General features: G+C 71.7%; 110 protein-coding genes, 3 tRNA genes and 1 pseudogene (1 of these 114 running past the window's edge). 12 read left to right on the top strand and 102 right to left on the bottom strand.

The annotated features are described in order from the left end of the window. The 4 genes from ACIPSC_RS24485 to ACIPSC_RS24470 all read right to left on the bottom strand — a co-directional run. Positions 1–902, bottom strand: the 5' portion of a protein-coding gene (locus ACIPSC_RS24485; RefSeq protein ID WP_400828200.1) for a GMC oxidoreductase. Its footprint begins 916 nt before the window's first position; 902 of the gene's 1,818 nt are visible here — the first part of the coding sequence; its start codon is at positions 900–902; its stop codon lies beyond the left edge, outside the window. 124 nt (positions 903–1,026) lie between these two features. After that, a complete protein-coding gene (locus ACIPSC_RS24480) occupies positions 1,027–2,670 on the bottom strand; it encodes a succinic semialdehyde dehydrogenase (RefSeq protein ID WP_400828199.1) in 1,644 nt (547 codons plus the stop codon). Between the two features lie 125 nt (positions 2,671–2,795). Beyond that, complete coding sequence (locus tag ACIPSC_RS24475) at positions 2,796–4,574, bottom strand: serine/threonine-protein kinase (protein ID WP_400828198.1); 1,779 nt, start codon at positions 4,572–4,574, stop codon at positions 2,796–2,798. Positions 4,575–4,732: 158 nt separating this feature from the next. Then, the gene (locus ACIPSC_RS24470; RefSeq protein ID WP_400828197.1) at positions 4,733–5,827 is read right to left on the bottom strand and encodes a hypothetical protein; all 1,095 of its coding nucleotides are present in this window, start codon (positions 5,825–5,827) and stop codon (positions 4,733–4,735) included. 59 nt (positions 5,828–5,886) lie between these two features. On the opposite strand from ACIPSC_RS24470, the gene ACIPSC_RS24465 reads away from it, so the two are divergent. Further along, positions 5,887–6,420: an SHOCT domain-containing protein gene (locus tag ACIPSC_RS24465; RefSeq protein ID WP_400828196.1), complete on the top strand. Its 534-nt coding sequence runs from the start codon at positions 5,887–5,889 to the stop codon at positions 6,418–6,420. Between the two features lie 51 nt (positions 6,421–6,471). On the opposite strand, the gene ACIPSC_RS24460 is transcribed toward ACIPSC_RS24465, so the two are convergent. Further along, positions 6,472–8,505: a serine/threonine-protein kinase gene (locus ACIPSC_RS24460; protein WP_400828195.1), complete on the bottom strand. Its 2,034-nt coding sequence runs from the start codon at positions 8,503–8,505 to the stop codon at positions 6,472–6,474. A gap of 250 nt (positions 8,506–8,755) precedes the next feature. On the opposite strand from ACIPSC_RS24460, the gene ACIPSC_RS24455 reads away from it, so the two are divergent. Further along, on the top strand, positions 8,756–9,319 hold the full coding sequence (locus tag ACIPSC_RS24455; RefSeq protein WP_400828194.1) for a hypothetical protein: 564 nt from the start codon (positions 8,756–8,758) through the stop codon (positions 9,317–9,319). A gap of 55 nt (positions 9,320–9,374) precedes the next feature. On the opposite strand, the gene ACIPSC_RS24450 is transcribed toward ACIPSC_RS24455, so the two are convergent. The 4 genes from ACIPSC_RS24450 to ACIPSC_RS24435 form a co-directional block, all read right to left on the bottom strand. Continuing rightward, positions 9,375–10,502, bottom strand: coding sequence for a GuaB3 family IMP dehydrogenase-related protein (locus ACIPSC_RS24450; RefSeq protein WP_400828193.1), 1,128 nt, complete (start codon positions 10,500–10,502; stop codon positions 9,375–9,377). Between the two features lie 333 nt (positions 10,503–10,835). Then, positions 10,836–12,341: an IMP dehydrogenase gene (gene guaB / locus ACIPSC_RS24445; RefSeq protein ID WP_400828192.1), complete on the bottom strand. Its 1,506-nt coding sequence runs from the start codon at positions 12,339–12,341 to the stop codon at positions 10,836–10,838. 345 nt (positions 12,342–12,686) lie between these two features. Continuing rightward, entirely contained in the window at positions 12,687–13,274 is a 588-nt protein-coding gene (shbA, locus tag ACIPSC_RS24440) for an RNA polymerase sigma factor ShbA (protein ID WP_400828306.1), read from the bottom strand. A gap of 521 nt (positions 13,275–13,795) precedes the next feature. Further along, a complete protein-coding gene (locus ACIPSC_RS24435) occupies positions 13,796–14,407 on the bottom strand; it encodes a response regulator transcription factor (protein WP_014136228.1) in 612 nt (203 codons plus the stop codon). A 555-nt stretch (positions 14,408–14,962) separates the two neighbouring features. Here ACIPSC_RS24435 and ACIPSC_RS24430 point away from each other — a divergent pair. Next, positions 14,963–15,289 (top strand): WhiB family transcriptional regulator, encoded by a 327-nt coding sequence (locus ACIPSC_RS24430; protein WP_238862961.1) that lies wholly within the window; start codon positions 14,963–14,965, stop codon positions 15,287–15,289. A 135-nt stretch (positions 15,290–15,424) separates the two neighbouring features. Here the strand turns inward: ACIPSC_RS24430 and ACIPSC_RS24425 are convergent, their stop codons facing one another. The 3 genes from ACIPSC_RS24425 to groES form a co-directional block, all read right to left on the bottom strand. Then, on the bottom strand, positions 15,425–16,438 hold the full coding sequence (locus tag ACIPSC_RS24425; protein WP_400828191.1) for a LysR family transcriptional regulator: 1,014 nt from the start codon (positions 16,436–16,438) through the stop codon (positions 15,425–15,427). A 173-nt stretch (positions 16,439–16,611) separates the two neighbouring features. Next, positions 16,612–18,246, bottom strand: a complete 1,635-nt coding sequence (groL, locus tag ACIPSC_RS24420; RefSeq protein ID WP_400828190.1) for a chaperonin GroEL — start codon at positions 18,244–18,246, stop codon at positions 16,612–16,614. Between the two features lie 116 nt (positions 18,247–18,362). Next, positions 18,363–18,668 (bottom strand): co-chaperone GroES, encoded by a 306-nt coding sequence (gene groES / locus ACIPSC_RS24415; protein WP_014136232.1) that lies wholly within the window; start codon positions 18,666–18,668, stop codon positions 18,363–18,365. A gap of 300 nt (positions 18,669–18,968) precedes the next feature. On the opposite strand from groES, the gene ACIPSC_RS24410 reads away from it, so the two are divergent. Then, positions 18,969–20,168, top strand: a complete 1,200-nt coding sequence (locus tag ACIPSC_RS24410) for a methyltransferase domain-containing protein (protein WP_400828189.1) — start codon at positions 18,969–18,971, stop codon at positions 20,166–20,168. Positions 20,169–20,191: 23 nt separating this feature from the next. On the opposite strand, the gene ACIPSC_RS24405 is transcribed toward ACIPSC_RS24410, so the two are convergent. The 5 genes from ACIPSC_RS24405 to tsaB form a co-directional block, all read right to left on the bottom strand. Further along, positions 20,192–21,109 carry a polysaccharide deacetylase family protein gene (locus ACIPSC_RS24405; RefSeq protein ID WP_400828188.1) on the bottom strand — a complete coding sequence of 306 codons (918 nt, stop codon included), beginning with the start codon at positions 21,107–21,109 and terminating at the stop codon, positions 20,192–20,194. Positions 21,110–21,291: 182 nt separating this feature from the next. Continuing rightward, a complete protein-coding gene (locus ACIPSC_RS24400; RefSeq protein ID WP_400828187.1) occupies positions 21,292–21,558 on the bottom strand; it encodes a hypothetical protein in 267 nt (88 codons plus the stop codon). Beyond that, positions 21,555–22,658 carry a tRNA (adenosine(37)-N6)-threonylcarbamoyltransferase complex transferase subunit TsaD gene (gene tsaD / locus ACIPSC_RS24395; RefSeq protein ID WP_400828186.1) on the bottom strand — a complete coding sequence of 368 codons (1,104 nt, stop codon included), beginning with the start codon at positions 22,656–22,658 and terminating at the stop codon, positions 21,555–21,557. The genes ACIPSC_RS24400 and tsaD overlap by 4 nt, the downstream gene beginning before the upstream one ends. Further along, positions 22,651–23,130, bottom strand: a complete 480-nt coding sequence (gene rimI / locus ACIPSC_RS24390) for a ribosomal protein S18-alanine N-acetyltransferase (protein WP_400828305.1) — start codon at positions 23,128–23,130, stop codon at positions 22,651–22,653. The genes tsaD and rimI overlap by 8 nt, the downstream gene beginning before the upstream one ends. A 113-nt stretch (positions 23,131–23,243) precedes the next feature. Then, positions 23,244–23,897, bottom strand: a complete 654-nt coding sequence (gene tsaB / locus ACIPSC_RS24385; RefSeq protein ID WP_400828185.1) for a tRNA (adenosine(37)-N6)-threonylcarbamoyltransferase complex dimerization subunit type 1 TsaB — start codon at positions 23,895–23,897, stop codon at positions 23,244–23,246. Positions 23,898–24,146: 249 nt separating this feature from the next. Between tsaB and ACIPSC_RS24380 the strand changes: the two genes are divergently transcribed. After that, a complete protein-coding gene (locus tag ACIPSC_RS24380) occupies positions 24,147–24,719 on the top strand; it encodes a hypothetical protein (protein WP_400828304.1) in 573 nt (190 codons plus the stop codon). Between the two features lie 71 nt (positions 24,720–24,790). On the opposite strand, the gene ACIPSC_RS24375 is transcribed toward ACIPSC_RS24380, so the two are convergent. After that, positions 24,791–25,003, bottom strand: a complete 213-nt coding sequence (locus ACIPSC_RS24375) for a hypothetical protein (RefSeq protein ID WP_400828184.1) — start codon at positions 25,001–25,003, stop codon at positions 24,791–24,793. A gap of 170 nt (positions 25,004–25,173) precedes the next feature. Beyond that, positions 25,174–25,671 carry a tRNA (adenosine(37)-N6)-threonylcarbamoyltransferase complex ATPase subunit type 1 TsaE gene (gene tsaE, locus ACIPSC_RS24370; protein WP_400828183.1) on the bottom strand — a complete coding sequence of 166 codons (498 nt, stop codon included), beginning with the start codon at positions 25,669–25,671 and terminating at the stop codon, positions 25,174–25,176. 298 nt (positions 25,672–25,969) lie between these two features. Here tsaE and ACIPSC_RS24365 point away from each other — a divergent pair, with 298 nt between their 5' ends. Beyond that, positions 25,970–27,133, top strand: a complete 1,164-nt coding sequence (locus tag ACIPSC_RS24365) for an LPXTG cell wall anchor domain-containing protein (protein ID WP_400828182.1) — start codon at positions 25,970–25,972, stop codon at positions 27,131–27,133. Positions 27,134–27,281: 148 nt separating this feature from the next. Here the strand turns inward: ACIPSC_RS24365 and ACIPSC_RS24360 are convergent, their stop codons facing one another. From ACIPSC_RS24360 to glmS, 4 genes are all read right to left on the bottom strand, one after another. Continuing rightward, a complete protein-coding gene (locus tag ACIPSC_RS24360; RefSeq protein ID WP_400828181.1) occupies positions 27,282–28,481 on the bottom strand; it encodes an alpha/beta fold hydrolase in 1,200 nt (399 codons plus the stop codon). Next, entirely contained in the window at positions 28,478–29,728 is a 1,251-nt protein-coding gene (alr, locus tag ACIPSC_RS24355) for an alanine racemase (RefSeq protein WP_400828180.1), read from the bottom strand. The genes ACIPSC_RS24360 and alr overlap by 4 nt, the downstream gene beginning before the upstream one ends. A gap of 208 nt (positions 29,729–29,936) precedes the next feature. After that, positions 29,937–31,463, bottom strand: a complete 1,527-nt coding sequence (locus tag ACIPSC_RS24350; protein ID WP_400828179.1) for an NAD(P)H-hydrate dehydratase — start codon at positions 31,461–31,463, stop codon at positions 29,937–29,939. A 191-nt stretch (positions 31,464–31,654) separates the two neighbouring features. Beyond that, positions 31,655–33,511 (bottom strand): glutamine--fructose-6-phosphate transaminase (isomerizing), encoded by a 1,857-nt coding sequence (gene glmS / locus ACIPSC_RS24345; RefSeq protein WP_313764174.1) that lies wholly within the window; start codon positions 33,509–33,511, stop codon positions 31,655–31,657. A gap of 99 nt (positions 33,512–33,610) precedes the next feature. Here glmS and coaA point away from each other — a divergent pair, with 99 nt between their 5' ends. After that, a complete protein-coding gene (gene coaA, locus ACIPSC_RS24340; protein WP_400828178.1) occupies positions 33,611–34,606 on the top strand; it encodes a type I pantothenate kinase in 996 nt (331 codons plus the stop codon). Positions 34,607–34,671: 65 nt separating this feature from the next. Here the strand turns inward: coaA and glmM are convergent, their stop codons facing one another. The 49 genes from glmM to ACIPSC_RS24095 form a co-directional block, all read right to left on the bottom strand. Further along, a complete protein-coding gene (gene glmM / locus ACIPSC_RS24335) occupies positions 34,672–36,036 on the bottom strand; it encodes a phosphoglucosamine mutase (protein WP_400828177.1) in 1,365 nt (454 codons plus the stop codon). 176 nt (positions 36,037–36,212) lie between these two features. Further along, the gene (rpsI, locus tag ACIPSC_RS24330) at positions 36,213–36,713 is read right to left on the bottom strand and encodes a 30S ribosomal protein S9 (RefSeq protein WP_395295795.1); all 501 of its coding nucleotides are present in this window, start codon (positions 36,711–36,713) and stop codon (positions 36,213–36,215) included. 46 nt (positions 36,714–36,759) lie between these two features. Then, positions 36,760–37,203 (bottom strand): 50S ribosomal protein L13, encoded by a 444-nt coding sequence (gene rplM / locus ACIPSC_RS24325; RefSeq protein WP_030263432.1) that lies wholly within the window; start codon positions 37,201–37,203, stop codon positions 36,760–36,762. Positions 37,204–37,486: 283 nt separating this feature from the next. Next, entirely contained in the window at positions 37,487–39,148 is a 1,662-nt protein-coding gene (locus ACIPSC_RS24320; RefSeq protein WP_400828176.1) for an ABC-F family ATP-binding cassette domain-containing protein, read from the bottom strand. Between the two features lie 41 nt (positions 39,149–39,189). After that, positions 39,190–40,107 carry a tRNA pseudouridine(38-40) synthase TruA gene (gene truA, locus ACIPSC_RS24315; protein WP_400828175.1) on the bottom strand — a complete coding sequence of 306 codons (918 nt, stop codon included), beginning with the start codon at positions 40,105–40,107 and terminating at the stop codon, positions 39,190–39,192. Positions 40,108–40,187: 80 nt separating this feature from the next. Beyond that, on the bottom strand, positions 40,188–40,700 hold the full coding sequence (gene rplQ / locus ACIPSC_RS24310) for a 50S ribosomal protein L17 (protein ID WP_400828174.1): 513 nt from the start codon (positions 40,698–40,700) through the stop codon (positions 40,188–40,190). 127 nt (positions 40,701–40,827) lie between these two features. After that, positions 40,828–41,850 carry a DNA-directed RNA polymerase subunit alpha gene (locus ACIPSC_RS24305; RefSeq protein WP_030055844.1) on the bottom strand — a complete coding sequence of 341 codons (1,023 nt, stop codon included), beginning with the start codon at positions 41,848–41,850 and terminating at the stop codon, positions 40,828–40,830. A gap of 129 nt (positions 41,851–41,979) precedes the next feature. Continuing rightward, positions 41,980–42,387, bottom strand: a complete 408-nt coding sequence (rpsK, locus tag ACIPSC_RS24300; protein ID WP_014136257.1) for a 30S ribosomal protein S11 — start codon at positions 42,385–42,387, stop codon at positions 41,980–41,982. A 72-nt stretch (positions 42,388–42,459) separates the two neighbouring features. Then, a complete protein-coding gene (gene rpsM / locus ACIPSC_RS24295) occupies positions 42,460–42,840 on the bottom strand; it encodes a 30S ribosomal protein S13 (protein WP_313764182.1) in 381 nt (126 codons plus the stop codon). A 176-nt stretch (positions 42,841–43,016) separates the two neighbouring features. Continuing rightward, on the bottom strand, positions 43,017–43,130 hold the full coding sequence (gene rpmJ / locus ACIPSC_RS24290; protein WP_003956441.1) for a 50S ribosomal protein L36: 114 nt from the start codon (positions 43,128–43,130) through the stop codon (positions 43,017–43,019). A 54-nt stretch (positions 43,131–43,184) separates the two neighbouring features. Beyond that, on the bottom strand, positions 43,185–43,406 hold the full coding sequence (infA, locus tag ACIPSC_RS24285; protein WP_003956442.1) for a translation initiation factor IF-1: 222 nt from the start codon (positions 43,404–43,406) through the stop codon (positions 43,185–43,187). A gap of 171 nt (positions 43,407–43,577) precedes the next feature. Further along, positions 43,578–44,003 (bottom strand): large conductance mechanosensitive channel protein MscL, encoded by a 426-nt coding sequence (gene mscL / locus ACIPSC_RS24280; RefSeq protein WP_400828173.1) that lies wholly within the window; start codon positions 44,001–44,003, stop codon positions 43,578–43,580. Positions 44,004–44,150: 147 nt separating this feature from the next. After that, a complete protein-coding gene (gene map / locus ACIPSC_RS24275; protein ID WP_400828172.1) occupies positions 44,151–44,990 on the bottom strand; it encodes a type I methionyl aminopeptidase in 840 nt (279 codons plus the stop codon). Between the two features lie 129 nt (positions 44,991–45,119). Then, positions 45,120–45,773 (bottom strand): adenylate kinase, encoded by a 654-nt coding sequence (locus tag ACIPSC_RS24270; protein WP_400828171.1) that lies wholly within the window; start codon positions 45,771–45,773, stop codon positions 45,120–45,122. Continuing rightward, the gene (secY, locus tag ACIPSC_RS24265; RefSeq protein WP_238862985.1) at positions 45,773–47,083 is read right to left on the bottom strand and encodes a preprotein translocase subunit SecY; all 1,311 of its coding nucleotides are present in this window, start codon (positions 47,081–47,083) and stop codon (positions 45,773–45,775) included. The genes ACIPSC_RS24270 and secY overlap by 1 nt, the downstream gene beginning before the upstream one ends. Positions 47,084–47,510: 427 nt before the next feature. After that, positions 47,511–47,963 (bottom strand): 50S ribosomal protein L15, encoded by a 453-nt coding sequence (gene rplO / locus ACIPSC_RS24260; RefSeq protein WP_380234346.1) that lies wholly within the window; start codon positions 47,961–47,963, stop codon positions 47,511–47,513. A gap of 2 nt (positions 47,964–47,965) precedes the next feature. Continuing rightward, a complete protein-coding gene (gene rpmD / locus ACIPSC_RS24255; protein WP_030055835.1) occupies positions 47,966–48,148 on the bottom strand; it encodes a 50S ribosomal protein L30 in 183 nt (60 codons plus the stop codon). Continuing rightward, positions 48,148–48,771 carry a 30S ribosomal protein S5 gene (gene rpsE / locus ACIPSC_RS24250; RefSeq protein WP_400828170.1) on the bottom strand — a complete coding sequence of 208 codons (624 nt, stop codon included), beginning with the start codon at positions 48,769–48,771 and terminating at the stop codon, positions 48,148–48,150. The genes rpmD and rpsE overlap by 1 nt, the downstream gene beginning before the upstream one ends. Before the next feature lie 48 nt (positions 48,772–48,819). Next, on the bottom strand, positions 48,820–49,203 hold the full coding sequence (rplR, locus tag ACIPSC_RS24245; RefSeq protein ID WP_030232494.1) for a 50S ribosomal protein L18: 384 nt from the start codon (positions 49,201–49,203) through the stop codon (positions 48,820–48,822). 3 nt (positions 49,204–49,206) lie between these two features. Beyond that, a complete protein-coding gene (gene rplF / locus ACIPSC_RS24240) occupies positions 49,207–49,746 on the bottom strand; it encodes a 50S ribosomal protein L6 (RefSeq protein ID WP_313764186.1) in 540 nt (179 codons plus the stop codon). A 22-nt stretch (positions 49,747–49,768) separates the two neighbouring features. After that, the gene (gene rpsH / locus ACIPSC_RS24235) at positions 49,769–50,176 is read right to left on the bottom strand and encodes a 30S ribosomal protein S8 (RefSeq protein WP_238862988.1); all 408 of its coding nucleotides are present in this window, start codon (positions 50,174–50,176) and stop codon (positions 49,769–49,771) included. A 276-nt stretch (positions 50,177–50,452) separates the two neighbouring features. Further along, on the bottom strand, positions 50,453–50,638 hold the full coding sequence (locus ACIPSC_RS24230) for a type Z 30S ribosomal protein S14 (protein ID WP_030393303.1): 186 nt from the start codon (positions 50,636–50,638) through the stop codon (positions 50,453–50,455). Positions 50,639–50,642: 4 nt separating this feature from the next. Beyond that, positions 50,643–51,212: a 50S ribosomal protein L5 gene (gene rplE / locus ACIPSC_RS24225; RefSeq protein WP_030300393.1), complete on the bottom strand. Its 570-nt coding sequence runs from the start codon at positions 51,210–51,212 to the stop codon at positions 50,643–50,645. Then, positions 51,212–51,523: a 50S ribosomal protein L24 gene (gene rplX, locus ACIPSC_RS24220; protein ID WP_148644962.1), complete on the bottom strand. Its 312-nt coding sequence runs from the start codon at positions 51,521–51,523 to the stop codon at positions 51,212–51,214. The genes rplE and rplX overlap by 1 nt, the downstream gene beginning before the upstream one ends. Before the next feature lie 15 nt (positions 51,524–51,538). After that, positions 51,539–51,910: a 50S ribosomal protein L14 gene (gene rplN / locus ACIPSC_RS24215; protein WP_030232481.1), complete on the bottom strand. Its 372-nt coding sequence runs from the start codon at positions 51,908–51,910 to the stop codon at positions 51,539–51,541. A gap of 102 nt (positions 51,911–52,012) precedes the next feature. Beyond that, positions 52,013–52,285 (bottom strand): 30S ribosomal protein S17, encoded by a 273-nt coding sequence (gene rpsQ, locus ACIPSC_RS24210; RefSeq protein ID WP_110670527.1) that lies wholly within the window; start codon positions 52,283–52,285, stop codon positions 52,013–52,015. Further along, a complete protein-coding gene (gene rpmC / locus ACIPSC_RS24205; RefSeq protein ID WP_030300387.1) occupies positions 52,285–52,509 on the bottom strand; it encodes a 50S ribosomal protein L29 in 225 nt (74 codons plus the stop codon). The genes rpsQ and rpmC overlap by 1 nt, the downstream gene beginning before the upstream one ends. Further along, the gene (gene rplP / locus ACIPSC_RS24200; protein WP_030300385.1) at positions 52,509–52,928 is read right to left on the bottom strand and encodes a 50S ribosomal protein L16; all 420 of its coding nucleotides are present in this window, start codon (positions 52,926–52,928) and stop codon (positions 52,509–52,511) included. The genes rpmC and rplP overlap by 1 nt, the downstream gene beginning before the upstream one ends. Positions 52,929–52,933: 5 nt before the next feature. Continuing rightward, positions 52,934–53,755 (bottom strand): 30S ribosomal protein S3, encoded by an 822-nt coding sequence (rpsC, locus tag ACIPSC_RS24195; RefSeq protein ID WP_209414069.1) that lies wholly within the window; start codon positions 53,753–53,755, stop codon positions 52,934–52,936. Beyond that, positions 53,755–54,102 (bottom strand): 50S ribosomal protein L22, encoded by a 348-nt coding sequence (gene rplV / locus ACIPSC_RS24190; RefSeq protein ID WP_030232471.1) that lies wholly within the window; start codon positions 54,100–54,102, stop codon positions 53,755–53,757. The genes rpsC and rplV overlap by 1 nt, the downstream gene beginning before the upstream one ends. Positions 54,103–54,159: 57 nt before the next feature. Next, positions 54,160–54,441, bottom strand: coding sequence for a 30S ribosomal protein S19 (gene rpsS / locus ACIPSC_RS24185; RefSeq protein WP_035848164.1), 282 nt, complete (start codon positions 54,439–54,441; stop codon positions 54,160–54,162). An 11-nt stretch (positions 54,442–54,452) separates the two neighbouring features. Continuing rightward, entirely contained in the window at positions 54,453–55,289 is an 837-nt protein-coding gene (gene rplB, locus ACIPSC_RS24180; RefSeq protein WP_400828169.1) for a 50S ribosomal protein L2, read from the bottom strand. A 46-nt stretch (positions 55,290–55,335) separates the two neighbouring features. After that, the gene (rplW, locus tag ACIPSC_RS24175) at positions 55,336–55,653 is read right to left on the bottom strand and encodes a 50S ribosomal protein L23 (protein WP_030280768.1); all 318 of its coding nucleotides are present in this window, start codon (positions 55,651–55,653) and stop codon (positions 55,336–55,338) included. Beyond that, positions 55,653–56,330, bottom strand: a complete 678-nt coding sequence (rplD, locus tag ACIPSC_RS24170) for a 50S ribosomal protein L4 (RefSeq protein WP_400828168.1) — start codon at positions 56,328–56,330, stop codon at positions 55,653–55,655. The genes rplW and rplD overlap by 1 nt, the downstream gene beginning before the upstream one ends. A 4-nt stretch (positions 56,331–56,334) precedes the next feature. Continuing rightward, on the bottom strand, positions 56,335–56,982 hold the full coding sequence (rplC, locus tag ACIPSC_RS24165) for a 50S ribosomal protein L3 (protein ID WP_030263524.1): 648 nt from the start codon (positions 56,980–56,982) through the stop codon (positions 56,335–56,337). A 14-nt stretch (positions 56,983–56,996) separates the two neighbouring features. Then, positions 56,997–57,305, bottom strand: coding sequence for a 30S ribosomal protein S10 (rpsJ, locus tag ACIPSC_RS24160; RefSeq protein WP_012785157.1), 309 nt, complete (start codon positions 57,303–57,305; stop codon positions 56,997–56,999). A gap of 493 nt (positions 57,306–57,798) precedes the next feature. Further along, positions 57,799–59,619 (bottom strand): hypothetical protein, encoded by a 1,821-nt coding sequence (locus ACIPSC_RS24155; protein WP_400828167.1) that lies wholly within the window; start codon positions 59,617–59,619, stop codon positions 57,799–57,801. 115 nt (positions 59,620–59,734) lie between these two features. Beyond that, on the bottom strand, positions 59,735–60,628 hold the full coding sequence (locus tag ACIPSC_RS24150) for a glycosyltransferase family 2 protein (protein ID WP_400828166.1): 894 nt from the start codon (positions 60,626–60,628) through the stop codon (positions 59,735–59,737). A gap of 131 nt (positions 60,629–60,759) precedes the next feature. Beyond that, positions 60,760–61,137, bottom strand: a complete 378-nt coding sequence (locus ACIPSC_RS24145; RefSeq protein ID WP_313764190.1) for a DUF2304 domain-containing protein — start codon at positions 61,135–61,137, stop codon at positions 60,760–60,762. After that, positions 61,134–61,892: a glycosyltransferase family 2 protein gene (locus ACIPSC_RS24140; RefSeq protein ID WP_400828165.1), complete on the bottom strand. Its 759-nt coding sequence runs from the start codon at positions 61,890–61,892 to the stop codon at positions 61,134–61,136. The genes ACIPSC_RS24145 and ACIPSC_RS24140 overlap by 4 nt, the downstream gene beginning before the upstream one ends. Before the next feature lie 36 nt (positions 61,893–61,928). After that, complete coding sequence (locus tag ACIPSC_RS24135) at positions 61,929–63,269, bottom strand: hypothetical protein (protein WP_400828164.1); 1,341 nt, start codon at positions 63,267–63,269, stop codon at positions 61,929–61,931. A 124-nt stretch (positions 63,270–63,393) separates the two neighbouring features. Continuing rightward, complete coding sequence (locus ACIPSC_RS24130) at positions 63,394–65,472, bottom strand: hypothetical protein (RefSeq protein ID WP_400828163.1); 2,079 nt, start codon at positions 65,470–65,472, stop codon at positions 63,394–63,396. 152 nt (positions 65,473–65,624) lie between these two features. Further along, positions 65,625–66,110, bottom strand: coding sequence for a GtrA family protein (locus ACIPSC_RS24125; RefSeq protein ID WP_400828162.1), 486 nt, complete (start codon positions 66,108–66,110; stop codon positions 65,625–65,627). Further along, positions 66,110–67,066: a glycosyltransferase family 2 protein gene (locus ACIPSC_RS24120; protein WP_400828161.1), complete on the bottom strand. Its 957-nt coding sequence runs from the start codon at positions 67,064–67,066 to the stop codon at positions 66,110–66,112. The genes ACIPSC_RS24125 and ACIPSC_RS24120 overlap by 1 nt, the downstream gene beginning before the upstream one ends. Before the next feature lie 172 nt (positions 67,067–67,238). Beyond that, positions 67,239–68,432, bottom strand: a complete 1,194-nt coding sequence (tuf, locus tag ACIPSC_RS24115) for an elongation factor Tu (RefSeq protein WP_313764195.1) — start codon at positions 68,430–68,432, stop codon at positions 67,239–67,241. A 235-nt stretch (positions 68,433–68,667) separates the two neighbouring features. After that, positions 68,668–70,773: an elongation factor G gene (gene fusA / locus ACIPSC_RS24110; protein WP_400828160.1), complete on the bottom strand. Its 2,106-nt coding sequence runs from the start codon at positions 70,771–70,773 to the stop codon at positions 68,668–68,670. A 39-nt stretch (positions 70,774–70,812) separates the two neighbouring features. Next, complete coding sequence (gene rpsG, locus ACIPSC_RS24105) at positions 70,813–71,283, bottom strand: 30S ribosomal protein S7 (RefSeq protein WP_030055803.1); 471 nt, start codon at positions 71,281–71,283, stop codon at positions 70,813–70,815. Between the two features lie 2 nt (positions 71,284–71,285). Next, positions 71,286–71,657 carry a 30S ribosomal protein S12 gene (gene rpsL, locus ACIPSC_RS24100; RefSeq protein WP_014144289.1) on the bottom strand — a complete coding sequence of 124 codons (372 nt, stop codon included), beginning with the start codon at positions 71,655–71,657 and terminating at the stop codon, positions 71,286–71,288. Between the two features lie 414 nt (positions 71,658–72,071). After that, the gene (locus ACIPSC_RS24095) at positions 72,072–72,653 is read right to left on the bottom strand and encodes a DUF1707 and DUF4190 domain-containing protein (RefSeq protein ID WP_400828159.1); all 582 of its coding nucleotides are present in this window, start codon (positions 72,651–72,653) and stop codon (positions 72,072–72,074) included. A 438-nt stretch (positions 72,654–73,091) separates the two neighbouring features. Here ACIPSC_RS24095 and ACIPSC_RS24090 point away from each other — a divergent pair, with 438 nt between their 5' ends. Together ACIPSC_RS24090 and ACIPSC_RS24085 are read left to right on the top strand one after the other, a co-directional pair. Continuing rightward, complete coding sequence (locus ACIPSC_RS24090; RefSeq protein WP_400828158.1) at positions 73,092–74,414, top strand: DUF2786 domain-containing protein; 1,323 nt, start codon at positions 73,092–73,094, stop codon at positions 74,412–74,414. A gap of 99 nt (positions 74,415–74,513) precedes the next feature. Continuing rightward, the gene (locus ACIPSC_RS24085) at positions 74,514–75,614 is read left to right on the top strand and encodes an ADP-ribosylglycohydrolase family protein (protein WP_400828157.1); all 1,101 of its coding nucleotides are present in this window, start codon (positions 74,514–74,516) and stop codon (positions 75,612–75,614) included. Between the two features lie 54 nt (positions 75,615–75,668). On the opposite strand, the gene ACIPSC_RS24080 is transcribed toward ACIPSC_RS24085, so the two are convergent. The 20 genes from ACIPSC_RS24080 to ACIPSC_RS23985 form a co-directional block, all read right to left on the bottom strand. After that, a complete protein-coding gene (locus tag ACIPSC_RS24080) occupies positions 75,669–77,000 on the bottom strand; it encodes a serpin family protein (RefSeq protein WP_400828156.1) in 1,332 nt (443 codons plus the stop codon). A 106-nt stretch (positions 77,001–77,106) separates the two neighbouring features. Continuing rightward, positions 77,107–78,321, bottom strand: a complete 1,215-nt coding sequence (locus ACIPSC_RS24075; protein WP_400828155.1) for a cytochrome P450 — start codon at positions 78,319–78,321, stop codon at positions 77,107–77,109. Positions 78,322–78,439: 118 nt separating this feature from the next. After that, positions 78,440–79,180: an SIR2 family NAD-dependent protein deacylase gene (locus ACIPSC_RS24070; RefSeq protein ID WP_400828154.1), complete on the bottom strand. Its 741-nt coding sequence runs from the start codon at positions 79,178–79,180 to the stop codon at positions 78,440–78,442. Positions 79,181–79,294: 114 nt separating this feature from the next. After that, a complete protein-coding gene (locus ACIPSC_RS24065; protein WP_400828153.1) occupies positions 79,295–79,909 on the bottom strand; it encodes a hypothetical protein in 615 nt (204 codons plus the stop codon). Positions 79,910–80,077: 168 nt separating this feature from the next. Continuing rightward, complete coding sequence (locus tag ACIPSC_RS24060) at positions 80,078–80,776, bottom strand: response regulator (RefSeq protein WP_400828152.1); 699 nt, start codon at positions 80,774–80,776, stop codon at positions 80,078–80,080. Next, positions 80,776–81,960, bottom strand: a complete 1,185-nt coding sequence (locus tag ACIPSC_RS24055) for a sensor histidine kinase (RefSeq protein ID WP_400828151.1) — start codon at positions 81,958–81,960, stop codon at positions 80,776–80,778. Before ACIPSC_RS24055 ends, ACIPSC_RS24060 begins: the two co-directional genes overlap by 1 nt. Before the next feature lie 82 nt (positions 81,961–82,042). Continuing rightward, positions 82,043–82,717, bottom strand: a complete 675-nt coding sequence (locus tag ACIPSC_RS24050; RefSeq protein ID WP_400828150.1) for a hypothetical protein — start codon at positions 82,715–82,717, stop codon at positions 82,043–82,045. A 180-nt stretch (positions 82,718–82,897) separates the two neighbouring features. Next, the gene (locus ACIPSC_RS24045; RefSeq protein WP_400828149.1) at positions 82,898–86,791 is read right to left on the bottom strand and encodes a DNA-directed RNA polymerase subunit beta'; all 3,894 of its coding nucleotides are present in this window, start codon (positions 86,789–86,791) and stop codon (positions 82,898–82,900) included. 101 nt (positions 86,792–86,892) lie between these two features. Next, entirely contained in the window at positions 86,893–90,369 is a 3,477-nt protein-coding gene (gene rpoB, locus ACIPSC_RS24040; RefSeq protein WP_400828148.1) for a DNA-directed RNA polymerase subunit beta, read from the bottom strand. 735 nt (positions 90,370–91,104) lie between these two features. Continuing rightward, positions 91,105–91,488, bottom strand: a complete 384-nt coding sequence (gene rplL / locus ACIPSC_RS24035; RefSeq protein WP_400828147.1) for a 50S ribosomal protein L7/L12 — start codon at positions 91,486–91,488, stop codon at positions 91,105–91,107. Between the two features lie 88 nt (positions 91,489–91,576). After that, positions 91,577–92,140, bottom strand: coding sequence for a 50S ribosomal protein L10 (gene rplJ / locus ACIPSC_RS24030; protein WP_238863793.1), 564 nt, complete (start codon positions 92,138–92,140; stop codon positions 91,577–91,579). A gap of 397 nt (positions 92,141–92,537) precedes the next feature. After that, positions 92,538–93,398 carry a hypothetical protein gene (locus ACIPSC_RS24025; RefSeq protein ID WP_400828146.1) on the bottom strand — a complete coding sequence of 287 codons (861 nt, stop codon included), beginning with the start codon at positions 93,396–93,398 and terminating at the stop codon, positions 92,538–92,540. Between the two features lie 84 nt (positions 93,399–93,482). Beyond that, entirely contained in the window at positions 93,483–94,448 is a 966-nt protein-coding gene (locus tag ACIPSC_RS24020; protein WP_400828145.1) for a hypothetical protein, read from the bottom strand. Positions 94,449–94,550: 102 nt separating this feature from the next. Beyond that, the gene (locus tag ACIPSC_RS24015) at positions 94,551–95,381 is read right to left on the bottom strand and encodes a hypothetical protein (protein WP_400828144.1); all 831 of its coding nucleotides are present in this window, start codon (positions 95,379–95,381) and stop codon (positions 94,551–94,553) included. 95 nt (positions 95,382–95,476) lie between these two features. Continuing rightward, entirely contained in the window at positions 95,477–96,262 is a 786-nt protein-coding gene (locus ACIPSC_RS24010) for a hypothetical protein (protein WP_400828143.1), read from the bottom strand. A gap of 263 nt (positions 96,263–96,525) precedes the next feature. Continuing rightward, complete coding sequence (gene rplA, locus ACIPSC_RS24005) at positions 96,526–97,248, bottom strand: 50S ribosomal protein L1 (RefSeq protein ID WP_238863788.1); 723 nt, start codon at positions 97,246–97,248, stop codon at positions 96,526–96,528. Between the two features lie 100 nt (positions 97,249–97,348). Further along, positions 97,349–97,783 (bottom strand): 50S ribosomal protein L11, encoded by a 435-nt coding sequence (gene rplK, locus ACIPSC_RS24000; protein WP_313764215.1) that lies wholly within the window; start codon positions 97,781–97,783, stop codon positions 97,349–97,351. A 169-nt stretch (positions 97,784–97,952) separates the two neighbouring features. After that, positions 97,953–98,840, bottom strand: a complete 888-nt coding sequence (nusG, locus tag ACIPSC_RS23995; protein WP_400828142.1) for a transcription termination/antitermination protein NusG — start codon at positions 98,838–98,840, stop codon at positions 97,953–97,955. A 210-nt stretch (positions 98,841–99,050) separates the two neighbouring features. Next, entirely contained in the window at positions 99,051–99,383 is a 333-nt protein-coding gene (gene secE / locus ACIPSC_RS23990; protein WP_400828141.1) for a preprotein translocase subunit SecE, read from the bottom strand. Positions 99,384–99,532: 149 nt separating this feature from the next. Beyond that, positions 99,533–99,605: transfer RNA gene (locus ACIPSC_RS23985), tRNA-Trp, on the bottom strand. 321 nt (positions 99,606–99,926) lie between these two features. Between ACIPSC_RS23985 and ACIPSC_RS23980 the strand changes: the two genes are divergently transcribed. Together ACIPSC_RS23980 and ACIPSC_RS23975 are read left to right on the top strand one after the other, a co-directional pair. Further along, positions 99,927–101,174 (top strand): pyridoxal phosphate-dependent aminotransferase, encoded by a 1,248-nt coding sequence (locus tag ACIPSC_RS23980; RefSeq protein ID WP_400828140.1) that lies wholly within the window; start codon positions 99,927–99,929, stop codon positions 101,172–101,174. A 102-nt stretch (positions 101,175–101,276) separates the two neighbouring features. Then, positions 101,277–102,320, top strand: coding sequence for an adenosine deaminase (locus ACIPSC_RS23975; RefSeq protein ID WP_400828139.1), 1,044 nt, complete (start codon positions 101,277–101,279; stop codon positions 102,318–102,320). On the opposite strand, the gene ACIPSC_RS23970 is transcribed toward ACIPSC_RS23975, so the two are convergent. The 6 genes from ACIPSC_RS23970 to ACIPSC_RS23945 all read right to left on the bottom strand — a co-directional run bounded on the left by ACIPSC_RS23970 (position 102,310) and on the right by ACIPSC_RS23945 (position 104,890). Continuing rightward, the gene (locus tag ACIPSC_RS23970) at positions 102,310–103,353 is read right to left on the bottom strand and encodes a UDP-N-acetylmuramate dehydrogenase (RefSeq protein WP_400828303.1); all 1,044 of its coding nucleotides are present in this window, start codon (positions 103,351–103,353) and stop codon (positions 102,310–102,312) included. The genes ACIPSC_RS23975 and ACIPSC_RS23970 overlap by 11 nt on opposite strands. An 84-nt stretch (positions 103,354–103,437) precedes the next feature. After that, positions 103,438–103,860: a MaoC family dehydratase gene (locus tag ACIPSC_RS23965; RefSeq protein ID WP_400828138.1), complete on the bottom strand. Its 423-nt coding sequence runs from the start codon at positions 103,858–103,860 to the stop codon at positions 103,438–103,440. 4 nt (positions 103,861–103,864) lie between these two features. Beyond that, a complete protein-coding gene (locus ACIPSC_RS23960) occupies positions 103,865–104,323 on the bottom strand; it encodes a MaoC family dehydratase N-terminal domain-containing protein (RefSeq protein WP_313764221.1) in 459 nt (152 codons plus the stop codon). Positions 104,324–104,453: 130 nt separating this feature from the next. After that, a complete protein-coding gene (gene rpmG / locus ACIPSC_RS23955) occupies positions 104,454–104,618 on the bottom strand; it encodes a 50S ribosomal protein L33 (RefSeq protein WP_006604855.1) in 165 nt (54 codons plus the stop codon). An 83-nt stretch (positions 104,619–104,701) separates the two neighbouring features. Further along, a tRNA-Met gene (locus tag ACIPSC_RS23950) sits at positions 104,702–104,774 on the bottom strand. Positions 104,775–104,817: 43 nt separating this feature from the next. Further along, a tRNA-Thr gene (locus tag ACIPSC_RS23945) sits at positions 104,818–104,890 on the bottom strand. A 251-nt stretch (positions 104,891–105,141) separates the two neighbouring features. On the opposite strand from ACIPSC_RS23945, the gene ACIPSC_RS23940 reads away from it, so the two are divergent. Then, the gene (locus ACIPSC_RS23940; protein WP_400828137.1) at positions 105,142–106,413 is read left to right on the top strand and encodes a hydrolase; all 1,272 of its coding nucleotides are present in this window, start codon (positions 105,142–105,144) and stop codon (positions 106,411–106,413) included. A 232-nt stretch (positions 106,414–106,645) separates the two neighbouring features. On the opposite strand, the gene ACIPSC_RS23935 is transcribed toward ACIPSC_RS23940, so the two are convergent. The 4 genes and pseudogenes from ACIPSC_RS23935 to ACIPSC_RS23920 all read right to left on the bottom strand — a co-directional run. Then, a complete protein-coding gene (locus tag ACIPSC_RS23935) occupies positions 106,646–107,320 on the bottom strand; it encodes a response regulator (protein WP_400828136.1) in 675 nt (224 codons plus the stop codon). After that, positions 107,313–109,856 (bottom strand): ATP-binding protein, encoded by a 2,544-nt coding sequence (locus ACIPSC_RS23930; RefSeq protein ID WP_400828135.1) that lies wholly within the window; start codon positions 109,854–109,856, stop codon positions 107,313–107,315. Before ACIPSC_RS23930 ends, ACIPSC_RS23935 begins: the two co-directional genes overlap by 8 nt. 116 nt (positions 109,857–109,972) lie before the next feature. Beyond that, positions 109,973–110,605, bottom strand: coding sequence for a K(+)-transporting ATPase subunit C (kdpC, locus tag ACIPSC_RS23925; protein WP_400828134.1), 633 nt, complete (start codon positions 110,603–110,605; stop codon positions 109,973–109,975). A 16-nt stretch (positions 110,606–110,621) separates the two neighbouring features. Further along, positions 110,622–110,930 (bottom strand): annotated as a pseudogene (locus ACIPSC_RS23920) (potassium-transporting ATPase subunit B); the annotation flags it as partial.

The following is a 110,930-nucleotide window of genomic DNA, read 5'->3' as shown; positions in this document are numbered from 1 at the left end:
CGGTGCAGCAGCGACTGGGTGCCGTAGGTGCCGGCCGCGACCACCACCCGGGCGGCGGTGATGGTGCGCGCCCCCGCCTTGACCCGGTCGGTGGTGGAGCGGGCGTCGGTGCGGCGCACGTCCACGGCGAAGCCCTCGTTCCCGTGGGCGTCGCGGTACTCGCGGATCCGGGCCACCGTGGTGAGCGGGTGGATCTCGGCGCCGCCGCGCTCGGCCAGGTGGAGGTAGTTCTCGGTGAGCATGTTCTTGGCGCCGTGCCGGCAGCCGGTCATGCACTCGCCGCACTCCACGCAGGCCTTGCGGGCGGGGCCGGCGCCGCCGAAGTACGGGTCCGCGATCTCGTCGCCGGGGGCCGCCTCGGCCCGGCCGTCGGCGTCCTTGCCGTCGCCGAAGAACACCCCGACCGGCGCCATGTGGAAGGTGTCGCCGACGCCCATCTTCTCGGCGGCCGCCTTCAGGTGGACGTCGGACGGGGTGACGGTCGGGTTGAGCCGGACGCCGAGCATCCGCTGCGCCTGGTCGTAGAACGGCGCCAGCTCCTCCTGCCAGTCGGTGATGTGCCGCCACTGGCGGTCCTCGAAGAAGGCCTTCGGCGGTACGTACAGGGTGTTGGCGTAGTTCAGCGAGCCGCCGCCGACCCCGGCGCCGGCCAGGATCAGCACGTTGGCCAGCAGGTGGATCCGCTGGATGCCGTAGAGGCCGAGCTTCGGCGCCCACAGGTACTTCGCGAGGTCCCAGGAGTTCCGGGGCAGCTCGTCGCGCTCGAAGCGCCGCCCGGCCTCCAGGACGGCGACCCGGTAGCCCTTCTCGGTCAGCCGCAGCGCGGAGACCGAACCACCGAAGCCGGAGCCGACCACGACCACGTCGTAGTCGAACTCCGCCTCATCGCGGGACCCCACCATGTGCCTTGCTCCTTCGGAAACGAAACGCGACGACGAAACGCTGAACGGCCTCGCCCCGGCTCGGGACGGCCGTGTCCCGGGCCGGGCGGGACCCGGCCCGGACCGACCGGCCCGGACGGGACGCCTACTTGAACCGCAGCGCCTTCAGCACCCGCAGCCCGCCGGTGAACACCGCGGCGAACTGCCGGTCGTCCAGGCCGAAGGCGGGCGCGATCGGCATCAGCCGCTGGCTGGCGATGGTCTGCGCCTCGGTGTACCGCAGGATGCCCTCGGCGCCGTGCCGCCGGCCGAGCCCGGACTCGCCCATGCCGCCCATCGGCGACGAGACCGAGCCGTACGCCGCCGCGTAGCCCTCGTTGACGTTGACCGTGCCGGTGCGCAGCCGGGCCGCCAGCTCCCGGCCGCGCCGGAGGTCCTTGGTCCAGACGCTGGAGTTGAGGCCGTACGGGGTGGAGTTGGCGGCGGTGACCGCCTCGTCCTCGGTGTCGAAGCGGTAGACCGACACCACCGGGCCGAAGGTCTCCTCGGCGCAGACCGCCATGTCCGCGGTGACGCCGTCCAGGATGGTCGGCTCGTGGAAGAACGGGCCGAGGTCCGGCCGGGCCCGGCCGCCGGCCACCACGGTGGCGCCGGCCTTGACCGCGTCCTCCACGTGCCGGACGGTGGCGTCCAGCTGCCGGACGGAGACGAGCGAGCCCATGTCCGCGCCGTAGGCGAGGCCGCCGCCGAGGCGCAGCGCGCGGGTGCGCTCGGCGAACCGCGCCAGGAACTCGTCCGCCACCGAGCGGTGCACCAGCAGCCGCTCGATCGAGATGCAGAGCTGGCCGGCCGAGGAGAAGCAGGCGCGCACGGCGCCCTCGGCGGCCCGGTCGAGGTCGGCGTCGGCCAGCACCAGCATGGCGTTCTTGCCGCCGAGTTCGAGCGAGGCGCCGACCAGCCGGGCGGCGGCGCGCTGGGCCACCTCGCGGCCGGTGCGGGTGGAGCCGGTGAAGGAGACGTAGTCGGCGTGCTCGACCACCGCCGGGCCGATCACCGGGCCGTCGCCGATCACGACCTGCCAGAGGTCGGCCGGCAGCCCGGCCTCGATCAGCAGCTCACGGGCCCAGAGCGCGGTCAGGGCGGTCTGCGTGTCCGGCTTGTTGACCACGGCGTTGCCGGCAGCGAAGGCGGGCAGCGCGTCGCCGACGGAGAGCTCCAGCGGGTAGTTCCACGGCGAGATGTGCCCGATCACGCCCTTCGGCCGGCGGGCCTCGACCGCCTGGGTGAGCACCGGCAGCGCACCGCCGTGCCGCTTGTCCCGCAGGTAGGAGTGCGCGGCGCGGCCGTAGTGGCGGGCGGCCATGGCGACGGCCAGCACCTCCTCGAAGGCGTGCAGCCGGGCCTTGCCGGTCTCGGCCTGGATCAGGTCCAGCACCTCGTCCTGCCGCTTGAGCAGCAGGTCGTGGAAGCGCAGCAGGACGGCGGCGCGGCGGCGTACGGGCAGCGCGGCCCAGGCGGGCTGGGCACGACGGGCCAGCTGGAAGGCGACCTCGACGTCGGCCGGGGTGGACTGCGGCAGGCCGGCCAGGCGCTCGCCGGTCAGCGGGGCGACGGTCTCCACCAGGGCCGGCTCGCCGGCCGCGGTGACGCCGGCGGCGAGGCGGGCGACCAGCGACGGCGGGACGGCCGCGGCGACGGTGCGGCCGCCACCGGGGGCGGCGGGGTTTCGGGCCGCGGCGACGGCGCCGGGCTGCTCGATGGCCGTGGCTTCTGCTGTGAGGTCCGTCATACGGCGCAGCCTAGGCGCTCGGCGGCCCGTTCGGTACCCGTCGGTAACAAAAACTGCCGTGGCGGACGGGCGTCGTCCGCCGGTCCCGCACGGCGGGCCCGGCGCGGGAGCGGCGGTCGCCGGCCTCAGCGGGTCGGGGTGAAGTGGTTGAGCACGGTGGTGAACCGGCGCTCGCCCTCCGGCCAGTCCTTCTCCGTGTCCGGGCAGGACAGGTAGACGGCGTAGCCGGTCCCGTCGTCGTCGATGAACTCCGCCTCGATCGCCCGCCGCCGGCCGCCCTCCTTCGCCGCGTAGCTGAACTCCCAGACCGCCGCGTCGTGCCCGTTGACCGCGACGCTGGTCAGCTTGTGCTGGCGGTACTCCTTCAGCTTGGAGACGGTGACCTCCATCTGCCGCATGTGCTCAAGCGGCTTCACGGACTGGCCGACGGTGACGGCGAACTGCAGGTAGTGGGACTTGTTGTCCGGGCTGTAGAAGATCTGGTTGGCGGTGTCCGTGCTGCGCTGCCAGGCCGGCTTGGCCACCGGCAGCGGGAAGCGGAAGCCGGCCGGGTCGTCCACCCACTGGAAGCCGGTGGGCGGCGGGTCGGCGGTGCCGGAGGGCTGCGGCTCGCCCGAGGCGGTCGGCACCGGGTCCACGGCCGGGGGCCCGGAGTGCCGGGTGGCCAGGAAGGTCACCCCGGCGGTCAGGACGGCCACCGCCAGCGCGGCCACGGCGAGCCGAAGCACATTGCGGCGCTTGGCCGGACCACGCGCGGGCGCGACGGGGTGCACCACCGGCGCGATCGGTGAGGTGTGCGCCGCAGCCGCCTCGGGAGCCGCTCCCGCCACCCCGGTGGTCCCGAGCACCCCCGGTACGGCGGGGCTCGCGCCGCCCGTTCCTCCGCCGAGCACGGGTACCGACCCCGTGTCGGCCACGGTGGCCGGCACCGCCGGGCGCGCTGTGGTCGGCGCCTCCGGTTCGGCGGGCGGGTCCGGCTGCTCCGAGCCCTCGGACCGGTCCACCACCGGCACCGACTGGGTCGGCGTCTTCACCGGCGCGACCGGCTTGAAGCCCATGGTGTGCCCGGCCTTCACCTCGGCCAGCATCCGGGCCGCCTCGTCGGCGGTCGGCCGGTCGGCCGGGTCCTTGGCCATCAGCGCCGCCAGCACCGGGCCCAGCGCCCCGGCCCGGCGCGGCTCCGGCAGCGGGTCGCCGACGACGGCGGCGAGCGTGGTCAGCGGCGAGGTCCGGCGGAACGGCGACTCGCCCTCCACCGCCGCGTACAGCGTCGCGCCGAGGCCCCAGAGGTCCGAGGCCGGGCCCGGCCGCTCGCCCTGGGCCCGCTCCGGCGCCAGGTAGTCCGGCGAGCCGACCAGGTCGCCCGGCCGGGTCAGCTCGGTCGAGCCCTCGTACGTCGCGATGCCGAAGTCCAGCAGCACCACCCGCCCGGTGCCGCGCTCCAGCAGGACGTTGGCCGGCTTCACGTCCCGGTGCAGCACGCCCAGCTGGTGGCCCCGGTGCAGGGCCGCCAGCACCTGGCTGCCGACCTCGGCGGCGGCGCGCGGCTGCAGGGTGCCGTCCTGGCTGATCACATCGGCCAGCGAACGGCCGTCGACCAGCTCCATCACGATCCACGGCCGGCCGTCGTGCTCCAGCACGTCGTGCACGGTGATCACGCCGGGGTGCTTGATCCGGGCGGCCGCGCTGGCCTCCCGCTTCATCCGGGCGTGCAGGATCTGGAGCTCCTCCTCCGGGAGGTGGCTGACGGTGAGCTCCTTGACCGCGACCTCGCGGTCCAGCATCCGGTCCCAGGCCCGCCAGACCGTGCCCATCCCGCCGCGGCCCAGGCGGTCGCCCAGCTCGTACCGCCCGGCCAGCAGCCGCTCCGCCTCGGCCGCGTCCGGCCGGTCCTGCACGCCCATCGGCGACCGCTCCCCCTCATCCACCTGCCGTCACCGCGACGGAGGGCCTGGTGCAGACCACAGTTCGAACAAATCCCACGCACACATTAGGCGGCCCGCCCCCGCCCCGGTAATCTCCCCCGGCGCCCGACCCGGCCGCGGGCGCCCGGCGGGCACCGTCAGCCTGCGAACATCACCACGGCGGCCACGCCGAGCACCAGCAGCAGGAAGACCCCGCCGACCAGGACGGGGCCCAGCAGCGCCGGCGGAATCCGCGGCGGCCGCACCGGCGCCGGCCCGGCGTCGGCCGCCACCGGCTCCCGTTCCGCGCCGCCCCGGCCGCGCCGACGCGGGGTCAGCGGCACCAGCGGGCCGTCCGGTCGCACCGCGAGCACCCCGGCCGCCCGCTCTCCGTCGGCCGGCTCCGGCACACCCACCAGCAGCGCCGCCAGCTCCCGGCGGACGGCCGCCGCGCCCGGCCGCAGCACCGGGTCCGGCTGCAGCAGCCGCTCCGCCAGCGGCGCCAGCGGCCCGCACGCCGCCGCGGGCTCCCGCCGGCCGTCCCGCACCGCCGTCACCAGCTCCGGCACGCCCGCCTCGGGGAACGGCGAACGGCCGGTCACCAGCCGCTGCAGCAGCACGCCGAGCGCCCAGCAGTCGCCGGCCGGGCCACCGTCCAGCGGCCACCGCTCGGCGACCGGCCCGACCAGGGCGGCCCGCACGTCGTAGCGGCGGCGCCCGGCCGGTCCGCCCAGCTCCTCGGCCAGCGCCTCCTCGGCCACCCCGGGGAGCAGCCCGCCGAGCATCGCCGCGCCGTCCTCGCAGACCAGCACCGAATCGACGGTCAGATTGCCGTGCGCGAGCCCGGCCTCGTGCAGCGCCCGCAGCGCGCCGGCCAGATCGGCCGTCACCTCGGCCACCCGGTACGGCGGGAGCGGCCCGTCCGCCACCAGCTCGGCGAGCGCGACGCCGGCCGGCGCCTCCTCCACCGTCCAGAGCACGTCGCCGTCGACGAACGCCCCGGCCCCCTGCAGCAGTCGGGGGTGCACCGGGGCCGTGGACCCGGCCGCCGCCACCTTCCGGACGAGCCGTTCGCCCTGCTCGGGCATCGGCTCGTCGGGTTCGTGACCGCCAGTCAGCACGGGCGGCAGCTCCAGGCCGCGCAGCCGGACGGTGCCGCCGGTCCGCTCATCCACGGCGAAGGCACGCAGCGCCTCCGGACGGTCCGTCAGCCGGTAGCGCCCTGCCAGTGTCCGACCCGGGCCCGCTCGCATGCGTGTTCCTCTCGCTCGCGCCCCAGCCTAGTTGGCACCGCCGCATTAGGCTCGATCCCATGGACTGGACCGATCTGATCGACACGGCCTTCGACGTGGCCGGCAACAGCAGCAGTAGCACGCGGGCCGAGGCTCTGCGCACCGTCGAGGCGAGCGTCGCGCCCGACGAGAAGCCGGTCGCGTCGACGGCCGGGCGCCATCCCGACCACTTCCGCAAGGGGGTGCTGGTCCTCACGACGCACCGGCTGCTCTTCCTCAAGGACGGCAAACCGCCCATCCCGGTTCCGCTTTCCGCGGTCACCGACGCGACCGTGACGAAGAGCCGGATCAACGGCGAGGTGCTGCTGGTGGTCGCGCTCACCGGCTCGCACCGGTTCGAGGACGTGGTCAAGGCCGAGGTCTTCGCCGAGCAGGTCCGCGCCGCCGCCCGGCTGTCCCGGGAGGCGGCGCAGAAGCCCCAGGCCGCCCCGGCCGCGGCGCCCTCCTCCGGCACCGACCTGCTGGACCAGCTGGAGCGCCTCGCCGCCCTGCACACCGCCGGGGCGCTCACCGACGAGGAGTTCAGCCGCGCCAAGCAGCGCCTGATCGGCTGACCACCCGGCGCGGCCCCCAGGCCGCCCCCAGCAAGGGTCTGTCTTCAGACCCTAGGGCGCGGGCTGGAAGGTGCTGAACACGACGTCCCGGACGCTCGCCTGCGCACCCCAGTCCGCGTCCGGCACGATCCAGTAGATCGAGTATCCGTACTTGGCGGGCGTGCCGGTGACGAAGCCCCGGTTGAGCGAGTGCATCTTGGGCGTGCCGTTGGTCCACTCCCAGTCCGCCGCGTTGGTCCACTGCCGGTAGGTGATCGCCGCCAGGTTCAGCCGCTGGTAGTTGCTCACCTGACCGCGCACCGAGGGCTCGGACTCCTGCCAGTCGGCGACGGCGCTCGGGCCGGGCGTGTTGGTCCACTCGATCCGCAGCTGGCTGCCGTTGGCGCCCTTGAAGATGCGGCGGTTGGAGTCCGACCCGGCGGGCTGCAGCCAGTCGGGCAGCGCCACCGAGAAGCCGGACGGGTCCTTGTACTCGCGGAAGCCGGCGGGTACCGCCGGGCCGGCCGGGGTCGACGCCGCCGCGGAGGACGGGGCCGCCGGGCCGGCGGACGCGGTGCCGGGGGCCGTGGCGGCCGGGGTGGCACCGCCGGGCGCGGCCGCGGTCGGCGCGGCGGACGCCGGGGGCGCCGCACCGGTGGGCGCGGCGGACGGGGTCGTCCCCGCGGGCGTGCTCGCCGCCGGGGTGCTCGCGGCCGGATCCGAGGACTCCTGCGCCGCCGGCGAGGTGCCGGTGGCGCTCGCGCCGGTGGTGGCCGCCGCCGCGGAGCTGCGGCCGGCGCCCTTGGACGAGCCCTGGCCGGAACCGCCGAAGGCCTGCACCACCGCGACCACGCCGGCGATCAGCAGCAGCACCACGACCGCGGTGGCCACGGCCAGCCGCCGCCGGCCGGTGCGCGGGTCGGCGCCGGCCGCCTGGGTCGCGCCCAGGGTCCACTCGCTGGTCACCGGCCGGATCGGCTCGGCCGGCGGGGTGGCGGCGCGCTCGGCGGCCTCGCCGGCGCCGCGCGGCTCCACGGCCGCCGCACCACCGGCAGCGGCCTCGACCGCCGGCGGCTCCTCGTCCTTGGCCCGGCTGCCGACCCGGACGGTGCCGAGCAGCCCGCCGACCGGCGGCTTCGCGGCCGGCTTCGTCGGCTTCGCCGGCTCCGCCGGGCTCTCGGGCGCCCCCTCGGGCTTCTTGCCGTCGGTGGCGGCACCGGTGCCCGCCGCCTTCACCGGCATCGCGTGCTCGGTGGTCGACTCCGCCCGTGCGGTGGCCTCGGCGACCACCCGCTTGAGCATCGACCGGGTCTGCGAGGCGTCCAGCCGCTCGGCCGGGTCCTTGGCCAGCAGCCCCTCGATCACCGGCCGCAGCGGCCCGGCGTTCAGCGGCGCGCTGAGCTCCTCGGTCATCACCGCCGTCAGGGTGGCCAGCGCCGAACCCCGGTCGTACGGCGGCCGCCCCTCGACCATCGCGTACAGCGTGCCGCCCAGCGACCACAGGTCGGCCGGCGGGCCGGGCTTCTGCCCGCGGGCCCGCTCCGGGGATATGTACGAGGGGGCACCGACCAGCATGCCGGTGGAGGTCACCGAGGCGTCCCCCTCCACACTGGCGATGCCGAAGTCGGTGAGCACCACCCGGCCGTCCTCGCCGATCAGCACGTTGGACGGCTTCACGTCGCGGTGCAGGATGCCCAGCGCGTGTGCCGCGACGAGCACGCCCAGCACGTCCAGCGCGATCTCGGCCGCCCGGCCGGGCTCCAGCGGCCCGTCCTCCTTGATCACGTCGGCCAGCGAGCGGGACTCGACCAGCTCCATCACGATCCAGGGCCGGTCGTCCTCCTCGACCACGTCGAAGACGGTGACCGCCGAGTTGTGCCGGATCCTGGCCGTCGCCTTGGCCTCGCGCAGCGTACGGACGATCAGCCGGTGCTTCTCGTCCTCCTCGACGCTGCCGTTCATCCGCAGTTCCTTGACCGCGACGATCCGGCCGAGCATCTCGTCCTCGGCGCGCCAGACGGTGCCCATGCCGCCGCGCCCGAGCACGGCGTTCAGCCGGTATCGGCCGGCCAGGAGCCGGCCGGTGGAACCCTGCGCCTGGGTCATTCGGAACGTTCCCCCATGTGGTGCTGGCCGGTCGTGACGACGCATCGGCCCGACGCCGGGCCCGAACGCCAAGCCTCCATCATCCCCTGTCCCGCGGGGTCACGACCACCCGCCCCCCGGCCACCCTGGCTCCGCACCCGGCGCGAACCGGCGCTCCGTGCCCGATCTGTGATCGAAAACGCTGTTCGAGCACGCCGGGGCGCTGCTACCGTTCGGCAGCTCACAGTCTTTCCGGGGGGATCCGACGCCCATGACCGCACCCGCAGAAGGCGCTGACGGCCAGTCGGGACGGCCGCGGACGGCCCAGCACTACTCGGTGGCACCGGCGCAGGCCGCCCCCGAGGGCTACGTCGCCCCCGGCATGCCCGGCACCCCGGCCGCCGACCACCGGCCCGACCCCGCCGCCGCACGGGCACGCCCCCGCCGGACCGGCGCGGCGGTCGCCGTCGCCGTCGCCGCGATGCTGGCCGGCGCGGCCGCGTACGGCACCGCCCCGGCCCGGGTCGAGAGCACCATCGGCTGGCTGGCCATCGCCCCGGCCGCCGCCGTCGCCTGGCCGCTCGGCCGGCTCGGCGGCCGCAACCGCCTGCTGCCCCCGCTCGGCGCACTGCTGGCGGCCGGCTCGCTCTTCCTCGGCCAGCTGCTCGGCCAGACGCTGCGCCTGCACGACCTGGCCGGAACCCCGTACGGCGAGCTGCTGCACGGCGCCCTGACGACCTGGCGGGCCGAGCGCCACCCGCTGGACCTCGCCTTCTACGGGATCGCCGTGATCGGCGGATTCCTGCTCACCCGCCGCACGGCCACCCCCAGCTGACGGCAGGGCCCCCGCCGGATCGCGTCCGGCGGGGGCCCTGCTGCGGTCGTCGGGCTCAGCGGTGGTTGAGCGCCGGGTTGACCGTCACCTCGACGCGCTGGAACTCCTTGAGCTCCGTGTAGCCCGTGGTGGCCATCGCCCGACGCAGCGCGCCGAACAGGTTCATGGTGCCGTCGGGGGTGTGCGACGGGCCGGTGAGGATCTCCTCGGTGCTGCCGACGGTGCCGAGGTCCACCCGCTTGCCGCGCGGCAGCTCCTCGTGCACGGCCTCCATGCCCCAGTGGAAGCCCTTGCCGGGCGCGTCGGTGGCGCGGGCCAGCGCGGCACCGATCATCACCGCGTCGGCACCGCAGGCGACCGCCTTGGGGATGTCGCCGCTGTAGCCGACGCCGCCGTCCGCGATCACGTGCACGTAGCGGCCGCCGGACTCGTCCATGTAGTCGCGGCGGGCGGCCGCGACGTCGGCGACGGCGGTGGCCATCGGCACCTGGATGCCGAGGACGTTGCGGGTGGTGTGGGCGGCGCCGCCGCCGAAGCCGACCAGCACGCCGGCCGCACCGGTGCGCATCAGGTGCAGCGCGGCGGTGTAGGTGGCGCAGCCGCCGACGATGACCGGGACGTCCAGCTCGTAGATGAACTGCTTGAGGTTGAGCGGCTCGGCGGCGCCGGAGACGTGCTCGGCCGAGACGGTGGTGCCGCGGATGACGAAGACGTCGACGCCGGCGTCCACGACGGCCTTGGAGAACTCGGCGGTGCGCTGCGGCGAGAGCGCGGCGGCGGTGACCACGCCGGAGTCGCGGACCTCCTGGATCCGCTGCTTGATCAGCTCGGCCTGGATCGGGGCGGAGTAGATCTCCTGGAGGCGGCGGGTGGCGGCGGCCTCGTCCGGGATCGAGGCGATCTCGTCCAGGAGCGGCTGCGGGTCCTCGTAGCGGGTCCAGAGGCCTTCCAGGTTGAGCACGCCCAGGCCGCCGAGACGGCCGATGGCGATGGCCTGCTGCGGGGAGACCACGCTGTCCATCGGGGCGGCCAGGAACGGCAGCTCGAAGCGGTAGGCGTCGATCTGCCAGGCGATCGAGACCTCCTTCGGGTCACGCGTACGGCGGCTGGGGACGACGGCGATGTCGTCGAAGGAGTACGCCCGGCGGCCGCGCTTGCCTCGCCCGATCTCGATCTCAGTCACTTCGAGCCCTTCTGGTTTGTTGCTCATGCCCGCCGGGTCACCCCGGCCGCCCCCAGTATCCCGCACGGGCCACTGCTCGCGCGCTCGCCTCCGGGGCGCTCCGGCCCGGCACCGACGGTCGTCGCTCCAAGGCCCTTCGTACCTCAGGGCCTTCTCGCTCCATCCCTTTCGGCACCGGCGCACCCCTTCGGCTCGGCGCGGGGGGGCTCGCGCGCTCGTGTCCATGCGGCTCGGCGCGGGGGGCTCGCGCGCTCGTGTCCACAGCGCGCAGCACGCGCGAGGGGCCCGCCACCTGGTGGTGGCGGGCCCCTCGGATGCGTGCGGTGCGTGCGATCAGCCGCGGCTGTTGTAGTTCGGCGCCTCGACCGTCATCTGGATGTCGTGCGGGTGGCTCTCCTTGAGGCCCGCCGAGGTGATCCGGACGAACCGGCCCTTGCTCTCCATCTCGGCGACGGTGGCCGCGCCCACGTAGCCCATGGTCTGGCGCAGGCCGCCGACGAGCTGGAAGAGCACGGCCGACAGCGGGCCGCGGTACGGGACCTGGCCCTCGATGCCCTCGGCGATCAGCTTCTCGTCGGAGGTGACCTCGCCCTGGAAGTAGCGGTCCTTGGAGAAGGACTTCGCCTGCCCGCGGGACTGCATGGCGCCCAGCGAGCCCATGCCGCGGTAGGACTTGAACTGCTTGCCGTTGATGAACAGCAGCTCGCCCGGGGACTCCTCGCAGCCGGCCAGCAGCGAGCCCAGCATCACGGTGTCGGCACCGGCGGCGAGCGCCTTGCCGATGTCGCCGGAGTACTGCAGGCCGCCGTCGCCGATGACCGGGACGCCGGCCGCCCGGCAGGCCAGTGCGGCCTCGTAGATCGCGGTGACCTGCGGGACGCCGATGCCGGCGACCACGCGGGTGGTGCAGATGGAGCCGGGGCCGACGCCGACCTTGACGCCGTCCACGCCGGCGTCGATCAGCGCCTGGGCGCCGTCCCGGGTGGCCACGTTGCCGCCGACCACGTCGACGCCGACGGCCGACTTGATCTTGGCGATCCAGGCCAGCGCGTTGTGGCTGTGGCCGTGCGAGGTGTCCACGACCAGGAAGTCCACGCCCGCCTCGACCAGGGCCTGGGCCCGGTCGAACGCCTCGGCGCTGGCGCCCACGGCGGCACCGACCAGCAGCCGGCCCTCGGCGTCCTTGGCGGCGTTCGGGTACTTCTCGGCCTTGACGAAGTCCTTGACCGTGATCAGGCCCTTGATCCGGCCCTCGTCGTCGACCAGCGGCAGCTTCTCGATCTTGTGGCGGCGGAGCAGCGCCATGGCGTCCTCGCCGGAGATGCCGACCTTGCCGGTGATCAGCGGCATCGGGGTCATGATCTCGCGGACCTGGCGGCTGCGGTCCGACTCGAAGGCCATGTCGCGGTTGGTGACGATGCCGAGCAGCTTGCCGGCCCCGTCCGCGATCGGCACACCGCTGATCCGGAACTTGGCGCAGAGCGCGTCGGCCTCGGCCAGGGTGGTCTCCGGGCCGACCGTGATCGGGTCGGTGACCATGCCGGACTCGGAGCGCTTCACCAGGTCGACCTGGTTGACCTGGTCCTCGACGGACAGGTTCCGGTGCAGCACGCCGACGCCGCCCTGGCGGGCCATGGCGATCGCCATCCGGGACTCGGTGACCTTGTCCATCGCGGCGGAGAGCAACGGGATGTTGACGCGCACGTTCCGGGAGACCCGCGAGGAGGTGTCGACCTGGTTCGGCAGCACCTCGGAGGCCCCGGGCAGCAGCAGCACGTCGTCGTACGTCAGCCCGAGCATCGCGAACTTCTCGGGTACGCCTGCGGCGTTGTAAGACATTTCGGGGGTACCTTCCGTGGCCGGCCTAATCCGCTCGCGCCCTGAGGGTGGGGGCGCTCTCATCGCTCACTCGCTCAGGCCGCCGAAAGCTCAGTGCCTTTGGAGGAACCTCCAGGGAATCCCCGCGCGCACCCACGGAACTTTGGCGACCCGCCCAGGCGCCGATACCCCATGGTACTGGCACCGGGAATGTGTCCTCGTGTGCCCTTGACAACACCCGGCACCCGTGAGCCATTCCGCTCGCACCCGAACCCGCCCGCGCCGGTCCCGCTGGGGACCGGGCCGGGGCCGGGGCCGGGAGCACCATCGCCCGGCGCCCGGCGCCGACCGAACGGCTCCGCTGCGTCAGGAGGACTCCTCCGCGAGCGCCCGCAGCCGGCTGAGCGCGCGGTGCTGGGCGACCCGGACGGCGCCGGGCGACATCCCGAGCACCTCGCCGGTCTCCTCCGCGGAGAGCCCGGCGGCCACCCGCAGCAGAACCAGCTCGCGCTGACGGGCCGGCAGGTTGGAGAGCAGCTCCTTGGCCCAGGCGGCGTCACTGCTCAGCAGCGCGCGCTCCTCCGGGCCGAGCGCCTCGTCCGGAACCTCCGGCAGGTCGTCCGGCGGGATCACCGTCGACCCGGGGCCGCGCATCGCGGCGCGCTGCAGGTCGGCGATCTTGTGGGCGGCGATGCCGTAGACGAAGGCCTCGAACGGGCGCCCCTGGTCCTTGTACCGGGGCAGTGCGCAGAGCACCGCGACGCAGACCTCCTGCGCGATGTCGTCCACGTGGTGCCGGGCGCCGCCGGGCAGCCGGACCAGGCGGCCGCGGCAGTAGCGCAGCGCCAGCGGGTGGACGTAGGCGAGCAGCGCATCGATCGCCGGGCCCTCGCCGCGGACGGCGGCCGCGACCAGCTCGCCGACCAGCGGGGAGGAGCCGCCGGAGCCGAGCACCGGCGCCCGCTCGATCCCGCTTCCGGCGCCCGCCCGCCCGGCGGAGCCGTCGCCCGGCACGTCGCCGGCGGGGCCGCCGTGGTCACCGGGACCGCCCTGATCCGCGTACGACGGATCGCGACCCGGGCCGGAGGGCTCGACCGCCTCCACCGGGTCCGCCTCGCCGGCCGCACCGGCAACGTCGTCACGCATCGGTCCATGGTGCCTGGTCGAACGGGAAAACGCGGCACCGCGTCCGGAGTTGTGCACCGGAACGTTATGCGGTAGGCCACCCGGCCCGTGACCGCCGCGCACCACCGGCCCCTCCTGCACCGCGCCGCCTCCCGCCCCGCAGCCTCCGGTGGTCCCGTCCGCCGCGCCGTCCGCCGAGTGTCCTGCGGCTGTGTGGTTCGCCGCAGTGCCTGTCCGCTGGTCCCCGAGGTGCTCCACTACTCCATGGTGCAACCTCGGGACCGTAACGTCACACGCCCCGACGGAAGGAACCTTGAGCAGCCCGCCGCGACCGGCGGGGCCGCCGGCGGTCAGCGGACCAGGCCCCAGCGGAAGCCCAGGGCCACCGCGTGCGCACGGTCCGAGGCGCCGAGCTTCTTGAACAGCCGCCGGGCGTGGGTCTTGACGGTGTCCTCGGAGAGGAAGAGCTCGCGGCCGATCTCGGCGTTGCTGCGGCCGTGGCTCATGCCCTCCAGCACCTGGATCTCACGCGCCGTCAGCGTGGGCGCCGCCCCCATGTCGGGGCTGCGCAGCCGCCGCGGGGCGAGCCGCCAGGTCGGGTCGGCGAGCGCCTGGGTGACGGTGGCCCGCAGCTCGGCGCGCGAGGCGTCCTTGTGCAGGTAGCCACGGGCACCGGCGGCCACCGCGAGGGCGACGCCGTCGAGGTCCTCGGCGACGGTGAGCATGATGATGCGGGCGCCCGGGTCGGCGGACAGCAGCCGCCGCACCGTCTCGACCCCGCCGAGGCCGGGCATCCGGACGTCCATCAGGACGAGATCGGAGCGGTCGGCCACCCAGCGGCGGAGGACCTCCTCCCCGTTCGTCGCGGTGGTGACCCGGTCGACGCCGGGTACGGTCGCGACCGCGCGGCGAAGCGCCTCGCGGGCGAGCGGGGAATCGTCGCAAACGAGAACGGAAGTCATGACCGTCGTCCTCCGCAGCTGATCCGCGTCACGTTGAGCCTCCTGGCTGGTACGAATCTCTCCGACACGGCCGATTGGCGACGGACTCGGTGCCGATCGCCTGAACTTCCCCGCGATCGTTCCCGACCTCCGGCGCCCGCTAACCGCCTCCGCACTTCCAACGACCGTCACTCGAATGAGTTACGGCCTTCAGGGCCATCTCCACCACTGTACGTGGCCAACCCGTTACCGATCAGCCGCATCGCGGTGCACACGCCGCACTTTTGTGCAGCTCGCGCGCGGTCGGCGCACCACCCGCACACCGGTGCGGGATGTCGCGCGCCCGTCGGCCACCCGATTGCCATGCCCGGATCCGCCGGAGCCCATGCCCACTTTGCCCGGTTTTATAGCTTTTGTATGGTCATTGACTGTTGTGCCACTCTGTGGGTGACTTGTCCATGGAGTTGCCGTAAGTCATATTTCCAGGTGTCCACACCAGCGCATCGAAGCCTCGCCGCACCGCACAGCCCGCCGGCGGTCGGCCCGCGGTCGACGAGCCTCTGAAGGGAATGAGCCATGGCAGATTTCTCCCGCCTCCCCGGCCCCAACGCGGACCTATGGGACTGGCAGCTCTCCGCGGCCTGCCGCGGCGTGGACAGCTCGCTCTTCTTCCACCCGGAGGGCGAACGCGGCGCCGCCCGCAGCTCGCGCGAGGCGAGCGCCAAGGAGGTCTGCATGCGCTGCCCGGTACGCACCGAGTGCGCCGCGCACGCGCTGGCGGTCCGGGAGCCCTACGGCGTCTGGGGAGGGCTGACCGAGGACGAGCGCGAGGAGATGATGGGCCGCTCGCGCAACCGCCTGGTGGAGGTGCCGCTGGCGGCGCCGACGGGGCTGCAGCACTGACCCGACCCCTTGTCCGCACCGGGAAGAAACGTTTCTTCTCGGCGCACCCTGCCGCCTGCGCCCGGAGCGGGGCGGGAGCCGCCCGGGCCTCGACGTCCGTCCGGGCCGTTCGACCGCCCGGCCCCTGAAGTCCGGTCAGCGCCCGGCGGCCGCACCCGCCAACCGCTCCAGCATCAGCGCCACGGCCGGCACCTCGGCGAGGTCCGGCAGGGTCAGGGCGACCACCTGCCGCACCGCCGGCACCCCCGAGGCGGTCCGCACCGGCACCGCCGACACGCCGTCAGGGCGCACCGACTCCAGCGCCAGGCCGGGCAGCACCGCCACCCCGAGCCCGGCCGCCACCAGGCCGACCACCGCCGGGTAGTCGTCGGTCGCGAAGTCGATCCGGGGTTCGAAGCCCGCCCCCGCACAGAGCTCGACCAGGTGGCCCCGGCACTGCGGGCAGCCCGCGATCCACTGCTCCCCGGCCAGCTCGGACAGCTTCACCGGCCCGTTCCCGCCGCCGCGCCCCGCCAGCGGGTGGGCGGCGGGCAGCAGGCCCACCAGCGGGTCGTCCAGCAGCGGGGTGACCACCAGGTCGGACCAGTCGGCGCCGGCGCTGAGCTGCTGCGCCTCCAGGTTGGCCTCGGCCCGCGCCTCGCGCGGGGTGCCGTGCGCCGGGGCCGGGGCGGGGGACGGGGCGCCGTCGGGCGACTGCGGGTACCGGAAGGCCAGCGCCACCTCGCACTCGCCGCCGCGCAGCATCGCCAGCGACTCCGGCGGCTCCGCCTCGACCAGCGACACGCGGACCCCCGGATGGCTGTCCCGCAGCCGGGCGACAGCCGGCGGCACGAGGGTGGAACTCGCGGTCGGGAAGGACACCAGGCGCACCCGTCCGGCCCGCAGGCCGGCGATCGCCGCCACCTCCTCCTCGGCGGCGGAGAGCCCGGCCAGGATCCCGGTGGCATGCTTGAGCAGGACCCGCCCGGCCTCGCTGAGCTGCATCCCGCGGCCCGAACGGACCACCAGCGGGGTGTCGACGGACTTCTCCAGGGCCTTCATCTGCTGGCTGATGGCAGGCTGGGTGCAGCCCAGCTCGCGAGCGGCGGCGGAGAAGGAGCCGGTGCGGGCGACGGCACGCAGGACGCGCAGGTGGCGGGCCTCGATCATGCCTCAGTTGTAAGGCAGGCTTTGCCATCTGCAAAATTCTACTGATAGTTGAACGCTGAAGCACGCGCCGGACGGGCCGGACCGCACGCCGAGACACGGTCAACGCCGGAGGCCCGGTCCGCACCCCCGAGGGGGGCGGACCGGGCCTCCGGTCACCGTTCACCGGTCAGGTGTCAGTGGGAGTGGCCGTGCCCGCCGTGCGAGTGGCCGTGACCGTTGTCGGCCTCCTCCTCCTTCTTCTCCACCACGAGGGTCTCGGTGGTGAGGAGCAGGGAGGCGATCGAGGCGGCGTTCTCCAGCGCGGAGCGGGTCACCTTCACCGGGTCGATGACGCCGGCCTTGACCAGGTCGCCGTACTCGCCGGTGGCGGCGTTGTAGCCCTGGCCCTGCTCCAGCTCGGAGACCTTGGAGGTGATGACGTAGCCCTCCAGGCCGGCGTTCTGGGCGATCCAGCGCAGCGGCTCGTGCAGCGCCTTGCGGACGACCGCGACACCGGTCGCCTCGTCGCCCGACAGGCCCAGGCCGCCGTCCAGCACCTTGGCGGCGTGGACGAGGGAGGCGCCACCACCGGCGACGATGCCCTCCTCGACCGCGGCACGGGTCGCCGAGATGGCGTCCTCCAGGCGGTGCTTGCGCTCCTTCAGCTCCACCTCGGTGGCGGCGCCGACCTTGATGACGCAGACGCCGCCGGCCAGCTTGGCCAGGCGCTCCTGCAGCTTCTCGCGGTCCCAGTCCGAGTCGGTGCCCGCGATCTCGCCCTTGATCTGGGCGACGCGGCCGGCCACGGCCTCGGTGTCACCGGCACCGTCGACGATCGTGGTGTCGTCCTTGGTGATGGTCACGCGGCGGGCGGTGCCCAGCACGTCCAGACCGGCCTGGTCGAGCTTGAGGCCGACCTCCTCGGAGATGACGGTGGCACCGGTCAGGGTGGCCAGGTCGCCGAGGATCGCCTTGCGGCGGTCGCCGAAGCCCGGGGCCTTGACGGCGACGGCGTTGAAGGTGCCGCGGATCTTGTTCACCACGAGGGTGGACAGCGCCTCGCCGTCGACGTCCTCGGCGATGATCAGCAGCGGCTTCGTGGCACCGCCCTGGAGGATCTTCTCCAGCAGCGGCAGCAGCTCCTGGATGGAGGAGATCTTGCCCTGGTTGATCAGGATGTACGGGTCCTCCAGGACCGCCTCCTGCCGCTCCGCGTCGGTGACGAAGTACGGCGACAGGTAGCCCTTGTCGAACTGCATGCCCTCGGTGAAGTCCAGCTCCACGCCGAAGGTGTTCGACTCCTCGACGGTGATGACACCGTCCTTGCCGACCTTGTCGATCGCCTCGGCGATCAGCTCGCCGACCTGGGTGTCCTGCGCGGAGAGGGAGGCGACGGCGGCGACGTCGTCCTTGCCCTCGATCTCGCGGGCGACCGAGAGCAGGTGCTCGGAGACGGCGGCGACGGCCTTGTCGATGCCCTTCTTCAGGGCGGCCGGGCCGGCACCGGCGGCGACGTTGCGCAGACCCTCGTTGACCAGGGCCTGGGCCAGCACGGTGGCGGTGGTGGTGCCGTCACCCGCGACGTCGTTGGTCTTGGTGGCGACCTCCTTGACGAGCTGCGCGCCAAGGTTCTCGTACGGGTCGTCCAGCTCGACCTCACGGGCGATGGTGACACCGTCGTTGGTGATGGTCGGGGCGCCGAACTTCTTGTCGATGACGACGTTGCGGCCCTTGGGGCCGATGGTCACCTTGACGGTGTCGGCCAGCTTGTTGACACCGCGCTCCAGCGAGCGGCGGGCGTCCTCGTCGAACTGCAGGATCTTCGCCATGTTCCCTATTCCCTCGGGGCGACGGCCGGCACTGCGGCCGCCGGACTACGTGAACCAACAACCACGCCCCGGGCCCCTGTCACTTGGGACACGGATCCGGGGCGGGCTGGAACGTCTTACTTCTCGATGATGGCGAGAACGTCGCGAGCCGAGAGGACCAGGTACTCCTCGCCCTGGTACTTCACCTCGGTGCCGCCGTACTTCGAGTACAGGACGATGTCACCGACGGCGACGTCGAGCGGCAGACGCTGGCCGTCCTCGAAGCGGCCCGGGCCGACGGCCAGGACGACGCCCTCCTGGGGCTTCTCCTTGGCGGTGTCCGGGATAACCAGGCCGGAGGCCGTGGTGGTCTCGGCGTCGAGCGGCTGGACCACGATGCGGTCCTCGAGCGGCTTGATGGCAACCTTGCTGCTGGTGGTCACGTCCGAGCTCCCCTTCGGAGATTACGGGGTTTTCTAACGGGTAGGTGGCGAACCTGCGGGCCTGCCGTCGCGGGGGTCAGACACGCGTCATCGCGTTAGCACTCCCCATGGGGAGAGTGCCAAGGACGACCATAGGCCGCTGTTAGCACTCAGTCAACCAGAGTGCCAACGACGCGCCCGCCGATTCCGCGGAGCGGGACGCGTGGCCGCACGCGCGTGCGGTCCCGGACCCCCGTCGCACACTCGGCGCCCCGGCCGCTGCGGGACACCCCGGGCCGTGACACCGGCGAGAATGGCCCCGTGGAGACCGAGAACCTGCAGCCCCTGCTGACGCCCGAGGGCCAGGCCCTGCTCGCCGAGCTGCGCGAGTTCGCCCCCGAGGAGGAGCTCGCGCTGGCCACCCGGCTGCGCCGCGAGCACCCGGCGGAGCTGGTGTCGGCGGCGTTCGGCCAGGCCAGGCTGCGGCAGCGGGCCCGGGCCAAGTTCGGCGCCGACGCCGACCTGATGTACTTCACGCCCAACGGCGTCGAGCAGTCCACCCGGCGCGACGTCGCCGAGTGGCGGGCCCGACGCTTCGCCGAGCTGGGCGTGAAGAGGCTGGCCGACCTCTGCTGCGGGATCGGCGGGGACGCGCTCGCCCTGGCCCGGATCGGCATCGAGGTGCTCGCGGTCGACCGGGACCCGGCGGCCTGCGCGGCCACGGCCGCCAACGCCGCCGCGCTGGGCCTGTCCGACCTGGTCGAGGTGCGCTGCGCGGACGTCGCCGAGGTCGACGTGGCCGGCTACGACGCCGTCTTCACCGACCCCGCCCGCCGCACCTCCCGCGGCCGGGTCTTCGACCCCGAGGCGTACGCGCCGCCGCTGTCCTGGGCGATCGAGGCCGGCCGGCGCACCCCGGTCGGGGCGCTCAAGGTGGCCCCGGGCATCCCGCACGAGGCCGTCCCGGCGGACGCCGAGGCCGAGTGGGTCTCCGACCACGGCGACGTCAAGGAGGCGGTGCTCTGGTTCGGCACCCGGGCGGAGCGGCCGCACCGCGCCACGCTGCTGCCGCAGGGCGCCACGCTCACCGGCGGCGACCTGCCCGACCCGCCGGCCGGACCGGTCGGCCGCTACCTCTACGAGCCGGACGGCGCGGTGATCCGCGCCCACCTGGTGGCCGAGGTGGCCGGGCAGGTCGGCGGCCGGCTGATCGACCCGAAGATCGCCTACGTCACCTCGGACGAGCTGGTCGCCACCCCGTACGCGCACGCCTTCGAGCTCACCGACGTGCTGCCGTTCCACATCAAGAAGCTGAAGGCGCTGCTGCGCGAGCGGGCCGTCGGCACCGTGGTGATCAAGAAGCGCGGGATGGCGATCACCCCCGAGGAGCTGCGCCGCCAGCTGAAGCCGAGCGGCCCGAACGCCGTCACGGTGATCCTCAGCCGCACCGACCACGGCCCGCTGATGATGCTCGGCCGGCCCGTCCGGGCCGACGACCGGCCGGTCCCGGGCGCTCCCTAGGCGACAGGGCCTAGCGACAGGGCCTAGGAGGCCGGCGCCTGGATGTAGTCCTCCAGGCGGGCCACCGCGAAGCCCTGCTCCTGGATCCGGGCGAGCATCTCCCCGAACATCTGCGTCATCGTCTCGCCCTTGAGGTCCTTCGGGCCGCGGAAGTGGGCGAGCACGATGTCCCCGGGCCGGAGCTTCTTGTCGGCCGCCTGGTACTGCATGTCGTGGATCTGCATCGACTCGCGCCAGAGCACGACGGCCCGCGGACCGCACTGCTGCACCGCGGTGTTCAGCGCCGGGGTGTTGGCGCCGTCCCCGTACGGCGGGCGGAACAGCAGCGGCGCGGTGCCGTACTGCTGGGTGAGCGCTGACTGCGCGTCGCAGATCTCCGACTTCTGCTTCTCCGGCGCGACCTTGCTCATGATCGCGTGGTCCACGGTGTGGTTGTGGATGTGGTTGCCGAGCGCCTGGAGCGGCTTGAAGTAGCCGTAGTTGTCCTTGACGATGTCGCGGGTCAGGAACATCGAGACCGGCACCTTGAGGTCGGTCAGCATCTCGACGAACTTCGGGTCCTTCTCGGCGCCGTCGTCGATGGTGATGAAGACGACCTTGTCGGTGGTCTTCACGTCGCTGAAGACCGGGACGGGGCCGGTCCGCTGGAGCTTGACCGGCTTGTCGGCGGGCGCCGCCGGGGCCGGCGGCAGCGGCTTGAGGTTCCACTTGGCCCAGACGGCCGCGTCCCCGGCGGCGGGCACGGCGGCCGGCGTGGTGCCGGCCGGGGCCGGGGTCGGCCGGCCGGCGGTGGTTCCGGCGGACGGCGCGGCCGCCGCCGACGTTCCGGCGGCCGCGGCCGGCCCGGTGGCGCCGCCGCTGCCGCAGCCGGTGGCGGCGGCCAGCAGCGCCAGTGCCCCCACCGCGTACGTCCCCGCCCTGCCCCGCCCGTACTTCTTCACCGCGCCGCGCTCCCCGGTCCCGTTCAGCGATCTCTCAGCTATGCACGGTAGCGGTCGGTCGTTCGGTTCCCGGACAGGCCTGCGCACGGCTGCTCCGCCCCGGCGAACGGGTCGTGCCTGTCGTGCGGGTCGTGCCTGTCGTGCGGGTCGGGTCGGTCGTGCGGGTCGGGTCGGGTCGGGTCCTACTCCACGTGCTCGCTGGTGAAGGACCAACGGTGCACCGGGCGGCCGAGCAGCTCAGCGGGCGGATCGGCGACCGGCACCGGCCGCTCCCCCGCCCACCAGGTGATCAGCAGCACGCGGTCCCCCGGGGCGCCGAACAGCTCGGTCCGGACCAGTCCGGCCGAGCCGCGCAGCGCCGGCAGCGCCGTCCCGTGCACCCAGGCGGCCAGGTCGGCCCCGCGCCCGTCGGCGGCCCGGGCCTCCCACATGGCGGCGGTGGTGGTCACCGGCCGCCGCCCAGTGCGTCGTACGCCTGGCCGTGGACGTCGCCGTGCCCGGTCGACTCGGCCGGCACGTGCACGTCGGTGACGGGCAGCGAGGAGTCCGCCGAGAGGTCGAAGGAGGACGGCGCGCGGTCGCGCCAGACCATCTCGGCGCCGAGCGCGGCGACCATGGCGCCGTTGTCGGTGCACAGGCCCGGACGCGGCACCCGCAGCCGGATGCCGGCCCGGTCGCAGCGCTGCTGGGCCATCTCGCGCAGCCGCGAGTTGGCCGCCACCCCGCCGCCGATCATCAGGTGGTCGACGCCGTTGTCCTTGCAGGCCTTGACCGCCTTGCGGGTGAGCACGTCGGTGACCGCCTCCTGGAAGGAGGCCGCCACGTCGGCGATCGGCACGTCCTCGCCGGCCCGGCGCTTGGCCTCGACCCAGCGGGCGACGGCGGTCTTCAGGCCGGAGAAGGAGAAGTCGTACTCCGGGTCCTTCGGACCGGTCAGGCCGCGCGGGAAGGCGATCGCCTTCCGGTCGCCCTCGCGGGCGGTGCGGTCGACCACCGGGCCGCCCGGGAAGCCCAGGCCGAGCACCCGGGCCACCTTGTCGAAGGCCTCGCCGGCCGCGTCGTCGATGGTCGCGCCCAGCGGGCGGACGTCACTGGTGATGTCCTCACTGAGCAGCAGCGAGGAGTGCCCGCCGGAGACCAGCAGGGCCATCGTCGGCGACGGCAGCCGGCCGTGCTCCAGCTGGTCCACGCAGATGTGCGAGGCGAGGTGGTTGACCCCGTACAGCGGCTTGTCCAGCGCCCACGCGTACGCCTTGGCGGCACTGACGCCGACCAGCAGCGCGCCCGCCAGGCCAGGCCCGGCGGTGACGGCGATGCCGTCCAGGTCGCTCGCCTTGACGCCGGCGGTGTCCAGGGCGCGCTGGATGGTCGGGACCATCGCCTCCAGGTGCGCGCGGCTGGCGATCTCCGGCACCACGCCGCCAAACCGGGCGTGGTCGTTGACGCTGGAGGCCACCGCGTCGGCGAGCAGGGTGGTGCCGCGCACGATCCCGACGCCGGTCTCGTCGCAGGAGGTCTCGATGCCGAGGACGAGCGGTTCGTCAGCCATGGCGGGTTTCCTTCAGGTCCTTCGGTTCGATGCTTGGGTGGTCGAGGCGCATCACCAGCGCGTCGACGTTGGCCGGCTGGTAGTAGCCGCGCCGGATGCCGACCGGTTCGAAGCCGAACCGCTCGTAGAGCCGCTGGGCGCGCGGGTTGTCCACCCGCACCTCCAGCAGCAGCTCGGCGCAGCCGCGCCGGGCGGCCTCCCGGATCAGGTCGGCGAGCAGTGCCGCGCCGAGGCCGGAGCCCTGGTGGCGCACGTCGACGGCGATGGTCTGCACGTCGCCCTCGCCGGCCACGGCCATCAGGCCGGCGTAGCCGACGACCGCGCCGTCCGGGGCGGTGGCGACGGTGAAGTGCCGGGTGCCGCCGGGGTGGGTCTCGGCCAGCTCGGACCAGAACATCCCGGCGGACCAGGCGTCCTCCGGGAAGAGCTCCAGCTCCAGCTCCATCACCGGGGCGATGTCCCACCAGCGCATCGGCCGGAGGGTCGCCGCCCCGGCGGTGCGGGTCTCGGCCGCGGTCACCGTGCCGGCGGCGGGCCCGGCGGGCCCGGGGGTGCCGGCTCCGGGCGCGCTCACGCCTGGGGCGCTCACGCCGGGAGCACCGCCTTGTAGCCGGCGGGCACCTGGGCGTCCGGGCGGCGCAGGTACAGCGGCGCGTTGGGCAGCAGCTCCCGCCCGGCGGCCAGCTCGGCGGCGGCGAAGGCCGCCAGCGCCCCGGCCGAGACGTGCTCGGGTCCGTGCGCACCGGGGAACGTCTCCGGGTAGAGCAGCGCGCCCGCGCCGACCGCGCGCGGGTGCGGCGACAGCTCGGCCGGGCGGTCCACACCCGGGCCCTCGGTACGGCGGCCGTCGGCGTCGTACGAGGCCCAGTAGACCTCCTTGCGGCGCGCGTCGGTGGCCACCGTGAACGGGCCGGTGAGCCCCTCGGTGCGGGCCTGGTGCGCGATCGCGTCCAGGGTGCAGACGCCGTGCACGGGCAGGTCGAGCGCGTGGCCGAGCGCGGCGGCGGTGACCAGGCCGACCCGGAGGCCGGTGTAGGGGCCCGGGCCGACGCCGACGGCGATGCCGGTCAGCCGGTGCTTGTCGACACCGGCCGCCCGCAGCACCCGGTCGATGGCGGGCAGGAGCAGTTCGCCGTGGCGTCTGGCGTCGACCTGGTCGGTCTCGGCGAGGACGGTCGTCCCGTCGTGGACGGCCGCGGTGACGGCGGGGGTAGCGGTGTCGAACGCGAGCAGCAGCACGGGTCAAGGTTAGACCGGTCGGCGCGGCGGGCGGTTGCCGGTCCTCGGCCGCCCCGGCGGGCGGCCCCCGGCCGGCGATCCGTCGCAGGAGCGCCGCAGGTCAGCGCCGCAGGCCACCGCCGGCCCGCCGGATCGGCCGGGCGTACGGCTCCGGAACACACGTCCTACGTGGTGCGGGTCCGAGCACGCGGACCTGGCACGATAAGGCCGACGGGTTTTGGGACGGCGGTGGGAGCACACGTGGCGAAGATGGGTCCTGGAGTGGTGGTCACGGGGCTGACCCTGGGGGCCCTGGTGGTGGTGAGCCTGCTGGCCTTCCAGGCCAACGGCGCCCAGGAACGCGCGGGTGGCAGCCAGCCGACGGCGAGCGTCACCGCCTCGACGAGCGGACCGGCGGCCACGGCCACCCCGACCGCCTCGGCCACCCCGACCGTCCCGGCGCTGCCCGCCACCTCGGGCACCGGGCTGCGGGTCGTCTACTCGGTCGGCAGCCACCACGTCTGGCTGGTCGACCCGAAGAAGAACCCGCAGGTGGTCGCCGCCTTCTCGGTCACCCCGGGCTCGGTGGAGCCGAACCCGGGCAGCTACCCGGTCTACAGCCGCACCCCGATCACCACGGGCACCGACGGCCGGCAGATCGAGCACGTGGTGCGGTTCGCCCAGCAGAACGGTGTGGTGTTCGGCTTCAGCGCGGCCGTGGACGGAGCCACGCCGACCGCCGATCCGAAGGCCAAGACCGGCGGCATCCGCAGCGGCCGGACGGACGGCCAGCTGATCTGGGACTTCGCCCCGAACGGCACCAAGGTGGTCGTGATCGCCTGAGCGGGCGCGGCAGGGCCCGGGTGAGGACCCGCCCGTCACCGTCCGGGACGAGCGTCGGACTTCCCCCGGCTTCAGGCAGCGTGCCTGGTCTCCGCCGCCGGGGCTTCGGCGCCAGCCTCGGACCGCTCCGCGCCCTCCCGGCGCTCCGGCGGGGTGGAGACCGCCTCCGCGGCCGCGCACGCGGCCAGCAGGGCTCGCATCGACCCGCCCGGAACGCTGCGGGCGGGCTCTCCGGCCCCGGCACCGCGCGGCGCGCGCTCCGGGGCGGGGGTGGTGCTCGACATGGCGCCTCCCTAGTTAGGCAGACCTAACCGCAGCACCCATCCCATCACGCCCGGTCCCCCGCCCGCAACACTTTGCCGACAGCTTGTCGGCAAGAGCCCGCCACGGCCGGCCGGCCGATCCGAACGGGAGAGGCCGGCCGACCGGCCCCACCGGCGGGCGGGCGGCCCGCTCAGGCCAGCGCGTCCAGTTCGACCCCGTCCCAGCGCGACCCGAGCCCGGTCAGCACCACCCGGCGCGGGTCGTGGTCGTCCCCGTTCGCCGTGTCACCGAGGGCCCGCTCGATCCGGACCTCCAGCCGGTCCTCGGACAGCCGCTCGACCTTGCCCTCGCCCCACTCGACCACCACCACCGACTCCGGCAGCGAGACGTCCAGGTCGAGGTCCTCCATCTCGTCCAGGTTGCCGCCGAGTCGGTACGCGTCCACGTGGACCAGCGCCGGGCCGCCGACCAGCGACGGGTGCACCCGGGCGATCACGAAGGTCGGCGAGGTGACGGCGCCGCGCACCTGCAGCCCCTCCCCCAGCCCGCGGGTCAGCGTCGTCTTCCCCGCTCCCAGCTCGCCGGAGAGCAGCACGAGGTCCCCCGGCCGCAGCAGCGCGGCCAGCTCCCGGCCGAGCCGGCCCATCCGCTCGGGGGTGGCGACGGTGAGAGTGGCGTGCGAGCCCATGCGCGAATCAAGCCCTTCGGTCCGGACGGCGGCGCACCGACCACCGGGCGCCCCCGCTACGGTGCCACATCCCCGCCCGACCGCGCTCCGCACCCGGTCCGTCCCGGAGTGCCCCGATTTGACACCCGCTCCTCATGATCGACATCCCACCCTGCTCCCAGGTGATTCCCAGGTTGCCTATAGCGTCCTGCTTCTGTTCCCCGTTCCGGACCGGCGCGAGGCCTTGCTTCGTACCGGTCCGAACTCCTGCACCCGGGCCTCCCGACGGCCCGGCCGACCCGATGAGGTCACGCTCTCCATGAAGCTCCGTCGCGGTCTCGCGATTTCCGCGGTCGCCGCCCTGGCGTCCGCCTCCGTCATCGCCGCCGCCCCCGCCGCGCTCGCCGCCCCGCAGAGCACCGGCGTCGCCGCCTCCGCCGCCGACGCCAAGGACGGCGTCCACCCGCGCCTCGCGGTCAAGAACCTCCCCGCCCAGATCGTCGCCGGCGGCGCCGCCGCGACCTTCACGGTCGAGGTCGAGAACACCGTCGGCCGCGACCTCGTCCTGCTGCCGTTCATCAGCACCGGCGCGGACCACTCGCCGCTGACCGCCAAGCGCCAGAAGCTCCAGTACCAGGACGTGGACACCAAGGTCTGGCGCGACGCCTCCTACGTCACGCCGGAGGACCAGCCCTACCCGTTCGCCCTGCTCGGCCCGATGCAGGACGGCGTCGAGGCGGACGAGGCCTACCTCTTCCTGCCCGCCGGCGAGACCCTGGACATCCAGGTCCGGTTCTCCCTGACCGGCGAGGCCGTCCCGGACACCGCGGGCCTGCAGTTCGTCACCACCTCCTTCGACCTGGAGTCGGCCGAGCCGCTGCCGGTCACCACCGCGAGCGAGCCGGTCTGGTTCACCATCACCTCGCCCAACGGCGGGACGGCCTCGCCGTCCGCGACGGCCAAGCCCACCGCGACGGCCACGGCGTCTCCGTCGGCCTCCGCGTCGGCTTCCGCTTCCGCAACTGCCACCGCTTCGGCGTCGGCTTCCGCAACGGCCACCGCTTCCGCAACGGCCACCGCTTCCGCGACGGCGACGGCTTCCGCCTCTGCGTCGGCCTCGGCCTCGGCCTCGGCGAGCCCGAGCGCCTCCGCCACCGCGGGCGCCACCACCGGCTCCGCCAAGCCCGCGCCCGCCACCTCCGCGGCGACCGCCGCCACGCCGGCGGCGACCGCCTCCGGCAGCAAGGTCGTCCCGGCCGCGCACATCGCCCCGGCCGTGGCCAAGGCGCCGAAGCCGTCCGCCGACACGGTGGCCAAGGCGAAGGCGAAGGCCGCCAAGCGCCCGTCCGGCGGCGCCAACCTGGCGACCACCGGTGGCGGCGACGACACCACCGCCATCGCGCTGGCCGGCGGCGCCGTCCTGACCGCCGGCGCCGGCACGCTGTTCGTGCTGCGCCGTCGCAAGGGCAACGCGAGCGCCTGACGCCTCGCCGTCGCCCGGCACGGCCGCCCGCCGCGCCGCACAGCGCCCGCACAGCAGAGACCGGTGGCCCGGGCCCTCATGACGAGGGCCCGGGCCACCGGGCGTCGAGTCACGTGTTCGGGCCGGTCGCGTCCGGACCGGCGCGCGCTCAGGCCAGTTCGGACACCGAGGGCGGCAGCGGGGCCGTCCGGCCGTGGTCGACCGCCTGCTTGAGCAGTGCGGCCAGGCGCCGGTCGACGATGTCGGGCCGCTCCAGCATCACCAGGTGCCCGGCCTCCTCGATCAGCAGCAGCTCGGCGCCGGGCAGGTGCCGGGCCATCGTCTCGCTGTGGCCGGGCGGGGTCAGCAGGTCCTTGGTGCCGGCCAGCACCAGGGTGGGGATGCCGCGCAGGGCGGCCAGCGCCTCGGTCTTCTCGTGCGCCCCGAAGACCGGGTAGAACTCGGCCACCACGTCGATCGGGGTGGCGTCGAGCAGCTGCTCGGCGAACCTGACGACGCCCGGGTCGACGTCCTTCCCCCCGAACGAGAACTTCCGGTAGAAGACGGCGCTCACGTCCGCCCCCAGCCGCCGCGTCGCCTCCACCAGCTCGACCTGCCGGCCGAGCAGCTTCACCACACCGGGCGCGACCTTCTTGAACAGCTTGGCGCCGGCCGACGGCAGACCGAGGGTGACGGCCTCCCAGTTCCCGGCCATGGTGCCGACCAGCGCGACCCCGGCAACCCGCTCCCGGAACAGCTCCGGGTGCTGGTCGGCGAGGGCCATCACCGTCATGCCGCCCATCGAGTGGCCGACCAGGACGAGCGGCCCGGTCGGCGCGACCGCGTCGATCACGGCCTTGAGGTCCCCGCCCAGCTGGTCGATGCTCGCGGGCTCGCCGGCCAGGTACGAGCGGGAGCGCTCGGAGCGGCCGTGGCTGCGCTGGTCCCAGAAGACCAGCCGCATGCCCTCGCGCAGGGCGGCCCGCTGGAAGTGCCAGCTGTCCTGGTTGAGGCAGTAGCCGTGGCAGAAGACGACGGTGAGCGGCGGCCGGTCGCCGTCGACGGGCTCGTCCCGGCCGGTGCCGTCCAGCTCGACGTAGAGCTCGGTGCCGTCGGCGGCGGTCACCGTCTGCGGGCTGCCGCGCAGCGAGCCGTACGGGGCGTTGGCGTCCAGCTCGGCGCGGGCCCGGCGCCTCGTCGCCCGGTGGACCGTCAGCCGCTCGATCGCCACGCCGGCGGCCGCGCCGGCCGCGACCACGCCGACCGATATGCCGATCAGGCCCGCCCGGCTCACCCCGGACGCCCCGCCCACGGCCTTGGCCACCGACGTCACCGGACCCACCGGGCCGGAGCCGGGCTCCTCGCTCATGCGAGCAGGCCCTGGACGGCGGCACCCTCCACCAGGAAGTCGGCCGCACTGGCCGCGGTGGGCTCCTCGGCGATCCCGCCGACGTAGCGGCGCGGCACCCGGGCGCCGATCCGGGTCACGATCTCGTACGCGATCGTGCCGCAGGCGCGGCCCCAGTCCTCGGCGGTCGGCTCGCCCTGCGCGCCGTTGCCGAAGAGCAGCACCTCCTCGCCGATCGCCGGGGTGTCCCCGCCGAGGTCGACGACGAACTGGTCCATCGCCACCCGGCCGGCCACCGTGCGCCACTTGCCGCCGATCTGCACCGGGCCGGTGTTGCTGGCGTGCCGCGGGATGCCGTCGCCGTAGCCGACCGGGACGAGGCCGAGAGTGGTCGGGCCCGGCGTCGTGTAGTGGTGGCCGTAGCTCACGCCGTGCCCGCCGGGGACGCTCTTCACCAGCGCGAGGCGGGCGGTCAGCGCCATCACCGGGCGCAGGCCGAAGTCGGCCGGCGAGCCGACCTCCGGGACGGGCGAGAGCCCGTACATCGCCAGGCCGGTGCGGACCAGGTCGTAGTGCGAGTGCGGGAGCAGCAGGGTGGCCGGCGAGTTGGCCAGGTGCCGGACCTCGGGGCGCAGCCCGGCGGCCTCGGCGTGGGCGAGCGCGTCGCGGTAGGCGTCCAGCTGGGCCTGGATGGACGGGTGGCCGGGCTCGTCGGCGGCGGCGAAGTGCGACCAGATGCCGACCACCGTGAGCAGGCCCTCGGCCTCGGCCCGGCGCGCGGCGGCGACCAGCTCGGGCCAGTCGTGCGGCTGGCAGCCGTTGCGGCCGAGGCCGGTGTCGGCCTTCAGGTGCACCCGGGCCGGGATGCCGGTCGCGCGGACGGCGGCCAGCAGCTCGTCCAGCGCCCACCGGCCGCTGACCGAGATGTCGATGTCGGCGAGCAGCGCCTCGCGCCAGGGGCCGCCGGGCGTCCAGAGCCAGCAGAGGATGCGGGCCTGGTCGGGGCGGATGCCGGCGGCGCGCAGGGCGAGCGCCTCCTGCGGAAGCGCCGTGCCGAGCCAGCCGATGCCTGCGGCGACCGCCTCGCGGGCACACCTGACCGCGCCGTGGCCATAGGCGTCAGCCTTGACTGTGGCCATCACCGTGGCGCTGCCGACGCGCTCGCGCAGTGCGTCGAGGTTGCCGCGCAGGGCGGCCAGATCGATGGTCGCCTCGGCCCGTTCGCCGTCGGTGAGGGTGGCCGTGCCGGTCGTCTTCGCAGTTGTCATCAGGGTCAGTCTCCCAGACGTGCCAGAGTCCTCGCCGAACGACCCTTCGGCGCGGCGTCCCCCACACCCCTCCCCGCCCTACCGGACGCCCACGAAGCAGACCCGGTTCCACCCGCTCCGGCGCGCGGGAAGTCGGCCCTTCCGACTTCCCGCGCAGCAGCGGCGAAAGCCCGCCCCCGACCCGCGGGAGCCGCTGGACCGGTCGGGTCTATTCGTCCACGGACTCTGCGGACTCCATCGACTCCGCGGTCACCGCGGTCGCCGGGGCGCGCACCTGGCGCCAGACGGCCGGCAGGGCGGCGGCCACCTGGAGGGCCGTGATCGGGGCGCCCGGGGTGCCGGCGGCGTGCCGGCCCGCGAGGCCGTGGAGGTAGGCGGCCACCGACGCGGCGTCCAGGACGGGGAGGCCGGCCGCGAGCAGGGAGCCGGCCAGGCCTGCCAGCACGTCCCCGCTGCCGGCCGTGGCCAGCCACGAGGTGCCGGACGGGTTGACCCGGGCCGCGCCGCCCGGGTCGGCGACCACCGTCGTGGACCCCTTCAGCAGCACCGTCGCCCGGTACGCGGCCGCGAGCCGCCGCGCGGTGGCCAGCCGGGCCGCGGCCAGTTCGTCGGCGGGCGGCGGCGCCCCGCCGTCCGCCCCGGCCAGCAGCCGGGCCGCCTCGCCGGTGTGCGGGGTGAGCAGGGTGGGCGCCGTCCGCCCGGCGAGCGCGCCCGGGCCGAGCCGCCCCAGCTCGGTCAGACCGTCCGCGTCCACCAGCACCGGCACGTCGCTCGCCAGCGCCTCGGCGAGCGCCTGCCGGGCCCCTTCGCCGCCACCCGGGCCGACCACCCAGGCCTGGACCCGCCCGGCGCCGGCCGGCCCGCCCTCGGTGACCAGCGTCTCCGGGAACCGCCGCACCACCTCCTCGGCCGCGGTCCCGACGTACCGGACCGCGCCCGCGCCGCCGTGCAGCGCCCCCGCGACCGCGAGCAGCGCCGCCCCCGGGTACGTCGCCGAGCCGGCCGCCACCCCGACGACGCCGCGCCGGTACTTGTCGCTCTCCGCCCCGGGTTCCGGCAGCAGCTCCGCCGCCGAGGGGTGCTGCAGCGCCGACACGTCGGCCGGCGGCAGGTCCAGCCCGATCCCCACCAGTTGCACCGCGCCCGCGTACGCGGCACCCGGGTCGATCAGCAGCCCCGGCTTGTACGTCCCGAAGCAGACGGTGACGTCCGCCCGCAGCGCCACGCCGGCGACCTCGCCGGTGTCCGCGTCCACGCCGCTCGGCACGTCGACGGCCACCACCGGCCCGCGCCGCGCCGCCCGCGCGTACGGGGCGGCCCCGGCCCGCAGCCCGCCCCGGCCGCCGATGCCGACGATGCCGTCCAGCACCAGGTCCGCGCGCGAGAAGTCGGCCAGGCCGACTTCCTGGTCCAGGACCACGCGCCCGTGGGCCGCCCGCAGGGCCGCGAGGCCCCCGGTGTGGGCCCGCTCCGGTGCGAGCAGCACCGCCGACACCCGGGCCCCGCGCCGGGCCAGCGCCGCGCCGGCGTACAGCGCGTCGCCCCCGTTGTCCCCGCTGCCGGCGAGCACCACCACCCGGCTGCCGTACACCCGGCCGCGACGGCGGGTCAGCAGCCGCGCGCAGGTCGCGGCGAGGCCGGCGGCCGCCCGCTGCATCAGCACCCCCTCCGGCAGCCGGGCCATCAGTTCGGCCTCGGCGGCCCGGACCTGTTCGACACGGTGAGCGTTGCGCATGCGGAAGCCCTAACCCCTCGGCGACGACTACCGCCGACGCTACGCCCGCAGCGCGGCCGCGCGACACGTGGCACGGCCCGCCGCCCGGCCCGACCGCGGCCGTTCCGCCCGCCCGCCCGCCCCCGGACAGCACGGTGCCCCCGCGGTAGGACGCAGCCACCGCGGGGGCACCGGGGAACGAGCGGGGTCGGCTACTCGACGGTGACCGACTTCGCCAGGTTGCGCGGCTGGTCGACCTCGTGGCCCTTGGCCGTGGCCAGCTCGCAGGCGAAGACCTGCAGCGGCACGGTGGAGACCAGCGGCTGCAGCAGGGTCGGCGTCGCCGGGATGCGGATCAGGTGGTCCGCGTACGGGACGACCGCCTCGTCGCCCTCCTCCGCGATGACGATCGTGCGGGCGCCACGGGCCCGGATCTCCTGGATGTTGGAGACGATCTTGTCGTGCAGGATCGACCGCCCGCGCGGCGAGGGCACGACCACCACGACCGGCAGCCCCTCCTCGATCAGCGCGATCGGCCCGTGCTTCAGCTCGCCCGCCGCGAAGCCCTCGGCGTGCATGTACGCCAGCTCCTTCAGCTTGAGCGCACCCTCCAGCGCCACCGGGAAGCCGACGTGGCGGCCCAGGAACAGCACCGAGCGGGCGTCCGCCAGGGAGCGGGCCAGCTCGCGCACCGGCTCCATGGTCTCCAGCACCTGCTCCACCTGCTTCGGCGCGTCGCCGAGCTCGCGGATGATGGTGAAGATCTCGTCGCCCCACTTGGTGCCGCGCACCTGGCCCAGGTACAGCGCGACCAGGTAGCAGGCAACCAGCTGGGTCAGGAACGCCTTGGTCGAGGCGACGGCGACCTCGGGGCCGGCGTGCGTGTACAGCACGGCGTCCGACTCGCGCGGGATGGTGGAGCCGTTGGTGTTGCAGATCGCCAGCACCTTGGCACCCTGCTCGCGCGCGTGGCGCAGCGCCATCAGGGTGTCCATGGTCTCGCCGGACTGCGAGATCGCGATGACCAGCGTGCCCGGGCCCATGATCGGGTCGCGGTAGCGGAACTCCGAGGCCACCTCGACCTCGCAGGGGATGCGGGTCCAGTGCTCGATCGCGTACTTGGCGATCATGCCCGCGTGGAAGGCGGTGCCGCAGGCGACGATGACGACCTTGTCGACCGAGCGCAGGTCGGCGTCGGAGATCCGCAGCTCGTCCAGGGTCAGCCGGCCGTCGGTGCCGATCCGGCCGAGGAGGGTGTCGGCAACGGCCTTCGGCTGCTCGGCGATCTCCTTGAGCATGAAGTAGTCGTAGCCGCCCTTCTCGGCGGCCGAGGCGTCCCAGTCGACGTGGTACTCGCGCACGTCGGCCGGGGTGCCGTCGAAGTTGGTCACCGTGACGCCGTCCCGGCGCAGCTCGACGACCTGGTCCTGGCCCAGCTCGATCGCCTCACGGGTGTGGGCGATGAACGCGGCCACGTCCGAGGCGAGGAAGTTCTCGCCCTCGCCGCGCCCGACGACCAGCGGCGAGTTGCGGCGGGCGCCGACCACCACGTCCGGGGCGTCGGCGTGCACGGCGACCAGGGTGAAGGCGCCGTCCAGGCGGCGGCAGACCGTCCGCATGGCCTCGGCCAGGTCGCCCTCGTACACCTCGCCCAGCAGGTGCGCGACGACCTCGGTGTCGGTCTCGGAGCGCAGCGTGTGGCCGCGCTCGGCCAGCTCCGCCCGCAGCTGGGCGAAGTTCTCGATGATGCCGTTGTGGACCACCGCGACGCGGGCGGCGTCGTCCAGGTGGGGGTGGGCGTTCGCGTCGGTCGGACCGCCGTGGGTGGCCCAGCGGGTGTGGCCGATACCGGTGGTGCCGCCGGGAAGAGGGGTCTCGGCGAGCGACTTCTCCAGGTTGGCGAGCTTTCCGGCCCGCTTGTCGGTGGCCAGGCTCCACTGCCCGTCGGAGCCCTGCACCTGCACCGCGACACCGGCCGAGTCGTAGCCCCGGTACTCAAGGCGCTGCAGGCCGGCGATTACTACATCAAGGGCGGGCTGCGCGCCCACGTATCCAACAATTCCGCACATGCGTGCCAGCATAAGGGCGCTCAGGATGCCCGTTTCTCACCGTTCGCCCACAGCGCGTGACCGACACCACAGCCACCGTGAACGCCGCTACGGCCCACAATGGAGCATGTGCTGACCGAACTCTGTACGCGGGGCGCCGCCACGCCCGGCCCGTCGCCGTCCCCCTACGTGGACCTCAGCCGGGCCGAGTGGAGCGCACTGCGCGAGCGTACGCCGCTGCCGCTCACCGCGGAGGAGGTGGAACGGCTGCGCGGCCTGGGCACCGCCCTCGACCTGGACGAGGTCCGGGACGTCTACCTGCCGCTGTCCCGGCTGCTCAACCTCTACATCCATGCCACGCACGAACTGCGCGGCGCGCTGGGCACGTTCCTGGACACCCCGGACACCGAGCGGACCCGCACGCCGTTCATCATCGGCGTGGCCGGCTCCGTCGCCGTCGGAAAGTCCACCACCGCACGCCTGCTGCAGGCGCTGCTCGCCCGCTGGCCCGAGCACCCCCGGGTCGAGCTGGTCACCACCGACGGGTTCCTGCTGCCCAACGCCGAGCTGCGCCGGCGCGGCCTGATGGCCCGCAAGGGCTTCCCCGAGTCGTACGACCGGCGCGCGCTGATGCGCTTCGTCGCCGACGTGAAGGCCGGGAAGGAGAAGGTCACCGCCCCGGTCTACTCCCACCTGGTGTACGACATCGTGCCGGACGAGAAGCTCACCGTGGAGCGCCCGGACATCCTGATCGTCGAGGGGCTGAACGTGCTCCAGCCGGCCCTGCCGGGCACCGACGGCCGGACCCGCCTCGCGGTCGCCGACTACTTCGACTTCTCGATCTACGTCGACGCCCGTACCGACGACATCGAGAACTGGTACCTGGACCGGTTCCGCAAGCTGCGGCAGACCGCCTTCCAGGACCCGAACTCCTACTTCCGCCGCTTCACCGAGGTGCCGGAGGAGGAGGCGATGGAGTACGGCCGCCAGGTCTGGCGCACCATCAACAAGCCCAACCTGCTGGAGAACGTGCTGCCCACCCGCGGCCGCGCCACGCTGATCCTGCAGAAGGGCCAGGACCACAAGGTCCGTCGCGCACTGCTGCGCAAGCTCTGACGCCGCAGGCCCCCGCCGTTGCGTACGGCGGGGGCCTGCTGACGAACAGTCCGGATGAGGCCAGGTCAGCCCAGGTGGGTCCGGACCGCCTCGGCCAGCCGGTCGGCGACGGCCTTGGCCTGCACCTCGTCGGCGGCCTCGACCATCACCCGGACCAGCGGCTCGGTGCCGGAGGGGCGCAGCAGCACCCGGCCGGTGGCGCCCAGCTCGGCCTCCGCCGCGGCGACCGCGGCGGCCAGCTCGGTGCTGGTCTTCACCCGGCTCTTGTCGACGCCCTTGACGTTGATCAGCACCTGCGGCAGCCGGGTCATCACGGCGGCCAGGTCGGCCAGCGGCTGCTTGGTGGCGGCCAGCCGCGCGCCCAGCATCAGGCCGGTGAGGGTGCCGTCGCCGGTGGTGGCGTGGTCCAGCAGGATCACGTGGCCGGACTGCTCGCCGCCCAGCGCGAAGCCGTGCTCCTTCATCGCCTCCAGCACGTAGCGGTCGCCGACCGCGGTCTCCACCAGGTCGATGCCCTCGCGCTCCATGGCCAGCTTGAAGCCCAGGTTGGACATCACGGTGGCGACGGCGGTGTTGCGTCGCAGGGTGCCGGCCTCCTTCATCGCGACGGCCAGGATCGCGATGATCTGGTCGCCGTCGACCTCGTTGCCGTCCGCGTCGGCGGCCAGGCAGCGGTCGGCGTCGCCGTCGAGCGCGATGCCGAGGTCGGCCCGGTACTCCTTCATCGCGGTGCGCAGCCGGTCGAGGTGGGTGGAGCCGACGCCGTCGTTGATGTTGAGGCCGGTGGGCTCCGCCCCCAGGGTGTGGACGACCTCGGCGCCGGCCCGGGCGAAGGCCTCGGGGGCGACGTAGGCGGCCGCGCCGTGGGCGCCGTCGATGACGACCCGGATGCCGTCCAGGCGGTTGGGCAGCACGCCGATCAGGTGGGCGACGTACTTGTCGAAGCCCTCGGTGTACTCGCGCACCCGGCCGACGGCGGCGCCGGTCGGGCGCTTCCACTCGTCGCTGCCGACGGAGTACGTCCGGTAGTGCGCCTCGATGGCGTCCTCGATCCGGTCGTCCAGCTTGTGGCCGCCGCGGGCGAGGAACTTGATGCCGTTGTCCGGCATCGCGTTGTGGCTGGCGGAGAGCATCACGCCGAAGTCGGCGCCGAGGGCGCCGGTCAGGTAGGCCACCGCCGGGGTGGGCAGCACGCCGACCCGCAGTACGTCCACGCCCGCGCTGGCCAGGCCCGCGATGACCGCGGCCTCCAGGAACTCGCCCGAGGCCCGGGGGTCGCGGCCGACGACCGCGACCGGCCGGTGGCCGTCGAAGGCCCCCGCCTCGCCGAGGACGTGCGCCGCCGCGACCGACAGTCCGAGCGCCAGCTCGGCCGTCAGCCCCACGTTGGCCACACCGCGTACGCCGTCCGTACCGAAGAGTCGTCCCACTGTCCCGTCCTCCATCGCCGCTGCTGGCAGTCGTCCAGCTTCAAATCCGATCGAATCCCCGGCCACCGCACAATGGCCGGGGAGCACGACGCCCCGGAGTACACGGGGTACTCCGGGGCGTGAGAGCGCAACCGGGGGTGTGCACCACCAGGGCGGTACACACCCCTCGGGCGCGACTAGCGCTTGCTGTACTGCGGCGCCTTGCGGGCCTTCTTCAGACCGGCCTTCTTGCGCTCGACGGCGCGGGAGTCACGGGTCAGGAAGCCGGCCTTCTTGAGGGCGCCGCGGTTGTTGTCCACGTCGGCCTCGTTCAGGGCACGGGCGACGCCGAGGCGCAGCGCGTAGGCCTGGCCGGACACGCCGCCACCCGAGATGCGGGCGACGACGTCGTAGCGACCGTCGAGCTCCAGCAGCTTGAAGGGCTCGTTGACGGTCTGCTGGTGCACCTTGTTGGGGAAGTAGCTCTCCAGGGTGCGACCGTTGATCTTCCACTGGCCGGTGCCGGGGACGATGCGCACGCGGGCGATCGCCTCCTTGCGACGGCCGAGGCCGGCGCCCGGGGTGGCCTCGCCGAAGCGGCCGGCCAGCGACTCGGAGGTGTAGCTCTCCTCGGAGGTGTACTCGCCCTCGACGTTCTCGTCGAAGTCGACCTCAAGGGTTTCAGTGGTCTCGGCCACGGTGTTCCTCAGCTCTTTTCAGTGATGGGGGGCTTGGTGGCCGGAATTACTGCGCGACCTGGGTGATCTCGAACGGCACCGGCTGCTGGGCAGCGTGCGGGTGCTGGTCGCCCGAGTAGACCTTCAGCTTGGAGAGCATCTGGCGGCCCAGGCTGTTCTTGGGGATCATGCCCTTGATGGCCTTCTCGACGGCCTTCTCCGGGTTCTTGTCCAGGAGGTCGTCGTAGCGGACCGAGCGGAGACCGCCCGGGAAGCCGCTGTGGCGGTAGGCCATCTTCTGGGTCTTCTTGTTACCCGACAGGTGCACCTTGTCCGCGTTGATGATGATGACGAAGTCACCAGTGTCAACGTGCGGCGCGTAGATCGCCTTGTGCTTGCCCCGGAGGAGGTTGGCGGCCTGGGAGGCCAGGCGGCCGAGCACGACGTCGGTCGCGTCGATGACGTGCCACTGACGCTGGACGTCGCCGGGCTTGGGGCTGTACGTACGCACGGTCGTAGCCTTCGCTTTTCAGTGAGTGAGTCCTGACAGGAGCACCTGGTCGAGGGCATCAGCCTGGCCGCCTTGGACGCAATTCAAGGGGGGCCGCTGGGTAGTCGACCTGGTATCTCCGGCGTACCGACCTCTCACGTGAGATAGAGCGAGCCAATACGCACAACAAGCACCCAGATTACCGGGCGCGCCGGGGTGGGTCAAAATCCCCCGGCTCCGACCCGCCCGACCGCCGCCGTGAGCAGGGCCAACGGCGGCGCCGGGAGCGGGAGTCCGGGCCCCGTCAGCGCTCGCGCTCGACCCGGGTGACGTCCCAGACCGGCTCGGGCGACTCGTAGACCCGGCCGTCCGCGCCGAAGACCAGGAAGCGGTCGAAGGTCTTGGCGAACCAGCGGTCGTGCGTGACGCAGAGCACCGTGCCCTCGAAGGCCTCCAGACCGGCCTGCAGCGCCTCGGCGCTCTCCAGGTCCAGGTTGTCGGTCGGCTCGTCCAGCAACAGGGCCGTCACACCGGAGAGTTCGAGCTTGAGGATCATCAGCCGGGCCTGCTGTCCGCCGGACAGCGACTCGAACTTCTGCTCCTCCTGGCGGTCCAGCTCGTACCGGCGCAGCACGCCCATCGCGGCGCCGCGGCTGAGCGCGTGCTCCTCCTCGACGATCGAGCGGACCGTCCGGCCGAACAGCTCCGGGTGGGCGTGGGTCTGCCGGAAGTGACCGGGCACCACCCGGGCGCCGAGCTTCCAGCTGCCGGTGTGCGCGACCGTCCCGTCGCCGGCGAGCAGCCGCAGGAAGTGCGACTTGCCGGAGCCGTTGGAGCCCAGCACGGCGACCCGCTCGCCGTAGAAGACCTCCAGGTCGAACGGCTTCATCAGACCGGTGAGCTCCAGCTGCTCCATGGTGAAGGCGCGCACGCCGGTCCGGCCGCCCTTGAGGCGCATGGTGATGGTCTGCTCGCGCGGGGGCTCCTCCGGGCGGCCGGCCTCCTCGAACTTCTTCAGCCTGGTCTGGGCGGCCGCGTAGCGGGTGGCGAGCGCATGGCTGACCGAGGCGGCCTGGCGCAGCGTGACGACCAGCTTCTTGAGCTTGGCGTGCTCCTCGTCCCAGCGCCGGCCGAGCTCCTCGAAGCGGGCGAAGCGGTCCTTGCGGGCGTCGTGGAAGGAGTCGAAGCCGCCGCCGTGCACCCAGACGGTGGAGCCGGCCGCACCGGCCTCCACGCTGATGATCTTCTCGGCGGTCCGGGAGAGCAGCTCGCGGTCGTGCGAGATGTACAGCACCGTCTTCGAGGTGGACCGGATCGCCTCCTCCAGCCAGCGCTTGCCCGGCACGTCGAGGTAGTTGTCCGGCTCGTCCAGCAGCAGCACCTCTTCGGGGCCGCGCAGCAGCGCCTCCAGCACCAGCCGCTTCTGCTCACCGCCGGAGAGGGTGTTCAGCCCGCGCCACTGAGCCTTCTCGAAGGGCATCCCGAGGGCCGCCATGGTGCAGACGTCCCAGTCGGTCTCGTAGTCGTAGCCGCCGACGTCGGCCCAGTCGGAGAGCGCCTGGGCGTACGCCATCTGCGTCTTCTCGTCGTCGTCCTGGGCGATCATCGCCAGCTCGGCGGCGTCGACCGCGCGGGCCGCGACGGCGATCCGCTCGGGGGCGACCGAAACCAGCAGGTCGCGGACGGAGGCGTCGGCGGGCAGCGCGCCCGGCGTCTCCTTCTGGTCCTCGCGGCCGGTGGTGCCGACGAACTGGCGCATCACACCGAGCCCGCCGCTGATCGTCACCGAGCCGCCGTGCGGCTGGAGGTCGCCCGCGATCATGCGCAGCAGCGTGGTCTTGCCGGCGCCGTTGGCGCCCACCAGGGCGACCGCGGCGCCCTCGCCGACCCGGAAGGACGCGTCGTCGAACAGCACCCGCCCGTCCGGCAGGTAGTACTCCAGGTGCGAAATCTCGACGTGTCCCATGCGGACGATTGTCCCCATCGTCCGCCCAGGACCAAAACGGATTACCCGGCGGCCGGCGCCGGCTGCCCCGGCAGCGTGCGGATCCGGCGGGCGAGCCGGCTGCGCTCGGCGAGCTGGTCGTCGGCCGGGTAGCCGACCTCCTCCAGCGTCAGCCCGTACGGCCGGATCACGTTGACCGCGGAGTTGCGCACCCCGCCGGCCAGCACCTCGCCGGGGAACTCCACCGGCCGGTGCCCGTCGCCGACCAGGAGCATCGCGCCGACCAGGGCGCGGACCATGTTGTGGCAGAAGGCGTCGGCGCGCACGGTGGCGACCGCCAGCGAGCCCTCCTGCGCGGCGTAGCTGTCCACCGGGACGCGCTCCCAGTGCAGCTCCAGCAGGGTGCGGATGGTCGTCGCCCCCTCGCGCTTCTTGCAGTACGCGGCGAAGTCGTGCTCGCCGACGAGCAGCGCCGCCGCGGCGTTCATCCGGTCGAGGTCCAGCGGCCGGTCGTGCCAGAGCACGTGACCGCGCAGCAGCGGGTCCACGCCGCCGGGGTGGTCGGCGACCCGGTAGGCGTAGCGGCGCCAGATCGCGGAGAACCGGGCGTCGAAGCCGGCCGGCGCCTCGGCGAGCCGGTAGATCCGGACGTCCCCGGGCAGCCGCCCGGCCAGCCGGCGCAGCAGCTTCTCCCGGTGCGCGTCCCAGAGGTCGGCGGGCAGGTCCACGTGCGCGACCTGGCCGCGGGCGTGCACCCCGGCGTCGGTGCGGCCGGCCACGGTGAGCGGGAAGAGCTCGGAGCTGCGGGTGACGATCTGCAGCGCGGTCTCGATCTCCTCCTGCACCGTCCGGCGGCCGCCGCGCTGGCGGGCCCAGCCGGAGAACTCGGCGCCGTGGTAGGCGAGGTCCAGCCGGACCCGGACGTACCCGTCCGCCGGACCGTCCTTCACCGGCGGCTGCTCGGCGCAATCGTTGACCACGTGCTCTTCACTCCCGGGGACGAGGAACGGGCCCGCTCCCCCACGGATGGGAGAGCGGGCCCGCAACACACCTACTGGTGTCAGGCCTGCTCGGCGGCCTCGGTCTCGGCGGCCTCGGGGGCCTCCTCGACCTTGCTGGCCTCGTCAGCCTTGGGGGCCTCCGCCTTGGCGTCGGCCTCCTTGACGGCACGCTTGGTGGCGGCCTCGGCCTCGCCGACGGCGGTCTGCGCGACGGTCAGCGCCTCGACCAGCTCGATCACGGCCATCGGGGCGTTGTCGCCACGACGGGGACCGATCTTGGTGATACGGGTGTAGCCACCCGGGCGGTTCTCGTAGCGCGGCGCGATCTCGGTGAAGAGGGTGTGCAGCACCGAGATGTCGGTGATGGTCTTGCGCACCAGGCGACGGTTGTGGATGTCGCCCTTCTTCGCCTTGGTGATCAGCTTCTCCGCCAGCGGGCGCATCCGACGGGCCTTGGCCTCGGTCGTGGTGATGCGGCCGTACTGGAACAGCTCCCGGCACAGACCGGCGAGCAGCAGCGGCTCGTGGTGCGGGCCGCCGCCGAGGCGGGCACCCTTGGTGGGACGCGGCATGGAATTACTCCTCGAATCTCCGACTGCGGCCGTACCAGGTACCGCAGCGGGCGTACGGGCACTGTGCCCGCACGACTTTCACGACGACGGGGGCGGTTCCGGGGAACCGCCCCCGCGGTCAAGTCTTTCAGTACTGCTCGGTCTCCGCGTAACCCGCGTCGTCCAGGTCGTCGGCGCCGAAGGCGTCGGCGGCGGCGGTCGGGTCGAACCCGGGCGGGCTGTCCTTGAGGGCCAGGCCCATGCCGGCCAGCTTCGCCTTGACCTCGTCGATCGACTTCGCACCGAAGTTGCGGATGTCGAGCAGGTCGGCCTCGGAGCGGGCGACGAGCTCACCCACGGTGTGGATGCCCTCGCGCTTGAGGCAGTTGTAGGACCGAACGGTGAGCTCCAGCTCCTCGATCGGCAGCGCCAGGTCGGCGGCCAGGGCGGCGTCCGTGGGGGACGGGCCCATGTCGATGCCCTCGGCGTCGATGTTCAGCTCGCGGGCGAGGCCGAACAGCTCGACCAGGGTCTTGCCGGCCGAGGCCATGGCGTCGCGCGGACGCATGGCGGGCTTGGTCTCGACGTCGACGATCAGCTTGTCGAAGTCGGTCCGCTGCTCGACACGGGTGGCCTCGACCTTGTAGGTGACCTTCAGCACGGGGCTGTAGATCGAGTCGACCGGGATGCGGCCGATCTCCTGGCCGGAAGCCTTGTTCTGCACGGCGGAGACGTAGCCGCGACCGCGCTCGACGGTCAGCTCCATCTCCAGCTTGCCCTTGCCGTTCAGCGTGGCGAGGACGAGCTCGGGGTTGTGCACCTCGACACCGGCCGGCGGCGCGATGTCGGCGGCGGTGACCACACCCGGGCCCTGCTTGCGCAGGTACATCACGACCGGCTCGTCGTGCTCCGAGGAGACGACCAGCTGCTTGATGTTGAGGATGAGGTCGGTCACGTCCTCCTTGACGCCCGGCACGGTGGTGAACTCGTGCAGGACACCGTCGATGCGGATGCTGGTGACAGCGGCACCCGGGATCGAGGAGAGCAGCGTGCGGCGCAGGGAGTTGCCGAGGGTGTAGCCGAAGCCCGGCTCCAGCGGCTCGATCACGAACCGCGAGCGGAACTCGTCGACGACCTCTTCGGTCAGCGAGGGGCGCTGAGCGATCAGCATGTTTCAGATCCTCCAGTGATCTTCGGCACCCACTATTTGATGCCGAACAGAACCAGCGTACGGGGTCCCGCACGAAACGGGACCCCGTACGAGGTTTAAAGCAGAGACTGCGTGCCCGAAGGCGCTGCGTCAGACGCGGCGGCGCTTCGGCGGACGGCAGCCGTTGTGCGGGGTGGGGGTGACGTCCTGGATCGAGCCGACCTCCAGGCCGGTGGCCTGGAGCGAACGGATCGCGGTCTCGCGGCCGGAGCCCGGACCCTTCACGAAGACGTCAACCTTGCGCATGCCGTGCTCCTGCGCGCGACGGGCAGCGGCCTCGGCGGCCATCTGCGCGGCGAACGGGGTGGACTTGCGCGAGCCCTTGAAGCCGACGTGGCCGGCGGAGGCCCAGGAGATCACGTTGCCCGACGGGTCGGTGATCGAAACGATGGTGTTGTTGAACGTGCTCTTGATGTGCGCGTGGCCGTGAGCGACGTTCTTCTTTTCCTTGCGGCGGATCTTCTTCGCGCCGGCAGCCTGACGACCCTTGGGGGGCATAAGTCTGTTCTCCTACTGAGGTGGTCGGTCCGCTGACCCGCGGGCCGGAGGGATGTCCGGTTACGGGACGGACTACTTCTTGCCCGGCTTCTTCTTACCGGCGATCGCGCGACGCGGGCCCTTGCGGGTACGCGCGTTGGTGTGGGTGCGCTGGCCGCGGACCGGCAGGCCACGGCGGTGACGCAGACCCTCGTAGCAGCCGATCTCGACCTTGCGGCGGATGTCGGCGGCCACCTCGCGGCGGAGGTCACCCTCGACCGTGAAGTTGGCGTCGATGTACTGGCTCAGCTTGACGAGGTCGTCCTCGGAGATGTCGCGAACGCGGACATCCGGGTTGACGCCGGTCTCGGCCAGGGTCTGCTGGGCGCGGGTACGGCCGATGCCGTACACGTAGGTGAGGGCGATCTCGATCCGCTTCTCACGGGGGAGATCAACGCCGGCGAGGCGTGCCATTCAAGGCTCCTGTGGTTCTTCAGAGGTCTTGCGTGCTACCTACTCCGACACCTCACGGTGAGGGAGCCCCGGCCTCTGACCGGGGGCGGCAGTCCGCCCTGCGAGAGGGGGATCGGGCAGCCCGCTTATGACGTTTTCGCGTCGCGCGAAGTACTACGAGAAATGCTGGGGAGAGATCAGCCCTGGCGCTGCTTGTGGCGCAGGTTGTCGCAGATCACCATGACCCGGCCGTGACGGCGGATCACCTTGCACTTGTCGCAGATCTTCTTGACGCTCGGCTTGACCTTCATGTCTCAGGTTCTCCGGGTCTAGATCTGACGCCACCGCCGTCAGGCGGTGGTTCTTTACTTGTAGCGGTAGACGATCCGGCCGCGCGTGAGGTCGTAGGGGCTGAGCTCCACCACGACCCGGTCGTCCGGCAGGATGCGGATGTAGTGCATGCGCATCTTGCCACTGATGTGCGCGAGGACCTTGTGACCGTTCTGCAGCTCGACCTTGAACATCGCGTTCGGAAGAGACTCGATCACGGTGCCCTCGATCTCAATGGCGCCTTGCTTCTTAGCCATGAACTGCGAGATCCACCTTCCGGGACCGGCTACCGTATGCGGAACGCTCGTGCGAACCTGGGTCCACCCCGCCCCCCGGAGGGGAAGAGGGCGTGCTGAAGCACGCTACGAGTGAGCCGACGGTCCATCCTACGCCAGTGCGCGGGATGGACCAAAACCGGGGCACCCGAATCAGCGCTGGGCCACCACGATCAGCGGCTCGACGTGGGCGGTGCAGGCCGAGCAGCGGCGGGCCGCCTCCGGGATCTCCGTCAGGCACTCGGGGCAGGGGCGCTTCGGGGTCTTCGGCTTCTTCGGCATGTACCGGGCGGTGGCCTTGGTGACCGGCAGCACGACGCAGAAGTACAGCACCGCGGCGGTCATGAAGAAGGCGATCAGCACGTTCAGGAACTGCCCGTAGGGGAACGTGACCCCGGCCACGGTGGCCTTGTAGGAGCTGAAGTCGCCGGCCGCGCCGACCACCACGCCGACCAGCGGGGTGAGGAAGGCGGAGACGAAGCCGGTCACCACCCCGGTGAAGGCGGCACCGATCACCACACCGACCGCCATGTCGACGACGTTGCCGCGCATCATGAAGTCGCGGAATCCCTTGAGCACTGCTCTCTCCTGCTCGCTCGAAGCCAGTCCAACGGCAACAGCCACTGCCAGCCGATAAAAGTAGGACAAAAGCCCTGGAGGTCCAAACCTCCAGGGCTCCGGTCCGTTCTCAGCGGCCGTCGGCCGCGCCTGCGCTCACACCCGCGGTCAGGCCAGCGGGTCCGGGGCGGCGGTGACGCCCAGCTTCGCGAGCTCGGCCTTCCCGCCGTCGAAGGCGGTCAGCACCAGCGGCCCCTGCTCGGTCACCGCGACCGAGTGCTCCCAGTGCGAGGCCCAGGTGCCGTCGTTGGTCACGACGGTCCAGTCGTCCTCCAGCACCGTGGTGTGCGGCGTGCCGAGCGAGACCATCGGCTCGATCGCCAGCACGGTGCCGGGGACCAGCTTGGGGCCCTTGCCGCGGCCGCGCTCGACGTAGTTCAGCACGTGGGGCTCCATGTGCATCGCGGTGCCGATGCCGTGGCCGCCGTAGCCCTCGGTGATCCCCCACTTGCCCTTGGGCGGCAGCGGCTGGCGCCGGATGAAGCCCTCGATCGCCTTGGAGACGTCGACCAGGCGGTTGTTCTTCTTCATCTGGGCGATGCCGGCCCACATCGAGCCCTCGGTGACCCGGCTCAGCATCTCGACCTCGGGGCGGACCTCGCCGACCGCGACGGTGATCGCCGCGTCGCCGTGCCAGCCGTCCAGGATGGCGCCGCAGTCGATCGAGATGACGTCCCCCTCCTGCAGCACCCGCTCGCCGGGGATGCCGTGGACGACCTCGTTGTTCACCGAGGCGCAGATCACGCCCGGGAACCAGAGGCCGCCGTGGTGGGCGCGGAAGTTCGAGGTGGCGCCGTGCTCGGTGATGACCTTGTCCGCGACGTCGTTGAGCTCCTGGGTGGTCACCCCCGGAGCGACCGCCTCGCGGCAGGCCTTCAGCGCCTCGGCGACGACCAGCCCGGCCGCTCGCATCTTCGCGATCTGCTCGGGGGTCTTGATCTCCACCATCTGGTCACGCCTTCCTTGGGTTCCCGCCCGGTCCTTGCCGGGCGGCCGTGCACTCGTTCCACCGTACGACGCCGTACGGCCGCGCCGCCCCGGAGCGGGCGTGCGCGGCCGTACGAACGTCGATAAGACTCAGCTGTCCTGCTTCAGCGCCTCGATCGCGCGCTGGGTGACCTCGTCCACCTTGCCGAGGGCCGGGATGACCTCCACCAGGCCCTGCTGACGGTAGTAGTCGATGATCGGCTCGGTCTCCGTGTGGTAGACCTCCAGGCGCGTGCGCACCTTCTCCTCGGTGTCGTCCGAGCGCTGGTACAGCTCGCCGCCGCACTCGTCGCAGACGCCCTCGGCCTTCGACGGGTTGTAGTCGACGTGGAAGACGTGACCACCGTCGTTGCGGCAGAGCCGCCGGCCGGCGATGCGCTTGACGACCTCGTCCTCGGGGACCTCCAGGTCCAGCACGCCGTCGAGCTTGATGCCCTGCTCCACGAGGAACTCGTCCAGCGCCTTGGCCTGGCCGAGGTTGCGCGGGAAGCCGTCGAGCAGGAAGCCGTTGGCGGCGTCCGCCTGGAGCATGCGGTCCTTGGCCATCCCGATGGTGACCTCGTCCGGCACCAGGCGACCCGCGTCCATGTAGCTCTTGGCCTCAAGCCCCAGCGGGGTGCCCTGACCGATGTTGGCGCGGAACAGGTCACCGGTGGAGATGTGGGGGATGGACAGGGTCTTGGCGAGCAGGTGCGCCTGAGTACCCTTCCCGGCCCCGGGAGGCCCGACGAGGACGATACGCATCAGCGGAGGAACCCTTCGTAATTGCGCTGCTGGAGCTGGCTCTCGATCTGCTTCACAGTTTCGAGTCCGACGCCGACGACGATGAGCACGCTGGTGCCGCCGAACGGGAAGTTGGTCTGCTGTCCGAAGGCGACCAGGGCGATCATCGGGATCAACGCGATCAGGCCCAGGTAGAGCGAACCCGGCCACGTGATGCGGGTGAGCACGTAGTTCAGGTACTCGGCCGTCGGCCGGCCGGCCCGGATGCCCGGGATGAACCCACCATACTTCTTCATATTGTCGGCAACTTCTTCGGGGTTGAAGGAGATCGCGACGTAGAAGAAGGCGAAGAAGACGATCAGCAGGAAGTAGGTGGCCATGTAGATCGGGTGGTCACCCTTGACGAAGTTCGTCCGGATCCACACCGCCCAGCCGGCCTGGCTGTTGGTCAGCTGCACCACCAGCGCGGGGATGTACAGCAGCGACGAGGCGAAGATGACCGGGATGACACCCGCCTGGTTCACCTTGAGCGGGATGTAGGTCGAGGTGCCGCCGAAGGCGCGGCGGCCGATCATCCGCTTCGCGTACTGGACCGGGATCCGGCGCTGGGCCTGCTCCACGAAGATGACCAGCATCACAACGATGATGCCGACCGCGACCACGGAGAGGAACTCGACCCAGCCGTCGCCGATGGTGCCGGACTGCTTGATCGCCCACATCGAGGACGGGAACTGCGCCGCGATCGAGGTGAAGATCAGCAGCGACATGCCGTTGCCGATGCCGCGGTCGGTGATCAGCTCGCCGAGCCACATGATCACGGTGGTGCCGGCGGTCATGGTGAGCACCATGACGGCGATCCGGAACACGCCGGTGTCCGGCACGATCTGGTTCGCGTACGGGCAGCCCGAGAACAGCGCGCCGCTGGAGGCCGTCGCCACGATGCCGGTGCCCTGGAGCACGGCGAGCGCGATGGTCAGGTAGCGGGTGTACTGGGTGATCTTGGCGGTCCCGGCCTGGCCCTCCTTCTTCAGCGCCTCAAGTCGCGGGATCACGACGGTCAGGAGCTGGAGGATGATGCTGGCCGTGATGTACGGCATGATGCCGAGCGCGAAAATCGTCAGCTGGAGGAGCGCGCCACCGCTGAACAGGTTGACGAGCCCGAACAGACCGCTGTTCTTGGTCTCCTTCACACAGGCGTTGACGGCCTGGAAATCCACCCCGGGTACCGGGATGTGCGATCCCAGCCGGAACAGCACCATGATGCCCAGCGTGAACAGCAGCTTCTTGCGCAGGTCGGGCGTCTGGAACGCCCGCGCGAACGCACTGAGCACGGTGCCTCCTGCGCCTCCCGCGCGTCGTCGGCGGGAGGGTCGGTCCTGAATTGGGGAGTTTGCGGTTCGGGCCCCCGTACAGACGGCACAGGCGAGCCTACGCGCAGCCTACAAGGGAACTCCACGGACTCTAACAGTGCGCGGCCACTCGAAAGAAGCGCGTACGGCCCCTCCCCCACTCACGGGGTACGGGATGCCCGGGTTTGCCACACAAAAGAACGAGGGCCCCGGCCGCCCGGGAACGCGGCCCGGCCGGCGCGCCGCCGCGACCGGGGAAAGGCGCGCGAAGACACGGGAGGAGTCGCGGGAACGCGTCGCGTCGCGGACGGACGGTTGGCGTGCGGAACGCGGCGGCCCCGGCCCGGAAAGGCGCGAGCCCCGCACCGCCCGGAAAGGGCGGTGCGGGGCTCGCGGAAGGTCAGCGGGCTCAGACGAGCTCGGTGACGGTACCGCCGGCGGCGGTGATCTTCTCGGCGGCGGAGCCGGAGACGGCGTCGACCGTCACCTGCAGCGCAACCGAGATCTCGCCGGTGCCGAGCACCTTGACGAGGGAGTTCTTGCGAACCGCGCCCTTGGCGACCAGGTCCTCGACGGTGACCTCGCCACCCTGCGGGTAGAGCTCGGCCAGCTTGTCGAGGTTGACAACCTGGAACGTGATCTTGAACGGGTTCTTGAAGCCCTTCAGCTTCGGCAGACGCATGTGGAGCGGCATCTGGCCACCCTCGAAGCGCTGCGGAACCTGGTAGCGGGCCTTGGTGCCCTTGGTACCACGACCGGCGGTCTTACCCTTGGAGCCTTCACCACGACCCACACGGATCTTCTCGGTCTTGGCACCCGGAGCGGGCCGCAGGTTGTGGATCTTGATCGGGTTGTCGCCCATGATCAGTCCACCTCCTCAACCGTCACCAGGTGACGGACCGTGTGGGCCATCCCGCGGATCTCGGGACGGTCCTCCTTCACCACGACGTCGTGCATGCGCTTGAGACCAAGCGAACGCAGGGTGTCACGGTGGTTCTGCTTGCTGCCGATGTACGACTTGGTCTGCGTGATCTTCAGGCGAGCCATCAGGCGCTCACCCCAGCAGCACGCGCCCGCAGCAGAGCAGCGGGAGCCACGTCCTCCAGCGGCAGGCCACGACGGGCGGCGATCTCCTCGGGGCGCACGAGGCCCTTCAGAGCAGCCACGGTGGCGTGCACGATGTTGATCGCGTTGTCCGAGCCGAGCGACTTCGACAGGATGTCGTGGATGCCGGCGCACTCCAGGACGGCGCGCACCGGACCACCGGCGATAACACCGGTACCGGGGGCGGCCGGCTTCAGCAGCACGACGCCGGCGGCCTTCTCGCCCTGAACGGGGTGCGGGACGGTGCCCTGGATACGGGGAACCTTGAAGAAGTTCTTCTTGGCCTCCTCAACACCCTTGGCGATGGCGGCCGGAACCTCCTTCGCCTTCCCGTAACCGACACCAACGGTGCCGTCACCGTCGCCCACCACGACCAGCGCGGTGAAGCTGAAACGACGACCACCCTTGACAACCTTGGCGACACGGTTGATCGCGACGACGCGCTCGACGTAAGCGGTCTTCTCGACAGCGGGGGCGTTACCCCGGTCGTCACGCTTACGGTCGCGCCGCTCGCCACCGCCGGTGCCGCCGCCGGCGCCGCTACCGCGGCGCTGGGGTCCAGCCATTGGAATTACCTCTCTCGATTACGTCCGTCGACTGAGCCGACGAGCGGCTTAGAAGTCGAGCCCGGCCTCGCGGGCAGCATCGGCCAGAGCGGCGATGCGGCCGGCGTACCGGTTGCCCGCGCGGTCGAAGACGACCGCCTCGATGCCGGCGGCCTTGGCGCGCTCGGCGACCAGGCTCCCGACCTTCTTGGCCAGCTCGGTCTTGTCGCCCTCGGCGCCCTTGATGGACACGTCGAGGGTGGACGCCGACGCCAGGGTGTGACCCTTGGCGTCGTCGATGACCTGGGCGACCATGTGACGGTTCGAACGCGTCACAACGAGGCGCGGACGCACCTCGGTGCCGACGACGCGCTTGCGAACGCGGATCGCGCGGCGCTTGCGAGCGGCGCTCTTGTAGGCGTTGCCCTTGCCGATCTTGACAGAGACGCTCATCGCTTACTTACCACTCTTTCCGACCTTGCGGCGGATGACCTCGCCCGCGTACTTGACGCCCTTGGCCTTGTACGGGTCGGGCTTGCGCAGCTTGCGGATCTTCGCGGCGACCTCGCCGACCTTCTGCTTGTCGATGCCGTCCACGTGGAACTTGGTGGGCGACTCGACCACGAAGGAGATGCCCTCCGGGGCCTCGACCAGGATCGGGTGGCTGTAGCCGAGCTGGAACTCCATCGAGGAGCCCTTCGCAGCGACTCGGTAACCAACACCGCTGATCTCCAGCGACTTGCGGTAGCCCGCGGTCACGCCGGTGATCATGTTCGCCACCAGCGTGCGGGTCAGGCCGTGCAGGGCCTTCGACTGACGCTCGTCGTTGGGGCGGGTGACAGCCAGAGTGCCGTCCTCGCCCTTGCCGATCTCGATCGGCGCGGCGACAACGTGGGTGAGGGAGCCCTTGGGGCCCTTCACCGAGACCGCCTGGCCATCGATGGTGACGTCCACGCCGGCGGGAACCGGGATGGGCAGCCGTCCAATGCGCGACATTGCTGTACCTCCGTTTCCCGAATTACCAGACGTAGGCGAGAACTTCTCCGCCTACGCCCTTCTTGGCAGCCTGCTTGTCCGTGAGGAGACCGGAGGACGTGGAGATGATCGCCACGCCCAGGCCGCCGAGGACCTTCGGCAGGTTGGTGGACTTTGCGTAGACCCGCAGGCCCGGCTTGCTGATCCGCTTGATGCCAGCGATCGAGCGCTCACGGTTGGGGCCGAACTTGAGCTCGATGGTCAGCTTCTTGCCGACCTCGCCCTCAGCGGGCTCCTCAACCTTGTAGGAGGAGATGTACCCCTCCTGCTGCAGGATCTCGGCGACGTGCGCCTTGATCTTGCTGGCCGGCATCGCCACGGAGTCGTGGTACGCCGAGTTAGCGTTACGCAGACGCGTGAGCATGTCTGCGATGGGGTCGGTCATGGTCATGATGGCCTCAGGCCTCTCTCGCCGTGGTTTCTCCGCGCAAGGTCCCCCGCACTCCTGCGGAGTACGGGGCACAGACGCAGGGGACCTACGACGTAGTAAGACTGGGTGCGAGCCCTCCGAAGAGGATCACCTGCCGCCATGGGACGGCCGTGACAGGGGGCCCGACCCCACTACCTTACGGGATTCCGTACGGGAGCCCAAACCTGCTCAAATGAACAGCGTGGGCGATGTGGGGTCGGGCGCCTCTGCTTCGCTAACTGACTAGAACTGCCTGGACTACCAGGAGCTCTTGGTCACGCCCGGCAGCTCGCCGCGGTGCGCCATCTCACGGAGGCAGACACGGCAGAGGCCGAACTTGCGGTACACCGAGTGCGGACGGCCGCAGCGCTGGCACCGGGTGTAGGCCCGGACGCCGAACTTCGGCTTCCGCTCGGCCTTCGCGATGAGGGACTTCTTCGCCATTGGCTCACGCCTCCTTGAACGGGAAGCCCAGGGCGCGCAGGAGCGCCCGGCCCTCGTCGTCGGTCTGAGCGGTGGTCACGACGGTGATGTCCATACCGCGCTGACGGTCGACCTTGTCCTGGTCGATCTCGTGGAACATAACCTGCTCGGTCAGACCGAAGGTGTAGTTGCCACGGCCGTCGAACTGCTTCGGGGAGAGACCACGGAAGTCACGGATACGCGGCAGGGCCAGCGACACCAGACGGTCCAGGAACTCCCACATGCGGTCACCACGGAGGGTGACGTGGGTGCCGATCGGCTGGCCCTCGCGCAGCTTGAACTGCGCGATGGACTTGCGAGCCTTGGTCACGGCCGGCTTCTGACCGGTGATCGCGGTCAGGTCGCGGATCGCGCCCTCGATCAGCTTGCTGTCACGGGCGGCCTCGCCGACACCCATGTTGACGACGACCTTGACCAGGCCGGGCGTCAGCATGACGTTCTCGTACGAGAACTGCTCCTGCAGCTGACCCTTGATCTCGGAGTTGTAACGCTCCTTGAGACGGGGGGTCACCTTCTCAACAGACGTCTCAGACATCAGATGTCCTCACCGGTTCGCTTGGCAACGCGGATCTTGTTGCCCTCGTCGTCGAAGCGGTAGCCAACGCGGGTGACGACCTTCTTGCCGTCCTTCTCCACGACCAGCTGGACGTTGGAGACGTGCACCGGGGCCTCGACGGTGACAATGCCACCCTGGGTGCCCGGGCCCGGCTTGGTGTGCTTCTTGACCCGGTTGACACCCTCGACCAGGACCTTGTTCTCGGCGGGGAGGGCCTGGATGACCTTGCCCTGCTTGCCGCGGTCCTTGCCGGTGATGACCTGGACCAGGTCACCCTTCTTGATCTTCATGCTGTTCGCCATGAGTTAGAGCACCTCCGGCGCAAGCGAGATGATCTTCATGAACTTCTTGTCGCGCAGCTCACGGCCGACCGGGCCGAAGATGCGGGTGCCACGCGGGTCACCCTCGGTGTTCTTCAGAACGACCGCAGCGTTCTCGTCGAAGCGGATGTACGAGCCATCCGGACGACGACGCTCCTTGACGGTGCGGACGACGACGCACTTGACGACGTCACCCTTCTTCACCGAACCACCGGGGATCGCGTCCTTGACGGTCGCGACAATGACGTCCCCGATACCGGCGTAGCGGCGACCGGAGCCACCGAGAACACGGATGCAAAGGATCTCCTTGGCACCAGTGTTGTCGGCGACGCGCAGTCGCGACTCCTGCTGGATCACAGCTTTCTCCTGATCGTCAACGAGAGTCGACGGGCCGGCCGCTGCTCACACCGGCGTCCACGGGGGACCCGGTGCACATACGGCCGTACCTCATCGGCTTCGTTACTTGGCCTTCTCGAGGATCTCGACGACGCGCCAGCGCTTCGTCGCGGACAGCGGGCGGGTCTCCGCGAGGAGGACCCGGTCACCGATGCCGCACGCGTTCTGCTCGTCGTGCGCCTTCAGCTTGTTCGTACGGCGGATGACCTTGCCGTACAGAGCGTGCTTGACGCGGTCCTCGACGGCGACGACGACGGTCTTGTCCATCTTGTCGCTGACGACGAGACCCTCACGGGTCTTGCGGAAACCGCGCGTCTCGTTGGTGTTCTCAGTCATCAGGCGTTCTCCACCGTCTCGATGCCCAGCTCGCGCTCGCGCATCAGGGTGTAGATCCGCGCGATGTCCTTACGGACGAGCTTGAGCCGTCCGTGGTTGTCGAGCTGCCCGGTCGCCGCCTGGAAGCGGAGGTTGAACAGCTCCTCCTTGGCCTCACGCAGCTTGGCAACGAGACCCTCGTTGTCCAGCTGGCGGAGGTCAGCAGCCTTGGTAGCGGCCGACATCAGCTCTCACCGTCCTCGCGCCGGACGATCCGGCACTTCATCGGCAGCTTGTGCGCGGCGCGGGTGAGCGCCTCGCGAGCCACCTTCTCGTTCGGGTACGACAGCTCGAACATGACCCGACCCGGGTGCACGTTCGCGATCCACCACTCCGGCGAACCCTTACCGGAACCCATGCGGGTCTCGGCCGGCTTCTTGGTCAGCGGGCGGTCCGGGTAGATGTTGATCCAGACCTTGCCGCCACGACGGATGTGACGGGTGATCGCGATACGAGCGGACTCGATCTGACGGTTCGTCACGTAGGCCGGGGTCACGGCCTGGATGCCGAACTGGCCGAACGCCAGCTCGGTGCCACCCTTCGAAGCGCCGCGGCGCTTCGGGTGGTGCTGCTTGCGGTGCTTGACCCGACGGGGGATCAGCATTGGGGTCAGGCCTCCGTTCCGGTGTTCTCAGCAGCCGGAGCCTCGGTCACCGGGGCCGCGGGGGCCTCGGCGGCGGGACGACGGCCACGGCCACCGCGCTCGCCACCACGGCGCTCGCCACCGCGGGCGGGACGACCACCCTCGGGACGGGCCGGGCGGTTGCCCGAGCGGGCAGCGGCGTTCTCAGCGCGGACCTCGGCGATGTTCTTGACGTCGCCCTTGTAGATCCAGACCTTCACGCCGATGCGGCCGAAGGTGGTCTTGGCCTCGAAGAAGCCGTAGTCGACGTTCGCGCGCAGGGTGTGCAGCGGCACACGGCCCTCGCGGTAGAACTCCGAACGGCTCATCTCGGCGCCGCCGAGACGACCGGAGCACTGGACCTTGATGCCCTTGGCGCCGGACTTCATGGTGCCCTGCATCGACTTGCGCATGGCACGACGGAAGGAGACGCGGGAGGACAGCTGCTCCGCGACGCCCTGAGCCACGAGCTGGGCGTCCAGCTCGGGGTTCTTGACCTCGAGGATGTTCAGCTGGACCTGCTTGCCGGTCAGCTTCTCGAGGTCGCCGCGGATGCGGTCGGCCTCGGTGCCACGGCGGCCGATGACGATGCCGGGGCGAGCGGTGTGGATGTCAACGCGGACGCGGTCGCGGGTGCGCTCGATCTCGACCTTGGAGATGCCGGCGCGCTCCATGCCCTTCGTCATCATGCGACGAATGGCGACGTCTTCCTTGACGTAGTCCTTGTACAGCTTGTCGGCGTACCAGCGGGACTTGAAGTCCGTGCTGATGCCGAGGCGGAACCCGTGCGGGTTAACCTTCTGGCCCATTACCGGGTCCCTTCCTTGCTGCTGACGACCACGGTGATGTGGCTGGTCCGCTTGCGGATCCGGTAGGCACGGCCCTGGGCGCGCGGACGGAACCGCTTCAGGGTCGGGCCCTCGTCAACGTACGCCTCAGAGATGTAGAGGTCGTCCACGTTGGAGTGGTTGTAGTTGTGCGCGGCGTTGGCAATGGCGCTGTCGAGCACCTTGCCGACCGGCACGGTGGCGGCCTGCGGAGCGAAACGCAGGACGGCCTGGGCCTCCGTGGCGTTCAGGCCACGGATGAGGTCCACCACGCGGCGGGCCTTCATGGGCGTGACGCGGATGTACCGCGCCTGGGCCCTGGCTTCCATGGTTGTCCCCTTAATGGAGTAAGTCATTGAGTCGTTCTGGCGGTGAAGCTCAGGCGACTAGCGACGCTTCGACTTGCGGTCGTCCTTGACGTGGCCGCGGAAGGTGCGGGTCGGAGCGAACTCGCCCAGCTTGTGGCCGACCATCGACTCGGTGACGAACACCGGGACGTGCTTGCGACCATCGTGAACCGCGATCGTGTGGCCGAGCATGCTCGGGGAGATCACGGAGCGACGGGACCAGGTCTTGATGACGTTCTGGGTACCCGCCTCGTTCTGCGCGTCCACCTTCTTGATGAGGTGGCCGTCGATGAAGGGGCCCTTCTTAAGACTGCGCGGCATCTGACCTGCTCCTAGCGCTTCTTGTTGGTCTTGCGGCGGCGCACGATGAGCTTGTCCGACGCCTTGTTCGGGCGACGGGTACGGCCCTCGGGCTTACCCCACGGCGAGACCGGGTGGCGACCACCGGAGGTCTTACCCTCACCACCACCGTGCGGGTGGTCGATCGGGTTCATGGCGACACCACGCACGGTCGGGCGGACGCCCTTCCAGCGCATACGGCCGGCCTTGCCCCAGTTGATGTTCGACTGCTCGGCGTTGCCGACCTCGCCGACGGTGGCGCGGCAGCGCGCGTCGACCAGGCGGATCTCACCGGAGGGCATGCGCAGGTGCGCCATCTTGCCCTCACGCGCCAGCAGCTGGATGCCGGAGCCGGCCGAGCGGGCCAGCTTGGCACCGCCGCCGGGACGCAGCTCCACCGCGTGGATGGTGGTACCGACCGGGATGTTGCGCAGCGGCAGGTTGTTGCCCGGCTTGATGTCGGCCGTGGGGCCGTTCTCGATCCGGTCACCCTGCGTGATACCGCGCGGAGCGATGATGTAGCGCTTCTCGCCGTCCGCGTAGTGCAGGAGCGCGATGCGCGCGGTGCGGTTCGGGTCGTACTCGATGTGCGCGACCTTGGCCGGCACGCCGTCCTTGTCGTGACGACGGAAGTCGATCACGCGGTAGGCGCGCTTGTGACCGCCACCCTGGTGGCGAGCGGTGACACGACCGGCGTTGTTACGGCCGCCCTTGCTGTGCAGGGGGCGAACCAGCGACTTCTCCGGCGTGGACCGCGTGATTTCTACGAAGTCGGCCACGCTGGAGCCACGACGGCCCGGCGTAGTCGGCTTGTACTTGCGGATGCCCATTTGGCTCTCTCGTCCTCGTCCTAATCGACGATCACGATCTCCCTATTCAGGAGACCGGACCACCGAAGATGTCGATGCGGTTGCCCTCGGCCAGCGTCACGATGGCGCGCTTGGTGTCCTTGCGCTTGCCAAAGCCCGTCTTGGAGCGCTTGCGCTTGCCCTGACGGTTGATCGTGTTGACAGCCTCGACCTTGACCGAGAAGACCGCCTCGACGGCCTGCTTGATCTGGGTCTTGTTGGCGCCCGGCGACACGATGAACGTGTACTTGTTCTCGTCGAGAAGGCTGTAGCTCTTCTCGGAGATGACCGGCTTCACCAGGACGTCACGGGGGTCCGTGAACGTCTTGCTCGTAACGTCGCTCATCAGGCGGCGCTCCCTTCGAGCTCGCCCTCAGCGGCAACGGCCTTGGCGGACGCGGCCGGACCGGCCACGAAACGCTCGAAGGCGGCCTGGGTGAAGACCACATCGTCGGAGACGAGCACGTCGTAGGTGTTCAGCTGACCGGCGTCCAGGATGTGCACGTGCGGCAGGTTGCGAGCGGACTTGAGGCCCAGCTCGTCCGAGCGCTCGACGACCAGGAGGACGTTCTTGCGCTCGGTGATCTTGCCGAACAGGCTCTTGGCGGCCTTGGTCGACGGCGCCTCGGTCGCGGTCACGCCGGTGACGACGTGGATGCGGTTGTGGCGGGCCCGGTCGGTGAGCGCACCGCGCAGGGCGGCGGCGATCATCTTCTTCGGGGTCCGCTGCGAGTAGTCGCGCGGCACGGGACCGTGCACGACGCCACCGCCGGCGAACTGCGGCGCACGGGTCGAGCCCTGACGGGCGCGGCCGGTGCCCTTCTGGCGGTACGGCTTCTTGCCGCCGCCACGGACCTCGCCACGAGTCTTGGTCTTGTGGGTGCCCTGACGGGCCGCAGCGAGCTGCGCCACGACGACCTGGTGCATCAGCGGAACGCTGACCTTCGCGTCGAAGATCTCGGCCGGCAGCTCGATGCTGCCGGTCTTGTCGCCAGCCGGCGACAGGATGTCAATGGTGCTCATTTCCTCACAGCCCCTTCGCCGCGGTGCGGACGAGGACGAGGCCGCCGTTCGGGCCCGGGACGGCGCCCTTGATGAGCAGCAGGCCCTTCTCCGCGTCGACCGCGTGCACGGTCAGGTTCTGGGTGGTCACACGCTCGTGACCCATCCGACCGGCCATGCGCAGGCCCTTGAACACGCGGCCCGGGGTGGCGCAGCCACCGATGGAACCGGGCGAACGGTGCTTGCGCTGGGTGCCGTGGCCGGCGCCGAGACCCTTGAAGTTGTGACGCTTCATGACACCGGCGAAGCCCTTGCCCTTGGAGGTGCCGGTCACGTCGACCTTGACACCCGCCTCGAACAGCTCGGCGGTGATCTCCTGGCCCAGGGTGTACTCGGACGCGTCCGAGGTACGCAGCTCGACCAGGTGGCGGCGCGGGGTGACACCGGCCTTGGCGAAGTGGCCCGCGAGGGGCTTGTTCACCTTGCGGGGGTCGATCTCGCCGAAGCCGATCTGGACGGCGTCGTAGCCGGCCGGGCTGTCGGCGGTGTGGACCTGGGTCACGACATTCGGCCCAGCCTTGACGACGGTCACCGGAACGATCCGGTTGTTCTCGTCCCAGACCTGGGTCATGCCGAGCTTCTCGCCCAGGATGCCCTTAATCTGCTTAGCCATCTTCGGTGCGCCTCTCAGAGCTTGATCTCGATGTCGACACCAGCCGGCAGGTCGAGACGCATGAGCGAGTCAACCGTCTTCGGCGTGGGGTCGAGGATGTCGATCAGACGCTTGTGAGTACGCATCTCGAAGTGCTCGCGCGAGTCCTTGTACTTGTGCGGCGAGCGGATGACGCAGTACACGTTCTTCTCAGTGGGCAGCGGCACCGGGCCCGCGACCTGCGCACCAGTGCGAATGACGGTCTCGACGATCTTCTTCGCCGAGGAGTCAATCACCTCGTGGTCGTAGGCCTTGAGCCGGATGCGGATCTTCTGTCCCGCCATGGCTACTCAGTAGTCCTTTGTGTCGTCTGCTGCTTCTGCGGCCGAATTCGTCCGGGTGGACTGTGTCCGGTGGCACCCCTGGGTGGTTACCTCCGACCCACGCGGTCGGGCGTGTCGCACTCCCGCTTGCAAAAAACCGGAAGAGTGTGTCCTCTTCTCGGTGTTCTCGCTGTGAGTCGGTGAGGTCTTGCACCCACCAGGCGCCGGGTCGAGGCCCCGCCCACGCTTCCCGGAAGATTCCCGTACGTCCGCCCCGCAGCTGCCGCGGTGTCGACTTCACACCACTGCGTCCACACACTTCACGTGAACACATGAACGGCCATCACGGGAACGACGAGTACTTGGGACTCGCTTCCGGTCCTCCCGGCGGGAGGCGCGCAGCATCGGCACTCAACCGAGCAACTTGGACATACTGCCACATGGAGCAGCCCGGATGCCAATCGGCCCCGGCGTGGTCTGCACCACGCCGGGGCCGCTCAGCCGGTCCGCTCCGCTACCAGGGGCGCTTGGAGCCGCAGACCAGGGCCCACTCCTCGGACTTCACGTTGGCGCACCACAGCTGCCCCTTGTCGGGCTCGTTGTTGTACTCCTTGAGCTTGTAGTTCACCGGCGCGCAGTCCGTCGGACCGGCCGGGTCGTACTTGGGGCACTTGCCGTTGCGGTTCACCAGGATGTGCGCGCGCCAGGCGTCGGCGCCCATGTCGATGATCTCCGACTTGCCGTCCGGGATGGCCTTCGGATCGGTGGTCGGCATGTAGCGGTCGGCCGACCAGGAGGCGCCCATGGTGGCGAACAGCGCGAGCGCACAGACCGCACCCGCGACCATCCGGCCGGTGACCGCAGGACGGATCGCCCCCGCCACCGGCTTGCCGTCCTCGACCCGCTGCAGCGTGCGGGCCCAGCTCGTCCCGCGCTGCACGGCGAACATCAGGCCGAGCACGGCGAGGATCATCAGGGCGTACAGGATGATCCAGGTGGTGCGCGGGTAGAGCTGGATCGCCTTGTCCTGGGCAAGGTGCGAGGCGAACCAGAAGCGCAGCAGCCAGGCGCCGATCAGGGTCGCCGCGACCGTCCGCACCGCGATGCTGCGCAGGCCCAGGCCCAGTGCCAGCGCAGCGCCGGCCAGCAGCAGCAGGGTGTAGGCGCTCTGGCCGGCGAGCTCGCCGCGCCACGGCCAGTCGTGGTAGGTGAGGCGGCCGGAACGGTCCGAGGCCCAGCCCATGATGTACGCCGGGTCGATGTAGACCGGCAGGTAGGCGTACCGGTCCTTGGCCTGCGCGCCCAGCTTGACCAGCTGGTACAGCAGCGGCGAGGCGACGACGCCGGCGGTCAGCACCGTCACCCCGAGGAACAGCAGGGCCCGCTTGAGCCGCGCGGCGCCCCGGCGCCACGGCACGACGAACATGGTCAGGACGAAGACCCCGGGGGCCGCCCAGACGAACCAGCCGTTGTACCAGAGGAACATCACGCCGAACGAGCCGCCGAAGCCCAGGGCGCGGAGCACCACCGAGCGGGTCGACAGCTCGTGGGCGCGGCGCAGCTCGCGCAGGGCGCCCGCCAGCATCGGCACCATCACGATCATGGTGACGTGGCTGTACGGGCGGATCGGGTCGAGGAAGAGGATCGCCGAGGGGACGGCGATCAGCAGGGCCCAGAACGGCCGCAGCAGCAGCCGCCAGGACAGGTAGGCCATCGGGCCGACCAGCGCGCTGCAGATCAGCTGGAGGTCCTTGAGCGCGTAGCCACCGCCGCCGACCCCGCCGTAGAAGAGCTTCGACCAGATCGCCAGCGCCCCCGGGAACCCGGGCGGGTAGACGCCGGGCACACCCTGGCCGCGCAGCATGTCGTTGGCCATGCCGATGAGGTTGCCCGGGTCGCCCTCCTGGCCGCCGAGCCCCCACTGGGTGCCGTTCAGCGCCACCGCGATGCCGCCGGCCACCACACCGGTGGACAGGCCCGCGACGGCGGCGCAGACCAGCCGCTGGGCGAGCTGGGCGCGCGCCACGCTGCCCTTGTAGGCGGTGTAGAGCAGCACGGCCAGGACCGGCAGGCCCACCAGCGCCGCGTACTTCTGGATCATGGCCAGGCCGCTGACCTGGCCGACCCGGCTGAGCGGGTTGACGTCGATGCGGGTGCAGAGCAGGGCGAAGGCGAAGGCCGCCACGACCGACACCACCGCCTCCGCCGTGCGGACCGCCCAGGGCCGGGCCAGCAGGCCCGGGGCCCGCGAGCCGGCCGGGTCCGTCGTCACACCGTCCGGCCGGCGCGGCTCCGTGGTGGAGCCGCCGACCGGGCCGGCTGCCAGATCAGTCATGTCAGTCGCTTTCGTGGAGTGGCGCGGATGTGGCGACGGTCAAACGGACATCGTGGGGGCGCCGCCCAGTCCCCCGGCCTCCGCCGAATGCCTGCTTCGGCGCTGCCCGGGACGGTCAGCCGGTGCGGACGGCCCGTCCCACCATGGCCCCGGCGTGCGCGAAGTCACCGGCACCGAGCCGACCGGCCGCCACCATCAGCGCGTGCAGGCGCGAGGACAGGTGCAGGTCGGCGGAGCGGGCGGCGGCGTTCCAGCCCTTGGCGCGCAGCTCCTTGGCGATCAGGCCGTAGTAGTGCAGCTCCTCGTCGAAGCGCTTGCCGTCCTTGACCCGGGTCGAGGAGTCGCTTGCCTGGTGGCGGCGGTAGCGGAACACCTCGCGGTCGTCGACCAGGAGGTTGCCGCCCTCCATCAGCATGTCGACCATGAACGCCAGGTCGTGGATGGCGTCGATGTCCGCCCGGTAGGGGATCTTCGACAGGGCGGACTGGCGGTAGGTGAGCGAGGGCGTGTACAGCCAGTTGCCGGAGAGCAGGCTCTTCACCGCCTCCTCGCCGCTGATCATGCCGGCCTTGCGGGCCGGGGCGCTGATCTTGCGCTTGACCTTGTCGCCGATGCCGACCGAGGTGAGGATCGTGCCCTCGCTGTCCATCACCCGCACGCCGGGCTGGACCGCGATCGCCTTCGGGTCCGCCCGCAGGCGCTCCAGGACGACGTCGAGGTAGTCCGGCTCCAGCAGGTCGTCGGCGCCCATCATCGAGACGAACTCGCGCTCGGCCAGGGTCGAGGCCTTGTAGGTGTTCCCGTTGGGGCCCAGCCGCTCCTCGTTGCGGATGTAGCGGATCCGCTCGTCGCCCAGGCTCTCGATGTACTCCAGCGCCCGGAAGCCCGGGTACTGGTCGTCCACGATCGTCAGCCGCCAGTCCTCCTGGTGCTGCGCCCGGATGCTGTCGATGGTGGCGAACAGGTACTCCGGGTCGCCGTAGTACGGAATGACGAAATCGACGCTCATGGCGGCGCCGCACCTCCTGGTCTTGATCGCGCTTCGGTGCACCGGCGCGCCTGCCCGGTGACGCGAAGAGGAACGGTACCCCGCACGGGGGTCCCGTTCTCTCGTCGGTGTCCTCGCCCGGCGGGCCCGGGTCAGCGCTCGGAGCTGACCGGGACGTCGAGGCGGTCGTTGTTGTGGCGGATGCCCTCGGTGATGGCCACCGTGCGCGCCAGGTCGGTGATCTTCTTCTCCAGCGAGCGGAAGCGCAGGTAGGTGTTGAGCGTCAGGAAGCCCATGCCGATCACCATCAGGTACAGCACCAGGTCGGTGCCGCGGCCCACGCCCAGGGCGGTGGCCAGCTTGGTCACGCCGGTCGGCCACAGGATCGCGACGATGTTCGCGATCACGAAGAGCGAGAAGGCGATGCGCTTCCACGCCCTGGTGTTCGCGGCGTCCCAGCGCCGGACGAACAGGAGGGCCATGGCCACGGCGGCCACGACGAGGATCAGCTGAATCCAGAGGTGATTCATCGGCGGTTACGCTCCCGCAGCGAGATGTCGAAGAGGATGTTGACGCCGTTGATCAGGGACTGACCCTTGGCGCGTGAGTAGTCGGTGTACAGGATGTCCACCGGCACCTCGGCGACCCGCAGATCCGAGCCGGCGAGGAAGGAGACGATCTCCGAAGCGTGGGCCATGCCGTTCATGGTGATCCGGATGCGGCCGGCGGCCTCGCGGTTCATGACGCGCAGACCGTTGTGCGCGTCGGTGAGCTTCAGCTTGCGGGCGGTGGGGCTGACCGCGGCGGCCGTCCGCAGCACCACGCGCTTGATCCACGGCACCTGGCCGGTCTGCTCGATGAAGCGGGAGCCGAGCACGATGTCGGCCTCGCCCTGGCGCAGCAGCGCCACCATCTTCTCGACGTCGCCGGTCTGGTGCTGGCCGTCCGCGTCGAAGGTCGCGAAGTACTCCGCGCCCTGCTGCTCCAGCGCGTACTTCAGACCGGTCTGCAGCGCAGCGCCCTGGCCGAGGTTCACCGGGTGGCGGACGAGGTGCGCACCGGTCGTCATGACGTGCTGCGCCGTGTCGTCGGTGCAGCCGTCGTCCACCACGACGATGTTGGGGAAGGTCTTGCGTGCCCCTTCCACGACCTCGGCGATCACCTGGCCTTCGTTGTAGGCCGGGATCACCAGCCAGACGTTGTCGTACTCGGACACAGGGGCTCCATGCTTGGCGATCGGCACGCCGGTGCGTGCCTGGGTCGGTCTGTCGTCGGTGCTGCTCATGGGCGTCGTCGGCCAGTCACAGTCGGGTCCTCACCGTCACGGGGTGCGCAGCGGCTCGGTCGCCCGGTCCCCGTCCGGGCGCGGGCGGGCGTCGCCGGACGGGCGGGGACGGGAGGGCATGGCGCGGTACAGGGCCCACAGCATCAGCACGGCGCTGACCGCCGCACCGGCCAGGTAGGCGAGCTCGGCACGCAGGCCGACCGCGCCGGGGGCGCACGCGACGGCCACCAATGCTACGGAACCCGCGGCCCAGCCCACCAACTGGAGGCGGTGCTGCGAGCGCGACATCAGGGCCTGGCCGAAGACGGTGGCCAGGACGTAGCAGAGCGTCCCGAGGACCAGCCAGGTGAAGTCGAGCGGGCCGAGCAGGTCCTTGGCGTTGAAGAGCAGCGGGTTGAGCCAGGCGCCGAGCGCGATGACCGGCAGACCGCCGCCGATGCACATCGCCGCGACCACCGCGGTGGTCCGGGTCAGCACCTTGCGGAACTCGCTGTGGTCCCCCGCCGCGGCCGCGCCGGAGAGCGCCGAGACCATCGAGGCCTGGAGCGCGCTGTAGGCGAAGAGCGGCACCCGGGCCATCACCACGGCCTGGCCGAGCGCGAACACCAGCGCGTCGGAGGCCTCGGAGTGCTTGGGGGCGAGCAGGCGGACGCAGACCACGGTGGCGTTGACCACCAGCTGCGAGAGCATCACCGAGGCGATCAGCAGGCCCAGACCGCCGGTGAGCTCCTTCCAGGCCACCTCGGGGCCGGGTGCCCGGTCGGCCAGGATTCCGCGCAGTCCGATCAGGGCCGCCACGACCGGGGCCACCACCAGGATCAGACCGAAGGCCAGGGCGGAGTGCAGCCCGGCCACGGCGGTCAGCGCGGCCAGGCCGATCCGCAGGGCGCCGTCGACGGCCAGCTGGGTGCCGTAGGGGCCGAACAGGCCGAGGCCGGCCAGGGCGCCGCGGGAGACCGAGCTCACCGCGAGGCCGGCCAGGCCGCCGGCGAGCGCCAGCACGAGCGAGGTGTCGCCGCCGAAGAGCAGGTCGGCGATCGGGCGCGCGGCGGCGGCCAGGACGCCACAGGCGCCTGCCAGGATCGCCAGCGCGAGCAGCAGCATCCGCCGGACGGCGGGCAGTGCGCCGGCTCCGGCCACCTTACGGGCGGCCACCAGTCTGGTCAGTTCCAGCTCGACCGGCTGGAACAGCCCCCAGCCGACCGACATGACGACGGTCCAGAGCATCGTCACCCGGGCGGCCCCGGCGGTGCCGAGGCTGTAGCCGACGAGCGCCATGTAGACGTACGCCGAGGCTCCGAGCACAACCGTGCCACCGACCACGAGCCGGGCCCCCGGGGGGAGAATCCCGAGCAGCTTGGCGATCGGGTTCTTCATCACATGATCACCGAGTTCACCGGCCGACCTGGGCTCCCGTCTCCGCACGCGGTCGGCCCCCTCCGTGCGATTGCTGTGAATAGTAGCGGGTCACCGTGAATGCTCGGTGACCCTCCCGGGGCCGTCAGCCACCGGGGAAGGTGCGCTTCCACGGTTCGGTCCAGAGGTTCTGAGGATCGCTCAGCACCGTCACCTTGACCCCCTGGGCGGCCAGGTCGTGCTTGATCCGATCGCCCACCGAGCGGTCGGCGGTCACGATCGTCGGCGCGGCGGGCAGCTTGGCGATGAACTCCTTCAGCTTGCCGACCGACTTGCGGTAGTCCTCCTCCTTGGGGGAGGGACCGCCGATGCCGATGTGCGGGTGCATGTCGTACAGCGCGGCCATGTCGCCGCCGCGCCGGTTGAGCAGCGCGGCGAGCCAGGTCGCCTTGAGGTTCTTGTAGTCGTCGTTCGCCACCAGGAAGACGACCGGGCCGGTCACACCGGGGAGCTGCAGCGCCTCGGCGCCCTTGGGGCCCATGTCGCTGCGCCACTCGCCGCGGCCCCAGGCCACCAGCGGATTGGCGTACCAGTCGGCGCGCTTGTCCTCGGTGCTGAGGAAGCCCCACTGGACGCCCGCGAAGAGGCTGAGCGCGGTGGCGACGGTCAGGACGGAGACGACCAGCTCGCCGGCCCGCCGCGGCAGCGTCCGGGCGCTCCCCCGGTACTGGCCCTGCAGCACGACGCCGACCGCGCCGAGCGAGACCAGGCTCACCACGACGCCGACGGCGGTCATCTTGTGGAAGTAGTACGAGTACCGCTGGATGGTGTGCAGCTGGTACAGCGCGAAGGCGCTCAGCAGCGCGCCCGTGCCGAGCAGCACCGCCAGGTGCGCCTGGCCGGTGGCCGTGCGGCGGTTGCGCGGCATCACCGCGGCCAGCAGGCCCAGCAGCCCGCCGCCGATCAGCACCGAGTTGTCGGCGCTGACGGACGGGCCGTTCATGTTGGAGGCGCTGGCCACGTCCAGGTCGCCCGTCAGCGACAGGGCGCTCGGCAGCGCGGCGACACCGAGCGTCACCACCAGTGCGGCGAGCACCCAGACCCAGCGGCCGGCGAACTTGCGGCGGTGCACGACGAGCGCGCCGAACAGCGCGACGCCGGCGAACGCGCCGTAGATGTTGTACGCGTAGGTGACCGTGACCATGCCGGCGGCGCCGGCCAGCAGGAACTCGCCCACCCCCATGGCCGGGCGGACGGCGACCGCCAGCGTCAGGGTCACGAAGAAGAGCCCGATGAAGGTCGAGTCGAAGCCGTGGGCGAGCAGGTCCAGGTAGTTGGTCGCCAGCATGATGGCGCCGACGGTCGCGCACACCGCGGTGCACCGCCAGCCGCGCAGCCGCGGCCCGCCGATCCAGCGGGCGGCCCAGACCAGCCCGCCGCAGAACAGCGCGTAGCAGACCAGCAGGTACAGGAAGTAGCGGTTGACCGTGTAGACCATCGCGCCGGGGTCGGCGGAGGAGTGGACCAGCGCGTCCACCCAGGCCAGCAGGAAGTGCGAGCCCTGCGGGTAGGTCACCTCGGACGGCGGGATCAGGTAGGCCTTGGCCGCCTCCTGGTGGAGGAAGTTGAAGCCGCCGACGCCCTGGATGCCGGAGAAGAAGGAGAAGTGGGCGAGCCGGTCCTCGGAGGTGGCAAACAGCGCCACCCGCTCGGCCGCCGTCTCCCCCATCAGCGGGTGGACGAGGTAGCGCCCCACCACCGCGACGGTGCCCAGGACCAGGAGGTCCGAGCCGCGGAAGCGCAGCGGCAGTCGCGGGCGCCGACGCGCGAGCCAGCCGCCGACCGAGATCAGGGAGAACATCACCCCGGTGGTCGGCACCGGGGCGAGGCCCCACGGCCAGAGCGAGTACACCAGGCCGAGGGTGAGCACCGAGCCGGCGACGATCAGGCCGGCGATCACCAGGCGGTCCAGCAGCACGCCGCCGGTGCGGATCACGACGGCGACCGCCAGCACGAGCAGCGGCAGGAGCAGGACGCCGAGGTGCACCGCCACCAGCCCGGCCGGTACCAGCCAGGACAGCAGCAGGGCCAGGGCCAGGTGGAGCGGGTTGCGCCGGGGCTGCCGGGCCCCGGACCGGATTCTCGGCCCGACGGGTCCGGCGGGCTCGGCCGGCTGCGGCCGGCTCCGAGCTCCTCTGGTCAGCTCGGGCTGTGCGGTCGACACGCGGAGTGCCCCTTCGGTCGGATCTCCGCCATCGCCCCCCTCTGGGCCGGGCGGGCCTCCCGTCCACCGAAACGACACAACAGCGCACGGGTAGGCTACAAAGGGCAATCATATAGACAGCCTGCGTCCCCGAACGATCGCGGGGCGCGCCGTCAACTGTCGGACAACCCGGACGGCTTGCTCCGGAAGACCCAGACCTTCAACAACAGGAACCGCGCCACCGTGGCGAGCCCGTTCGCGGCCACCAGGCCGGCGACCTCCACCACCCGGGACGCGTCCGGGACGGCGAGGTCGAGCAGGGCGAGCGCCCCGGCGCTGAGGCCGAGACCGATCACGAAGGCCACCGCGCCCTGGAGCTGATGACGAATCATCCCCTCCGACCCGGTGACCCCGAAGGTGAAACGCCGGTTGGCGGCCGTGTTGGCGACCGCGCTGACGGCGAGTGCGATCAGGTTGGCGGCCTGCGGGCCGGTGAACCAGCGCGCGACGACGAACAGCAGCAGGTAGAAGAGCGTGCTGAGGACGCCGATGACCAGGAACGACGGGAGCTGACGCCGGGTCGACCCGCTCGCCGGCGACGCGGCGGGCGCGGGCGCGGTCGGCGAGTGGGGCGGCGTCGGGCCGCCGGCGGACGCCATCAGGCCCGCCCCTCCGACTCGTCGTCGGCGGAGTCGTAACCGACGAAGTAGGCCGGCCGGGCCTGGACGGCCGAGTAGATCCGGCCGACGTACTCCCCGAGCAGGCCGACGCAGACCAGCTGGACCGCGCCGATGAAGAGCATCCCTATGAACAGCGACGACCAGCCCGGCACCGTCGACCCGAGCGCGTACTCGACGGTGGTGTAGACCGCCAGGCCGATGCAGACCAGGAAGCTCAGCAGGCCCAGCCAGGTGGCCAGCCGCAGCGGGCTGGCGGAGAAGCTGGTGATGCTGTCGAGGGCGAGCCGGACCATCTTGGACAGCGGGTAGTGGGTGCTGCCGGCCACCCGCTCCTCGCGCACGTAGACGACCTCACCGCTCGGGAAGCCCAGCCACGGCACGAGCATCCGGTAGACCGGCTGCTGCTCGGGCAGCGCCTTCAGCGCGTCGACCGCGGCGCGGCTGAGCAGCCGGAAGTCGCCGGCCTGGTTGGGCATCCGCTTGCCGACCAGCTTGCGCATCAGCCAGTAGTACGCGCCGGCCGTGTGGCGCTTGAAGAAGGTGTCGGTGCCGCGGTCCCCGCGCACGCCGTAGACGATGTCGAGGCTCTGCTCGCGGGCGAGCGAGAGCATCTCGGGGATCTTCTCGGGCGGGTCCTGCAGGTCGGCGTCGATGGAGACCACGTAGTCGCCGAAGGCCCGGTGGATGCCGGCGGCCAGCGCCGCCTGGTGCCCCGAGTTCCGGGCGAAGCGCACGATGCGGAACTCGGGCCAGTCTTGCCGGATCTTCTGCATCAGCACCGGGGTCGCGTCGGTGCTGCCGTCGTCGACGCCGACGACCTCATAGGTGACGTCGAGCCCGTCCAGGATCGGTCGCAGTCGCTCGACCGTCAGCGGCAGCGCTTCCTGCTCGTTGTAGATCGGCATCACGATCGACAACTGGGGAGCCGTGGGCATGAGCTGGTCCCGCTTTCCACTGCTTGGGCTTGGTTTCGGCAAAGATAGCAGCCGCCTCTGAGCGGTCCGTGAAGGCTGATGAGGCGCTGGTGAGAAGGCCGAAGGGCCCCGCACACCGGGGTGTGCGGGGCCCTTCGGATGCCTGTGGAGCAGGCAGGTCTAGACCGTCAAATTACTTGAGGATCTTGGTGACCTGGCCGGCGCCGACGGTGCGGCCACCCTCACGGATGGCGAACTTCAGGCCCTCCTCCATGGCGATCGGCTGGATCAGCACGACGGTCATGGCGGTGTTGTCGCCCGGCATGACCATCTCGGTGCCCTCGGGGAGGGTCACGACGCCGGTCACGTCCGTGGTACGGAAGTAGAACTGCGGGCGGTAGTTGTTGAAGAACGGGGTGTGGCGGCCACCCTCGTCCTTCGACAGGATGTAGGACTGGGCCTCGAACTCGGTGTGCGGGGTGACCGAGCCCGGCTTGATGATGACCTGGCCGCGCTCGACGTCCTCGCGCTTGATGCCACGGAGCAGCAGACCGACGTTCTCACCGGCCTGGCCCTCGTCGAGCAGCTTGCGGAACATCTCGATGCCGGTGACCGTGGTGGTGGTCTTGGTCTCCTTGATGCCGATGATGTCGACAGTCTCGTTGACCTTCAGGATGCCACGCTCGATACGACCGGTGACGACGGTGCCACGACCGGTGATCGTGAAGACGTCCTCGATCGGCATCAGGAACGGCTGGTCCACGGCGCGGGCCGGGGTCGGGATGCTCTCGTCGACCGCGTGCATGAGGCCGAGGAGCTTCTCGCCCCACTCCTTGTCGCCCTCCAGCGCCTTCAGCGCGGAGACGCGGACGACCGGCAGGTCGTCGCCCGGGAACTCGTACTCGGAGAGGAGCTCACGGACCTCGAGCTCGACGAGCTCCAGGATCTCCTCGTCGTCCACCATGTCGGCCTTGTTCAGGGCGACGACGATGTAGGGGACGCCGACCTGGCGGGCCAGGAGGACGTGCTCCTTGGTCTGCGGCATCGGGCCGTCGGTGGCGGCGACGACGAGGATCGCACCGTCCATCTGGGCCGCACCGGTGATCATGTTCTTGATGTAGTCCGCGTGACCCGGGCAGTCAACGTGGGCGTAGTGACGCGCCTCGGTCTGGTACTCGACGTGCGCGATCGAGATGGTGATACCGCGCTGCCGCTCCTCCGGCGCCTTGTCGATCTGGTCGAACGGCGTGAAGGGGTTGATCTCCGGGTACGCGTCGTGCAGCACCTTGGTGATGGCCGCGGTAAGGGTCGTCTTACCGTGGTCGATGTGACCGATGGTGCCGATGTTGACGTGGGGCTTCGTCCGCTCGAACTTCGCCTTCGCCACTGCAGTCCTCCTGAGGACAGTTCTGTACGCCGTGCTGACGTCAGTTGGTCTTTGATCGGGTTTGGGTACGGGGTGCCGGAGCACCCCATGCCGTCCCGCGGGTGGGGGCCGGAGGCCCCCGGGAGAATCCGGCTGGATCCTCCCGGGTTGCCTCCTAATAGCCTAAGGGTTCGCAATCGTCCCGAATGTCGGGACGTACTGCGGCCTCGGATAAGGGGCCGGCTGGCGCCGGTCCTTACTCGCCCTTGGCCTTGGCGATGATGTCGTCCGCCACGTTCCGCGGAACCTCGGCGTACGAGTCGAACTGCATCGAGTAGCTCGCGCGACCGGAGGTCTTGCTGCGCAGGTCACCGACGTAGCCGAACATCTCGGAGAGGGGCACCAGCGCCGTGACGACGCGGGCACCGTGACGCTCGTCCATGGACCGGATCTGGCCACGGCGAGAGTTGATGTCGCCGATCACGTCGCCCATGTAGTCCTCGGGCGTGGTGACCTCGACGGCCATCATCGGCTCAAGAAGGACCGGCTTGGCCTTCTTGGCGCCTTCCTTGAAGGCCATCGAACCGGCGATCTTGAACGCGAGCTCGGAGGAGTCGACGTCGTGCGCCGCACCGTCGAGCAGCTTCACGCGAACGCCCTGGAGCGGGTAGCCGGCGAGGATACCGAACTCCATGGCCTCCTGGCAGCCGGCGTCGACCGACGGGATGTACTCCCGCGGCACGCGACCACCGGTGACCAGGTTGACGAACTCGTAGCCCTCGGCCTGCTCGAGCGGCTCGATCGCGATCTGCACCTTGGCGAACTGACCGGAACCACCGGTCTGCTTCTTGTGGGTGTAGTCGATGCGCTCGACGGCCTGGCGGATCGTCTCGCGGTACGCGACCTGCGGCTTGCCGACGTTGGCCTCGACCTTGAACTCACGGCGCATACGGTCGACGAGCACCTCGAGGTGCAGCTCGCCCATACCCGCGATGATGGTCTGGCCGGTCTCCTCGTCCGTGTTGACCTGGAAGGACGGGTCCTCCTCGGCGAGACGCTGGATGGCGACACCCAGCTTCTCCTGGTCACCCTTGGACTTGGGCTCGATCGCGACGCGGATGACCGGGGCCGGGAAGTCCATGGACTCCAGGATGACCGGGTTCTTCTCGTCGGACAGCGTCTCACCGGTGGTGGTCTGCTTCAGGCCCATGACGGCGATGATGTCGCCGGCGCCCACCGAGTCGATCTCCTCACGCTTGTTCGCGTGCATGCGGTAGATCTTGCCGATGCGCTCCTTCTTGCCCTTGACGGCGTTCAGCACCGAGGTGCCGGACTCCAGGCGGCCCGAGTAAACCCGGACGAAGGTGAGCTTGCCGAGGTGCGGGTCCGACATGATCTTGAACGCGAGCGCGGAGAGCGGCTCGTCGTCCGAGGCCTTGCGGGAGATCTTGACGGTGTCGTCGCCCGGCTTGGTGCCCTCGATGGACTCGATGTCCAGCGGGGACGGCAGGTACTTGACGACCGCGTCGAGCAGGGGCTGAACGCCCTTGTTCTTGAACGCGGTACCGCAGAAGATCGGGGTGAAGTCCGAGTTCAGCGTGCCCTTGCGGATCGCGTCCTGCAGCAGCTCGACCGGGATCTCCTCGCCCTCCAGGGCGAGCTCCATGATCTCGTCGCTGACGTTGGACACGGTGTCGATCAGCTGCTCGCGGTACTCCTCGGCCTGCTCCTGCAGGTCGGCCGGGATGTCGACGATGTCGTACATCTCGCCCTTGGCGGCCTCGGCGGACCAGACCAGGGCCTTCATGCGGACCAGGTCGACAACGCCCTGGAAGTCCGACTCGGCACCGATCGGCAGCTGCATGACCAGCGGGGTCGCGCCGAGGCGGTCCACGATGGTCTTGACGCAGAAGAAGAAGTTCGCGCCCGTGCGGTCCAGCTTGTTGATGAAGCAGATGCGCGGGACGCCGTAGCGGTCAGCCTGCCGCCACACGGTCTCGGACTGGGGCTCGACACCCGCAACACCGTCGAACACCGTCACGGCACCGTCGAGCACGCGCAGCGAACGCTCCACCTCGACGGTGAAGTCGACGTGGCCCGGGGTGTCGATGATGTTGATGGTGTTGTCGACGTCGTCGACCGTCCAGTGACAGGTCGTCGCGGCCGACGTGATCGTGATGCCGCGCTCCTGCTCCTGCTCCATCCAGTCCATGGTGGCAGCGCCATCGTGGACCTCACCGATCTTGTACGAGACACCGGTGTAGAACAGGATCCGCTCGGTGGTGGTGGTCTTGCCCGCGTCGATGTGGGCCATGATCCCAATGTTGCGGACCCTGGCCAGGTCAAGGGAGGTTGCAGCCATGGTGGCTCGTTCTCTCTCTGTCTAGTGACGGGGTACGGACTACCAGCGGTAGTGCGCGAAGGCCTTGTTGGACTCGGCCATCTTGTGGGTGTCCTCGCGACGCTTCACGGAAGCGCCCAGGCCGTTGCTGGCGTCGAGGATCTCGTTCATGAGGCGCTCGGTCATGGTCTTCTCGCGACGGGCGCGGGAGTAACCGACCATCCAGCGCAGCGCCAGGGTGCTGGCGCGGCCCGGGCGGACCTCGACCGGAACCTGGTAGGTCGCGCCACCGACACGGCGGGACTTGACCTCGAGGGCCGGCTTGACGTTCTCCAGCGCGCGCTTCAGCGTCACGACGGGGTCGGAGCCGGTCTTCTCACGAACGCCCTCAAGGGCGCCGTAGACGATCCGCTCGGCGGTGGAGCGCTTGCCGTGCAGCAGGATCTTGTTGACCAGCTGGGTGACGACCGGGGAGCCGTAAACCGGGTCGATGATGACCGGGCGCTTCGGGGCGGGGCCCTTACGAGGCATTCTTACTTCTCCTTCTTGGCGCCGTAGCGGCTGCGGGCCTGCTTGCGGTTCTTGACACCCTGGGTGTCGAGCGAACCGCGGATGATCTTGTAGCGGACACCAGGAAGGTCCTTCACACGACCACCGCGCACCAGCACGATGGAGTGCTCCTGCAGGTTGTGGCCCTCGCCCGGGATGTAAGCGGTGACCTCGATCCCGCTGGTGAGGCGCACACGGGCGACCTTACGGAGAGCCGAGTTCGGCTTCTTCGGGGTGGTCGTGTACACACGCGTGCAGACCCCACGGCGCTGCGGGGAGCCCTTCAGCGCGGGAGTCTTGTTCTTCTCGACCTTGTCCTGCCGGCCCTTTCGGACCAGCTGCTGGATCGTAGGCACCGTTTCTCCGTTTTCTGTGTGCCAAGGCTTGGTGGAACTAACCTGCGGTGTTCCCGTCGCACACGGCCCCGTGGTCGACCCACGCGGTCGGGTGTGTTGGGTTTATTCCGGCACGGAATCCCATGGGCTGCTGTACAGCGACGGCGCTCACGCGCGGCGCGCCGAAAAGGCGCTCCGGCTTGGCGCGGCGACCGGTGTGCATGCACGCACAAGGACCCGGGGACACCCCAGGCACAAGGTCAGAGCGTACCTAGCGCATCGGGCGCGGTCAAAACAAATGGAACGCCGCAGGTCGCGGCCGTCGGCCGGGTGTCGCGCGGGTGTCCCGCGCGCGGCCGCCCGGTGTCGGGCCGCTCCTCATGCCGCTCTATCACACCTCGGCGGCGCCCGCCACCGGAGGCGCGCCGGCGGGGCTCAGCCGACCGAGAGCACCACCAGCATGAAGAGGCTCCACATCACGCACTCCAGGTAGCCGAGGACCAGCCCGACGGTGGCCATCGCGTCGCCGTCCTCGTTGCGCTCGCGGATCTGGCCCTTGGCGATGTGGCCGGCGATCACCGCCGGCAGCCCCAGCCCGACCAGGCTGAGCACCAGCGAGGCGATCGCGGCGCCGTTGGTCGGCCGCGCCGGCGGCGGCGGGGGCGGCAGGAAGGTCTGCGGCACCGGCGCGCCCGCCATCGTCATCGGCGTGACCATCGGGCCGGACGGCAGGTCGGCGACCAGCCGGGCGAGCTCGCCGTAGGTCTGCGCCGAGCTCGCGGCCTCGAAGCGCTGACCGTACTCGTCGGCGGAGAGCCGCCCCTCGGCGTACGCGGCCTTCAGCACGTCCACCGTGCGGTCCCGGTCCGTGTGCGCGGCCCGCATGGCCGCCTGCGGCATCTGGGGCGCCTGCGCGGGCTGCGCGGGCGGCCACGGCTGGGCATACGGCTTGACCGGCACGTGCGGCGGAGGCGCCCCGTACCCGGAGCCCTGCTCGCCCCACGGCTGAACGGCCATCCGACACCTCCGACGCCCCGGCGCGCTCCGCGCGCTCACTGCCCTTCATAGTGCAGGACGAACCCGGGCCCTGAGTAGTTGCCACTTTGCGCAGCGGACTCCGAGCCGGTCCCGCGGCCCACCCGTCCGGACGGGCTCCGGCCCGCCGTCCGGCGTCCTGTCCGGCCTCGCGGCACCGCCGCGTGGCCCACCGCCTGCGCAATCCTCCCCGAGACCTTCACCGAGGCCGAGCCGGGGGTCGGGTTACCTGTGGTCGGGCGGCGGTGATTCGGACGGCGGTGATTCGGACGGCGGTGGTCGGGCGCCCGTGGTCGGGCGTCGGGCCCCGGCTGCCTGTGCGGGGCGCCCGCTCCCGGCCGCCGGGCCGGGCGCTCCGGCATCATGGGCGGGAGGCTGTCCTGACCGCAGGGCGGGACGAGCGACGAGGGCAGGAACACCGTGGGCAGGCGCAGGCAGCAGGGGCAGGCCGGGGCGGACGGGGGCGCGGCGCCGCTGCTGGACCAGGCGGTCCGGGCGGTGCTGACCGCGCCCGAGGACGGGCTGGACCTCGCCCTGGACACCGGCGCGTCGCTGCTGGCCGCGGCCCCGGCCCAGTGGCCGGCGGTGAGCCGGGCGCTGCTCGGGTACGCGGACACCGCGGTCGGGCGCTGCTGGTCGGCGGGCTGGCGGCCGGCCGACCTGGCCCGGGTGGTCCGGCGGGAGCTGAAGCCGGTGCACCTGGCGCTGGCCGTGGACCTGATCGCGGCGGAGAGCCGTCGCCACCCGGCGGCCGCACTGGACCGGCGCTGGCAGGAGCAGCTGCGCGAGCTGGAGGCCGAGGTCTGGTGGCAGGGCGACGAGGAATACCTGGCCGCCTTCGCCCACCGGCACCGGCTGGACCGCTTCGCGCTGGCGACGGCGGCGCTGGAGCTGCTGCGGACGTGGGGCCGGCTGCCCCCGATCGCGCCGGTCGGCCCGGCACCGGGGGCCGGCGGACGGGCCGGGGGCTCGCCCCGGGTGGAGCAGCGCGCGCAGGGGCCGGTGCCGGGCGAGCCGCGGATGCTCTCCCGGATCCGGGCGTTGCTGGCGAAGGCCGAGTCCACCGAGTACCCGGAGGAGGCCGAGGCGCTGACCGCCAAGGCCCAGCAGCTGATGGCGCAGCACAGCATCGACGAGGCGCTGCTGGCGGCCGGCGGCACCGACCGGAACGCCCCGGGGGCGCTGCGGATCGGCGTGGACAACCCGTACGAGGGCCCGAAGACGATGCTGCTGGACGCGGTGGCGGCGGCCAACCGGTGCCGGGTGGTCTGGGCGAAGGAGTTCGGCTTCTGCACGGTCGTCGGCTTCGACGGCGACCTGGACGGCGTCGAGCTGCTCTACACCTCGCTGCTGGTGCAGATGACGCACGCGATGCAGAAGGCGGGCTCCCGCCAGCACCTGGACGGCGCCTCACGCACCAAGGCGTTCCGGCAGTCCTTCCTGGTGGCGTACGCGGCGCGGATCCGCGAGCGGCTGACCGCCGCGACCGAGCGGGCCACCGAGGACGCGGCGGCCGGTCGGCACCTGCGCGAGGACGGCACCGAGGAGCACCTGGTGCCGGACGAGCGGCTGCTGCCGGCGCTGGCGGCCCGCACCGAGGCGGTGGACCAGGAGGTGGGGCGGATGTTCCCGAAGCTGGTCTCGCAGCGCGTCCGGGTGAGCGACGGCGAGGGCTGGGTGGCGGGCCGTGCGGCGGCCGACCGGGCCGCCCTGCACGGCCGGGCCGGGGAGATCCGCCGGTAGGGCCTGTCCCGCGGCCGCCGGGCCGTCCCGGCCGGGACGGCCCGGCGGCCGCGGCCCGCCTGATAGAACGGACTCCGGGACGAACGAGGGGGAGCGACGGTGACCGAGCCCAAATACCCGGACCGGGTGCGCGGTGCGCTGCTCGGCGGCGCGGTCGGCGACGCCCTGGGCTGGCCGGTGGAGTTCCAGCAGCTGTACCAGATCCGGGAGCAGTACGGCCGGGCCGGCGTGGCCGGGCTGCCGTCCGGCGGCCGGATCGCCGAGGTCACCGACGACACCCAGATGACGCTGTTCACCGCCGAGGGCCTGATCCGCGGCTTCGTCCGCGGGTGGTCGGGCGGCGGCGGCTCGGTGCCGGAAGCCGTGCACGGCGCCTACCGGCGCTGGCTGCTGACGCAGAACCAGGGCGCACCGGACCGCCACCCGCTCCCCCGCCCGTACGACGGCTGGCTGCTGCGGCAGCCGTTCCTGTACGCGCGGCGGGCGCCGGGCAACGCCTGCCTGACCGGGGTGTCCTACCACCCGGAGTTCGAGGCGCCGGCCCCGTTCGGGCAGCCCGGGCCGATCAACGCGCACTCCAAGGGGTGTGGCACGGTGATGCGTTCGGCGCCGTTCGGGCTGGCCCGGCTGGGCGCCGAGCAGTCCTTCGGGCTGGCGGCGCAGTGCGCGCAGCTGACCCACGGGCACCCGACCGGCTACCTGGCGGCGGGCGCGTTCGCGTCGCTGGTGGAGCGGCTGGCGGACGGGGTGGAGCCGTGGACGGCGGTCGGGCTGACCGTCGAACAGACGCGGGACTGGCCGGCCTCCAAGGAGACCGTCCAGGCGCTGGCGAGGGCCGTCCGGGTGGCCGAGGAGGCCGAGCCGTCGGCGGAGGCGGTGGAGCGGGTCGGGCTCGGCTGGATCGCCGAGGAGTGCCTGGCCATCGCGGTGTACTGCCTGCTGGCCACCGCCTCGGGACCGGACCCGGCCAGGAGCGCGCTGCTGCTGTCGGTGAACCACTCCGGGGACAGCGACTCCACCGGTGCGGTCTGCGGCAACCTGGTCGGCGCCGCGTACGGCGCGGCGGCGCTGCCGGCGGCCTGGACCGACGCGGTGGAGGGCAACGAGACGCTGCTGCGGGTCGCGGACGACCTGCTGGTGCTGTTCGGCAGCCGGGAGCCGGCCCACCCGGCGCTCGGCGACCGCTACCCGGCCTGGTAGCGGCCCCGGGCTGCCCCGGCCGGCCCCTGGCGCGCCGTGCCGAGGCGCCCGGGCTCAGTGCGCCTGGGGGTCGGTGACCTGCCCGAGGAAGAGCGGCCGCCCGTTGGCGGTGTCCCGGACCACGAAGAGGAACGGCCGGTCGACGTGCAGCACGGCGGGCTGCTTGGGGGCCTGCGCGGCCGTCGCCTCCAGGCCGGCGCCGCTGCCGGCGGCGGCCACCGTACCCTCCTCGTCCACCTGGACGGTCGCCTTCTGCACGACCGTGCCGATCACCAGCCGTTCGTCGGTGCCGGGGCCGGGGATGCCGCCGAGGTCGGCCGGGCCGAAGGCTGCCTGCACGCCGAGCGCGCGCAGGGCGGGGGTGAGTTCGTCGGCGGTGTCGAAATGGAAGCGCGGCAGCGCCAGGTCGACCTGGCGCTCGGCGAGCGAGTCCAGGATCAGGGCCAGCTGCGTCTGGTCCAGGCCCTTGCGGAAGGCCTCGAACCCGCCCTGCGCGGGCACCACCACGTCCATCGCGAGCCGGCCGCCGGCGTAGGGCAGCTCCACGGCCTGCCACGGCTCGCCGAGGATGCCGCCGGAGCCCTCGGCGTAGCGCAGGGTCGCGGTCTGGCTCATCGTGCTGACCGCCGGGGTGGAGCCGTCGAGGCGGTGGAACGGCCGGTCCGCGGTGTTCGCGGCCTTGAACGGGGAGGCCCACTTCGCCTTGAGGTAGAGCGCGTCGGTGAGGGCCAGCCGGGTGTCCCGGTTGAGCCCGTCCGGGCCGAAGAGGTCCTTGATCCGGCCCTCGGTCGCCTTCTCGACCGCCGCGTTGACGGTCTTGCGGGCGTCGTCCGGGTGCTTCAGGAAGTCGACCGGGTGCACGCCGGTGTCGAAGGCGGCGGCCAGCGTGGCCAGGTAGTCCTGGCCGAGCGGGAAGCCCTGCTGGACCCAGAGGTCGTCGGCCTGCCGGAGGGTCAGCCCGTCGGCGGGCGGGACGCCGCGGCCGAGGGCGCCCATGGCGACGGCGTACTGCTGCGGGGTGAGGTCGGTGTGCAGGGCCCTGGCGAGTTCGTCGGCGGTGGTGCCGCGGGCGCCGGGCAGCACCATGGCGAGCACGGTCGCCAGGCCGGACGGGGAGAGCACCAGGTTCCGGCCGGCCCGGTCGGGCGTCGCGGTCAGGGTGTGCAGCAGGTCGAGGCCGAAGGCGTTGGCGGCGGCCGCGGTCGCGGCGAGCTGGGCCGGGTCGGCGGGCGGCAGGGAGGCGGGTGCGGAGGCCCGGACGACGATCGGCGCGCCGGCGGCGCCGCTGCCGCACCCGGCGAGCAGCGGCGCGGCGAGCGCGGCGGTGAGGAGCAGGACCGCCGGGCGGCGGGCGGGGAACCGGGTTCCGTGGGTGCGGCTCGTCATGGCGATTCGACGTGGCCGCCGCCCGACCGGTTCCCCGGCCCGATCCGGGCCGGCGGCCCCGTTCGCCTCCGCCCGCTCCGCCCGGCCGGGCGCGCCCCCGGCCGGCTCAGACCTCGACCAGCAGCTCCTGCAGCCCGCGGATGACGTAGCCCGGGCGCCACTCGGGCTCGCGGACCAGCCGCAGGCCCGGCGCCCGGCGCAGCAGCGCGCCGTACGACTCGCTCAGCTCCAGCCTGGCGAGCGGGGCGCCGAGGCAGAAGTGGATGCCCGCGCCGAAGGTGATGTGCGGGTTGTCGGTGCGGCCGAGGTCGAGCCGGTCGGGGTCGGCGAAACGGGCCGGGTCACGGTTGGCGGAGCCGAAGAGCAGGGCGATCTCGGCGCCGCGCGGGACGGTGGCGCCGCGCACCTCGATGTCCTCCAGCACCCAGCGCTCGAACATCTGCAGCGGGGTGTCCCAGCGCATCAGCTCCTCGACGGCGGTCGGCAGCAGCCCGTCCACGTCGGCGCGGAGCCGGGCCAGCTCGCCGGGGTTGCGGAACAGCGCCCACCAGCCGTTGCCGGTGGTGTTGACGGTCGCCTCGTGGCCGGCGTTGAGCAGCAGCACGCAGGTGGAGACCATCTCCTGCTCGCTGAGCGCGTCCGAGCCCTCCTGGGCCTGGATCAGCGCGCTGATCAGGTCGTCGCCGGGGGCGGCCCGGCGCTCGCGGATCAGCGCCCGCAGGTAGTCGGAGAACTCGGTGCTCGCGGTGACGGCCCGGCGGGCGGCCTCCTCGGTGGGGTTGAGCTCGAACATGCCGGTGATGTCGGCGGACCAGGGCCGCAGCAGGTGCCGGTCCGCCTCCGGGACGCCGAGCATCTCGGCGATCACCGCGACCGGCAGCGGCTCGGCGACGGCGGCGATCAGGTCGCCGCCGCCGGCCGCGAGCAGCCCGTCTACCAGTTCTCCGGCGAGCCGCTGCACGGTCGGCCGCAGGCCCTCGACCATCCGCGGGGTGAACGCCTTGGAGACCAGCCGGCGGATCCGGGTGTGGTCCGGGCCCTCCAGGTCGAGCAGCCCGTGGTCGTTGAGCGTGTGGAACGGCTCGTGCGCCGGGTCGGGCGCGGGCCGGCCGAACTCCTCGTGGGTGAAGCGGTGGGTGTACGTGCGCCCGAGCCGCCGGTCCCGCAGCAGCGCGCTGACGTCCTCGTACCGGGACACCAGCCACTGGCCGGTCGGTTCGAAGTACGTCACCGGCGCGTGCTCGCGCAGCTCGGCGTACGCGTCGTACGGGTGGGCCACGAACGCCGCCGACCAGGGGTCGAACTTCGCCGTCGTCGTCATCGATCGATCACTCCTGGCCGTGAGGGGGAGAGCCGGGATGATCATCGTACGCACGCGGCCTGTCCGGTCCAGGGCCTTCGGGGGTCCGGTTCTCACCGGCCCTCCAGGCCCCGGCGGGCTACCCGTACTGCTCCACCAGGCGGCGGACCAGCGCCGGGAGCGCCGTGGAGATGGGCTCGCGGACCACCTCGGCCGCCGCCTCGTCCAAGGGGGTCGGCTCGCCGTTCACGATGACCAGCCGGGCGCCGCTCCGCACCGCCTCCAACGGCAGCCCCGCCACCGGGAAGACCTGGAGGCTGGTGCCGACCGCGACGAAGAGGTCGCACGACCTGGCGATGGTGTCGGCCTGCTGGAGCACCGTCCGGTCCAGCGCCTCGCCGAACATCACCGTGCGGGGCCTGAGGATGCCGCCGCAGTCCCGGCAGGCCGGGTCCGGCTCGCCGGCCGCCACCCGCTCCAGCGCCTCGGCCATGGTGCCGGGCGTCCGGCAGTCCACGCACTGCACCTCCCGTGCGGTGCCGTGCAGTTCGAGCACCTTGCGGGGCGTCAGTCCGGCCCGCTGCTGCAGGCCGTCGACGTTCTGGGTGAGCACCCGCATCGGCAGCCCGCTGCGTTCCAGCTCGACCAGGGCCCGGTGGCCGGCGTTCGGCTCGGCGGCCAAGGCGCCGGCGTCCCGGCGCAGCAGCCAGGCCCGGCGGCGGACGTCCGGGTCGGCCAGGTACGGGCCGATGGTGACCAGGTCCTGGGCGCTCGGGTCGCGCTGCCAGAGCCCGTTCGGGCCGCGGTAGTCGGGGATGCCGGAGTCGGTGGAGATGCCCGCTCCGGTGAGCACGGCGATCAGCGGACGCTTCGCGTTCATGCCCCGGACGGTACGGTCCGGCCGTCGGGGGGCGCCAGCGAATTCCGCCGACGCCCCGTCACCGCCCGGACCTCCCAGCGCCGCTCAGGCCCGCTCAGGCCCGCTCAGGCCCGCTCAGGCCCGGGCGGCCAGCGGGCGGCGCAGCCCGGTGAAGCCCGCCAGCGGAGCCAGGGCCACCAGGTAGAGCACCGCGGCCACCGGGATCAGCGCCAGGTCGGCCGCCGTCATCGCGGTGCCGACCAGCACCAGCACCGGGCTCCACCAGCGCAGCGTGCGCGTCCGGCCCGCCGCGGCGGCCACCAGCAGCGCCAGCAGGCCGACGTAGAACAGCATCGGACCGACCGAGTAGAAGGCCGGCAGCACCCCCGGCCGGCTCTGGACGGCGTCGAACAGCCGGTGCTGGTCCGCCTTGTCGACGGCCACCGCCCCGACGTACAGGTCGATGCCGATCTGCCCCAGCGAGGCCGCCAGGCCCGCGAAGGCCGTCCCCGCCGCCGCGTTCGCGGCGAGCCGGCCCACTGCCCCGCGCGGCCGCAGCCCCCGGCGCAGCGCCGCCAGCACCACGCCGAACAGCAGCAGTCCGACGAACATCAGGCCGTGGCCGACCAGCCAGCCGGGGCCCGGGTCGCGGGAGCCCTCCAGCAGCCGGATGCCGCCGTACAGGCCCATCAGGGCGGGGGCGCCGGCGACGGCGAGCGGGGTGAGGCGGGCGAGCTTCGAGGTGTCCATGGTGCGCTCCGAATCCGTGGGTCCGTTCCGACACCACCGATGCTGTCCGCCACGGCCCTCGTCGCGGATCGCCCGTACCGGCGAAGTGGCCGCCTCCCCCGCACGGGTGAGTCGTCCTCACCCCCGCGCCGCGCTCACCCCTGCGCCGCGCTCAGCCCCGCGCCGCGCTCAGCCCTGTCCGGCGACGACCGCCCCGGCCTCGTACGCGAACACCACCGCATGCACCCGGTCCCGCAGCCCGAGCTTGGCCAGCACATTGCTGACGTGCGTCTTCACCGTGTGCTCGCTCACCACCAGCTCGGCCGCGATCTCCGCGTTGGAGAGCCCGCGGGCCAGCAGCCGCAACGTCTCCTGCTCCCGTACGGTCAGCTGCTCCAGCAGCCGGGACGGCGCCCGGACGCCCTGCACCCCCTGGGCCGCGGCGCCCGGCCCGCCCGGCCGGCGGGCGGCGAACTCGCCGATCAGCCGGCGCGTCACCGACGGCGCCAGCAGCGCCTCGCCGGAGGCCACCATCCGCACGCCGTGCGCCAGGTCGTCCCGGCGGACGTCCTTCAGCAGGAAGCCGCTGGCCCCGGCGTACAGCGCGTCGAAGACGTAGTCGTCGATGTCGAAGGTGGTCAGCATGATCACCTTGGTGGCCGGGAACTCCGCGCAGACCCGCCGGGCCGCCTCCAACCCGTCCATCACCGGCATCCGGACGTCCAGCAGCAGCACGTCGGGCTCGTGCACCCGTACCGCCTCGATCGCCTCCGCCCCGTCGCAGGCCTCGCCGACCACCTCGATGTCCGGCTGCGCGTCCAGGATCATCCCGAACCCGGCCCGCACCAGCTCCTGGTCGTCCGCGACGACCACCCGTATCGGCTGCATCAGCCCACCCTCTCCGCCAGGCCCGCTGCGCCCAGGGGCAGCCGGGCGCTCACCAGGAAACCCCTGCCGCCCGGGCCCGGCCCGGCCTCGGCCCGGCCGCCGCAGGCCGCCGCCCGCTCCCGGATGCCGACCAGGCCGCGCCCGCCGGACCAGCCGCTCGCCACGTGCTCCGACGACAGCCGCAGCCCGTGCCCGTCGTCGGCCACCGTGACCGACAGCTCCTCCCCCGCGCGGACCACCCGTACCGACACCCGCGAGGCCTCGGCGTGTTTCACGGCGTTGGTCAGCGCCTCCTGCACGATCCGGTAGGCCGCCGCCTCCACCTCGGCCGGCAACGGCCCGGCCGAGGGGTCCACCTCCAGCTCGACCGCCGGGCCGGTGCCGCTCACCCGCTCCGCCAGCGCCGGGAGTTCGTACAGCCGAGGCTGCGGCGCCAGCTCGGGCGCCGCACCGTCCTCCTTCAACACCCCTAGCACCCGCCGTAGTTGGACCATCGCGTCGCGGCCCGCACCGGCGATGTCGTCGAAGGCGCGGATCGCCCGGTCCGGGTTGTCGCGCACCACCAGCGGACCCGCCTCGGCCTGAATGACCATCAACGAGACGGCGTGCGCCAGGATGTCGTGCATCTCCCGGGCGATCCGGGCCCGCTCCTCGGCCACCGCACGGGCCGCGTCGCTGGCCGCCCGCCGCCCGGCCTCCAGCGCCCGGTCCGCCTCCACCCGGGCCAGCCGGCGCAGCTCGCGCACCAGCGAGCCGAAGACGAAGGTGCCGATGGTCAGCAGCAGGCTGAAGAACGCGCCGTTGACCGAGTGCGTGCCCAGGATGTTGGAGACCACCAGGATCCCCAGCAGCAGCCCGCGCTGCCAGTCCCGGGCCCGGTCCGCCACCGTGTAGATGGTGACCACCGCGTACACCGGGATCTGCGGCATCACCGAGTGGGCCACCACCGACACCGGGATCGACGCCAGACCGCTGAGCGCGGCCACCGCCAGCGGCGCCCGGCGCCGCCACGGCAGCGGCAGGGCGGTGCCGGCCGTCATCGCGTAGACCCACCAGGGCCAGTGCGTGTCGTCGTTCCAGACCGACCAGAGCGAGACCGCGAACGAGAACAACGCCAGCGGGACGTCCAGCAGATACGGGTTCCCCCCGGCCAGCCGGGCCCACCACTGTGCCACTCGTCCCACCGCGACCCCTCCCCCGAGCCCGGGGACACCGCCCCCGCGGAGAAGATCATGCCCCACCGGCAGGGCTCCCGGCACGCGGGTCTCAGTCATGCCCGACCGTCACGCCGCCCGTCTCGGCCCGGGCGAGGATGCCGCGCGGCGCCCCCGGCTGCCGGGGCACCGCCACGTCCACCTGGCCCGTCCCGGCGCTCGCGTCCACCGCGTAGGCGTCTCCGGCCGGCATCCGCAGCCGGACGCCACCCGTCCCGGTCCGCGCCTCGACCTTCGCCGGCGCGGCGGCGAAGGACGCCTCGATCCCGCCGGTGCCGGACCGCAGCAGCGCCGTCGGGGAGGTCAGCCCGCTCGCCTCCACCCCGCCGGTGGAGACCGTGGCCTCCACCTCACCGGCCAGCCCGCTCAGCCGCACGCCGCCGGTCTCCGCCGTCACCCGCACCGCCGTCCCGGCCGGCACGTCCACCTCGTAGCCGAGCCCGCAGTCCTCGCAGTCGTAGGTCAGCGTGAGCGTCCCGTCCTTCAGCTCGTGGCTGCTCCGGGGCGCCTCCCCCCGGTAGTTCTGGTGCTCGGTGACCCGCACCCCGCTGCCGCCGCCACCGCGCACGACCACCCCGCCGACGCGGCCCTGGACGACCAGCACCCGGACCGGCTCGGCCACCGCGTAGCTGACGTCCCGCCGCTCGTCGTCGTCCCCGACGAAGCACCCGGACATCCCGGCCAGCACCGCCCCCGTGATCGCCACCGCACCCAGCACCCGCTTCATCCCCGACTCCTCCCGCATCCGTCTTCCGATGCTCCGAGGCTCCCCCGGGCCGCCCCGCCGGCGCCTCGCCCGCAGGAGCGGTTTCACCGCCTCCCCCGCGCGACGGATCCGGCCGCGGGAACGCCGCAGGGCGGCCACCCGAATGGGGTGACCGCCCTGCGGCGTTCAGTGACCGTGGACTCAGCCGGTGTACGGGCCGTAGTCGTAGTCGTCCAGCGGGACCGCCTGGCCGGAGCCGGCGCCGAAGGGCGACAGGTCGTAGTCGTCGTAGCCGACGGCCGAGTACATGGCGGCCTTGGCCTCCTCGGTCGGCTCGACCCGGATGTTGCGGTAGCGGGGCAGACCCGTACCGGCCGGGATGAGCTTACCGAGGATGACGTTCTCCTTGAGGCCCAGCAGCGGGTCCGACTTGGCGTGGATCGCCGCGTCGGTGAGGACCCGGGTCGTCTCCTGGAAGGAGGCGGCCGACAGCCAGGACTCGGTGGCCAGCGAGGCCTTGGTGATACCCATCAGCTGCGGACGGCCGGAGGCGGGGTGACCGCCCTCGGAGACCACGCGACGGTTCTCCTGCTCGAAGCGGCCGCGCTCGACGAGCTCGCCCGGGAGCAGCTCGGCGTCGCCCGACTCGATGATCGTCACGCGGCGGAGCATCTGCCGGATGATGATCTCGATGTGCTTGTCGTGGATCGACACACCCTGCGAGTTGTAGACCTTCTGGACCTCGGCGACCAGGTGGACCTGGACGGCACGCTGGCCCATGATGCGCAGGACGTCGTGCGGGTTGGTGGCACCCATGGTCAGCTTCTGGCCGACCTCGACCGCCTCGCCCTCGCTGACGAGCAGCTTCACACGCTTCGAGACCGGGTAGGCGATCTCGTCGGTGCCGTCGTCCGGCGTGATGACCAGCTTGCGGGTCTTCTCGGTGTCCTCGATGCGGACCCGGCCCTGCGCCTCCGAGATCGGGGCCACACCCTTGGGGGTACGGGCCTCGAAGAGCTCGACGACACGCGGCAGACCCTGGGTGATGTCGTCACCGGCCACACCACCGGTGTGGAAGGTACGCATGGTCAGCTGGGTACCGGGCTCACCGATGGACTGGGCGGCGATGATGCCGACCGCCTCACCGATGTCGACCAGCTTGCCGGTGGCCAGCGAGCGCCCATAGCACATGGCACAGGTGCCGACGGCCGACTCACAGGTCAGGATCGAGCGGGTCTTGACCTCGCTGATGCCGTGGCGGATCAGCTCGTCGATCAGCACGTCACCGAGGTCGGTGTTGGCGGTGGCAAGGAGCTTGCCGTCCACCGTGATGTCCTCGGCGAGCATGCGGGCGTAGACGCTGGTCTCGACGTCGTCGGCCTTGCGCAGCACGCCGTCGGCACCGACGGAACCGATCGCCAGCTTCAGGCCGCGCTCGGTGCCGCAGTCCTCCTCGCGAATGATGACGTCCTGGGAGACGTCGACCAGACGACGGGTGAGGTAACCGGAGTCGGCGGTACGGAGGGCGGTGTCCGCGAGACCCTTACGGGCACCGTGGGTGGAGATGAAGTACTCCAGCACCGAGAGGCCCTCACGGAACGACGCCTTGATGGGGCGGGCGATCGTCTCGTTCTTCGCGTTGGACACCAGACCACGCATACCGGCGATCTGACGCATCTGCATCATGTTTCCACGAGCACCGGAGTCGACCATCATGAAGATGGGGTTCGTCTTCGGGAAGTTCTCGTTCATGGCCTCGGCGACCTCGTTGGTCGCCCGGGTCCAGATGCCGATGAGCTCCTGCTTGCGCTCGTCGTTGGTGATCAGACCGCGCTCGTACTGCTTCTGGATCTTCTCGGCCTGCGCCTCGTAGCCCTCAAGGATCTGGCCCTTGGTCGGCGGGACGACGACGTCGGAGATCGAGACGGTGACACCGGAACGGGTCGACCAGTGGAAACCGGCCGCCTTCAGGTTGTCCAGGGTCGCCGCGACGACGACCTTGGGGTAGCGCTCCGCCAGGTCGTTGACGATCGCGGAGAGCTGCTTCTTGCCCACCTCGTAGTCGACGAACGGGTAGTCCTCGGGCAGCAGCTCGTTGAAGAGCGCACGGCCCAGGGTGGTGTTCAGGCGGAAGGACTCGCCCTCGAACCAGGTCGGGCGGCCCTCCTCGTCCACCGGCGGGGTCCAGCTGCGGGGCGGGACGGTGCCGATGGGCAGGCGCAGCTCGATCGGGGCCTGGACGCCCAGCTCGCGGGCGTCGAAGGCCATGATCGCCTCGGCGGTCGACGAGAAGGAGCGGCCGGCGCCCTTCACGTTCTCGCGGTCCGAGGTGAGGAAGAACAGACCGAGCACCATGTCCTGGGTCGGCATGGTGACGGGGCGACCGTCGGCCGGCTTCAGGATGTTGTTCGAGGACAGCATCAGGATGCGGGCCTCGGCCTGCGCCTCCGCGGAGAGCGGCAGGTGGACGGCCATCTGGTCACCGTCGAAGTCCGCGTTGAACGCGGTGCAGACGAGCGGGTGGATCTGGATGGCCTTGCCCTCGACCAGCTGCGGCTCGAAGGCCTGGATGCCGAGGCGGTGCAGGGTGGGTGCACGGTTCAGCAGGACCGGGTGCTCGGCGATGACCTCTTCGAGCACGTCCCACACGACCGGGCGGGCACGCTCGACCATGCGCTTGGCCGACTTGATGTTCTGCGCGTGGTTCAGGTCGACCAGGCGCTTCATCACGAACGGCTTGAAGAGCTCCAGCGCCATGGCCTTCGGCAGACCGCACTGGTGCAGCTTGAGCTGCGGGCCGACGACGATGACCGAACGGGCCGAGTAGTCGACTCGCTTGCCGAGCAGGTTCTGGCGGAAACGACCCTGCTTGCCCTTCAGCATGTCGCTGAGGGACTTCAGCGGGCGGTTGCCCGGGCCGGTGACCGGACGGCCGCGGCGGCCGTTGTCGAACAGCGCGTCGACGGCCTCCTGGAGCATGCGCTTCTCGTTGTTCACGATGATCTCGGGCGCGCCGAGGTCGAGAAGCCGCTTCAGGCGGTTGTTGCGGTTGATGACGCGGCGGTACAGGTCGTTCAGGTCGGAGGTCGCGAAGCGGCCACCGTCCAGCTGCACCATCGGACGCAGGTCCGGCGGGATGACCGGGACGCAGTCCAGCACCATGCCGTTGGGCTTGTTGGTGGTCTGCAGGAACGCGGAGACGACCTTGAGGCGCTTGAGCGCACGGGTCTTCTTCTGGCCCTTGCCGGTGCGGATGATCTCGCGCAGGCGCTCGGACTCCTCGGCCAGGTCGAAGGTCTCGAGGCGGTCCTTGAGGGCCGCCGCGCCCATCGAGCCGGAGAAGTAGGTGCCGAAGCGGTCGCGCAGCTCGCGGTAGAGCAGCTCGTCGCCCTCGAGGTCCTGGACCTTGAGGTTCTTGAAGCGGGCCCACACCTCGTCGAGACGGTCGAGCTCGCGCTGCGCGCGGTCGCGCAGCTGCTTCATCTCGCGCTCGGCGCCCTCGCGCACCTTGCGGCGCACGTCGGCCTTGGCGCCCTCGGCCTCCAGCTCGGCCAGGTCGGTCTCGGCCTTCTTGGCGCGGGCCTCGAGGTCGGAGTCGCGGCGGTTCTCGATCTGCTGACGCTCGACCGAGACGTGCGCCTCCAGGGACGGCAGGTCGCGCTGGCGGCGCTCGTCGTCGACCCAGGTGATCATGTAGGCGGCGAAGTAGATGACCTTCTCGAGGTCCTTCGGCGCCAGGTCCAGCAGGTAGCCCAGGCGGGACGGGACACCCTTGAAGTACCAGATGTGGGTGACCGGGGCGGCCAGCTCGATGTGACCCATCCGCTCACGGCGCACCTTGGCGCGGGTCACCTCGACGCCGCAGCGCTCACAGATGATGCCCTTGAAGCGGACGCGCTTGTACTTGCCGCAGTAGCACTCCCAGTCCCGGGTGGGGCCGAAGATCTTCTCGCAGAAGAGCCCGTCCTTTTCCGGCTTCAGGGTGCGGTAGTTGATGGTCTCCGGCTTCTTGACCTCGCCGTGCGACCACTGGCGGATGTCGTCGGCGGTGGCCAGGCCGATGCGGAGCTCGTCGAAGAAGTTGACGTCAAGCACTGGTCGTCAAGCCCTCTTTCGTAAGTCGAGAGTCGTTCGTGTGGTCTGAGGGGGGCCTGGGGGCGGGCCGGCTGCTCAGTGGGCAGCCGGCCCTACCTCCGTCAGACCTCTTCGACGCTGCTCGGCTCGCGCCGGGACAGGTCGATGCCGAGCTCCTCGGCGGCGCGGAACACGTCCTCGTCGGAGTCCCGCATCTCGATGGACTGGCCGTCCGAGGACAGCACCTCCACGTTGAGGCAGAGCGACTGCATTTCCTTGATGAGGACCTTGAAGGACTCGGGAATGCCGGGCTCGGGGATGTTCTCGCCCTTGACGATGGCCTCGTAGACCTTCACACGGCCGAGAACGTCGTCGGACTTGATGGTGAGCAGCTCCTGCAGCGCGTACGCGGCGCCGTATGCCTCAAGGGCCCACACCTCCATCTCACCGAAGCGCTGACCACCGAACTGCGCCTTACCACCGAGCGGCTGCTGGGTGATCATCGAGTACGGGCCGGTCGAGCGGGCGTGCAGCTTGTCGTCGACCAGGTGGTGCAGCTTGAGGATGTACATGTAGCCGACCGAGACCGGCATCGGGAACGGCTCGCCGGAGCGGCCGTCGAACAGCCGGGCCTTGCCGGTGGAGTTCACCAGGCGCTCACCGTCACGGGTGAGGGTGGTGTTGTCCAGCAGGCCGGTGATCTCGTCCTCGCGGGCGCCGTCGAAGACCGGGGTGGCGAGGTTGGTGCCGCCCTGGACGGTGTCGGCGCCGATCGCCTGCAGGCGCTGGGCCCACTCGTCGGCGAGGCCGGAGACGTCCCAGCCCTGCTTGGCGAGCCACCCGAGGTGAATCTCCAGGACCTGCCCGGGGTTCATTCGGGACGGGACACCCAGCGGGTTGAGGATGATGTCGACCGGGGTGCCGTCCTCCAGGAACGGCATGTCCTCGACCGGGAGGATCTTGGAGATGACACCCTTGTTGCCGTGGCGGCCGGCGAGCTTGTCACCGTTGGTGATCTTGCGCTTCTGGGCCACGTAGACGCGGACCAGCTGGTTCACGCCCGGGGGAAGCTCGTCGCCCTCCTCGCGGTCGAAGACGCGAACGCCGATGACCTTGCCGGACTCACCGTGCGGCACCTTCAGCGAGGTGTCGCGGACCTCGCGCGCCTTCTCACCGAAGATCGCGCGGAGCAGGCGCTCCTCCGGGGTCAGCTCGGTCTCACCCTTGGGCGTGACCTTGCCGACCAGGATGTCACCGGTGACGACGTCGGCGCCGATCCGGATGATGCCGCGCTCGTCGAGGTCGGCGAGGACCTCCTCGGAGACGTTCGGGATGTCCCGGGTGATCTCCTCGGGGCCGAGCTTGGTGTCACGGGCGTCGACCTCGTGCTCCTCGATGTGGATCGAGGAGAGGACGTCGTCCTGCACGAGGCGCTGCGACAGGATGATCGCGTCCTCGTAGTTGTGGCCCTCCCACGACATGAACGCCACGAGGAGGTTCTTGCCGAGCGCCATCTCGCCCTCGTCGGTGCACGGGCCGTCGGCCAGCACCTGGCCGGCCTCGACCCGGGCGCCCTCGTCCACGAGCACCTTCTGGTTGAAGGCGGTGCCCTGGTTCGAGCGGGTGAACTTGGCGGCGCGGTACGTGGTGTACGTGCCGTCGTCGTTGGCCACGGTGACGTAGTCGGCCGAGACCTCCTGGACGACACCGGCCTTCTCGGCGGTGATGACGTCCGCGGCGTCGACGGCGCAGCGGTACTCCATGCCGGTACCGACCAGCGGAGCCTCGCTCTTCAGCAGCGGCACCGCCTGGCGCATCATGTTCGAGCCCATGAGCGCGCGGTTGGCGTCGTCGTGCTCGAGGAACGGGATCATGGCGGTCGCGACCGACACCATCTGGCGCGGCGAGACGTCCATGTAGTCGATCTCGGTGCCCGGGATGTAGTCGATCTCGCCACCACGGCGGCGGACCAGGACGCGCGGCTCGGCGAAGTGCAGGTCCGCGGTCAGCGGCGCGTTCGCCTGGGCGATGACGTAGCGGTCCTCCTCGTCGGCGGTCAGGTAGTCCACCTTCTCGGTGACCACACCGTCGACGACCTTGCGGTACGGGGTCTCGATGAAGCCGAAGGCGTTGACCCGGCCGTACGAGGCCAGCGACCCGATCAGACCGATGTTCGGGCCTTCCGGGGTCTCGATCGGACACATGCGGCCGTAGTGCGAGGGGTGCACGTCACGGACCTCGAAGCCGGCGCGCTCACGGGAGAGACCGCCGGGGCCGAGGGCGGACAGACGGCGCTTGTGGGTCAGGCCCGACAGCGGGTTCGTCTGGTCCATGAACTGCGACAGCTGGCTGGTGCCGAAGAACTCCTTGATGGAGGCGACGACCGGCCGGATGTTGATCAGGGTCTGCGGCGTGATCGCCTCGACGTCCTGGGTGGTCATGCGCTCGCGCACGACGCGCTCCATGCGGGCGAGACCCGTACGGACCTGGTTCTGGATGAGCTCGCCGACGTTGCGCAGGCGGCGGTTGCCGAAGTGGTCGATGTCGTCGACCTCGACCACGATGTCGCGGCCGCTCTCGTCGTTCCACTCGGTCTCACCGGCGTGCAGCTTCACCAGGTACTTGATCGCACCGATGATGTCGGGCTCGGTGAGCACGCCGGAGTCCAGCGACTCGGCGTTGCCCAGCTTGCGGTTGACCTTGTAGCGGCCGACCTTCGCGAGGTCGTAGCGCTTCGGGTTGAAGTAGAGGTTCTCGAGCAGCGTCTGCGCGGCCTCACGCGTCGGCGGCTCGCCGGGGCGCAGCTTGCGGTAGATGTCCAGCAGCGCGTCGTCCTGGCCCTGGGTGTGGTCCTTCTCCAGGGTGGCGCGCATCGACTCGTACTCACCGAACTCCTCGAGAATCATCTCGTTGGTCCAGCCGAGCGCCTTGAGCAGCACGGTGACGGACTGCTTGCGCTTGCGGTCGATGCGGACGCCGACCATGTCGCGCTTGTCGATCTCCATCTCCAGCCAGGCACCACGCGAGGGGATGACCTTGCAGGAGTAGATGTCCTTGTCGGACACCTTGTCCAGGGTGGAGTCGAAGTACACACCCGGGGAGCGGACCAGCTGCGACACGACGACACGCTCGGTGCCGTTGATCACGAACGTGCCCTTGTGGGTCATGAGCGGGAAGTCGCCCATGAAGACCGTCTGAGACTTGATCTCACCGGTCTCGTTGTTGGTGAACTCGGCCGTGACGAAGAGCGGAGCCGCGTACGTGAAGTCGCGGTCCTTGCACTCGTCAATGGAGTTCTTCGGCGGCTCGAAACGGTGGTCGCGGAAGGTCAGGGACATCGACCCGCTGAAGTCCTCGATCGGCGAGATCTCCTCGAAGATCTCCTCCAGACCGGACTTGGTGGGGACGTCCTGACCGTTCTCCAGCGCCCGCTCGACCCGGGACTTCCAGGCCGCGTTGCCGAGCAGCCAGTCAAAGCTCTCGGTCTGCAGGGCCAGGAGGTTAGGGACCTCGAGGGGCTCCTTGATCTTCGCGAAGGAGACGCGGAGCGGGGCGGTGGATGCGGCGGAATTGTTCGAGGCGTTGCGCGGCGCGGCCAAGAGGGGGGTCCTTCCGAGGGCTCGGAGCTCACTACGCGCATACCAGCCGGGCCTTCACGGGCTTGGATCCGCCTCCGTCGCCGTCGGCCTCCGCCGGGGGAAAACCCAGGTCAGAGCCGCTTTGCGGAGGCGATGCCAGACCCCTTCAGGGCAACGCCGACTCCGGGCGACGAGTCACGGAGCAGCTAACAGGCAGCGCAAAGGGACAGTGTAGCCAAACGGCACACTGCTGTCCAGCTCTGATTCGGAAACCGAATCGGAGACTCCTCCCGGTTGCCGGCGGACGCGGACGCCCTCCGGGTACTGCACGGCCCGGGCACTCCCGGACCTCCACCACTCACGTGGAGTCACTTCCCGCCGGAGCCACTGGTTATGCATCCAGCGGTGGACCAACCGGGGCGGACTCGCGCCTTGAGAATCGCGCGCCGCGCCTGGTTCGTCAAGGGCCCGCCTCCGGCGCGGGCCTCGACACGTCTATCGCTGCGGACCTGCCCGGCGTTACAGAAGCCGTGGTCGGGGCCACTGCCGACGACAGCGATCACCATACCCGCCCGCACCGACAGTGCCGAGTGCACTGTCGGCCAGACCGGTGGTTCGGCCGCCCGGCCCGCCCCCGGGCCGGGAGCGCGAAAAGGCCGGGCCGACCACCCGCAAGGGTGATCGGCCCGGCCTCGGAGCTCCGGCCCCCTCAGAGGGGGCGTGGGGCACCTCCCGGCCGCTGGGGCCGGGGGAGAGTCACTTGACGGTGACCTTGGCGCCGGCACCCTCGAGGGCGGCCTTGGCCTTCTCGGCAACGTCCTTGGCAACCTTCTCCAGGACCTTGGCACCAGCGGTGTCAACGAGGTCCTTGGCCTCCTTCAGGCCGAGGGAGGTCAGGGTGCGCACCTCCTTGATGACCTGGATCTTCTTGTCGCCGGCGGACTCGAGGATGACGTCGAACTCGTCCTGCTCCTCAGCGGCCTCGGCCGGGGCGGCCGGGCCACCGACGGCGGCGACGGCGACCGGGGCGGCGGCGGTGACGTCGAACTTCTCCTCGAAGGCCTTCACGAAGGCGGCGAGCTCGATGAGGGTGAGCTCCTCGAACTGCGCGAGCAGCTCGTCCTGGGACAGCTTCGCCATGATGGCGTCCTTCCACTAAATCGGCAGGTGGTGCCGTATGTACGGGTTGGGCGGGCACGGGCCCGCAGCGAGGCGTGAGCCTGCGGAATTACTCCGCGGCCTCGTCCTCGGCGGCGGGAGCCGGCGTACCGGCACCGCCCTGCTCGACCTTGTCGCGCAGCGCGTCCACAGTGCGGACGAGCTTCGACGGCAGGGCCTGGAAGAGCGCGGCAGCCTGGGACTGCTTGGCCTTCAGGGCACCCGCCAGCTTGGCGAGCAGCACCTCGCGGGACTCAAGGTCCGCGAGCTTCTTGATGTCATCGGCGGACAGTGCCTTGCCATCAAGAACACCGCCCTTGATGACGAGAGCGGGGTTCTCCTTGGCGAAGTCACGCAGAGCCTTCGCCGACTCCACCGGGTCACCGGTGACGAAGGCAACAGCCGTCGGACCGGCGAACAGGTCGTCGAGCTCCGTGATCCCGACCTCGTTGGCCGCGATCTTGGTCAGCGTGTTCTTCACCACGGCGTACTGGGCGTTGTCACCCAGCGAGCGACGCAGGGTCTTGACCTGCTTCACCGTCAGACCGCGGTACTCGGTCAGTACGGCCGCGTTCGAGCCACGGAACATCTCCGTGATCTCGGCGACGGCAGCAGCCTTGTCGGGCCTAGCCATAGGCTTACGCCTCCTTCCGTGATGTCGAAGTCCGGCCGACCGCGAGAGTCGACCATTCGCGCCGCGGACCACCGGACGGAAGGAAAGCCCCTGCGGAAAAGCAGATGAGCCCCGGTGCGCAGGCGCACGGGGCTCAGCACGACCTCGACAGGTCCCGTGTGCGGACACACACGACCCGGAAGTCCAAGCTCCAAACAGTCCTGCGCGGGCTGACTGCGACTAATCGCAGATCCTTCGGCCGCGAACGTCCTTGCGGACGGACGGCGACAACCAGCGGTCTTTGGCTTCGGCAACAGTAGCCGGACTCCGCCGTCCGGGGCAAATCGCCCGTCGCGGGGCCGCCGGAGGGGCGCCGCGGGGCCGCCTCGGAGACCCTGCCGCCGGTCGGCGGGCAGGGTCAGCGGGCCAGCGGGGAGACGCTGCGGGTGCCGGCGTCCACGGTGTCCCCCTCGGCCGGGGCCTGCACCGAGAGGGGGCCGGCGAACTCCGTGTAGACCACCGTGTCGTCCGCCCGGCCGATCTCCCCGGTGCCGGTGCGCTGCAGCTTCACCAGCTGGTCCTTGTCGTTCAGCCAGAGGTCCAGGGTCAGCGAGACCGAGCCGCCCGGGGTCAGCGCGGCGCGCAGCCCGTCCCGCCGGGCCGGGCTCAGCTGGGTCTGCGCCGCCGCGTACCGCTCGGCGTCGGTGGTGACCCGGTAGTGCGCGACGGTCGCGTCCTCGGACTTCTCCTCGCCGACGAACTGCGCCTCCACCCCGTCCGCGGTGGCGGCGGCCAGCGCCTCGGCCGGGTTGAGCAGGTCGATCAGCCCGGCGTACGGGATCTCCTTGTGGCCGTCCGGCCCCGGCGGGACGGAGAACCGCTCCCAGTGCCGCCCGCCGAGCCGGGCCGTGGCGGCCGCGTCGCCGCCCTGGTAGGCCACGGTGTCGACGACGATCAGCTGCTCGGCCTCGGCCGGGGTGGTGCGCTTGACCTGGAGCGCCGTCTTCGGCAGCCAGAACAGCGGGCCGGTGCCGGCGTCCGACCCCAGCCGGTAGTTGACCTTGGCCCGGCGGGCGGTCTGGGCGTTGAGCTGGGCCGACAGCAGGACGCCGTGCGGGGAGCGGTCGGTCGGCTTGGCCGGGCCGGTCGGGGAGGCGCTGGTCGGCGTCGGTGTGCGCGAGGGCGTCGGCGCGGCCGCACCGCCGCTCCCGCACGCCGTCAGGCCGCCCGCCAGCAGCACCGCGGCCGTCCCGGCCGCCAGCCGCCGCCGCACCGCCATGCCCGTCTCCCGTTCCGTTCCGTCACCGACCGGCCGTCCCGCGCGGTCGCGTCCCTGCGAGCCACCATGCCACCAGCGGGCCGGTCAGCTCGCGGTGCCCCCCTTGGCCGCCCCGGCGATGTCCGCCAACTCGGCGACGTCGGACGGGTCCGGCGCCGTGGTGGCGACCTTGGTGCCGTAGTCCGAGTAGGTGACGGTGACCTTGAACGGGCCGGCCTTGGTGTCGGCCGCCTCGGACCGCTTCACCACCAGGTTGTCCGCGTCGACCCAGACGTCGACCGTCTCGCTGGTGACCCCGGCGGCATTGAGGTTCTTCTTCACCTGGGCGAGCTGCTCGTCGGTCAGCCCGCTGCCGCCCGCGGCGGCGGCCAGGTCGGCGACGGTCAGCTCGCCGGTGTAGTGGGTGGTCTGCTTGCCGCCGACGGTCTCCTTGCCGGCCTCGCTGACCTTGCCCGAGGCGATCAGGGTCCGCACGCCCTCGACCGGGTCCGCGCTCTTCAACTGGTTGGCGCCGACCCCGCCCTGGGCCTTGCCGAGGTCCTCGTAGCTGTAGTGCAGCCAGTGCTTGCCGCCGAGCTCCTGGACGGCCTGGCCGCCCACCCGCATGTACATCCCGTCCTTGAGGTACCGGGCGGTGAGGGTCGAGCCGCCGGTGAGCCCGGAGAGCTGCTTGCCGGCCGGCGTCGCCGACATGTCCATCTGCAGCTCGCCCTGGAGGCCGGCGGCCCAGGAGACGGCCCCGGTGGCCGTGATCCTGCCACCGCCGACGCTGATCTCCTCGGTGATCTTCGCGGAGGTCTGCGCGCCGGTCTTCTCGGTGACGAGCTTCAGGTAGGCCGCCGGGGTCAGCTTGACCGGGGCCTCCTTGGTCGGCTCGGCGGTCGGGGTGGGCGCGGCCGGGGTGGCCGTGGTCGGCTGCGCGGCGGCCGAGGTCGGCGCGGCGGGCGCGGCGTTGCCGCTCTTGTCGTCGCCGTTGCAGGCGGTCGCGGTCAGGGCCAGTGCGGCCAGCACGACGGCCACGGCGGTGTTGCGGGTGGTGGTTGCAGCCATGATTCCCCCTCCGAGGAGCTCCCGGGCGCACGGTGTGCCCGGAGCGGAAGCCGGTGAAAGACGAGCCCCGTGGGCTCAGTTGAAGAGGTCGGCCCGGTGGGCTCAGTTGAAGAGCTTGGCGAGGTCGGCCGTCTTGCCCACGTCGCTCGCGGCGGGTGCCTCGATCTTGGGAGCGGCGCCCAGGCCGGAGTACTTGACCGTGACGGTCGACTTCTCGCCGCCCTTGTCGCCGTACTCCTTGAGCTGCACGAGCTCCTGCTTGGCGTTGATCCAGAGGTCGACGGTCAGCGTCTTGCCGTCCTCGTCGAGCGACTTCTGCACGGCGGCGCGCTGGTCGGCGCTGAGCGCACCCAGGCCCTCGACGAGCTTTGCGGTGTCCTCGACCGCGTGGAAGTGCGTGGTCTGGACCCCGTCGACGGTCTCCGGTCCGACCTTGGCCGGCTTGCCGGCCTGGGCCGCCACGGTCAGCTGCAGGACCGGGTTGACCATCTGCGCCGTGGTCAGGAGAACCCCGGCCGTCGGTCCGAGGAGCGGGTCCTTGGGGTCGGCCTTGGCCCAGTGCCGGCCGCCCAGGGCGGCCGTCGCGGGGCCGCCGCCGAGGTAGAGGTCCTCGCCGATGACGCGGGCCTTGGTGCCGCCGCTCCCCTGGCCGGCCAGGTCGACCGCGAGCTTCTGGCGCCAGTCTGCGGCGCCGGTGGCGGTGTCCTCGGGCGTGACCACGGTGATGCTGCCGTTGCCGGCCTTCTGCATCACCAGGGCCGAGGCGGCCAGCGCCGCCTTGGGGTCGAGGTCGGCCACCTGGCCCGCGATCGCGTCGGCCGCGGACTTCGGGTCCGTCTTGGCGTCCGACTTGGCGCTGCTGCCGCAGGCCGCCAGGGTGGCGACCAGGGCGGCGGACGTGAAGACGACGGCACCGAGCCGCAGAGCGCGCATGAGCAGATCCCCCCGTTGCGACCCGGTCCCGGGTCGTTCCCAGCAGACTCTAACCAATCGCCGAGTCCGCTCCCCACCGGATATCCCCGGCCGGATCACCCCGCCGCGGCCGGGCCCTCCGGGGCTGTCCCCGTCTCCGAGACGTCCGTCGTGGTGACCACGGTTCCCGCACTGCCCTGGGCGCTGGCCCGGAGCCTGAGCAGGTGGTCGCCGGGCGCGACCCAGAAGTCGTAGCCGATGGTGGTGACCCCGCGCTCGCGGTAGTACACCAGCACCGCGGCGAGCCGCGCCTCGCCGATCCCCTCGTCGGCGGCGAAGAACTCGGCGACCGAGGCCGAGCCCCGGTAGTGCGCCACGGTGGTGCCGGCCAGCTGCTCGCCACCGAGCGAGGTGAGCTTGCCGGCCAGTGCCATGGCGTGGGCGCGGCCGCCCGGGTTGGTGACCAGCCCGGTGAACCAGCCGCCCGCGTACCCGCCGCCGTTGCCGCGCGGGTCGAGCGACTCGGCCGCGGCCCGCTCCGCGCGCCGGGCCGGGGCACCGTCGTACCCGAGGTCGAGGGTGCCGTCCTGGACCCGCAGCCGGCCGCTGCCCCGCTCGTCGGTGAGGGCCAGCTCGGCGTCGTCCCGGGCTCCCCAGGACACCGTGCCGGAGGCGGTGCGGCGCCCGTCCGGACCCTCCTCCACCGCCTCGATCCGCGCGCCGCCCACGTCGTCCAGGGCCTGCGCGGCCGAGAGCAGCACCTGCTTGGGCGGCCGGACGGTCGCGGCGCCGCCGTCCGGGGTGCGGTCCCCCGAGACGGCCATCAGACTGCAGGCGGTCAGGGCGCCGGCGAGCAGCAGCAGGGCGGCCCCCTGGGCGGCGGGGCGAAGGGCGGGCGGCACTGCACACTCCGGCGGTCGGCTCGCGGGCGAAGGTCCGGTCATATCGTCGGACCGGCCGAGCGTACGACGCGCGGCGCACCGCTCGACCCCCGCGCCGGTCTCGATCCGGACACAACCCACCCGCGGCACCCGCCTCCGCCACCGCCACCGGCGGACCGCCCCCGGACACGACAGCGGGCCCGCACCCCCGAAGAAGGGGGTACGGGCCCGCCGTACGGTCTACTGCTGCGCCCAGGACGCGGCTACCGGTCGGAGCGCACGGCTCAGACGGCGGCCGGGTCCTCCTCGACCAGGAGGTTGCGGGTGCGGTTCGGGTCCACCGGGATGCCGGGGCCGATGGTGGTGGAGACCGCGGTCTTCTTGATGTAGCGGCCCTTGGCGGCGGACGGCTTGGCGCGGAGCACCTCGTCCAGCGCGGCGGCGTAGTTCTCGACCAGCTGCTCGTCGGTGAAGGAGACCTTACCGATGATGAAGTGCAGGTTCGAGTGCTTGTCGACGCGGAACTCGATCTTGCCGCCCTTGATGTCGTTGACAGCCTTGGCGACATCGGGGGTGACGGTGCCGGTCTTCGGGTTCGGCATCAGACCACGGGGACCGAGCACGCGGCCGAGGCGGCCGACCTTGCCCATGAGGTCCGGGGTGGCGACGACGGCGTCGAAGTCCAGCTTGCCCTTGGCGACCTCGTCGATGAGCTCGTCGGCACCGACGATGTCGGCACCCGCAGCACGCGCGGCCTCGGCACGCTCGCCGGTCGCGAAGACCAGGACCCGAGCGGTCTTACCGGTGCCGTGCGGGAGGATCACGGTGCTGCGGACCATCTGGTCGGCCTTGCGCGGGTCGACGCCCAGACGCATGGCGACCTCGACGGTGCCGTCGAACTTGGTGGTGCTGGTCGCCTTGGCGAGGCGGATGGCCTCGAGGGGGGCGTAAAGGCGCTGGCGGTCGACCTGAGCGTCCGCGGCCTTCAGAGCCTTGCTGCGCTTCACTGCTGCTCCTGAATGGTGATGGGAGTTGTGGTGCCTCGGGCCTGCGCAGGCCCTACCACGGGGGGCGGGACTGAGCCGTCAGTCCCTGGCGGGACGGGACTCAGCCCTCGACGGTGATGCCCATCGACCGGGCGGTGCCGGCGATGATCTTCGCCGCCGCGTCCAGGTCGTTGGCGTTCAGGTCGGGCATCTTGGTGGTGGCGATCTCGCGGACCTGGGCGCTGGTGAGCTTCGCGACCTTGGTCTTGTGCGGCTCGCTGGAGCCCTTGTCGATGCCCGCGGCCTTCAGGATGAGGCGCGCGGCCGGCGGCGTCTTCGTGATGAAGGTGAAGGTGCGGTCCTCGTAGACCGTGATCTCCACCGGCACGATCATGCCGCGCTGCGACTCGGTCGCAGCGTTGTAGGCCTTGCAGAACTCCATGATGTTGACGCCGTGCTGACCCAGCGCGGGGCCGACCGGCGGCGCCGGGTTGGCCGCACCGGCGTTGATCTGGAGCTTGATAAGCCCCGTGACCTTCTTCTTCTTGGGAGGCATGTCTCTCCGGGTCCTTCCGAGAGGTGATTGCTGGTGTGTGCCGAACCGGGGCGACACCCGGTCGCCAGCACACACATCGGACCAGGCTAACGCGGATGCGCCGCTGGACCAAAACGGCTTTCGGGGCGGGGGCCGCAGCCCCCGCCCCGAAAGCCGGAGAACGTGACGACTAGTTCTTCTGGATCTGGTCGAAGGAGAGCTCGACCGGGGTCTCCCGGCCGAAGATCTCGACCAGGCCCTTGACCTTCTTCGAGTCGGGGTTGATCTCGTTGATGGTCGCCTGCAGGGTGGCGAAGGGGCCGTCGGTGACGGTGACCGAGTCGCCGACCTCGAAGTCGAGCACCTGGACCTCGACCGGGCGCACCGGCGAGGCCTTGCCGGCCTCCTTGGCCGCCTGGCGCTCGACGTCCGGGGCGAGCATCTTGACGACCTCGTCCAGGGTCAGCGGGTACGGGTCGTACGCGTTGCCGACGAAGCCGGTGACACCGGGGGTGTTGCGCACGACGCCCCAGGACTCCGGGGTGAGGTCCATGCGCACCAGGACGTAGCCGGGGAGCTTGTTCTGGCGGATGGTCTTGCGGTCGCCGTTCTTGATCTGGACGACCTCCTCCTGGGGCACCTCGGCCTGGAAGATGTACTCCTCCACGTTGAGGGAGACCGCGCGCTGCTCCAGGTTCTGCTTCACCCGGTTCTCGTAGCCGGCGTAGGTGTGGATCACGTACCACTCGCCGGGCATGAAGCGCAGGTCCTCGCGGAACTTGGCGACCGGGTCGACCTCGACGGCCTCCTCGACGGCCTCGGCCTCGGGCTCCTCGACGACCTCGGCCTCGGGCTCCTCGACGGCCTCCTCGGACTCCACGTGCAGCGCGGCCTCCTCGGCGGGCTCGCCGGCCTCGGCCTCGTCGTACGCCTCGGCCTCGTCCTCGTCGCTGTCCGCGGCGTCGACGATCTGCTCGGCGGACTCGGCGTCGTCAGCCAGCTCGGCCGCGTCCAGCTCGGCGGCGACATCCGCCTCGCGGACGGTCTCGTCGGCGTCGTACAGGGGGGACTCAGACACGGTGGCTGCTTCTTTCCTGGAGATGGTGAAGGTGGCGCGCTCCGGGACCGCTCCGGCGCCGCTCGCTCACGCGGGCGCCGACGGATGCCTCGGAGACTTCAACAGTACCGAGTCAACGGTAGCGGCCTCGTACGTCCGGCGCCGACAGCTCGACCCGGGCCGAAGAATCGGCCCGGGTCGGGAGGCTGTGGTGGAGGTGGTGCGGCTCGGTCAGCCGAAGATCCAGAGGCTGAGCTTCGAGAAGCCGTAGTCGAGGCCGGCCACGAAGGCCATCACGACGACGACGAAGACGACCACGACGGTGGTGTAGTTGACCAGCTCGTTCCGGCTGGGCCAGACGACCTTGCGCAGCTCGGCGATGATCTGGCGGTAGAAGAGGGCGAGGCGGGCGAACACGCCCTTCTTGGCACGCTTGCCGGACTTCTTCTCGCCCCGCTTGCGGTCGCGGCGCGACTCGCCGCCAGGCGTGGTCTCGGCAGCGCCGTCGGCACCCTCGGGGTTGCCGCTCTCAGGCGTTGCGGTGGAGCCCGTGGTCTCCGTCACTCGTCCTCACCTGAATCCGGGTCCTGCCGATCATCACCTGCGTACCCGATCGGGCACGAGCGGCCGGCTTAAGCGGTGCTGTTCGGTGCCCTCTCCGCATCAAGCCCGCTCGCTCTGTGGAGCGAACGGGCTGAATGCGGATCAAGCAGCAGGGCAAGAGGGACTCGAACCCCCAACCGCCGGTTTTGGAGACCGGTGCTCTACCAATTGAGCTATTGCCCTACGGTGCCTCGCGGCTCCAGTAGCGGCCACCAACGTACCGCATCTTCCGCCGCTGTATGCACAGGTGGTGGAAGCTGTGGCTTCTCGGTGGCCGTCGAGGAGTGAGTGTACGTGGTCGAGGGGTGTTTGGTCGAACCTCTTCCGTTTCCCGGCCGGTCCCGGGCGGTTTCCCCCCGTTCCTCCCCCGCCGGTCCGGACCGCGGCACGGGCCGGACCGCGGCCCCGGACTAGCGGGTCGAATTCCGGCCGCGATACGGACGGGCCCGTACATATGGTGAAACCACCACGCCCGGTCCGTCCCGGTTCTGCGACCATGCAGGCATGAGCGCTTCCACCCCGCAGCCCGACAGTTCCGTCCGCCCCGCCGACCGGCGCGTCTCCGCCCGGATCGGTGCGATCGCCGAGTCCGCGACCCTCGCCGTGGACGCCAAGGCCAAGGCCCTCAAGGCGGCCGGCAGGCCGGTGATCGGCTTCGGCGCCGGCGAGCCGGACTTCCCGACCCCGGACTACATCGTCGAGGCCGCCGTCGAGGCCTGCCGCGACCCCAAGAACCACCGGTACACCCCCGCCGGCGGCCTGCCCGAGCTGAAGGCCGCCATCGCCGCCAAGACGCTGCGCGACTCGGGCTACGAGGTGGACCCCGCCCAGATCCTGGTGACCAACGGCGGCAAGCAGGCGATCTACGAGGCCTTCGCCGCGATCCTCGACCCGGGCGACGAGGTCATCGTCCCGGCGCCGTACTGGACCACCTACCCGGAGTCGATCCAGCTGGCCGGCGGCGTGCCGGTGGAGGTCGTGTCGGACGAGACCACCGGCTACAAGGTCTCGGTCGAGCAGCTGGAGGCCGCCCGCACCGAGAACACCAAGGTCGTCCTCTTCGTCTCGCCGTCCAACCCGACCGGCGCGGTGTACACCCGGGAGGAGGCCGAGGAGATCGGCCGCTGGGCGCTGGAGCACGGCCTCTGGGTGCTGACCGACGAGATCTACGAGCACCTGGTCTACGGCGACGCGTCCTTCACCTCGCTGCCCGCCCTGCTGCCCGAGCTCGCCGACAAGTGCATCGTGGTCAACGGCGTCGCCAAGACCTACGCGATGACCGGCTGGCGGGTGGGCTGGGTGATCGGCCCCAAGGACGTCGTCAAGGCCGCGACCAACCTGCAGTCGCACGCCACCTCGAACGTCTCCAACGTCGCGCAGCGCGCCGCGATCGCCGCCGTCACCGGCGACCTCTCCGCCGTGCACGAGATGCGCACCGCGTTCGACCGCCGCCGCCGGACCGTCGTGAAGATGCTCAACGAGATCGAGGGCGTCGTCTGCCCCGAGCCCGAGGGCGCCTTCTACGTCTACCCGTCGGTCAAGGCCCTGCTCGGCAAGGAGATCCGCGGCAAGCGCCCGCAGACCTCCGGCGAGCTGGCCGCGCTGATCCTGGACGAGGCCGAGGTCGCGGTCGTCCCGGGCGAGGCCTTCGGCACCCCGGGCTACCTGCGCCTGTCGTACGCGCTGGGCGACGCCGACCTGGTGGAGGGCGTCAGCCGGATGCAGAAGCTGCTCGGCGAGGCCACTGCCTGACCGCCCTCCGGGCGACACCCGGCGGCCGCCCCCTTTTCACCCCTTCGGGGGATGGGAAGGGGGCGGTTCCCGTATCGGGGCCGGATACGGCAGGATCGGCGAATGGAACGCCTGTTGAACCCGCGAGACGTCAGGGACCTCCCCAAGGCCCACCTGCACCTGCACTTCACCGGCTCGATGCGCCCGGCCACCCTGCTGGAACTGGCCGACAAGCACGGCGTCCGGCTGCCCGAAGCGCTCAGCTCCGGCGAGCCGCCCAAGCTGCGGGCGACCGACGAGCGCGGCTGGTTCCGGTTCCAGCGCCTCTACGACACCGCCCGCTCGGTGCTGCGGGACGAGGCCGACATCCGCCGGCTGGTGCTGGAGACCGCCGAGGACGAGCGCCGGGAGGGCTCGCGCTGGCTGGAGATCCAGGTCGACCCGACCTCGTACGCCCCGCGGCTGGGCGGTCTGATCCCCGCCCTTGAGCTGATCCTGGACGCGGTGGAGCACGCCTCCGCGGCCACCGGCGTCGGGATCCGGGTGCTGGTCGCGGCCAACCGGATGAAGTCCCCGATGGACGCCCGGACGCTGGCCCGGCTGGCCGTCCGCTACGCCGACCACGGCGTGGTGGGCTTCGGCCTCTCCAACGACGAGCGCCGCGGCCTCGCCCGGGACTTCGACCGGGCCTTCGAGATCGCCCGCAAGGGCGGCCTGCTGGCCGCCCCGCACGGCGGCGAGCTGGCCGGCCCGGAGTCCGTCCGGGACTGCCTGGACGACCTCGGCGCGGGCCGGATCGGCCACGGCGTGCGGGCCGCGGAGGACCCGCGGCTGATGCAGCGGCTGGCCGACCGTCAGGTGACCTGCGAGGTCTGCCCGTCCTCCAACGTCTCGCTGGGCGTCTACGAGCACGCCGAGGAGGTGCCGCTGCGGCGGCTGTTCGACGCGGGCGTGCCGCTGGCGCTGGGCGCCGACGACCCGCTGCTCTTCGGCAGCCGGCTGGCCGACCAGTACGAGCTCGCCCGCGACGTGCTCGGCTTCGGCGAGGCCGAACTGGCCGAGCTGGCCCGCCAGTCGGTCCGCGGCTCGTGCGCGCCGGAGAGCGTGCGCAAGGAACTGCTGGCGGACATCGACGCCTGGCTGGTGGACGGCGCCGCTACAGCGTGACGCCGACCATCACCGGCTCGTTCACCAGCTCCACGCCGAAGGCCGCCCGTACCCCGTCCCGGATCTCCCGGGCGAGTGCGAGCAGGTCCTCGGCGGTGGCCGCGCCGCGGTTGGTGAGGGCCAGGGTGTGCTTGGTGGAGAGGGTGGCCGGGCCGCTGCCGTAGCCCTTGCCGAAGCCCGCCCGGTCGATCAGCCAGGCGGCCGAGGTCTTGGTGCAGCCGTCCGGCGCCGGGTAGGCGGGGGCGGTGAGCTCGCGCCCGGCGGTCAGGGCCAGGAAGGCGGCGTACTGCTCGGCGCTGAGCACCGGGTTGGTGAAGAAGGAGCCGGCGGACCAGGTGTCGTGGTCGGCCGGGTCCAGCACCATGCCCTTGCCCGAGCGCAACCGCAGGACGGCGCCGTGGGCGTCGGCCAGCTTGACCGGCTCGCCCTGCTCGACGCCCAGGTGACGGGCGGTCTCGGCGTACCGGACGGGGGTGGAGAGCCCGGCGTTGTCCTCCAGCGCGAAGCGGACCCGCAGGACGACGTAGCGGTCCGGGTCGGCCTTGAAGCGGCTGTGCCGGTAGGAGAAGGCGCACTCGGCGTTGGAGAGGGTGACCACCCGGTCGTCCCGGCGGTCGTAGGCGACCACCTCGGTGATCGACTGGGCCACGTCCTGGCCGTACGCGCCGACGTTCTGCACCGGGGTGGCGCCGGCCGAGCCCGGGATGCCGGCCAGGAACTCGATGCCGGCCAGGCCGTGCTCCACCGTGCGGGTGACCGCGTCGGCCCAGACCTCGCCGGCGGCCAGCTCCAGGACGGTGCCGTCCAGGGCGAAGCCCTCGGTGGCGATCCGCAGCACGGTGCCGGGGAAGCCGGCGTCGCCGATCACCAGGTTGGAGCCGCCGCCGAGGACGAGCAGCGGCTCGCCGGCCGCGTCGGCCTCGCGGACGGCGGCGACCACCTCGTCGTCGGTGGTCGCGGTCACCAGGCGGCGGGCCGGGCCGCCGAGCCGGAGGGTGGTCAGCGGGGCGAGGGGGGCGTCGAGTTCTACCAGCACGCCCCCAGCGTACGGGGAGGGGCCGGGCGGCCCCTCCCCCACCGGCGCGCCAGGGGTTGTCCGGGCGCTCAGGGCCTGTCTTCAGACCAGGCGGACGACGGCGCGGGACATGCCCAGCACCTTCTGGCCGCCGTAGGTCGCCACCAGGTCGACCTGGACCTTGCGGTCCTCCAGCAGCTTGGCCACCTTGCCGGTGACCTCGATCACGGAGCCGACACCGTCGTTGGGCACCGGCACCGGGCGGGTGAACCGCACGCCGTACTCCACCACCGCGCCCGGGTCGCCGACCCAGTCGGTGACCACCCGGACGGCCTCGGCCATGGTGAACATGCCGTGGGCGATGACGTCCGGCAGGCCGACCTCCTTGGCGAACTTCTCGTTCCAGTGGATCGGGTTGAAGTCGCCGGAGGCGCCCGCGTACTGCACCAGCGTGGCGCGGGTCACCGGGAAGGACTGCGCGGGCAGCTCGGTGCCGACCGCGGTCTCGTCGTAGCGGATCGCCATGGCGTTACTCCCCTGCCTCGTCGGCGGCCCGGGCCACCAGGGTCATGACCGACGTCACCACGTGCTCGCCGCTCGCGTCGGTCACCTCGCCGCGCACGGTCAGCACGTCGTTGCCGGCGAGCGACTTGATGTTGTCGATGGTCACCTCGACCGAGAGCCGGTCGCCGGCCCGCACCGGGCGGGTGTAGCTGAACTTCTGGTCACCGTGCACCACGCGGGTGTAGTCCAGGCCCAGCTGCGGGTCCTCGACCACCTGGCCGGCCGCCCGGTACGTGATGACGAACGGGAAGGTCGGCGGGGCGATGACGTCGGAGTGGCCCAGCGCCTTGGCGGCCTCCGGGTCGGTGTACGCCGGGTTGGCGTCGCCCACGGCGACCGCGAACTCGCGGATCTTCTCCCGGCCGACCTCGTACGGCTCGGTGGGCGGGTAGGTCCGCCCGATGAAGGAGGGGTCGAGCGCCATGGGCAACTCCTCGGAAGTGCGTGCGGGTGACGCGTGTGCGGGTGACAAAAAGACTCCGGGCCACACCCTGGAGGGGTGCGGCCCGGAGTCGGAGACCTGAATCACACAGGCCCGGTGACACGCGACAGGGTCAGCGGGTCTCGCGGTGCGCGGTGTGCGAGTTGCAGCGGGGGCAGTGCTTCTTCATCTCAAGACGGTCCGGGTCGTTGCGCCGGTTCTTCTTGGTGATGTAGTTCCGCTCCTTGCACTCCACGCAGGCCAGCGTGATCTTCGGGCGGACGTCGGTGGCAGCCACGGGAGTGCCTTCCTTGGACAATGAATAAGAACACAACAAGAGTAGCCGACCGGGAGTGCGATCTCCCGACCGACTACGCGGGGTAGCGGTGACCGGACTTGAACCGGTGACACAGCGATTATGAGCCGCTTGCTCTACCAACTGAGCTACACCGCCACAGTGAGCCGGAGGCCAACCGAAGCTGACTCCATTTCACCAGAGCCCCCATGCGGAATCGAACCGCAGACCTTCTCCTTACCATGGAGACGCTCTACCGACTGAGCTATAGGGGCGAACGAGGAAGACATTACACGTTCCGCGCCCAGAGGTGAAATCCGTATCCCGCCGCGAAGTCCGCAGGTCGACGGGCTGCACGGACGAGCGATCGAAGGCCTGGCGTTCGACCGGCCTCCGGCGGTGCGGCCCGACCCGATACGACTATTGCCCGCCTCCCCGCCGCCCGCGCCCGTGCGCCATAGGCTCGACGCTCATTGATCGGGACGGGCCGGGCCCCGTACGGGCCAGCGCGAGGAGGAGCCGGGCGATGGACAGCGCAGCCGCCGACGGGCCGCACTCCGGGCCCGGCCACTCGGCCAACCCCCTCGGGCACGGCCCGGTCCTGCTGCTCACCGACGCCCGGCTGGCCGACGGCCGGGTGGTGGACGTCCGGATCAGCGGCGACCGCATCCAGGCCGTCGGCACCGCAGGCAGCCTCGGCCCGCTGCCCGCCCTGCCCGGCACCCCCACCGCCACCACCGGCGCCCGGATCGACCTCAAGGGCTACCTGCTGCTGCCGGCCCCCGCCGAGGCGCACGCCCACTACGACACCGCGTTCGCCGCCGCACTGCCCGCCCCGCCCCCGGACACCTCGGCCGACCTCACCCGGCGGGTCACCGAGGCCGCGCTGACCTCGCTCGGCTACGGCGCCACCGCGCAGCGCACCCACGTCCGGATCGGCGACGTGCACGGGCTGGGCCGGCTGGAGGCGGTGCTCACCGCCCGGCAGGCGCTGCGCGGGCTGGCCGAGCTGCAGGCGGTCGCGATGCCCAGGCTGCTGACCGGCCGGGCCGGGGCGGACGGCCGGGCGCAGCTGCGCGACGCGTTGAAGCTGGGGGCGACGGCGGCCGGCGGCTGCCCAGAGCTGGACCCGGACCCGGCGGGGTACGTCCAGGTGCTGCTGGACGCCGCCCGGGAGGCGGACTGCCCGGTGGACCTGCACACCACCGGCGCCGACCCGGCGCAGCTGGCCCGGCTGGCCGGCGCGCTCGCGCCGCTGCGGCCCCGGGTGGTGCTCGGCCCGTGCGGGGCGCTGGCCCCGGGGGCCTCGACGGTGCTGGCCACCAGTGGTGTCCGGGTGGTCTGCCTGCCGCAGAACGGCTGCTGCACCGGGCTGGAGGGCCGGGCCCCCGGGATGCGGCCGGGGCTGCTGCGCGAGCTGGTGACGGCCCGGGTGCCGCTGGCGGCGGGCAGCGGCTCGCTGCGCGACCCGGCCAACCCGGTCGGACGGGCGGATCCGCTGGAGGCCGCGTACCTGCTGGCGTCGGGCGGGGTGCTGGAGCCGGAGGCGGCGTACGACGCGGTGGCCAACCAGGCGCGGGCGGCGCTCGGGCTGCCGCCGGTGCGGGTGGACGCCGGCTTCCCGGCGGAGCTGCTGGCGGTGCGCGGGGACAGCCTGGCGGGCGCGCTGGCGGGCGGTCACAGCCGCCTGGTGGTGCACAGCGGACGGGTCGTCAGCCGCACCAGTGCGGTCCGGGAGTTCGCGGACACGGTGGCGCTGGCACTGCCCCGGCAGTCGGGGAGCACGGGCGGGGGCTGAGCCCGGCCGGCCCTGCTGCGAGTAGGGCGAAAGGGGCGCGCGGTGCTGGCGCGCGCCCCTCCCCCACCCACTGACCGCCGAAGCGGCCGAGCGGCCCCAGGCATCCCCCACGGAGCGGGACCGCTGTTCTCGACCCCGACACTACGCCCGCGAACGGCCCGCCCCGGCCGCTCTTGACGCCCTCCTGTCGCCCGCGGGGCGGCTCTTGACGGCCCGTTGACGGGTGCGCCGCTCAGGGCTCGTAGCGGTAGCCGATGCCGGGTTCGGTGATCAGGTGGCGCGGGCGGGCCGGGTCGCGCTCCAGCTTGCGCCGCAGCCCGGCCAGGTAGACCCGCAGGTAGTTGCCGTGCCCCTCCTGTGCGGGGCCCCAGACCTCGCGCAGGATCTGCCGCCCGGGCACCAGCCGGCCCGGGTGGGCGAGCAGCAGCGCGAGGATCCGCCATTCGGTGGGGGTGAGCCGGACCGGTCCGTGCGGGCCGGTGACGGTGGTGGCGGCGAGGTCCACGGTGTGGTCGCCGATCACCGGCGCGGCCGGGGCGGGCGCGCCCGGGAGCCGGCGCAGCACAGCGCGCAGCCGGGCCAGCAGTTCCTCCATCAGGAAGGGTTTGGTGAGGTAGTCGTCGGCGCCGGCGTCGAGCGCGGTCACCTTGTCGGTGGCGTCGGAGCGGCCGGAGAGCACGATGATCGGCACGGCGCTGAGGCGGCGCAGGCCGCGGATGACCTCCAGGCCGTCCAGGTCGGGCAGGCCGAGGTCGAGCAGGACGGCGTCGGGCGCGGTGTGCGCGGCCCGGTCCAGGGCCTCGCCGCCGCTGGCGGCCGTCCGGACGGCGTACGCGCGGGCGCTGAGGTTGATCCGCAGGGTGCGCAGCAGCGCCGGTTCGTCGTCGACGATCAGGATCTCACTCATGTGCAAAACCCCCGGGGTGTGCGGCGGGCAGGGTGAGCAGCATGGTGGTGCCGCCACCGGGTGTGTCCTCGACCTCCAGGCTGCCGCCCATGGCCTCGGCGAGGCCACGGGAGAGAGCAAGGCCGAGGCCGACGCCGGTGGTGTTGTCGGTGTCGCCCAGGCGCTGGAAGGGGAGGAAGACGCGATCGCGGTCCTCGGGGGCGATGCCGGGGCCGCGGTCGACGACCCGGACCTCGACCCGGTCCAGGTGGTGGCTGGCGGTGACCAGGACGGGTGCGCCGGGCGCGTTGTGGCGCAGCGCGTTGGTGATGACGTTGGCCAGGACGCGCTCCAGCAGCGGCGGGTCGGCGAGGACCGCCGGGGCGGTGTCGAGGTCGAGCGGCTGCACGTGTGCGTACGGGTCGGGGAGGGTGTCCAGCGCGCGCGGCAGGATCTCGTCGAGGTGGGTCTCGGCGAGGTGCAGGGTGAGCGCGCCGGCCTGGAGGCGGCTCATGTCGAGCAGGTTGTCCACCAGCCGGGTGAGTTTGACCAGCGATTCGTCGGCGGTGGCCAGCAGTTCGGCCTGGTCCTCGGGCGAGAACTCGACGTCGGGGCTGCGCAGCGACCCGACCGAGGCGAGGGCCGCGGCGAGCGGGGTGCGCAGGTCGTGGCTGACGGCGGCGAGCAGGGCGGTGCGCATCCGGTCGGCGGCCTTGATCGGCTCGACCTCGGCGGCGACCACGGCGAGCCGGTCGCGTTCGAGGGCGGCGGCGACGTGGGCGGCGAAGGCGGTCAGCACGCGCTGGTCCGCGGCGGGCAGCCGGCGGCCGGTGAGGACGAGCACCGCGTCGGGGCCGACCGGGACCTCGGTGGCCTCCGCCGCCCGGCCGGGCTCGGGCCGGTTCCCGCTCTCGCTGGCGGCCAGCACCTCGCCGCCGGTGCGTTCCAGCAGGGCGACGGAGTCCATGCCGAAGGCGGTGCGGGACTTCTCCAGCAGGGCCGGCAGCGCATCCGCGCCGCGCAGCACGCTGCCGGCCAGCGTGGAGAGGGTCTCGGCCTCGGCCGTGGCCCGGGCGGCCCGGGTGGTGAGCCGGCTCGCGTGGTCGACCACGGTGGAGACGGTCAGCGCGACGGCGGCGAAGACGATCAGTGCGACGAGGTTGTTGGTCTCGCCGATGGTCAGGGTGTGGACGGGCGGGATGAAGAAGTAGTTGAGCAGCACCGAGGCGACCAGCGAGGCCAGCAGCGCCGAGGTGGCGCCGCCGAGCAGGGCGACCGCGACGACGCCGAGCTGGAAGATCAGCGCGTCGGTGGTCAGGTTGACCGTCCCGTGGAACTGGGAGAGGACGAGGGTGAGCAGGGAGGGCACCGCCAGGCCGGAGGCGAACCCGGCGGCGGTGCGGCGCCTGGAGTGGCGGCGGCCGAGCGAGGGCAGCCGGCCGCGGCCGGTGAACTCGTGGGTGACCATGTGGACGTCGATGTCCTCGGAGGCGTCGACGGTGGTCTGGCCGTTGCCGGGGCCGGTGAGGAAGCGGTTGAGCCGGCCGCGGCGGCTGGTGCCGAGCACCAGCTGGGTGGCGTCGTGGGCGCGGGCGAAGGCGAGCAGTGCGGTGGGGATGTCGTCGCCGACCATCACGTGGTAGCTGCCGCCGAGGGTCTCCACCAGCTGCCGCTGCTGGGCGAGTGCGCCGGAGGAGGCGCCGGCCAGGCCGTCGCTGCGGGTGACGTGGACGGCGAGCAGGTCGCCGCCGGCGGTGCGGTCGGCGATCCGGGCGGCGCGCCGGATCAGCGTCTCGCCCTCGGGGCCGCCGGTGAGGGCGACCACGACGCGTTCCCTGGTCTCCCAGACGCGGTCGATGTTGTGGCTGGCCCGGTAGTCGCGCAGCCCCTCGTCGACCCGCCCGGCCACCCAGAGCAGGGCGAGCTCGCGCAGGGCCGTCAGGTTGCCGACCCGGAAGTAGTTGGAGAGCGCGGCGTCCACCTTCTCCGCCCGGTAGATGTTGCCGTGGGCCATCCGGCGGCGCAGCGCCTGGGGGGCCATGTCGACGAGTTCGATCTGGTCGGCCCGGCGGACCACCTCGTCCGGGACGGTCTCGCGCTGGGGAATGCCGGTGATCTTCTCGACGACGTCGTTCAGCGATTCCAGGTGCTGGACGTTGACGGTGGTGATGACGTCGATGCCGGCGGCCAGCAGCTCCTCGACGTCCTGCCAGCGCTTGGCGTGGCGGCCGCCGGGGATGTTGGTGTGGGCGAGCTCGTCCACCAGGACGACGGACGGCTTCCGTGCGACGACCGCGTCGAGGTCCATCTCCTCGAAGTCCGAATCACGGTAGGAGCGTTGGACGCGTGGCAGGAGCTCCAGGCCGGTGAGCATGCCCTCGGTGCGGCGGCGGCCGTGGCACTCGATGTAGCCGACCACGACGTCCGCGCCGCGCTCCTGTCTGCGGCGGGCCTCGTCCAGCATCCGGTAGGTCTTGCCGACACCGGGGGCGGAGCCGAGGTACACCCTCAGCCGGCCGCGGCGGGGGCCGCTGCCGGGGGCGAGGTCGCGGGCCATGGACGCTGCTCTTTCGTCTTCGGGGCGGGGGTCGGGACGTGCGGCGGCCGACCCGGGCGCGGGGCGGTGCCCCTTGCCCGGGTCGGCCCGGTCTCACGGATCCGCCGGGGAATCCGTCACTTCTGTTCCGCCAGCGCGGTGTTGAGCAGGACGACGTTCACGCCCTCCTGGCCGAGGAAGCCGAGCGGGCGGCCCTCGGTGTGCTGCTCGACCAGCTTGTTCAGCTGCTCGGGCGAGAGGTTCCGGGCCTTGGCGACCCGGTCGACCTGCTCCTTGGCGTAGGCGACCGAGATCTGCGGGTCCAGCGACGAGCCGGAGGCGGTGACCGCGTCCACCGGGACGCTGGCCGGGTCGACGCCGTCGAAGGCGGCGACCACCTGCCGGCGCTCGTCGATCGTCTTGGCCAGGTCCTCGCTGTTGGGGCCCAGGTTGGAGGCGCCGGAGACCTTGCCGTCGTAGTCGTTGGCCGAGGGTCGGGGCTGGAACCACTTCGGGTCCGGCCGGGCCTGCTCGTTCTCGTCCTCCGGGTTCTGCTTGGGCAGGTTGTAGTTCTGGCCCAGCAGGCCGGAGCCGATCTCCTTGCCGTCGGCGGTCTTCACGATCGAGCCGTTGGCCTTCTGGCCGAAGGCGGCCTGGGAGATGCCGGTGACCAGCAGCGGGTAGGCGATCCCGAGGATCACCGTCATCACCAGCAGCATCCGCAGTGCGCTGAAGTGCGTGCGCAGGAGGGTGGGCAGGGGCTTGGACATTCCGGGTACTCCTCTCTCAGCTCAGACCGGGGATGAACTGGACGACCAGGTCGATCGCCTTGATCCCGACGAAGGGGACGACCAGACCGCCGAAGCCGTAGATCCCGATGTTGCGGCGCAGAAGCGAACCGGCGTCGGACGGGCGGTACTTCACCCCGCGCAGGGCGAGCGGGATGAGGCCGACGATGACCAGGGCGTTGAAGACGATCGCCGAGGTGATCGCGGACTGCGGGCTGTGCAGGTGCATGATGTTGAGCTTGTCCAGGCCCGGGTAGACCGCCGCGAACATCGCCGGGATGATCGCGAAGTACTTCGCGACGTCGTT

The sequence above is a fragment of the Kitasatospora sp. NPDC090091 genome (assembly GCF_044747365.1).
GTDB lineage: Bacteria > Actinomycetota > Actinomycetes > Streptomycetales > Streptomycetaceae > Kitasatospora.
This window is presented reverse-complemented; position numbering and strand designations above follow the sequence as displayed.

What these genes read in the sequence shown, in the direction of transcription:
- ACIPSC_RS23980 (WP_400828140.1), top strand. Translation starts at nt 99,927, where the DNA reads ATGAGCGCTTCCACCCCGCAGCCCGACAGTTCCGTCCGCCCCGCCGAC.
- ACIPSC_RS24470 (WP_400828197.1), bottom strand. Translation starts at nt 5,827, where the DNA reads ATGCGAGCGGGCCCGGGTCGGACACTGGCAGGGCGCTACCGGCTGACG.
- ACIPSC_RS24025 (WP_400828146.1), bottom strand. Translation starts at nt 93,398, where the DNA reads ATGGCGGTGCGGCGGCGGCTGGCGGCCGGGACGGCCGCGGTGCTGCTG.
- rplQ (WP_400828174.1), bottom strand. Translation starts at nt 40,700, where the DNA reads ATGCCGCGTCCCACCAAGGGTGCCCGCCTCGGCGGCGGCCCGCACCAC.
- ACIPSC_RS24020 (WP_400828145.1), bottom strand. Translation starts at nt 94,448, where the DNA reads ATGGCTGCAACCACCACCCGCAACACCGCCGTGGCCGTCGTGCTGGCC.
- infA (WP_003956442.1), bottom strand. Translation starts at nt 43,406, where the DNA reads ATGGCTAAGAAGCAAGGCGCCATTGAGATCGAGGGCACCGTGATCGAG.
- ACIPSC_RS24050 (WP_400828150.1), bottom strand. Translation starts at nt 82,717, where the DNA reads ATGAAGCGGGTGCTGGGTGCGGTGGCGATCACGGGGGCGGTGCTGGCC.
- ACIPSC_RS24375 (WP_400828184.1), bottom strand. Translation starts at nt 25,003, where the DNA reads ATGTCGAGCACCACCCCCGCCCCGGAGCGCGCGCCGCGCGGTGCCGGG.
- rpmJ (WP_003956441.1), bottom strand. Translation starts at nt 43,130, where the DNA reads ATGAAGGTCAAGCCGAGCGTCAAGAAGATCTGCGACAAGTGCAAGGTG.
- ACIPSC_RS24065 (WP_400828153.1), bottom strand. Translation starts at nt 79,909, where the DNA reads ATGGACACCTCGAAGCTCGCCCGCCTCACCCCGCTCGCCGTCGCCGGC.
- rplR (WP_030232494.1), bottom strand. Translation starts at nt 49,203, where the DNA reads ATGAGCGTCTCTGTCAAGATCGGCAAGGGCAACGCCTACAAGAGCGCC.
- rplK (WP_313764215.1), bottom strand. Translation starts at nt 97,783, where the DNA reads ATGCCTCCCAAGAAGAAGAAGGTCACGGGGCTTATCAAGCTCCAGATC.
- ACIPSC_RS24435 (WP_014136228.1), bottom strand. Translation starts at nt 14,407, where the DNA reads ATGACTTCCGTTCTCGTTTGCGACGATTCCCCGCTCGCCCGCGAGGCG.
- ACIPSC_RS24350 (WP_400828179.1), bottom strand. Translation starts at nt 31,463, where the DNA reads ATGCGCAACGCTCACCGTGTCGAACAGGTCCGGGCCGCCGAGGCCGAA.
- ACIPSC_RS24455 (WP_400828194.1), top strand. Translation starts at nt 8,756, where the DNA reads ATGACCGCACCCGCAGAAGGCGCTGACGGCCAGTCGGGACGGCCGCGG.
- ACIPSC_RS24075 (WP_400828155.1), bottom strand. Translation starts at nt 78,321, where the DNA reads ATGACGACGACGGCGAAGTTCGACCCCTGGTCGGCGGCGTTCGTGGCC.
- glmS (WP_313764174.1), bottom strand. Translation starts at nt 33,511, where the DNA reads ATGTGCGGAATTGTTGGATACGTGGGCGCGCAGCCCGCCCTTGATGTA.
- rplW (WP_030280768.1), bottom strand. Translation starts at nt 55,653, where the DNA reads ATGAGCGACGTTACGAGCAAGACGTTCACGGACCCCCGTGACGTCCTG.
- ACIPSC_RS24365 (WP_400828182.1), top strand. Translation starts at nt 25,970, where the DNA reads ATGAAGCTCCGTCGCGGTCTCGCGATTTCCGCGGTCGCCGCCCTGGCG.
- ACIPSC_RS24080 (WP_400828156.1), bottom strand. Translation starts at nt 77,000, where the DNA reads ATGACGAGCCGCACCCACGGAACCCGGTTCCCCGCCCGCCGCCCGGCG.
- rpsM (WP_313764182.1), bottom strand. Translation starts at nt 42,840, where the DNA reads ATGGCACGCCTCGCCGGCGTTGATCTCCCCCGTGAGAAGCGGATCGAG.
- ACIPSC_RS24360 (WP_400828181.1), bottom strand. Translation starts at nt 28,481, where the DNA reads ATGAGCGAGGAGCCCGGCTCCGGCCCGGTGGGTCCGGTGACGTCGGTG.
- ACIPSC_RS24060 (WP_400828152.1), bottom strand. Translation starts at nt 80,776, where the DNA reads ATGCAGCCGATACGGGTGGTCGTCGCGGACGACCAGGAGCTGGTGCGG.
- rpsJ (WP_012785157.1), bottom strand. Translation starts at nt 57,305, where the DNA reads ATGGCGGGACAGAAGATCCGCATCCGGCTCAAGGCCTACGACCACGAG.
- ACIPSC_RS24070 (WP_400828154.1), bottom strand. Translation starts at nt 79,180, where the DNA reads ATGAACGCGAAGCGTCCGCTGATCGCCGTGCTCACCGGAGCGGGCATC.
- rplP (WP_030300385.1), bottom strand. Translation starts at nt 52,928, where the DNA reads ATGCTGATCCCCCGTCGGGTCAAGCACCGCAAGCAGCACCACCCGAAG.
- coaA (WP_400828178.1), top strand. Translation starts at nt 33,611, where the DNA reads ATGGAGCATGTGCTGACCGAACTCTGTACGCGGGGCGCCGCCACGCCC.
- map (WP_400828172.1), bottom strand. Translation starts at nt 44,990, where the DNA reads ATGGTGGAGATCAAGACCCCCGAGCAGATCGCGAAGATGCGAGCGGCC.
- rimI (WP_400828305.1), bottom strand. Translation starts at nt 23,130, where the DNA reads ATGCGCTGGTGGGACATCGCCCCGGTGATGGAGCTGGAGCTGGAGCTC.
- ACIPSC_RS24120 (WP_400828161.1), bottom strand. Translation starts at nt 67,066, where the DNA reads ATGCCCACGGCTCCCCAGTTGTCGATCGTGATGCCGATCTACAACGAG.
- ACIPSC_RS23935 (WP_400828136.1), bottom strand. Translation starts at nt 107,320, where the DNA reads ATGAGTGAGATCCTGATCGTCGACGACGAACCGGCGCTGCTGCGCACC.
- ACIPSC_RS24230 (WP_030393303.1), bottom strand. Translation starts at nt 50,638, where the DNA reads ATGGCGAAGAAGTCCCTCATCGCGAAGGCCGAGCGGAAGCCGAAGTTC.
- groL (WP_400828190.1), bottom strand. Translation starts at nt 18,246, where the DNA reads ATGGCGAAGATCCTGCAGTTCGACGAGGACGCCCGCCGCTCGCTGGAG.
- tsaE (WP_400828183.1), bottom strand. Translation starts at nt 25,671, where the DNA reads ATGGGCTCGCACGCCACTCTCACCGTCGCCACCCCCGAGCGGATGGGC.
- ACIPSC_RS24135 (WP_400828164.1), bottom strand. Translation starts at nt 63,269, where the DNA reads ATGAAGAACCCGATCGCCAAGCTGCTCGGGATTCTCCCCCCGGGGGCC.
- ACIPSC_RS24155 (WP_400828167.1), bottom strand. Translation starts at nt 59,619, where the DNA reads ATGACTGATCTGGCAGCCGGCCCGGTCGGCGGCTCCACCACGGAGCCG.
- ACIPSC_RS24270 (WP_400828171.1), bottom strand. Translation starts at nt 45,773, where the DNA reads ATGCGTATCGTCCTCGTCGGGCCTCCCGGGGCCGGGAAGGGTACTCAG.
- ACIPSC_RS24015 (WP_400828144.1), bottom strand. Translation starts at nt 95,381, where the DNA reads ATGCGCGCTCTGCGGCTCGGTGCCGTCGTCTTCACGTCCGCCGCCCTG.
- ACIPSC_RS24145 (WP_313764190.1), bottom strand. Translation starts at nt 61,137, where the DNA reads ATGAATCACCTCTGGATTCAGCTGATCCTCGTCGTGGCCGCCGTGGCC.
- ACIPSC_RS24095 (WP_400828159.1), bottom strand. Translation starts at nt 72,653, where the DNA reads ATGGCCGTTCAGCCGTGGGGCGAGCAGGGCTCCGGGTACGGGGCGCCT.
- rplB (WP_400828169.1), bottom strand. Translation starts at nt 55,289, where the DNA reads ATGGGCATCCGCAAGTACAAGCCGACTACGCCGGGCCGTCGTGGCTCC.
- rpmC (WP_030300387.1), bottom strand. Translation starts at nt 52,509, where the DNA reads ATGTCGGCCGCTACCAAGGCTGCTGACCTCCGCCAGCTGGACAACGAG.
- alr (WP_400828180.1), bottom strand. Translation starts at nt 29,728, where the DNA reads ATGACAACTGCGAAGACGACCGGCACGGCCACCCTCACCGACGGCGAA.
- ACIPSC_RS24460 (WP_400828195.1), bottom strand. Translation starts at nt 8,505, where the DNA reads ATGACCCAGGCGCAGGGTTCCACCGGCCGGCTCCTGGCCGGCCGATAC.
- ACIPSC_RS24480 (WP_400828199.1), bottom strand. Translation starts at nt 2,670, where the DNA reads ATGACGGACCTCACAGCAGAAGCCACGGCCATCGAGCAGCCCGGCGCC.
- rplL (WP_400828147.1), bottom strand. Translation starts at nt 91,488, where the DNA reads ATGGCGAAGCTGTCCCAGGACGAGCTGCTCGCGCAGTTCGAGGAGCTC.
- rpsK (WP_014136257.1), bottom strand. Translation starts at nt 42,387, where the DNA reads ATGCCCCCCAAGGGTCGTCAGGCTGCCGGCGCGAAGAAGATCCGCCGC.
- kdpC (WP_400828134.1), bottom strand. Translation starts at nt 110,605, where the DNA reads ATGTCCAAGCCCCTGCCCACCCTCCTGCGCACGCACTTCAGCGCACTG.
- ACIPSC_RS24125 (WP_400828162.1), bottom strand. Translation starts at nt 66,110, where the DNA reads ATGGCGTCCGCCGGCGGCCCGACGCCGCCCCACTCGCCGACCGCGCCC.
- fusA (WP_400828160.1), bottom strand. Translation starts at nt 70,773, where the DNA reads ATGGCTGCAACCTCCCTTGACCTGGCCAGGGTCCGCAACATTGGGATC.
- rpmD (WP_030055835.1), bottom strand. Translation starts at nt 48,148, where the DNA reads ATGGCTCGCCTGAAGATCACGCAGACCAAGTCGTACATCGGCAGCAAG.
- rpsH (WP_238862988.1), bottom strand. Translation starts at nt 50,176, where the DNA reads ATGACCATGACCGACCCCATCGCAGACATGCTCACGCGTCTGCGTAAC.
- rpsC (WP_209414069.1), bottom strand. Translation starts at nt 53,755, where the DNA reads ATGGGCCAGAAGGTTAACCCGCACGGGTTCCGCCTCGGCATCAGCACG.
- ACIPSC_RS24430 (WP_238862961.1), top strand. Translation starts at nt 14,963, where the DNA reads ATGGCAGATTTCTCCCGCCTCCCCGGCCCCAACGCGGACCTATGGGAC.
- rplX (WP_148644962.1), bottom strand. Translation starts at nt 51,523, where the DNA reads ATGAAGATCAAGAAGGGTGACCTGGTCCAGGTCATCACCGGCAAGGAC.
- rpsG (WP_030055803.1), bottom strand. Translation starts at nt 71,283, where the DNA reads ATGCCTCGTAAGGGCCCCGCCCCGAAGCGCCCGGTCATCATCGACCCG.
- ACIPSC_RS23960 (WP_313764221.1), bottom strand. Translation starts at nt 104,323, where the DNA reads ATGGCGCTCGACCCCTCCTTCATCGGGCGGACCTACCCGCCCACCGAG.
- rpsS (WP_035848164.1), bottom strand. Translation starts at nt 54,441, where the DNA reads ATGCCGCGCAGTCTTAAGAAGGGCCCCTTCATCGACGGCCACCTCATC.
- ACIPSC_RS23965 (WP_400828138.1), bottom strand. Translation starts at nt 103,860, where the DNA reads ATGGCGATCCGCTACGACGAGACCGCGGTCGGCACCGAGCTGCCCGCG.
- rpsE (WP_400828170.1), bottom strand. Translation starts at nt 48,771, where the DNA reads ATGGCTGGACCCCAGCGCCGCGGTAGCGGCGCCGGCGGCGGCACCGGC.
- rplV (WP_030232471.1), bottom strand. Translation starts at nt 54,102, where the DNA reads ATGGAAGCCAGGGCCCAGGCGCGGTACATCCGCGTCACGCCCATGAAG.
- ACIPSC_RS24475 (WP_400828198.1), bottom strand. Translation starts at nt 4,574, where the DNA reads ATGGGCGTGCAGGACCGGCCGGACGCGGCCGAGGCGGAGCGGCTGCTG.
- ACIPSC_RS24305 (WP_030055844.1), bottom strand. Translation starts at nt 41,850, where the DNA reads ATGCTGATCGCTCAGCGCCCCTCGCTGACCGAAGAGGTCGTCGACGAG.
- ACIPSC_RS23975 (WP_400828139.1), top strand. Translation starts at nt 101,277, where the DNA reads ATGGAACGCCTGTTGAACCCGCGAGACGTCAGGGACCTCCCCAAGGCC.
- ACIPSC_RS24425 (WP_400828191.1), bottom strand. Translation starts at nt 16,438, where the DNA reads ATGATCGAGGCCCGCCACCTGCGCGTCCTGCGTGCCGTCGCCCGCACC.
- rplJ (WP_238863793.1), bottom strand. Translation starts at nt 92,140, where the DNA reads ATGGCTAGGCCCGACAAGGCTGCTGCCGTCGCCGAGATCACGGAGATG.
- ACIPSC_RS23940 (WP_400828137.1), top strand. Translation starts at nt 105,142, where the DNA reads ATGGACAGCGCAGCCGCCGACGGGCCGCACTCCGGGCCCGGCCACTCG.
- rplO (WP_380234346.1), bottom strand. Translation starts at nt 47,963, where the DNA reads ATGGGCGACAACCCGATCAAGATCCACAACCTGCGGCCCGCTCCGGGT.
- ACIPSC_RS24320 (WP_400828176.1), bottom strand. Translation starts at nt 39,148, where the DNA reads ATGGGACACGTCGAGATTTCGCACCTGGAGTACTACCTGCCGGACGGG.
- rpsQ (WP_110670527.1), bottom strand. Translation starts at nt 52,285, where the DNA reads ATGACTGAGAACACCAACGAGACGCGCGGTTTCCGCAAGACCCGTGAG.
- rplE (WP_030300393.1), bottom strand. Translation starts at nt 51,212, where the DNA reads ATGTCTGAGACGTCTGTTGAGAAGGTGACCCCCCGTCTCAAGGAGCGT.
- rplF (WP_313764186.1), bottom strand. Translation starts at nt 49,746, where the DNA reads ATGTCGCGCATTGGACGGCTGCCCATCCCGGTTCCCGCCGGCGTGGAC.
- ACIPSC_RS23930 (WP_400828135.1), bottom strand. Translation starts at nt 109,856, where the DNA reads ATGGCCCGCGACCTCGCCCCCGGCAGCGGCCCCCGCCGCGGCCGGCTG.
- ACIPSC_RS24140 (WP_400828165.1), bottom strand. Translation starts at nt 61,892, where the DNA reads ATGAGCAGCACCGACGACAGACCGACCCAGGCACGCACCGGCGTGCCG.
- ACIPSC_RS24150 (WP_400828166.1), bottom strand. Translation starts at nt 60,628, where the DNA reads ATGAGCGTCGATTTCGTCATTCCGTACTACGGCGACCCGGAGTACCTG.
- guaB (WP_400828192.1), bottom strand. Translation starts at nt 12,341, where the DNA reads ATGTCTTACAACGCCGCAGGCGTACCCGAGAAGTTCGCGATGCTCGGG.
- rplC (WP_030263524.1), bottom strand. Translation starts at nt 56,982, where the DNA reads ATGGCTAAGCAGATTAAGGGCATCCTGGGCGAGAAGCTCGGCATGACC.
- ACIPSC_RS24380 (WP_400828304.1), top strand. Translation starts at nt 24,147, where the DNA reads ATGGGTCCTGGAGTGGTGGTCACGGGGCTGACCCTGGGGGCCCTGGTG.
- tsaD (WP_400828186.1), bottom strand. Translation starts at nt 22,658, where the DNA reads ATGGCTGACGAACCGCTCGTCCTCGGCATCGAGACCTCCTGCGACGAG.
- ACIPSC_RS24465 (WP_400828196.1), top strand. Translation starts at nt 5,887, where the DNA reads ATGGACTGGACCGATCTGATCGACACGGCCTTCGACGTGGCCGGCAAC.
- rplD (WP_400828168.1), bottom strand. Translation starts at nt 56,330, where the DNA reads ATGAGCACCATTGACATCCTGTCGCCGGCTGGCGACAAGACCGGCAGC.